At 52.5% G+C, this 115,343-nt stretch carries 99 protein-coding genes, 3 tRNA genes and 5 pseudogenes (2 of these 107 cut by a window edge); 66 read left to right on the top strand and 41 right to left on the bottom strand.

All coding sequences use genetic code 11. The features are described 5' to 3' along the window. The 7 genes from ACX1CU_RS14945 to ACX1CU_RS14915 all read left to right on the top strand — a co-directional run. Window positions 1-218, top strand: the 3' end of a protein-coding gene (locus tag ACX1CU_RS14945; RefSeq protein ID WP_459399067.1) for a DsbA family protein. The gene continues 517 nt to the left of window position 1, outside the view; only the last 218 of its 735 coding nucleotides appear in the window; its start codon lies beyond the left edge, outside the window; its stop codon occupies window positions 216-218. A 44-nt stretch (window positions 219-262) separates the two neighbouring features. After that, the gene (locus ACX1CU_RS14940; RefSeq protein ID WP_459399066.1) at window positions 263-565 is read left to right on the top strand and encodes a monooxygenase; all 303 of its coding nucleotides are present in this window, start codon (window positions 263-265) and stop codon (window positions 563-565) included. Between the two features lie 602 nt (window positions 566-1,167). Then, window positions 1,168-1,689, top strand: a complete 522-nt coding sequence (locus tag ACX1CU_RS14935) for a fimbrial protein (protein WP_459402823.1) — start codon at window positions 1,168-1,170, stop codon at window positions 1,687-1,689. Window positions 1,690-1,928: 239 nt separating this feature from the next. Beyond that, window positions 1,929-2,456, top strand: coding sequence for a fimbrial protein (locus ACX1CU_RS14930; RefSeq protein ID WP_459399065.1), 528 nt, complete (start codon window positions 1,929-1,931; stop codon window positions 2,454-2,456). Between the two features lie 66 nt (window positions 2,457-2,522). Beyond that, window positions 2,523-3,263 (top strand): fimbrial biogenesis chaperone, encoded by a 741-nt coding sequence (locus tag ACX1CU_RS14925; RefSeq protein ID WP_459399064.1) that lies wholly within the window; start codon window positions 2,523-2,525, stop codon window positions 3,261-3,263. Between the two features lie 53 nt (window positions 3,264-3,316). Next, on the top strand, window positions 3,317-5,920 hold the full coding sequence (locus tag ACX1CU_RS14920; RefSeq protein ID WP_459399063.1) for a fimbria/pilus outer membrane usher protein: 2,604 nt from the start codon (window positions 3,317-3,319) through the stop codon (window positions 5,918-5,920). Between the two features lie 362 nt (window positions 5,921-6,282). Beyond that, the gene (locus ACX1CU_RS14915) at window positions 6,283-7,506 is read left to right on the top strand and encodes a Bcr/CflA family multidrug efflux MFS transporter (protein WP_459399062.1); all 1,224 of its coding nucleotides are present in this window, start codon (window positions 6,283-6,285) and stop codon (window positions 7,504-7,506) included. A gap of 79 nt (window positions 7,507-7,585) precedes the next feature. Here the strand turns inward: ACX1CU_RS14915 and ACX1CU_RS14910 are convergent, their stop codons facing one another. The 3 genes from ACX1CU_RS14910 to ACX1CU_RS14900 all read right to left on the bottom strand — a co-directional run bounded on the left by ACX1CU_RS14910 (window position 7,586) and on the right by ACX1CU_RS14900 (window position 10,891). Then, entirely contained in the window at window positions 7,586-8,530 is a 945-nt protein-coding gene (locus ACX1CU_RS14910) for a p-hydroxyphenylacetate 3-hydroxylase reductase component (protein WP_459399061.1), read from the bottom strand. A gap of 20 nt (window positions 8,531-8,550) precedes the next feature. Next, window positions 8,551-9,723 (bottom strand): p-hydroxyphenylacetate 3-hydroxylase oxygenase component, encoded by a 1,173-nt coding sequence (locus ACX1CU_RS14905; protein WP_459399060.1) that lies wholly within the window; start codon window positions 9,721-9,723, stop codon window positions 8,551-8,553. Between the two features lie 271 nt (window positions 9,724-9,994). Continuing rightward, on the bottom strand, window positions 9,995-10,891 hold the full coding sequence (locus tag ACX1CU_RS14900) for a LysR family transcriptional regulator (RefSeq protein WP_459399059.1): 897 nt from the start codon (window positions 10,889-10,891) through the stop codon (window positions 9,995-9,997). A gap of 142 nt (window positions 10,892-11,033) precedes the next feature. Here ACX1CU_RS14900 and ACX1CU_RS14895 point away from each other — a divergent pair, with 142 nt between their 5' ends. Continuing rightward, window positions 11,034-12,044 carry a zinc-dependent alcohol dehydrogenase family protein gene (locus ACX1CU_RS14895; protein ID WP_459399058.1) on the top strand — a complete coding sequence of 337 codons (1,011 nt, stop codon included), beginning with the start codon at window positions 11,034-11,036 and terminating at the stop codon, window positions 12,042-12,044. Window positions 12,045-12,391: 347 nt separating this feature from the next. Here the strand turns inward: ACX1CU_RS14895 and ACX1CU_RS14890 are convergent. Continuing rightward, window positions 12,392-12,467, bottom strand: a tRNA-Asn gene (locus tag ACX1CU_RS14890). Window positions 12,468-12,778: 311 nt separating this feature from the next. On the opposite strand from ACX1CU_RS14890, the gene agp reads away from it, so the two are divergent. Next, window positions 12,779-14,008 (top strand): bifunctional glucose-1-phosphatase/inositol phosphatase, encoded by a 1,230-nt coding sequence (gene agp, locus ACX1CU_RS14885; protein ID WP_459399057.1) that lies wholly within the window; start codon window positions 12,779-12,781, stop codon window positions 14,006-14,008. A gap of 238 nt (window positions 14,009-14,246) precedes the next feature. Here agp and ACX1CU_RS14880 read toward each other — a convergent pair whose 3' ends face one another. Then, complete coding sequence (locus ACX1CU_RS14880) at window positions 14,247-14,645, bottom strand: ester cyclase (protein WP_459399056.1); 399 nt, start codon at window positions 14,643-14,645, stop codon at window positions 14,247-14,249. A 587-nt stretch (window positions 14,646-15,232) separates the two neighbouring features. On the opposite strand from ACX1CU_RS14880, the gene ACX1CU_RS14875 reads away from it, so the two are divergent. Together ACX1CU_RS14875 and alkB are read left to right on the top strand one after the other, a co-directional pair. Further along, on the top strand, window positions 15,233-15,928 hold the full coding sequence (locus tag ACX1CU_RS14875) for a 4'-phosphopantetheinyl transferase family protein (protein ID WP_459399055.1): 696 nt from the start codon (window positions 15,233-15,235) through the stop codon (window positions 15,926-15,928). A gap of 89 nt (window positions 15,929-16,017) precedes the next feature. Further along, window positions 16,018-16,665, top strand: coding sequence for a DNA oxidative demethylase AlkB (gene alkB, locus ACX1CU_RS14870; RefSeq protein WP_459399054.1), 648 nt, complete (start codon window positions 16,018-16,020; stop codon window positions 16,663-16,665). A gap of 156 nt (window positions 16,666-16,821) precedes the next feature. Here the strand turns inward: alkB and ACX1CU_RS14865 are convergent. Next, a tRNA-Asn gene (locus ACX1CU_RS14865) sits at window positions 16,822-16,897 on the bottom strand. Window positions 16,898-17,949: 1,052 nt separating this feature from the next. Between ACX1CU_RS14865 and ACX1CU_RS14860 the strand changes: the two genes are divergently transcribed. After that, entirely contained in the window at window positions 17,950-18,393 is a 444-nt protein-coding gene (locus ACX1CU_RS14860) for a hypothetical protein (RefSeq protein WP_459399053.1), read from the top strand. Beyond that, complete coding sequence (locus ACX1CU_RS14855; protein WP_459399052.1) at window positions 18,390-21,638, top strand: FKBP-type peptidyl-prolyl cis-trans isomerase N-terminal domain-containing protein; 3,249 nt, start codon at window positions 18,390-18,392, stop codon at window positions 21,636-21,638. The genes ACX1CU_RS14860 and ACX1CU_RS14855 overlap by 4 nt, the downstream gene beginning before the upstream one ends. 165 nt (window positions 21,639-21,803) lie before the next feature. Here the strand turns inward: ACX1CU_RS14855 and ACX1CU_RS14850 are convergent, their stop codons facing one another. Then, window positions 21,804-23,261, bottom strand: a complete 1,458-nt coding sequence (locus ACX1CU_RS14850; protein WP_459399051.1) for an AMP nucleosidase — start codon at window positions 23,259-23,261, stop codon at window positions 21,804-21,806. Between the two features lie 797 nt (window positions 23,262-24,058). Here ACX1CU_RS14850 and tssB point away from each other — a divergent pair. From tssB to ACX1CU_RS14795, 11 genes are all read left to right on the top strand, one after another. Next, window positions 24,059-24,559: a type VI secretion system contractile sheath small subunit gene (gene tssB, locus ACX1CU_RS14845; RefSeq protein WP_459399050.1), complete on the top strand. Its 501-nt coding sequence runs from the start codon at window positions 24,059-24,061 to the stop codon at window positions 24,557-24,559. 26 nt (window positions 24,560-24,585) lie between these two features. Next, window positions 24,586-26,133, top strand: coding sequence for a type VI secretion system contractile sheath large subunit (tssC, locus tag ACX1CU_RS14840; protein WP_459399049.1), 1,548 nt, complete (start codon window positions 24,586-24,588; stop codon window positions 26,131-26,133). 24 nt (window positions 26,134-26,157) lie between these two features. Beyond that, window positions 26,158-27,507, top strand: coding sequence for a type VI secretion system baseplate subunit TssK (tssK, locus tag ACX1CU_RS14835; protein WP_459399048.1), 1,350 nt, complete (start codon window positions 26,158-26,160; stop codon window positions 27,505-27,507). Continuing rightward, the gene (gene tssL / locus ACX1CU_RS14830; RefSeq protein WP_459399047.1) at window positions 27,504-28,172 is read left to right on the top strand and encodes a type VI secretion system protein TssL, short form; all 669 of its coding nucleotides are present in this window, start codon (window positions 27,504-27,506) and stop codon (window positions 28,170-28,172) included. Before tssK ends, tssL begins: the two co-directional genes overlap by 4 nt. 8 nt (window positions 28,173-28,180) lie before the next feature. Further along, window positions 28,181-29,929 carry an OmpA family protein gene (locus ACX1CU_RS14825; protein ID WP_459399046.1) on the top strand — a complete coding sequence of 583 codons (1,749 nt, stop codon included), beginning with the start codon at window positions 28,181-28,183 and terminating at the stop codon, window positions 29,927-29,929. A 2-nt stretch (window positions 29,930-29,931) separates the two neighbouring features. Beyond that, a complete protein-coding gene (locus tag ACX1CU_RS14820; protein ID WP_037396711.1) occupies window positions 29,932-30,423 on the top strand; it encodes an Hcp family type VI secretion system effector in 492 nt (163 codons plus the stop codon). Window positions 30,424-30,592: 169 nt separating this feature from the next. Further along, the gene (gene tssH / locus ACX1CU_RS14815; protein ID WP_459399045.1) at window positions 30,593-33,259 is read left to right on the top strand and encodes a type VI secretion system ATPase TssH; all 2,667 of its coding nucleotides are present in this window, start codon (window positions 30,593-30,595) and stop codon (window positions 33,257-33,259) included. 141 nt (window positions 33,260-33,400) lie between these two features. Continuing rightward, entirely contained in the window at window positions 33,401-34,993 is a 1,593-nt protein-coding gene (gene tssA / locus ACX1CU_RS14810; RefSeq protein WP_459402822.1) for a type VI secretion system protein TssA, read from the top strand. 210 nt (window positions 34,994-35,203) lie between these two features. Next, complete coding sequence (gene tssJ, locus ACX1CU_RS14805; RefSeq protein ID WP_459399044.1) at window positions 35,204-35,737, top strand: type VI secretion system lipoprotein TssJ; 534 nt, start codon at window positions 35,204-35,206, stop codon at window positions 35,735-35,737. Between the two features lie 3 nt (window positions 35,738-35,740). Further along, entirely contained in the window at window positions 35,741-36,175 is a 435-nt protein-coding gene (gene tssE, locus ACX1CU_RS14800; RefSeq protein WP_459399043.1) for a type VI secretion system baseplate subunit TssE, read from the top strand. 9 nt (window positions 36,176-36,184) lie between these two features. Further along, window positions 36,185-37,600 carry a VasL domain-containing protein gene (locus tag ACX1CU_RS14795; protein WP_459399042.1) on the top strand — a complete coding sequence of 472 codons (1,416 nt, stop codon included), beginning with the start codon at window positions 36,185-36,187 and terminating at the stop codon, window positions 37,598-37,600. 44 nt (window positions 37,601-37,644) lie between these two features. On the opposite strand, the pseudogene ACX1CU_RS14790 reads toward ACX1CU_RS14795, so the two are convergent. Further along, window positions 37,645-39,024, bottom strand: a pseudogene (locus tag ACX1CU_RS14790) (IS4 family transposase). 334 nt (window positions 39,025-39,358) lie between these two features. On the opposite strand from ACX1CU_RS14790, the gene ACX1CU_RS14785 reads away from it, so the two are divergent. Beyond that, window positions 39,359-40,267: a pepsin/retropepsin-like aspartic protease family protein gene (locus ACX1CU_RS14785; RefSeq protein ID WP_459399041.1), complete on the top strand. Its 909-nt coding sequence runs from the start codon at window positions 39,359-39,361 to the stop codon at window positions 40,265-40,267. Between the two features lie 79 nt (window positions 40,268-40,346). On the opposite strand, the gene fbpC is transcribed toward ACX1CU_RS14785, so the two are convergent. The 3 genes from fbpC to ACX1CU_RS14770 all read right to left on the bottom strand — a co-directional run bounded on the left by fbpC (window position 40,347) and on the right by ACX1CU_RS14770 (window position 44,610). Further along, window positions 40,347-41,405, bottom strand: coding sequence for a ferric ABC transporter ATP-binding protein (fbpC, locus tag ACX1CU_RS14780; RefSeq protein WP_459399040.1), 1,059 nt, complete (start codon window positions 41,403-41,405; stop codon window positions 40,347-40,349). A gap of 25 nt (window positions 41,406-41,430) precedes the next feature. After that, window positions 41,431-43,509: an ABC transporter permease gene (locus tag ACX1CU_RS14775; RefSeq protein ID WP_459399039.1), complete on the bottom strand. Its 2,079-nt coding sequence runs from the start codon at window positions 43,507-43,509 to the stop codon at window positions 41,431-41,433. Between the two features lie 69 nt (window positions 43,510-43,578). Beyond that, window positions 43,579-44,610: an ABC transporter substrate-binding protein gene (locus tag ACX1CU_RS14770; RefSeq protein WP_459402821.1), complete on the bottom strand. Its 1,032-nt coding sequence runs from the start codon at window positions 44,608-44,610 to the stop codon at window positions 43,579-43,581. A 164-nt stretch (window positions 44,611-44,774) separates the two neighbouring features. Between ACX1CU_RS14770 and ACX1CU_RS14765 the strand changes: the two genes are divergently transcribed. Beyond that, window positions 44,775-46,154 carry an IS4 family transposase gene (locus ACX1CU_RS14765; protein ID WP_459399038.1) on the top strand — a complete coding sequence of 460 codons (1,380 nt, stop codon included), beginning with the start codon at window positions 44,775-44,777 and terminating at the stop codon, window positions 46,152-46,154. 95 nt (window positions 46,155-46,249) lie between these two features. Here the strand turns inward: ACX1CU_RS14765 and uhpC are convergent. From uhpC to ACX1CU_RS14725, 8 genes and pseudogenes are all read right to left on the bottom strand, one after another. Then, a pseudogene (gene uhpC / locus ACX1CU_RS14760) lies at window positions 46,250-47,539 on the bottom strand (MFS transporter family glucose-6-phosphate receptor UhpC). 88 nt (window positions 47,540-47,627) lie between these two features. After that, the gene (locus tag ACX1CU_RS14755; RefSeq protein WP_459399037.1) at window positions 47,628-49,169 is read right to left on the bottom strand and encodes an MASE1 domain-containing sensor histidine kinase; all 1,542 of its coding nucleotides are present in this window, start codon (window positions 49,167-49,169) and stop codon (window positions 47,628-47,630) included. Between the two features lie 3 nt (window positions 49,170-49,172). Further along, window positions 49,173-49,510 (bottom strand): annotated as a pseudogene (locus tag ACX1CU_RS14750) (response regulator transcription factor). Between the two features lie 372 nt (window positions 49,511-49,882). Next, window positions 49,883-49,958: transfer RNA gene (locus ACX1CU_RS14745), tRNA-Asn, on the bottom strand. 93 nt (window positions 49,959-50,051) lie between these two features. Beyond that, window positions 50,052-50,840: a DgsA anti-repressor MtfA gene (mtfA, locus tag ACX1CU_RS14740; protein ID WP_459399036.1), complete on the bottom strand. Its 789-nt coding sequence runs from the start codon at window positions 50,838-50,840 to the stop codon at window positions 50,052-50,054. A gap of 301 nt (window positions 50,841-51,141) precedes the next feature. Next, window positions 51,142-51,363 (bottom strand): YdcH family protein, encoded by a 222-nt coding sequence (locus tag ACX1CU_RS14735; protein WP_459399035.1) that lies wholly within the window; start codon window positions 51,361-51,363, stop codon window positions 51,142-51,144. Between the two features lie 331 nt (window positions 51,364-51,694). After that, window positions 51,695-52,615, bottom strand: coding sequence for a pyridoxamine 5'-phosphate oxidase family protein (locus tag ACX1CU_RS14730; protein ID WP_459399034.1), 921 nt, complete (start codon window positions 52,613-52,615; stop codon window positions 51,695-51,697). Beyond that, window positions 52,612-53,244 carry a glutathione S-transferase gene (locus ACX1CU_RS14725; RefSeq protein ID WP_459399033.1) on the bottom strand — a complete coding sequence of 211 codons (633 nt, stop codon included), beginning with the start codon at window positions 53,242-53,244 and terminating at the stop codon, window positions 52,612-52,614. Before ACX1CU_RS14725 ends, ACX1CU_RS14730 begins: the two co-directional genes overlap by 4 nt. Window positions 53,245-53,343: 99 nt before the next feature. Here ACX1CU_RS14725 and ACX1CU_RS14720 point away from each other — a divergent pair. The 5 genes and pseudogenes from ACX1CU_RS14720 (at window position 53,344) to ACX1CU_RS14700 (ending at window position 58,335) form a co-directional block, all read left to right on the top strand. Beyond that, a pseudogene (locus ACX1CU_RS14720) lies at window positions 53,344-54,250 on the top strand (LysR family transcriptional regulator). Window positions 54,251-54,440: 190 nt separating this feature from the next. Then, window positions 54,441-55,256, top strand: a complete 816-nt coding sequence (locus tag ACX1CU_RS14715) for an alpha/beta hydrolase (protein ID WP_459399032.1) — start codon at window positions 54,441-54,443, stop codon at window positions 55,254-55,256. After that, window positions 55,240-55,611 carry a RidA family protein gene (locus ACX1CU_RS14710; RefSeq protein WP_459399031.1) on the top strand — a complete coding sequence of 124 codons (372 nt, stop codon included), beginning with the start codon at window positions 55,240-55,242 and terminating at the stop codon, window positions 55,609-55,611. Before ACX1CU_RS14715 ends, ACX1CU_RS14710 begins: the two co-directional genes overlap by 17 nt. Window positions 55,612-55,719: 108 nt before the next feature. Then, window positions 55,720-56,916 carry an amino acid aminotransferase gene (locus tag ACX1CU_RS14705; protein WP_459399030.1) on the top strand — a complete coding sequence of 399 codons (1,197 nt, stop codon included), beginning with the start codon at window positions 55,720-55,722 and terminating at the stop codon, window positions 56,914-56,916. A gap of 15 nt (window positions 56,917-56,931) precedes the next feature. Beyond that, window positions 56,932-58,335 carry an amino acid permease gene (locus tag ACX1CU_RS14700; RefSeq protein ID WP_459399029.1) on the top strand — a complete coding sequence of 468 codons (1,404 nt, stop codon included), beginning with the start codon at window positions 56,932-56,934 and terminating at the stop codon, window positions 58,333-58,335. A 42-nt stretch (window positions 58,336-58,377) separates the two neighbouring features. On the opposite strand, the gene paaY is transcribed toward ACX1CU_RS14700, so the two are convergent. Both paaY and paaX read right to left on the bottom strand, forming a co-directional pair. Next, window positions 58,378-58,974 (bottom strand): phenylacetic acid degradation protein PaaY, encoded by a 597-nt coding sequence (gene paaY, locus ACX1CU_RS14695; RefSeq protein WP_459399028.1) that lies wholly within the window; start codon window positions 58,972-58,974, stop codon window positions 58,378-58,380. A 12-nt stretch (window positions 58,975-58,986) separates the two neighbouring features. After that, window positions 58,987-59,928 carry a phenylacetic acid degradation operon negative regulatory protein PaaX gene (gene paaX / locus ACX1CU_RS14690; RefSeq protein WP_459399027.1) on the bottom strand — a complete coding sequence of 314 codons (942 nt, stop codon included), beginning with the start codon at window positions 59,926-59,928 and terminating at the stop codon, window positions 58,987-58,989. A gap of 172 nt (window positions 59,929-60,100) precedes the next feature. Here paaX and ACX1CU_RS14685 point away from each other — a divergent pair, with 172 nt between their 5' ends. Beyond that, window positions 60,101-60,700 (top strand): ATP-dependent Clp protease proteolytic subunit, encoded by a 600-nt coding sequence (locus ACX1CU_RS14685; protein ID WP_459402820.1) that lies wholly within the window; start codon window positions 60,101-60,103, stop codon window positions 60,698-60,700. A 69-nt stretch (window positions 60,701-60,769) separates the two neighbouring features. On the opposite strand, the gene paaK is transcribed toward ACX1CU_RS14685, so the two are convergent. The 11 genes and pseudogenes from paaK to paaA form a co-directional block, all read right to left on the bottom strand. Further along, window positions 60,770-62,077: a phenylacetate--CoA ligase PaaK gene (gene paaK / locus ACX1CU_RS14680; protein ID WP_459399026.1), complete on the bottom strand. Its 1,308-nt coding sequence runs from the start codon at window positions 62,075-62,077 to the stop codon at window positions 60,770-60,772. 17 nt (window positions 62,078-62,094) lie between these two features. Continuing rightward, window positions 62,095-62,205, bottom strand: a pseudogene (locus ACX1CU_RS14675) (hypothetical protein); the annotation flags it as partial. An 18-nt stretch (window positions 62,206-62,223) separates the two neighbouring features. Beyond that, the gene (gene paaI / locus ACX1CU_RS14670) at window positions 62,224-62,664 is read right to left on the bottom strand and encodes a hydroxyphenylacetyl-CoA thioesterase PaaI (RefSeq protein ID WP_459399025.1); all 441 of its coding nucleotides are present in this window, start codon (window positions 62,662-62,664) and stop codon (window positions 62,224-62,226) included. After that, window positions 62,664-64,181 (bottom strand): 3-hydroxyacyl-CoA dehydrogenase, encoded by a 1,518-nt coding sequence (locus ACX1CU_RS14665; RefSeq protein WP_459399024.1) that lies wholly within the window; start codon window positions 64,179-64,181, stop codon window positions 62,664-62,666. The genes paaI and ACX1CU_RS14665 overlap by 1 nt, the downstream gene beginning before the upstream one ends. Window positions 64,182-64,183: 2 nt before the next feature. Further along, window positions 64,184-64,975, bottom strand: coding sequence for a 2-(1,2-epoxy-1,2-dihydrophenyl)acetyl-CoA isomerase PaaG (gene paaG / locus ACX1CU_RS14660; RefSeq protein WP_459399023.1), 792 nt, complete (start codon window positions 64,973-64,975; stop codon window positions 64,184-64,186). Between the two features lie 3 nt (window positions 64,976-64,978). Next, complete coding sequence (paaF, locus tag ACX1CU_RS14655; protein WP_459399022.1) at window positions 64,979-65,752, bottom strand: 2,3-dehydroadipyl-CoA hydratase PaaF; 774 nt, start codon at window positions 65,750-65,752, stop codon at window positions 64,979-64,981. An 8-nt stretch (window positions 65,753-65,760) separates the two neighbouring features. Then, window positions 65,761-66,819, bottom strand: coding sequence for a 1,2-phenylacetyl-CoA epoxidase subunit PaaE (paaE, locus tag ACX1CU_RS14650; protein ID WP_459399021.1), 1,059 nt, complete (start codon window positions 66,817-66,819; stop codon window positions 65,761-65,763). Between the two features lie 8 nt (window positions 66,820-66,827). After that, window positions 66,828-67,325, bottom strand: coding sequence for a 1,2-phenylacetyl-CoA epoxidase subunit PaaD (gene paaD / locus ACX1CU_RS14645; RefSeq protein ID WP_459399020.1), 498 nt, complete (start codon window positions 67,323-67,325; stop codon window positions 66,828-66,830). Window positions 67,326-67,334: 9 nt separating this feature from the next. Continuing rightward, window positions 67,335-68,096, bottom strand: coding sequence for a 1,2-phenylacetyl-CoA epoxidase subunit PaaC (gene paaC, locus ACX1CU_RS14640; RefSeq protein ID WP_459399019.1), 762 nt, complete (start codon window positions 68,094-68,096; stop codon window positions 67,335-67,337). A gap of 9 nt (window positions 68,097-68,105) precedes the next feature. Continuing rightward, window positions 68,106-68,393, bottom strand: a complete 288-nt coding sequence (gene paaB, locus ACX1CU_RS14635; RefSeq protein ID WP_076941368.1) for a 1,2-phenylacetyl-CoA epoxidase subunit PaaB — start codon at window positions 68,391-68,393, stop codon at window positions 68,106-68,108. A gap of 14 nt (window positions 68,394-68,407) precedes the next feature. Further along, a complete protein-coding gene (gene paaA / locus ACX1CU_RS14630; RefSeq protein WP_459399018.1) occupies window positions 68,408-69,346 on the bottom strand; it encodes a 1,2-phenylacetyl-CoA epoxidase subunit PaaA in 939 nt (312 codons plus the stop codon). A 318-nt stretch (window positions 69,347-69,664) separates the two neighbouring features. On the opposite strand from paaA, the gene paaZ reads away from it, so the two are divergent. Further along, on the top strand, window positions 69,665-71,731 hold the full coding sequence (gene paaZ, locus ACX1CU_RS14625; RefSeq protein ID WP_459399017.1) for a phenylacetic acid degradation bifunctional protein PaaZ: 2,067 nt from the start codon (window positions 69,665-69,667) through the stop codon (window positions 71,729-71,731). A 520-nt stretch (window positions 71,732-72,251) separates the two neighbouring features. Beyond that, a complete protein-coding gene (locus tag ACX1CU_RS14620; protein ID WP_459399016.1) occupies window positions 72,252-72,500 on the top strand; it encodes a GlsB/YeaQ/YmgE family stress response membrane protein in 249 nt (82 codons plus the stop codon). 79 nt (window positions 72,501-72,579) lie between these two features. Here the strand turns inward: ACX1CU_RS14620 and ACX1CU_RS14615 are convergent, their stop codons facing one another. Both ACX1CU_RS14615 and ACX1CU_RS14610 read right to left on the bottom strand, forming a co-directional pair. Continuing rightward, window positions 72,580-73,587 (bottom strand): NAD(P)H-quinone oxidoreductase, encoded by a 1,008-nt coding sequence (locus ACX1CU_RS14615; protein ID WP_459399015.1) that lies wholly within the window; start codon window positions 73,585-73,587, stop codon window positions 72,580-72,582. A 148-nt stretch (window positions 73,588-73,735) separates the two neighbouring features. Beyond that, window positions 73,736-73,945, bottom strand: coding sequence for a hypothetical protein (locus ACX1CU_RS14610; protein WP_459399014.1), 210 nt, complete (start codon window positions 73,943-73,945; stop codon window positions 73,736-73,738). Between the two features lie 507 nt (window positions 73,946-74,452). On the opposite strand from ACX1CU_RS14610, the gene cspE reads away from it, so the two are divergent. After that, the gene (gene cspE, locus ACX1CU_RS14605) at window positions 74,453-74,665 is read left to right on the top strand and encodes a transcription antiterminator/RNA stability regulator CspE (RefSeq protein WP_004946278.1); all 213 of its coding nucleotides are present in this window, start codon (window positions 74,453-74,455) and stop codon (window positions 74,663-74,665) included. A gap of 221 nt (window positions 74,666-74,886) precedes the next feature. Beyond that, window positions 74,887-75,087: a protein DsrB gene (gene dsrB, locus ACX1CU_RS14600; protein WP_459399013.1), complete on the top strand. Its 201-nt coding sequence runs from the start codon at window positions 74,887-74,889 to the stop codon at window positions 75,085-75,087. 201 nt (window positions 75,088-75,288) lie between these two features. On the opposite strand, the gene rcsA is transcribed toward dsrB, so the two are convergent. Together rcsA and ACX1CU_RS14590 are read right to left on the bottom strand one after the other, a co-directional pair. Beyond that, window positions 75,289-75,918 carry a transcriptional regulator RcsA gene (gene rcsA / locus ACX1CU_RS14595; RefSeq protein WP_459399012.1) on the bottom strand — a complete coding sequence of 210 codons (630 nt, stop codon included), beginning with the start codon at window positions 75,916-75,918 and terminating at the stop codon, window positions 75,289-75,291. A gap of 752 nt (window positions 75,919-76,670) precedes the next feature. Then, entirely contained in the window at window positions 76,671-78,086 is a 1,416-nt protein-coding gene (locus ACX1CU_RS14590) for a pyridoxal phosphate-dependent decarboxylase family protein (RefSeq protein ID WP_459399011.1), read from the bottom strand. 103 nt (window positions 78,087-78,189) lie between these two features. On the opposite strand from ACX1CU_RS14590, the gene ACX1CU_RS14585 reads away from it, so the two are divergent. The 3 genes from ACX1CU_RS14585 (at window position 78,190) to mgtA (ending at window position 83,115) form a co-directional block, all read left to right on the top strand. Then, window positions 78,190-79,065, top strand: a complete 876-nt coding sequence (locus ACX1CU_RS14585) for a LysR substrate-binding domain-containing protein (protein ID WP_459402819.1) — start codon at window positions 78,190-78,192, stop codon at window positions 79,063-79,065. A gap of 455 nt (window positions 79,066-79,520) precedes the next feature. After that, window positions 79,521-80,219, top strand: a complete 699-nt coding sequence (locus ACX1CU_RS14580) for an MgtC family protein (protein ID WP_459399010.1) — start codon at window positions 79,521-79,523, stop codon at window positions 80,217-80,219. Window positions 80,220-80,415: 196 nt separating this feature from the next. Then, window positions 80,416-83,115, top strand: coding sequence for a magnesium-translocating P-type ATPase (mgtA, locus tag ACX1CU_RS14575; RefSeq protein ID WP_459399009.1), 2,700 nt, complete (start codon window positions 80,416-80,418; stop codon window positions 83,113-83,115). Here the strand turns inward: mgtA and ACX1CU_RS14570 are convergent. Both ACX1CU_RS14570 and ACX1CU_RS14565 read right to left on the bottom strand, forming a co-directional pair. Continuing rightward, the gene (locus tag ACX1CU_RS14570) at window positions 83,110-83,883 is read right to left on the bottom strand and encodes a DUF3307 domain-containing protein (RefSeq protein WP_459402818.1); all 774 of its coding nucleotides are present in this window, start codon (window positions 83,881-83,883) and stop codon (window positions 83,110-83,112) included. The two genes, mgtA and ACX1CU_RS14570, sit on opposite strands and share 6 nt — an antisense overlap. 2 nt (window positions 83,884-83,885) lie before the next feature. Further along, complete coding sequence (locus ACX1CU_RS14565; protein ID WP_459399008.1) at window positions 83,886-84,482, bottom strand: hypothetical protein; 597 nt, start codon at window positions 84,480-84,482, stop codon at window positions 83,886-83,888. A 226-nt stretch (window positions 84,483-84,708) separates the two neighbouring features. Between ACX1CU_RS14565 and ACX1CU_RS14560 the strand changes: the two genes are divergently transcribed. The 3 genes from ACX1CU_RS14560 (at window position 84,709) to sbmC (ending at window position 86,738) form a co-directional block, all read left to right on the top strand. Next, window positions 84,709-85,242 (top strand): cytochrome b, encoded by a 534-nt coding sequence (locus tag ACX1CU_RS14560; RefSeq protein WP_459399007.1) that lies wholly within the window; start codon window positions 84,709-84,711, stop codon window positions 85,240-85,242. A gap of 160 nt (window positions 85,243-85,402) precedes the next feature. Further along, the gene (kynA, locus tag ACX1CU_RS14555) at window positions 85,403-86,245 is read left to right on the top strand and encodes a tryptophan 2,3-dioxygenase (protein ID WP_459399006.1); all 843 of its coding nucleotides are present in this window, start codon (window positions 85,403-85,405) and stop codon (window positions 86,243-86,245) included. A gap of 25 nt (window positions 86,246-86,270) precedes the next feature. After that, window positions 86,271-86,738, top strand: coding sequence for a DNA gyrase inhibitor SbmC (sbmC, locus tag ACX1CU_RS14550; RefSeq protein WP_459399005.1), 468 nt, complete (start codon window positions 86,271-86,273; stop codon window positions 86,736-86,738). A 56-nt stretch (window positions 86,739-86,794) separates the two neighbouring features. Here sbmC and ACX1CU_RS14545 read toward each other — a convergent pair whose 3' ends face one another. The 3 genes from ACX1CU_RS14545 to ydgT all read right to left on the bottom strand — a co-directional run bounded on the left by ACX1CU_RS14545 (window position 86,795) and on the right by ydgT (window position 88,877). Then, window positions 86,795-87,829, bottom strand: coding sequence for an NADP-dependent oxidoreductase (locus ACX1CU_RS14545; RefSeq protein ID WP_459399004.1), 1,035 nt, complete (start codon window positions 87,827-87,829; stop codon window positions 86,795-86,797). Between the two features lie 261 nt (window positions 87,830-88,090). Then, on the bottom strand, window positions 88,091-88,510 hold the full coding sequence (gene uspC, locus ACX1CU_RS14540; protein ID WP_459399003.1) for a universal stress protein UspC: 420 nt from the start codon (window positions 88,508-88,510) through the stop codon (window positions 88,091-88,093). 151 nt (window positions 88,511-88,661) lie between these two features. Next, window positions 88,662-88,877: a transcription modulator YdgT gene (gene ydgT, locus ACX1CU_RS14535; RefSeq protein ID WP_037395775.1), complete on the bottom strand. Its 216-nt coding sequence runs from the start codon at window positions 88,875-88,877 to the stop codon at window positions 88,662-88,664. A gap of 1,575 nt (window positions 88,878-90,452) precedes the next feature. On the opposite strand from ydgT, the gene flhD reads away from it, so the two are divergent. From flhD to ACX1CU_RS14415, 24 genes are all read left to right on the top strand, one after another. Then, a complete protein-coding gene (gene flhD, locus ACX1CU_RS14530) occupies window positions 90,453-90,803 on the top strand; it encodes a flagellar transcriptional regulator FlhD (RefSeq protein ID WP_459399002.1) in 351 nt (116 codons plus the stop codon). Window positions 90,804-90,805: 2 nt separating this feature from the next. Then, the gene (flhC, locus tag ACX1CU_RS14525) at window positions 90,806-91,387 is read left to right on the top strand and encodes a flagellar transcriptional regulator FlhC (RefSeq protein ID WP_459399001.1); all 582 of its coding nucleotides are present in this window, start codon (window positions 90,806-90,808) and stop codon (window positions 91,385-91,387) included. A 138-nt stretch (window positions 91,388-91,525) separates the two neighbouring features. Then, complete coding sequence (motA, locus tag ACX1CU_RS14520) at window positions 91,526-92,416, top strand: flagellar motor stator protein MotA (protein ID WP_459399000.1); 891 nt, start codon at window positions 91,526-91,528, stop codon at window positions 92,414-92,416. After that, window positions 92,413-93,414, top strand: a complete 1,002-nt coding sequence (gene motB / locus ACX1CU_RS14515) for a flagellar motor protein MotB (RefSeq protein ID WP_459398999.1) — start codon at window positions 92,413-92,415, stop codon at window positions 93,412-93,414. Before motA ends, motB begins: the two co-directional genes overlap by 4 nt. Before the next feature lie 4 nt (window positions 93,415-93,418). Then, entirely contained in the window at window positions 93,419-95,380 is a 1,962-nt protein-coding gene (gene cheA / locus ACX1CU_RS14510; protein WP_459398998.1) for a chemotaxis protein CheA, read from the top strand. Window positions 95,381-95,410: 30 nt separating this feature from the next. Next, entirely contained in the window at window positions 95,411-95,911 is a 501-nt protein-coding gene (gene cheW, locus ACX1CU_RS14505; RefSeq protein WP_459398997.1) for a chemotaxis protein CheW, read from the top strand. Window positions 95,912-95,953: 42 nt separating this feature from the next. Next, window positions 95,954-96,826, top strand: coding sequence for a protein-glutamate O-methyltransferase CheR (gene cheR / locus ACX1CU_RS14500; protein ID WP_459398996.1), 873 nt, complete (start codon window positions 95,954-95,956; stop codon window positions 96,824-96,826). Then, window positions 96,826-97,875, top strand: a complete 1,050-nt coding sequence (locus tag ACX1CU_RS14495) for a protein-glutamate methylesterase/protein-glutamine glutaminase (RefSeq protein ID WP_459398995.1) — start codon at window positions 96,826-96,828, stop codon at window positions 97,873-97,875. Before cheR ends, ACX1CU_RS14495 begins: the two co-directional genes overlap by 1 nt. Window positions 97,876-97,907: 32 nt before the next feature. After that, window positions 97,908-98,297: a chemotaxis response regulator CheY gene (gene cheY / locus ACX1CU_RS14490; RefSeq protein ID WP_459398994.1), complete on the top strand. Its 390-nt coding sequence runs from the start codon at window positions 97,908-97,910 to the stop codon at window positions 98,295-98,297. 12 nt (window positions 98,298-98,309) lie between these two features. Then, window positions 98,310-98,954, top strand: a complete 645-nt coding sequence (gene cheZ / locus ACX1CU_RS14485; protein WP_459398993.1) for a protein phosphatase CheZ — start codon at window positions 98,310-98,312, stop codon at window positions 98,952-98,954. Between the two features lie 155 nt (window positions 98,955-99,109). Next, complete coding sequence (gene flhB, locus ACX1CU_RS14480; protein ID WP_459398992.1) at window positions 99,110-100,246, top strand: flagellar biosynthesis protein FlhB; 1,137 nt, start codon at window positions 99,110-99,112, stop codon at window positions 100,244-100,246. Continuing rightward, window positions 100,246-102,327, top strand: coding sequence for a flagellar biosynthesis protein FlhA (gene flhA, locus ACX1CU_RS14475; protein ID WP_459402817.1), 2,082 nt, complete (start codon window positions 100,246-100,248; stop codon window positions 102,325-102,327). Before flhB ends, flhA begins: the two co-directional genes overlap by 1 nt. Next, entirely contained in the window at window positions 102,324-102,728 is a 405-nt protein-coding gene (locus ACX1CU_RS14470) for a flagellar protein FlhE (protein ID WP_459398991.1), read from the top strand. Before flhA ends, ACX1CU_RS14470 begins: the two co-directional genes overlap by 4 nt. A gap of 311 nt (window positions 102,729-103,039) precedes the next feature. Further along, window positions 103,040-103,831, top strand: coding sequence for an acyl-ACP--UDP-N-acetylglucosamine O-acyltransferase (gene lpxA / locus ACX1CU_RS14465; RefSeq protein ID WP_459398990.1), 792 nt, complete (start codon window positions 103,040-103,042; stop codon window positions 103,829-103,831). A gap of 762 nt (window positions 103,832-104,593) precedes the next feature. Next, window positions 104,594-105,145, top strand: coding sequence for a fimbrial protein (locus ACX1CU_RS14460; RefSeq protein WP_459398989.1), 552 nt, complete (start codon window positions 104,594-104,596; stop codon window positions 105,143-105,145). Window positions 105,146-105,201: 56 nt separating this feature from the next. Then, window positions 105,202-105,918 (top strand): fimbrial biogenesis chaperone, encoded by a 717-nt coding sequence (locus ACX1CU_RS14455; protein WP_459398988.1) that lies wholly within the window; start codon window positions 105,202-105,204, stop codon window positions 105,916-105,918. Continuing rightward, complete coding sequence (locus ACX1CU_RS14450; RefSeq protein WP_459398987.1) at window positions 105,893-106,447, top strand: fimbrial protein; 555 nt, start codon at window positions 105,893-105,895, stop codon at window positions 106,445-106,447. Before ACX1CU_RS14455 ends, ACX1CU_RS14450 begins: the two co-directional genes overlap by 26 nt. Window positions 106,448-106,454: 7 nt before the next feature. Continuing rightward, window positions 106,455-107,150, top strand: coding sequence for a fimbrial biogenesis chaperone (locus tag ACX1CU_RS14445; RefSeq protein ID WP_459398986.1), 696 nt, complete (start codon window positions 106,455-106,457; stop codon window positions 107,148-107,150). Window positions 107,151-107,164: 14 nt separating this feature from the next. Beyond that, window positions 107,165-107,905, top strand: coding sequence for a fimbrial biogenesis chaperone (locus tag ACX1CU_RS14440; protein WP_459398985.1), 741 nt, complete (start codon window positions 107,165-107,167; stop codon window positions 107,903-107,905). 43 nt (window positions 107,906-107,948) lie between these two features. Next, a complete protein-coding gene (locus ACX1CU_RS14435) occupies window positions 107,949-110,534 on the top strand; it encodes a fimbria/pilus outer membrane usher protein (protein ID WP_459398984.1) in 2,586 nt (861 codons plus the stop codon). 10 nt (window positions 110,535-110,544) lie between these two features. Next, window positions 110,545-111,672: an adhesin gene (locus ACX1CU_RS14430; RefSeq protein ID WP_459398983.1), complete on the top strand. Its 1,128-nt coding sequence runs from the start codon at window positions 110,545-110,547 to the stop codon at window positions 111,670-111,672. A 25-nt stretch (window positions 111,673-111,697) separates the two neighbouring features. Next, window positions 111,698-112,255 carry a LuxR C-terminal-related transcriptional regulator gene (locus ACX1CU_RS14425; protein WP_459398982.1) on the top strand — a complete coding sequence of 186 codons (558 nt, stop codon included), beginning with the start codon at window positions 111,698-111,700 and terminating at the stop codon, window positions 112,253-112,255. A 97-nt stretch (window positions 112,256-112,352) separates the two neighbouring features. Next, window positions 112,353-112,847: a winged helix-turn-helix domain-containing protein gene (locus ACX1CU_RS14420; RefSeq protein WP_459398981.1), complete on the top strand. Its 495-nt coding sequence runs from the start codon at window positions 112,353-112,355 to the stop codon at window positions 112,845-112,847. A 179-nt stretch (window positions 112,848-113,026) separates the two neighbouring features. Beyond that, a protein-coding gene (locus ACX1CU_RS14415) for a hybrid sensor histidine kinase/response regulator (RefSeq protein ID WP_459398980.1) crosses the window boundary here: on the top strand, window positions 113,027-115,343 show its 5' portion. The gene runs 896 nt beyond the window's last position; the window shows 2,317 of its 3,213 coding nt (coding positions 1-2,317); it begins with the start codon at window positions 113,027-113,029; the stop codon falls past the right edge of the window.

The following is a 115,343-nucleotide window of genomic DNA, read 5'->3' as shown; positions in this document are numbered from 1 at the left end:
GTTTGGATTTTACGCTGTTCAGCCATGCATTTAACTCCAGTGCAGCCAAAAAAGACGTCTACCAGGATTTTGTAAAATGCCGTCAGTGGGGGGTACGTTCTTTCCCCACTTTGCTGTTGGAGAATCATGGCGCAATGAGTACTTTGAGCACCGGCTATGCCAAAGCGGAGCCGATAATTGCGCAAATAAAAGCTCGAGTGGGATCAGATATCGTTTAAAGCGGCTGATCATGAAACCTTAATAAGTGTTAGGAGGATTACCGATGTACTACATTCTGCAAGTTGATTTTCCCTACTCAGGGCCATGGGGAGCCGCCATGCACCAAGTTATGGAGGAACTTGCCCGTTCGATTTCCGAGGAGCCCGGTTTCATCTGGAAATATTGGACAGAGAATCAGCAAGAGAATGAAGCTGGGGGGATTTACCTGTTCAGTGACGAACGTTCTGCGGCTGCGTATCTGAAAAAACACGCCAGCAGGTTAAAAGGCTTCGGCATCCCTAGCGTTAACGGCAAAATTTTTTCGGTTAATGAAGCCTTATCACGGCTCAATCACGCCCCTTTCTAATAATGAAGGCTGTTTAGCTTAACGCTTTTGGGTACACGAACTGCGGGGGAGGGGATAACCTTCCCTGGTAGCAGTCAGATATCGGATAGAGAATGACCGGTTCTGGCGAGTAAGTGTATAAGGCTCGTACAGAGTTCAGATCGCTATGGAACATAAGTCTGACCATTCCTCGTTACATCTTTAAGATGATTCTCAGGAATTATGACTGAGAATTATCCTTGAGAACTATCTTACCTTGATGTGCTTCTTGGTGCTTATGCATTAATTTAATGTATAAAAACATTAAATTCAGCTTTTAATTCTTAATATTGAACATTCAATAGTTAATGATTCTATTTGTGTGGCTGCTGTGTAGAATATCTCTCGTCGAATCAGGCTAATCAATAACTGCTGTAGTGCATTTTCAGGGATTGGCTGACTGACACAAAATCGGTGATGTCAGATTGTTCTGGTGGGAGGGAAACTCCTCACATTAAGTTTAAAGAGCAATCTGAGTATCAAGGCCGATAGAGAGAACGTACTAACGTTGCCATTGGGAATGAGAACCACGAGTTGCTCGTCCCTTTACTACTGAATATGAAGGTTGAATACAGAGTATGAAAATGAACAAAATTGCGATTGTTGCTGCTAGCCTGATTTTTTCTACTGCTGCACTGGCTGATAACACCATTAAATTTCAGGGTGAAGTGGCCGATCAGACTTGTGACATCAATATCAATGGCAACGCCTCAACACCGCTGATCCTGCTGCCAACGGTGTCGGCCACATCGCTGGCTACATCAGGCACTACTGCTGGGCGGACGCCGTTCACCATCAGTCTGACCGGTTGTACGGCTTCTGGCAGCGCCACCGCTATTAAGACCGTCTTTGTCGGCAACAACCTGACCGCTAACGGCCGTATGGGTAACACCGGTACTGCGGGTGGAGTGTCACTGCGCCTGGTAGACCCAGCAGCGCCAACGACTCCACTGGATCTGACGGGGCAAACCGGGGCAGCGGGCCTGTCTCTGGCAGCAAGCGCCACTACTGCGTCGCATGACTTTGCGGTGGAATACTATTCTGAAGGCGGTGCGACCGCAGGTTCTGTGCTGGGTAGCGTGCAGTACTCCATCTCTTATCGGTAATAAATTTTTCTTGTTCAAGCAGGCCAATCAATAAATGTATTTAACACATTTCCCAAGATTGGCTGGTTGACACAGCAACAGCACACTGAGATTTCTCTGGTGACTGTGGGATAAAAGACCCACGGTGAGGAGAGATCTGTTAATTAAATCAATAGAGAACGTATTAACGTTGTCGTGGGCGAATAACAGCACTGATCTGAACAATTCGCCTATACTGAATCTGAAGGTAAGTACAGAGTATGAAAATGAATAAAGTTGCACTCATGGTTGTTGGATTGGTTTTGTCTACCGCTGTATTGGCTGATAACACCATTAAGTTCCAGGGCGAAGTGGCCGACCAGACTTGTGACATCAATATCAATGGCAACGCCTCAACGCCGTTGATCCTGTTGCCAACGGTTGCAAGCACCGCACTGGCTAATTCAGGGGATACCGCAGGTCAGACACCATTTACCATTAGCCTGACCGGCTGTACGGCTTCTGGCAGTGATACCGCCATTAAGACCGTGTTTGTCGGTAACAACCTGACCGCTAACGGCCGTATGGGCAACACGGGTACCGCCAGCAATGTGTCCCTGCGGTTGGTTGACCCGGTAGCACCAGCAATTCCTCTGGATCTGACTGGTCAAGTGGGTGCAGCGGGCCTGTCGTTGGCAGCGGGCGCCACTTCTGCGGCGCATGATTTTGCTGTGGAATATTATTCTGAAGGCGGCGCAACCGCAGGTTCCGTGTTAGGTAGCGTGCAGTACTCTGTGTCTTACCAATAATAAGACATCCCCTTCCACTGAGGTGGGAGGGGGATTTAGTTAGGGCATTGAACGAGGATGTTTCGTGTGAAAACAAAATGTTCCAGTATCGTCATTAGTGCTTTATCCCTCCTATTCTTGTTCATTTCTGAACACGCGCTAGCCAGCGTGGTGATGCTCAATACCCGAGTTATTTATCCGTCAGGCTCACAGTCGCAAACTGTCCAACTCACCAATAATGATAACATCCCCTATGTGGTTCAGATGTGGTCAGACATCAATAACCCATCCTCAACGCCAGATAAGGCAGATGGGCCCTTTGTCGTGGTGCCCGCCCTGTTCCGTATTGAGCCGAAAACCGGCCAGTCAGTCCGCCTGGTATTTACCGGTAAGGATTTGCCACAGGATCGCGAATCGGTGTTTTACCTCAATAGCGTACAGATCCCGCCTAAAAATGTGGCTGGAGCAGCAGAAAACCAGATGCTGGTGGTGTTGCGTAACCGGATAAAAATTTTCTATCGTCCCAAAGGTATTGTCGGTAGCCCAGAAAAAATCACCGAACAGCTTCATTTCTCTCTGAATCAACAGGCAGGGCAATGGGTGCTGACGGCGAAGAATGATTCTGGTTTCTATGCTTCCTTTATCAATGCCGCCGCCGTGGTAGGTAATAAAGAAGTGCCATTCAAGGCGGATATGGTGGCACCAAAATCGCAGGCAAGTTGGAAATTAGAGAAAGGGGCGGCGTCGCCCGCTGGTGCACAGAAAGTGAAATTCACGTTGGTCAATGACTATGGTGGGCACACTCGCGCCGAAGCCAGTTTGAATTGATCAGGACCTTGTATTCGTTGGCGGTCAGTATCCCTCAGCCAAGGGACTGAAAAATGCACATAAAAATTACTTCAAACGTTTCAGATCTGTGCCAACGGAGGGCGGGGGTCAACAGCATCCCGATCAACGCTGCCAGGCTAAGACCGCTGGCACTGTTGCTATGGCTGTTGATTCCTCAGGTTTATGCGGAAACGGTCAATAGCGCGTTTGAATTCGATGACAGCATGCTGGTGGGCAGTGCCAAAGAACAAAAGAGCATTGCCCGTTTCAACCAGGCTAACACCATTGAGCCTGGCACTTATCAAGTCGATATTTTCATCAACGGTAATTTCCTGTCTCGCCAATCATTGGTTTTTGCTGCCGGTGAGAAAGGGGTGGTTTCGGCCTGTCTGACAAGGGACAGCATGATTGAGGCGGGTATTCTACCTACTGAGATCAAAGCGAAAGCCGGTGACACTTCGCCATGTTTAAATCTGGAACAACAGGTTGAAGGGGCGTCCAGTCGCTTCGATTTCGCGCGTTTGCGCTTTGATCTGTTTGTGCCACAGGCATTGATGCAGCGTGAAGCGCGCGGTTCGGTCGCAACCAAGGATTTATCTGTGGGTGAAACCGTGGCGTTTGCCAATTACGACACCAATTATTACCGGACGCATGCTTCTGAGAGTACCACTGAATCTACTTACCTGGGGCTGAACTCGGGTATCAACCTTGGCCTGTGGCAATTCCGCCAGCAATCGAGTTTTACGCGTTATACCAGCGACAATAGCCCAAGTAACAGCCAATGGAATTCAATTCGCAATTATGTGCAGCGTCCGCTGCCGTCGATTGGCAGTCAGTTGACGCTGGGTGATAGCTTTACCTCCGGCAGCCTGTTCAGCAGTATGGGGTTCCGTGGTATTCAGTTGGAAACCGACGATCGTATGCTGCCGGAGTCGCAACGGGGTTACGCGCCCACCATTCGTGGCGTGGCGGCAACGACGGCCAAAGTCAGCGTGCGCCAGTCAGGGGTGCAGATCTACCAGACCACGGTGGCACCCGGTGCGTTTGTGATTGATGACCTGTATCCGACCAGCTATCAGGGCGATCTGGTGGTGGAGGTGCTCGAAGCCGACGGCCGCGTTTCTTCCTTTACCGTACCGTTTTCTGCCGTGTCCGATTCGATGCGGCCAGGGCACTCACGCGTGAGCTTTTCTGCCGGGCAGGTCCGTAACATCGGTAACAGCAATGCAGCATTTACCGATCTCACCTATCAGACCGGGGTGACCAACGCTATTACGGCGAATACGGGAGTGCGTATTTCCGAGGGTTACCAGGCGTTGCTTGGTGGTGCCGTGCTGGCTAGCCAACTGGGTGCCTTGGGTGTTAATGCCACCTATTCACGGGCGGATATGTGGGGCAAAAACCTCGATGGATGGCGTGTTGGCGCCACTTACAGCCGTACTTTTGCCCCAACGGCGACCACGCTGGCGCTGGCCGGTTATCGCTATTCTACCGAGGGCTATCGCGATCTGAGCGATGTGTTGGGTTTACGTGAAGCCAGTAACAGCAATGAAGTTTGGTTATCCAACACCTATCAGCAGAGTAATCAACTGGTAGTCACCGTCAGTCAGAGCCTGGGGGAATATGGTCAGGTCTATTTCTCTGGTTCCACCAGCACTTACCACGGTGGTCGTGGGCGTGATACTCAATACCAAATGGCCTATTCACACAGTATTAACAGCGTCAGCTATAACCTGTCACTGGGCCGCCAGCAGACCGGCCGTACGCCAACCGGCGTAGTTGCAGAAAGCGAGGTGGATAATGGCCGCACGCAGAACGTCATCATGTTTTCGGTCTCTGTGCCGTGGGGAGCCGGTTCCCGTTCACCGCTGATCTCTGCGGGTGTCACTCATGAAACCGGCGGTAACACTAACTACCAGACGGCAGTGGCTGGCACACTGGGTGAAAACCAAAGCCTGAGTTATAGCGTTAACGGTGCCTTTAACTCCGGCGGTGAGGGCGCCAGCTTGGGGGCGAATATGACGAAGCAACTGCCCGTGGTCACCGTGGGCGGCAGCTTTTCACAAGGCAGAACCTACACCCAGGGTGGAGCCAGTGCCCGTGGTGCTGCGGTATTGCACAGCGGTGGCGTGACGTTTGGTCCCTATCTGGGCGATACCTTTGGGTTGATCGAAGCTGAAGGGGTAAAGGGAGCCGAGGTGATGAACGGTACTGGGTCGAAGGTTAATAGCTCTGGCTATGCCATTGTTCCCTCGCTAGTGCCTTATCGCTACAACGATATCAGCCTGAACGCTAAGGGAATAGAAAACTCAAGTGCCGAACTGACCGAGAACCAGCAGCGCGTAGCGCCTTACGCCGGTTCGGTAGTTAAAGTGCGCTTCAAAACGCTGGAAGGCTACGCGTTGCTGATCAAAGTTCGCGATGAACAAAATGGTGGTTTGCCGTTGGGCAGCAACGTTTATGACAGTAATAACACCGTTATCGGTCTGGTGGGCCAGGGGAATCAGATTTATGCCCGTGCGAGCGGGATGCAGGGGCAACTGCTGGTGAAATGGGGCGATTCTGCCAGCGATCAGTGTACCTTGAACTATGATTTACGCGGCCAGGATATGAAACAGTCGCTGCATCGGCTGGAGTTGCCGTGCACCAGGCCGTGACACCGCGTTCGGTCACTATGGGATTCGGTGGAATTGCATGGTGAACGGTGACTGCCTGTGGGGGATATGCTCTTTATATGTTTAACATCGACGTTACTACGCCAAGGTTTTTTCCCATCTGCTAAAAACTTATCGACACCTTTTTCCTGCCCAAATTTTCCTTGCTCAACGTCAAAAATAGGATCAAGGAAAGCATCTCGTCAGCCAACCTGTTACTGATGGTTCCGTAAAAATCGCCAGGGGAATCTTGCGATTTGATCAAAAGGTATTTATTGTGTGGATGGATTGTTAATATGTTAATGACCTGTCTTTCTAAACTATATCATTAGGTTATAAGAGGTTGTTTATGATGAGGAATGGCTATGCCGTCTGCCTTCGCTAGTCGACCACCACGCTGGCTGATCCCGTTACTGGGTTCGCTGGTGGCTTTTGGCCCGCTGTCGATCGATATGTATTTGCCCGCTTTACCCGCTATGGGCCAGCAGTTACAGGCAACGCAAGGGCAGATGCAGTATACGCTGGGGGCGTTTTTCGCCGGTTTTTGCGTTGGTATGTTGCTGTACGGGCCGCTTAGCGATTGGCTGGGGAGGCGGAAATTGCTGTTGAGCGGCATGCTGCTGTTTGTGATTGCCAGCGTGCTCTGTACGCAGGTGACGCAGGTTGAGCAACTGGTGGCTTTACGCGCTTTACAGGCCTTTGGCAGCGGGGCAGCCGTAGTAATGGCGCGCGCCATTGCCAGGGATGTTTACACCCACGACGAACTACCGCGCGTCTTATCGTTAATGACGCTAGTCACCATGATTGCGCCATTGCTGGCCCCGTTGCTGGGTGGCGCTCTGCTAACGTTTTTTGACTGGCAGGCCATCTTTATGCTGCTGGCGGTGGTTGGCTGTATCAGTGGCTTACTGGTGTTATGGGTATTGCCTGAAACATTAAAAGCGCGGCCCGAGCATTCAGGCAACATCCTGAAGGCGTTCCACAGCTACTGCCTGCTAGTGAGGGACCGGGAGGCGATGGGCATTATCGCCACCTTGGCGTTTTCCTTTGCGGGTATGTTTGCTTTTATCAGTGGTTCCCCCTTTGTCTACATCAGCTATTTTCATATTCCCGCGCAATATTACGGCCTGCTGTTTGGCTGCAATATTATCGGTATGATTGCTGTGCTGTTGCTCAACGTGCGGATGCTGAAAGTCTATAGCCTGCCACGCTTATTGATGATCCAGAGCAGCGCTCAGGTTCTGTTTGGCCTGCTGTTATTGGTATTCCATCAACAGAGTTTGACGGTTCTGGTGATCCTGATTGTCCTGTTTATGTCGTTGGTGAATGCTATTGGCACCAACAGCCTGTCGTTATTGCTGCAACAGCGTGGCCAACAGGCGGGGAGTGCCAGCGCATTGGCGATTTCGCTGCAGTTTGGCATGGGGGCATTGGCGAGCCTGGCGGTTTCCTGGTTACAGGATGACACGCCGTTTGCCATGACGCTGGTGATGGCAGTCTGCGCGGCGCTTGGCTGGATAGGGCAGCGGATGTCCGTGGCTCGTTTGCGCCCGCAAGTGCACTCGGTCAGTTCTGAAAAAGAAGAGTAAGTAACAGGGATTGGTGATGACCGCGCCATCATTCGTCGTGCCGGTTAGATAAGACGAATGATGGCATAGCCCGGTGTTTTTAATTGGCGCTGGCAATAATCCCGCGCAATAGCTTTTTCAAGATCTCCACTTCATCGGCAGAGAAAGCGTTCAACATCTGTTCCTGCTGTTTAGCGGCGATATCCCTTAACACCTCGGCCTGCCGTTCACCGGCGGCCGTCAGGTGATAGCCGTTTTCAGTGCTCGATATCAACCCTTTACGACGTAGGGTTTCCTGTGCCTCTTCAATCTCTCTGCTCGACATGGCCACTTCTGCCATCAGGCCCGTCATATCAAGGCAGGCATCGCTGTCCAGCACCAGCAGCATTCTGGCTTCACTGATACGCAATCCAGTAGAAAGTTGCTTGGGCTGGTAACTGGCCTGATAGCTACGCAGCGCCTGCGTGAGTAAATAGTAGACATTTTGATTAAGGCGCTCTTGCCTGGCGCTAACCACCGGGCTATCCGCAGCCCGTTCCGATACTTGCTGATAAGGCAAGACCATGGAATAGGATCCCTGGTGATACACCAAAGGCGCACGGCCCAGATCGTCAAACGCTACCACTTTACCGATGAGGATCCAGTGATCGCCACCGTCAACTTGCTGGTATTTTTCACACTGAAAACGTGCGGCACAGTCGGCCAGCAAAGGTGCACCCCCTGCACCGGTTTCAGTCTCCACGCCAGCAAACTTATCCTCGCTGGGGCGGGCAAACCGATTGGATAAATCCACCTGATCGGCGGCCAAGATATTAATGGCGAAGTGGCTGGCTTGCTCAAAGACCGAATAGCTGCCGGAGCGTTTATCAATGCTCCACAGCACCAGCGGTGGATCCAACGACACTGAGTTAAAACTGTTGGCTGTCATGCCCACGCGGGTGCCATCCGGGGTTGCAGCGGTCACGACCGTCACTCCGGTGGCAAAGTTACCCAGCGCACGGCGAAATGCGCGAGGATCCAGGGCATTGTCTGTGTGATTTGTCATCAAATAGGTTCTCCGGCTTGTTACACCATGGTTGGATCGGGTTCTAACCCCATCAGTTCGCGGCCCAGGATCTGCGCACAGACATCGTAATCGGTATAAGCATGTGCCCCGGTCATATGCGAGTCGCGGAACAGACGCTGAATTTCATTGTTTTCCATCCAACTGGTGGCTCCTGCTGCGCTGAACAAGCGATCCACCGCCGCAATACACATTTTCACCGCATAAGCCTGATTGGTACGCCAGTAAGTCAGGGTGTTGTGGGTAGGATATTGATGGCGCTTGCCGTGCTCGGCATGTTCTGCCCAGGTTTTCTCCAGGAAGGCCCGGGCAGCAGCAACCTGATGGGTTGATTCTGCTAGGCGCATCAGCGCCGGGGTTGCCGTGCCTACGCTGGCTCCGGTGTAGGCGCGCACGCGGTTTTGGGTTTTTTCCTTAAATGCCACCAACATTCGCTCCGCCACGCCCAGGCTGATAGCGGCAAAACCGCAGGCAAAATAGGGACGATAAGGCGTGTAGAAAATATTGCTGTCAGGATAAAGGTCATAACCCGAAGAACGCCCCTGCATCATGTCTTGAGCGGCCTCAATGCGGTGATTGGGAATGAAGGCCTGGTTGATAATCAAGGTCTTGGATCCACTGCCGCGCATACCTACCGCATACCAGTCATCACGGATTTCATAATCGCTACGTGGGATCACGCCAAAGCTATAGATGGGTTCACCGGCGGCGTTTTTGCGGCGAAAACCGACAATCGCCCATTCAGCATGATCGCAGCCGCTGCTCCAGCCCATTTCGCCACTCAGATAAACGCCGCCTTCGCCTTCCTCAATCCGGCCAAAAGGGGCAATGCTGCTGCTGGCGGTGGCGTCCGGGTTTTCTCCCCAGATCTCTTGCTGTAGCTTGGCGGAAAACATCGCCAACTGATGGCTGTGGGTGCACAACAAGCTGAAAGCCCAGGCGGTGCCGCCACAGGCACCGGCCAGTGCGGCGACGCAATCGGTAAATTCCGGCAAGGAGATTTCCAGACCACCGTATTGTTTCGGCTGGAAAACACGGTGCATGCCTATTCCTTTTAATAGCCGGATATTTTCGTCAGGCACTTTTCGCTCTCTTTCTGCCTCTGCGGCATTGGCAGCGATCAGTGGCAGAATGGGCAGTAATTTTTCCAGCATTGGGTTAGGTGTTTTCATCATCGAACTCCCTCAGGAATGGTAGATATACGGCAACTAATCCTTCATCAACCGCCCTTTAAAGCAGCTCAGGAAGCGGGATCAGGTGTTAAGCCCCATGTGGTGGTCGTTCGACGAGTATGCGATAAAGATATTTTAATGGAATGTAACATTCAGGTAAAAAATTGTACTTTTCATGTTAAATATTGGAAGTGTGATCTGACGACACCTGCGTCATTGAAGCTGCCATAGGGCGTTTGAGGCGCATCGGGGGAGTGGAGCCGATGCAAAATATTTACATCGTCAACTGGGGATCCTGTCGGCAAAAATCTGCCAGATGCTCAATCAGCGCCCTGACTCTGGCTGGAACATACCGCTGCTGTGCCCATACCGCATAAATTTCCCGTTGGGCACCTTGCCATTCCGGTAGTACCTGGACGAGTTCACCACGCTGTAATGGGCTATGGCACAAACTGACTGGGCAAAACAGAATCCCTAATCCTGCCAGCGTTGCTTGCAGTGCCAGATAAACGCCGTTAACACAAAATTTCCCCTGCGGTTGCCAGCGGACGGTTTCCCCACTCTGGCTGTGTCGTATATCCCAAGTAGATAACGGCGCGCTGACCACCAAATCCCGCAGCTTCAGCTCTTCCATCGATTCAGGCATGCCGTTTTTCGCCAGATAATCAGGAGAGGCCACCAGCATCACTTCCTGGCTCTGCCCCAGTTTTCGCATATTGAGTAACGAATCAGGCTGAGCCCCCACGCGGATTGCCACATCTGCGCCGCTGCCGATCAGATCCTGCGTGTAATTGTTCAGCTCCAGTTCAAGCCGGATCTCTGGATACCGCCTCAAAAACGACATCCAGGCCGGAGCCAGGTTGTCATTGGCTAAATCTGCTGGAGCCAGTACCCGGATCAGGCCGCTGACCTGATGCAGCGTCACATCGAGCTTTGCCGTTGCCTGCTGCAGAGAATGTACCAACGGGCAACACTGTTCGTAATATTGCCAGCCTTCACGGGTCGGCGTCATTCGGCGGGCGCTACGGTGCAGCAGGCGGCAACCCAGATGCTGTTCTAACTTCTGCAAGCGACGCGTCAGCGTAGGTGCAGGAATCGACGCTTTTTCCGCCGCTGCTCGCAGACTCCCTGTTTCAACAATGCTCACAAATAGCGCTAATTCATCCAGCATGATTTCATATTCGGAATTTAAGATTCAATTTTTCAATCTAGTTGCATTAATTAACCTTGTCTAGACTTTATCTATCGCTGTCATGAAAGTATTAGCCCGCTTGAGTGTGGGTAAAACGTTTGTCGCAATAGGGAATAACATCATGCAAAGTTACCGTTTCGAACAGTTTGGCAATCTTGACCACTTAGCGCTTCATCAGGAAGACATGCCGGTACCTCAGGCGCGGGAAGTGCTCGTTCGGGTGCGTGCCACATCGCTTAACTATCGCGACCTGGCAATTATCAAAGGTCAATACACGTTACCGTCCAGCCCTGGAAATATCCCGCTATCCGATGCCGCCGGTGAAGTGATACAAGTGGGCGAACGGGTCGAACGCTTTAAGGTCGGCGATCGGGTCGTGAATAGCTTTACGCCACGCTGGTTTGGCGGAGATTTTCAGGCTTCAGCCCGTGATGAACTTTATGGTAGTGACCGCGACGGTTGGCTGACCGAATATAAAGTCGTCAGCGAGGAGTCACTGCTATCGTTACCCGACTATCTCAGCTTCGAACAGGGCGCAACCCTGCCCTGTGCCGCAGTTACCGCTTGGGCGGCATTGAACGGCGATCGACCGATTAAAGCCGGTGATACGGTATTAACTCTAGGTTCTGGTGGTGTTTCAATGTTTGCCATCCAACTGGCAAAAGCAATGGGAGCAAAAGTGATTGCTACCACTTCTAGTGAAGCCAAAGCCGCACAGTTGAAAGCGCTGGGTGCCGATGAGGTTATCAGTTATGTTCAGCACCCTGAATGGAGTCAGGAGGTTCTGCGTTTAACCGCTGGAAAAGGGGTTAATCGGGTGATCGAAGTCGGGGGGCCGGGCACGTTGAATCAGTCCATCCTCTCTATCTGCATCGGTGGCGAACTGGCGCTGATCGGATTTGTCGCTCAGGATGCGGTTGCTATAGATTTCTTCAGCCTGTTTAAAAGCACCGCTCGATTTCGGGTGATCAGCGTGGGCTCGCGTGACGATTTTGAACAGATGAACCGGGCGTTTACGCAGCACAAAATCATGCCCGTTATTGATAGCGTCTTTCCGTTTGCTGAAGCCAAACGGGCCTGGCAGCGTTTTGATTCACGTCAGCATGTTGGGAAAATAGTTATCAGTCATTAACGTAGCGGGAGAACTTGATTGAAAATCGTTCTGATGAGACATGGAAAACCTCAAATCGACAGGCAAAGTACATTGAATGCTGCAGAGTTCGGCGTTTGGGTTGAGAAATACACTATTGCGGGTATCAATAAGATGTACCCACCACCACAGATAGCCGTTGAGCAGATCAATCAATGCGCATTTATCGTGTGTAGCAATCTTGTTCGCTCGTTAGAGTCTGCGAAAATTCTAGGTGCTCTCATAGCCTATGAAAAATATTACAGGGGCTCATAAACCATCCGACCTAGCTACGGGTATTCGGTATGCAAAAAGCCCGCTTAAATTTCCTTAAGCGGGCTTTTTAAATTTGGCTCCTCTGACTGGACTCGAACCAGTGACATACGGATTAACAGTCCGCCGTTCTACCGACTGAACTACAGAGGAATCGTGTGAACAAGCGGAATCATAACGGGGGGCCAGAGGGAAGTCAAAGGCGGATTATGCATTCTGTGACTGTTTGCTTACAGAATGCGCAACTTGTTGAGGTTTTAGCAGATTTAGCTCATTACGCACATTTTTAACGCCACTGACGCGGAGGTTTTTCGCTAATCAGCGGGCTTACTGTTAGCCACTGCCGGCCGCTGTTGCACTCCCTCCCCGTGATACTCCTCACATACTTTTATGCCTAACCCCGCCATCATAGTTCGCTGAGCGTTAACCTATTAAAAATAATCACTTTTCAGGAGCCTCTGCGGATGAAAAAATCAACGTTGTTACTTTGCCTGCCACTGCTGTTCACCGGATCTGCGATCGCTGAAACTCAAGATTATCAACTACAGCAAGTGTTGGTGATGAGCCGACACAACCTGCGTGCGCCCTTGGCGAACAACGGCAGCGTACTGGCACAATCAACGCCAAAAGCCTGGCCACAATGGGATACCCCAGGCGGGTTGCTGACCACCAAAGGCGGCGTGCTGGAAGTGTATATGGGCCACTATTTCAACGCGTGGCTGAAACAGACCGGTGTGTTGCCGCAAGAAGGGTGCCCAGCCGATGGCAGCGTGTATGTCTATGCCAACAGCTTGCAGCGGACTGTCGCTACTGCCCAATTCTTTAGCAACGGAGCGTTTCCCGGCTGTGATATCAGCGTCCATCATCAGGACAAAATGGGGGAAATGGACCCCACGTTTAACCCGATCATCACCGATAATAGCGATGCTTTTAACCAGCAAGCGTTGAGCGCGATGAATGCTAAGCTGGCTTCGCTGAAGTTGGATGCTTCCTACGAGCAACTGGCACAAATTATTGATTACAAGGACTCTGCCGCCTGCAAAACTGACAAGCAGTGCGATCTGACCGCCGAACCAAGCAAAATGAGTGCGGTGCCGGGGAAAGAACCAGGGGTTTCCGGCCCGCTGAAGGTGGGCAACTCGTTGGTGGATGCCTTTATGTTGCAGTATTATGAAGGCTTCCCGATGAAGAACGTCGCTTGGGGCAAGATCGTGACGCCGCACCAATGGCAACAACTGGCACAACTGAAAGACGGCTATCAGGACTCGTTGTTTACCTCAACGGTGGTAGCGCAGAACGTGGCGAAACCGTTGCTGACCTATATTAACTCGGCGCTGATTAGCGAACGCAAAGCCGGCTCACCAAAGCTGACCGTGCTGGTGGGGCATGATTCCAACATTGCTTCGTTGCTCTCAGCTATGCAATTCAAGCCTTACCAACTACCACATCAATATGAGAAAACGCCGATTGGTGGCAAACTGGTCTTTCAACGTTGGCACGATGGCAAGAGCGATCGCGATCTGCTGAAGATTGAATATGTTTATCAGTCGACTGAACAGTTGCGTAATGCCGAGCCGCTGACGCTACAGAATCCACCACAGCGAGTCACCCTGGCGCTGGAGGGTTGCCCGGTGGATCAAGAGGGGTTCTGTGCCTGGAGCGATTTTGAAAAAACTATGAAGGGGATCCTGTAACCTCGCTTTGCCCCTCTGCTACTGTCTCTTATACTTAGATCCCCGGCGTATTTGCCGGGGATTTTACCTACCTACTTAGGGGCATGCTGAGCGATTTCCTATTAAATAGCGTGGCACTTATTAGGTGTAAACCTAAAATTATTCGAGCTTCAAGGGAGGTAATACACATATGATTAAAAGTGTGGCGAGTCTCCCTATAATTAAAATTTATTTACTACAAACGTGTATGTCTATAAATCTATTTCAGCAACCCTAGCTGCTTCATAAAAGTATAATCATCGTAGAACAACCATTCTTCATCCATGGTGCCTTTATCATTCCATCGGCCGATGGTTGCCATTTCGATTTCAAAACGCTTACCCGTTGGTTGAATGACTGTGCCATCTGATAACACCATTGGTTTAGTGAACGTCCCACGCCATATACCCGTTACGGCCGTGTAATCGCCTTGGCCAATACGTACATGGTGGATTGGGTTTTCTGTATCAGGTGCAAAAGCAAAGATTTTCTTTGATCGCTCTAAATGTTCTTTCAAACCCTTTGTCACCGTGCCATCAGGGTAGTGAACGATAATGTCCGCAGCATGGCTTCGGTCTATTTCGTCCCATTTCTGATGGTTATAAACATTAAAATCCAAGTCATCAAAGTTTCTGAGTTTTTTTCTACGGTTTTTCTCTCCGCCTTAAACTCCTCTAAACTTTTATTAATGCGTTGATCTGCATGGGCATCAGACGTTGCGGAAAAAATCATCTGGCTTATTTTCAGCAGCAAAGGTCACAATGCTGATTATAAATGTTAATGCAATAGCTGATTTTAGTGGTTGATTAATTTTATTCATAATAATTCATTTTATCCTATATTGGGTGGGGTTAATCCGGCATGCGGAAAAATTCCCGGGTTTATTCATAGTATCTGTAAAAGCGTTAGCTATGTGTTAATACCAGAAGACCGCTTGGTTGTGATTAAGAATAGCGAATTCCTTTATAAAACAAATTGAATATTATTGGCTGAGTCATTCAAAAAATGAGGGTCTGATATAGACTATATCCCTTAATATTTTATTGTTAAATAATTTTGACTAAAGATTTATCATCATTGCCTGTTGTGATACCGCGTAAGTGGCTGAAGACTATGGTATGAGACTTACCCTGCATGCCATCTAGCTGCAACTCCAAGTACTTTAGGTATACACTACCTCATCTGCACTTTTATCACGGACGAAGCGTGTTCTCTTCTTTTATTACCCATATTGAATGGCTGACGATTGCTGATTATCCAGGGCTGATTGCCCGTTGCCATTTTTCTGTGGCGGCTTATCGCGATGAACTGTTCCTGTCGGCTGGGATCTGTTTCCCTGAGCATTTAACCCCTGCGGTGACAAAGCGCCGGGCAGAATATCTGGCCGGACGTTATCTGGCACGGCAGGTGCTGGCAAAACTGGGGCATCATGATTTTACGCTATTGCGCGGTGAAGACCGTGCACCGCTGTGGCCGCAGGGTATTGCTGGGGCGATCAGTCATAATATAGATACGGCGCTGTGTGCTGCCCACCGAGAAAACGGTCTGGGAGGCATCGGCATCGACGTGGAAATACTGATGCCCGCCAAACGTGCCGAAGACTTATGGAGCGGGATTATCAGTGAGCTGGAATATGGGTGGTTACGCCAGCAGCCACAGGCTTTTGAGCAATTGTTGACACTGGTGTTTTCCGCCAAAGAGAGTCTGTTCAAGGCACTTTATCCGCAAGTATGCTGCTATTTTGACTTCCTCGATGCGCGTTTCACCAAGTTGGACATGCAGCAACAGACCTTTGAACTGGAGTTGCTGAAAACGTTAACGCCACAATGCTATGCCGGTCGCCGATTCAATGGGCATTTCTTGCTGAAAAGTGACGCTGTAACAACAGTGATTCACTGTTAAATCAGAATTATGGTGACGTGGCGTTCAACTACTGGACAAGTGGTACCGAGCGATTAGAATACAACTGTGTATTTATACAGACATTAATCATGACGCTCGATCTCTTTGAAGAAGCATTACCGCCGCCGTGGCGTGAGGAAATCGCGCCGGGTGCGGTCGTGCTGCATGGCTTTGTGCGTGACCACGGCCCGGAATTGCTGGCCGCAGTTCACACCGTGGTAGCACAGGTACCGTGGCGGCATATGACCACGCCAGGTGGTTTTACCATGTCGGTGGCGATGAGCTGGTGTGGCAACGGTTGGACCAGCGATAGTCAAGGTTACCGCTATTCCGCACGCGATCCTGGCAGTGGCAAGCGTTGGCCGCCGATCCCGGCAATTTTGATGGTGCTGGCCGATGAGGCGGCACAGCAAGCTGGATTTGGCCACTACGTGCCGGATGCCTGCCTGATCAACCGTTACGATCCGGGCAGTAAAATGTCACTGCATCAGGATAAAGATGAGCACGATTTCAGTGCGCCGATCGTTTCCGTATCACTGGGGCTACCGGCGGTATTTCAGTTTGGTGGCTTGCAGCGCAGCGATAGAACGCAGCGTATTCGATTGGCACATGGTGATGTGGTGGTTTGGGGCGGCCCGTCGCGTTTGTGTTTTCACGGCATTTTGCCGGTAAAAGAAGGTTATCACTCGCTGGTGGGTTCACACCGTATCAACATCACCCTGCGTAAGGCGCGGTAGCCTCATAACTATAGGTTGCCGTTATCGCTGCAATACCTGCGCTATGTCGATAGGGCACATAAATTACTCTGGATGGCCTGATAGCCGTTTGTTGCTGGCTAAGGTATTGAAATGAAAAACGCCACGAACTTCTTTAAAAGTTCATGGCGTTAAATTTGGCTCCTCTGACTGGACTCGAACCAGTGACATACGGATTAACAGTCCGCCGTTCTACCGACTGAACTACAGAGGAATCGTGTGAACGGGGCGAATAATAACGGTGCCTATAGGCCTTGTAAAGCATGAAAGTGTGTAAATGTTCCGATTGCCGATGTAATGAGCAAATCGTCTTGTTTTATAGCGTGTTAGGCTCATCTCGAATCCTGACGTTATCCCAATAGGCCGGGGCAATCTAGCGGCGCTGTGTGGCCGTCATTGATACGGAACTTGTAAAAATCGCTTTAGGGAAGGCTAGAAAAGCATAGTAGACCAATTGAGAATATTACTTAGGATTAATCTAGTTATTTTCCGCGATTATTTTAATTAAGAAAATAATCCAAATATAACCAAGTTGTTGATATGGCATTATTTTGCCATATTGTGGACGTGCACCAGATGTTTCTTGGTTAATCTGTAGCGTCAATATGGATTAACTTGCCAGTTATGGAGTGAATCACTATTAACTCAGATTATGATGAGATAAATATCTATACATGGCTCTTTATGAGCGCTGCTTCGGGGGAGAGGAATACAGAAAGTAGTGGTAACTTACTGATTTCATGAAAAATTATATTTATCTGCCTGTAATAGAAAACTTTATTTTTATTAGTACCGGTTAGGGCAGCTTATTTTGCGGCAAGGCAAAATGATTGAGAACCCGCTCCCTGGATTTTAGATATCCATTTTTCTGTCGAGTGAGTACCATTTTTTATACGCCATTTCAGTAGGTAAGTGCTTGCGGATGGTTGCTGGATATCAAAAATATCAGTATTATTTCGCTCTTCTAACCGTTGTATGCTGTGAAACCGATGTTTGGGGCTATTCTATCCAACCATCGTTGAGTGTCGGCAAGGATTGGATGATTCTTCCATTGAGTCAATAAACGGTAGCAAACATAGCGAAAACGCGACTCAACTAAGCGAAAAACACTATAAGTATCATGCCAGTAGATACTTGCCTGAGGTACTTCGCCACTCAATGCTTTGTCCATCAGTGTTGAAAAATTTACAGCATATTCATCAGGGTCATATCCGGTAGCGTCTGTTTCGACGTACCGATAACGGAATTTTTGAAAGGAATTTTTTGATGATAAGCAGCCAAAAAAGCCTCTGTTTAGGTGTGTTATTGTGCAGTGGTCTGTTGCTGGCGGGTTGCCAGAGTAATCAGGCAAAAAGAACTGTATCGCAGAATCAACCGCCAGTTACAAACGTACAGTCACCTCCCCAACAGATAAGCGTGTCACCACCACCGCCAGCCCCAACTGAAGCCAAAACGAACAAAATTGGCCTGTGTCAAAATGAATTGGCTGCACTGCGACAAGTCAGCCCTAGAGCTTACGCACTCAAGAAAGCCCAGTTTGATCGCCTTGTGAGCAACGCCTCCGTCTATAGCGCCGTGCGGGGAGATGTGAACACCGACACCAAAGAAACCCTCGACGCCTTGTATAAATTCAAGACCAACCAGATTTGTGCCGATATTGAGCGTAGCGTCTTGCAAGGCTTGATCCAACGAGGAGAAAGCGTGAAATGAGAAAGCGCAGGATCTATTGCAGTGCCTTACTGACCTTGGCGTTACCGCTGGGGGTGGTGCAGGCAGAAGAAGCGGGTGCTTCTGAGGCCAACACGCTGAATTCACTGGACACGATTACACGCCAGGTGGATGAAGCACCGGCACTGCTGTTTCTGACGCCTTCGCAGATAGAGAAAGCAGAACCTGCGAGAACGAGAGATGAAGATGCCAGCAAACCTAATGTGCTGGCAAAATCGCCGGCTGAAAGTAGCGGTGGCCGTATTCGCGAAATGAAGGCGTTGCAGGCTACGATCAACCAATTAAAGGCAAAGATCAGTAGTCAAGAAGCTACCCTTGAGCATTTGCGCAATGCACAATCTCAGCAGCAGTCATCTGCGGCAGAACTCTCGCAGTTGAAGCAGGAGATAAAGCAAAGCCAACAGGAAAATGCTCGATTACAGCAGCAGCTTGCGGCACAAATCAAAGATAGTGAGCAAAAAAGCCAGCAAGTAAAACAACTGCAACAAAATCAGCAGGTCATCGCCAAGCTCCAGGAACAACTGGCAGTACAAATCAAAGAGAACGATCGGCAAACCCAGCAGGTGAAACAACTACAGCAAAATCAGCAGTCGGTGGTTAAGCTGCAAGAGCAGTTGGCGAGCCAGACCAAAGACAGCGAGCAGAAAGCTCAGCAATTGAAACAGTTGCAGCAAACATTGCAGGAAAAGCAACAGGCGAGCGCCAAGCTCCAGGAACAACTGGTGGCGCAAACCAAAGATAACGATCAGAAAATCCAGCAGGTGAAGCAACTGCAGCAAAATCAGCAGGCGCTAACCAAGCTCCAGGACCAACTGGCGGCGCAATCCAAAGATAACGATCAAAAAGCGCAGCAGTTAAAACAGTTACAGCTTGCGTTGCAAGAAAAACAGCAAGCCAGCACGAAACTGCAAGAGCAGTTGGCGGCGCAAACCAAAGATAACGATCAGAAAACCCAGCAGGTGAAGCAACTGCAGCAAAGTCAGCAATCGTTGGCCAAGCTGCAAGAACAACTGGCTACACAAACTAAAGATAGCGAACAAAAAGCGCTGCTGGTCAAGCAACTGCAACAGACTCTGCAAGAAAGCCAACAGGCTAATGCCAAGCTGCAAGGAAATTTGGTCGCACAGGCCAAGGATAGTGAACTAAAGAATCAGCAGGCGTTGACTAAGTTGCAAGAGCAACTGGCCGCACAAACTAAGGATAACGAGCAGAAAGCCCAGCAGGTGAAACAGCTGCAGCAGGGTCAACAAGCGTTGGTCAAGTTGCAGGAGCAGTTCGCTGCGCAGGCCAAAGAGAGCGATCAGAAAGCGCAGCAACTGAAGCAGTTGCAGCAAACGCTGCAGGAAAACCAGCAGGCGAGCGCCAAGCTGCAAGAGCAACTGGCCGCACAGACCAAGGATAATGAACAGAAATCTCAGCAGTTAGCACAACTGCAACAGGGTCAACAGTCATTGGCCAAGCTGCAAGAACAGTTGGCGGCGCAAACCAAAGACAGCGATCAGAAAGCGCAGCAGCTGAAGCGGTTGCAGCAAACGCTGCAGGAAAATCAGCAGGCGAGCGCCAAGCTGCAAGAGCAACTGGCCGCGCAGACCAAGGATAATGAACAGAAGTCTCAGCAGTTAGCACAACTGCAACAGGGTCAACAGTCATTGGTCAAGCTGCAAGAACAGTTGGCGGCACAAACCAAAGACAGCGATCAGAAAGCGCAGCAGCTGAAGCAGTTGCAGCAAACGCTGCAGGAAAATCAGCAGGCGAGCGCCAAGCTGCAAGAGCAACTGGCCGCGCAGACCAAGGATAATGAACAGAAGTCTCAGCAGTTAGCACAACTGCAAAAGGGTCAACAGTCATTGGCCAAGCTGCAAGAACAGTTGGCGGCGCAAACCAAAGACAGCGAACAAAAAGCACTACAGGTGAAACAACTACAGCAAACCGTGCAGGAAAACCAGCAGGCGAGCGCTAAGCTCCAGGAGCAATTGGCCGCGCAGACCAAGGATAATGAGCAGAAAACCCAGCAGGTACAACAGTTGCAACAGGGTCAACAGGCGCTGGCTAAGTTGCAAGAGCAACTCGCTGTGCAAACCAAAGACAGTGACCAGAAAGCTCAGCAGTTGAAACAATTGCAGCAAACGTTGCAGGAAAACCAGCAGTCGCTGGCTAAAGTACAGGAACAGTTTGCCGCTCAGGTTAAAGACAGCGATCAGAAAGCACAGCAGGTGAAACAGCAGCAACAAACGTTGCAAGAAAACCAACAGGCGAGTGCCAAGCTGCAAGAGCAGTTGGCGGCACAAACCAAAGACAGCGAGCAGAAAGCACAACAGTTGGCACAACTGCAACAAACCGTGCAGGAAAGCCAACAGGCGAGTGCCAAGCTGCAAGAGCAGTTGGCGGCACAAACCAAAGATAGTGAGCAGAAAGCACAACAGTTGGCACAACTGCAACAAACCGTGCAGGAAAGCCAGCAGGCGAGTGCCAAGCTGCAAGAGCAATTGGCGGCGCAGACCAAAGACAGCGAGCAGAAAACGCAGCAAGCCCTGGCAGATGCTAAGAAAACGCAGCCTGAAAGCGTAGCTACCGTAGCGGAGCCTAAAACCGATCAGGAAAAACGTGATTATGCTATCGGTACCTCATTGGGTAACGACATTGTGAGTTTGCTTGATAGCAAAAAATCTCAGGGTGTTGATGTTGATCGGCAATTGGCGTTGGCGGGGGTTGCCGATACGCTCAAAGGCCAGATTAAGATGAGTAAAGAGCAAATCGCTAAAGCGCTGTATGAAAGCGAGTTGGAGCTAAATACCCAGCACAAGCAAGTGAAAACAAAGAATGAACAAGCAGGCAAAAAATATATCGATAACTTTAAGAAACAGGCTCGGGTTGTTAAATCACCGCAGGGCTTCTACTACCGCGTAGACTATAAAGGTGATGGAACCATCAGTGATACAGATACGGTTGCCGTTGTTGTTAAAGAAAGCCTGACCGATGGCAAGGTGATCAAAGATATGGATCTGGCGGGCACCTCTATTTCACAACCGTTGAGTGCTTACCCACCGCTGTTCCGTGAGGCAATCAATAAGCTGAAAAACCATGGCAGCATGACATTAGTGGTTCCACCAGAACTGGCCTATGGCGATAAAGGGATGGCACCGGATATTCCACCGGGTGCAACCATGGTCTATAACGTGCGGATCCTGGATGTTATGCCAGCGAGCAGTGAACCTGCGGCTCACTGAGTCCAGTCATCGAAAGTAGGAAACAGAGAACCCCGTATGGAAACATGCGGGGTTTTCTGTTTTGTGAGCGTAAGTTCGCATCGCTAAACCATGAAGGATAGATGGTCAGGAGAGCATGGATACGATAAATAGGCAGTAAGGCCCTGGGGCCTTACTGCCTGATATTTAGCGGAAAGGCGGCTCGTTAAAGGTGCGCAATTTGCGAGAATGCAAATGCTCACCTTCGGCACGTAGTAGTTCGATCGCACAAATTCCGATTTGCAGATGCTCGGAAATTGCGCCTTCATAGAAACGGTTTGCCTGGCCCGGCAGTTTGATCTCGCCATGCAACGGCTTGTCAGAAACGCACAGCAAGGTGCCGTAAGGAACCCGGAAACGGTAACCCTGAGCGGCAATGGTGGCACTCTCCATATCTACTGCTACGGCGCGGCTCAGGTTAAAGCGCAATGCAGAGGCGGAATATCTCAGTTCCCAGTTGCGATCGTCTGTGGTGACCACCGTGCCGGTACGTAAGCGTTGCTTAACCGCTTCGCCTGGCATACCGCTGACCGTCTTGGTTGCGTCATAAAGCGCACGCTGTACTTCCGCGATGCTTGGGATAGGGATATCAGGTGGCAGTACCGAATCAAGGACGTGATCGTCACGAAGATAAGCATGGGCCAGAACATAGTCACCGATCGATTGGCTTTCGCGCAGACCACCACAGTGACCAATCATCAGCCAGGCGTGCGGACGCAATACGGCCAGATGATCGCAGATGGTTTTGGCATTAGAGGGGCCGACGCCGATATTCACCAGCGTGATCCCTTGCCCATCACGAGCAATCAGATGGTAAGCGGGCATTTGGTGGTTCTTCCAGGCGAGATCTGACACCGTCTGTTCTGGGTTGGGAGTTTGTGCGGTGACATAGTGGCCACCAGCGCAGGAAAGCGCTACGTAAGGGCTGTCTGGATTGGCAATCTGGCGGCATGCCCAGCGCACAAACTCATCCACATAGCGTGTATAATTGGTAAACAGCACAAAAGGCTGGAAATGTTCTACCGGCGTGCCGGTATAATGCCGCAGGCGTGCCAAAGAGAAATCGGTACGCAGCGCATCAAAATGTGAAAGCGGGAAATGAGTGGCAAAAGAAAACAGGCCATCCGCATTTTCATCGCCGATCTGGGCTAATTCAGTGGTGGGGAAATGCTTGGTTATCCCTGCACTCATTGAACGATCCAGAGTGAGATCGGAGCCATCAATCACATAAGGGAAGGGGATTTCCTGTTTAGAGGCAACCACTTCAATGACTGCGGCATATTCGCTTTCTAACAATGCCAATTGTTCCGAAAGATAATGGCGAAATAGCTGCGGTCGAGTGATGGTCGTTGTGTAGTTACCGGGCCGGGTAAATCGGCCGTAGGCGCGTGCTCTGGGGCTATTAGGTGGCTCGCCATCCCAACGAACACGCAATTCCGGGTAAGAAAACAGCCCTTCTGCGCGGGCTTGCTCGTCTGGTAGAGTGCCATGAATGATGAAATCCTTGATGGCTCCACGTAGCGCGCAAACCGATGCATCATACATCGCCTCAAGTTTATCGAGGGCTTGTGGGGCAGTCAGAGCTGTGTTTGAGTTGTTATTCATAGCTTTTCCTTGGTTCTTGCGATACTTCAGCATAGCGTAATGCAGGTGTTGAATGCATGCCACTACATCAGGTGAGATGATTCGGTGTTCAAAAGTTCGGCAAAGAAGCTTTTGGTAATGGTGAAAATAAAAATTAAGCAGGAAAGTTAAAACAGTGCTGCAATTATAACCAGGCGCAAATGAATATTTTGAGAATATTAATGAATACCGTAAACAATTAACGATCATAATTTATGATAGGTTCTTATAGTGAAATCCAAATCATTCATGGTGTGAATTGTGCTGGCAGAAATAATCCGCAATGTGAATATTTATCGGCTGTTTTTCGCTATCCGTACGCATAATTTCTTGATGTAGATCACTTTTAGGAAAAATAGATGAGAATGGGCTTTTAAATGATTCAATTGCGAAATGTGGAAACCTGATTAATCAGATTCTTATACAGTACGCATTTCTGGTTTTATGATTGGATTTTTCTTAAATAATAAGACATATTATTCGGCAAATAAAACTCACTAGTCTTATATCTGGTGGAAAATTGATATTGACATAATAATCTCCTTAAGATTATCTTATGTTTTGCAGTGGCTTAAATTCGTCACGCTTTTTTGTGCTATTTCGTAAATATACTTGATGTATTTATGTGTATTCATTCGTGAAATGAATGAGTATCCTGCGTTCATGTCGTTAATGCATAGCAACATCTGTTTGACGCTTTTGTCTGGCAAGGATTGCCGTTGTGCTCAACACCCCAACAGGCAGTCCTTACTTAAATCGTTCAGTGAATAAGGACTGTTATGGCCTCCTCCAGCTACCAAAATGAGATACCACGCGCGCGCGTAAACATTAAACTCGACCTCCATACCGGTGGCGCACAGAAAAAAGTTGAACTGCCTCTCAAACTCATGGTGATGGGTGATTACAGCAACGGGCAGGAACATCGTGCGTTGTCTGAGCGCGAAAAAATCTCCGTCAACAAAAATAACTTCGACAGCGTGCTGGCGGAATTCAATCCTTCAGTCAGGTTGATCGTAGAAAACACCTTGGCAGGGGATAAGAGCGAAGAAAATATCGCCCTGACGTTCAAAGAAATGAAAGATTTCGAGCCAGAGCAGGTAGCGCGCAACATTCCGCAACTGCGTGCTCTCCTGTCCATGCGCAATCTGCTGCGCGATCTCAAATCCAACCTCCTGGATAACGTGACCTTCCGTAAAGAGCTGGAAGCCATTCTTAAAGACGAATCGTTAAGCGCTGACTTGCGCGCTGAACTGGCCGCGCTTGCCCCGAAAGAAGCGTAAACCCTGAGCTGGATTAACACGAGAGTATGCTGATGTCTGTAAATACTGAAAACACCAAGGAAAGCCAGACCACCGTGCTGGAACGTCCACAGGAAGGCAGTGTTTATGCTTCCTTGTTTGAAAAAATCAACCTGACGCCAGTCTCCGCACTGGGCGATCTGGATGCCTATCAGGACAATACTGCATTGTCCGAAACCACTGCTGACGAGCGTGTCACCGCAGCGGTTCAGGTATTCCTGGAGCGCCTGAAGCAGTCTGGTCAGAAAGTGGAGCGTCTGGATAAGACCTTGCTGGATCACCACATTGCCGAACTGGATCAGATGATCAGCCGTCAACTGGACGTGGTGATGCATCACCCGGAATTCCAGAAAGTGGAATCCGCTTGGCGTGGCCTGAAGCAACTGGTCGATGGCACTGATTTCCGCCAGAACGTGAAAATTGAAGTGCTGGATATTTCTAAGGAAGATCTGCGCCAGGATTTCGAAGATTCACCAGAAATCATTCAGAGCGGAATGTACCGCCATGCATATATTCAGGAATATGACACCCCGGGCGGCGAGCCGATCGGTGCGGTGATTTCCAACTATGAGTTCGACGCAGGCCCGCAAGACATTGCCCTGCTGCGTAACATCTCCAAAGTGTCTGCTTCTGCACATATGCCGTTTATCGGTGCGGTTGGCCCGGCTTTCTTCGGCAAATCCAGCATGGAAGAAGTCGCCGCCATTAAAGATATCGGTAACTACTTTGATCGTGCCGAGTACATCAAGTGGAAATCCTTCCGTGATACCGACGATGCTCGCTACATCGGCTTGACCATGCCACGCGTGCTGGGTCGTCTGCCGTATGGCCCGGATACTGTGCCGGTACGTAGCTTCAACTATGTTGAAGAAGTGAAAGGCCCAGATCATGAAAAATATCTGTGGACCAACGCTTCGTTTGCATTTGCGGCCAACATGGTAAAAAGCTTTATCAAGAACGGCTGGTGTGTACAGATTCGTGGGCCACAGGCTGGCGGCGCAGTAACCGATCTGCCAATCCACCTGTACGATCTGGGTACGGGCAATCAGGTGAAAATCCCATCGGAAGTAATGATCCCGGAAACTCGCGAGTTTGAATTCGCCAACCTGGGCTTTATTCCGTTGTCTTACTACAAAAACCGTGACTACGCCTGCTTCTTCTCGGCGAACTCCACGCAGAAGCCGGCGCTGTATGACACCGCTGATGCCACTGCCAACAGCCGTATCAACTCACGTCTGCCATACATCTTCCTGCTGTCGCGCATTGCCCATTATCTGAAGCTGATTCAGCGTGAAAACATCGGTACGACAAAAGATCGTCGCCTGCTGGAGTTGGAACTGAACAACTGGGTGCGTGGACTGGTGACCGAAATGACCGATCCAGGCGACGATCTGCAGGCGTCTCATCCGCTGCGCGATGCCAAAGTTGAAGTGGAAGACATTGAAGACAACCCAGGCTTCTTCCGCGTGAAGCTGTATGCAGTACCGCACTTCCAGGTCGAAGGGATGGACGTCAATCTGTCGCTGGTTTCCCAAATGCCAAAAGCGAAAGCCTAAGTCGGTATACGGGAGCAGCAGGTTATGAAAATCTTACGTCCGTTGTGGACGGAGGGGGCGTTTTTGTCCCCTCAACAATTTCAGCAGCAGGCGCGTTGGGAAAGTTATGTTAATGACTGTCTTGCGCATCTGTCGCTGAATCATCCTTGGGGGGTGTTGTGTGCCGAGTTTGATCAAGATGCGTTGCGTCTTAATCGATTGAAGGCACAGCACCTCCGTTTGCGTCTGCCGGACGGGAGTTTGATTGACACTGACGTGACGGATAACCTGCCATCTGCAATTGATTTAACACAAATACTGACAGGGCCTCAACGTAGCGTTGAGGTTCTGTTAGCGCTGCCGTTGCTGCATGCCAACGGCGGCAACTGCCTGATGATGGAAGAAAAGGCAGAGCGGCCGATACGTTATCGTCAGGAATGGGTAGCCGCTCAGGACCTGTTTGGTCATGAAGCGGAATCCATTGCAGTAGAACGCTTGGCATTAACCTTGCGTTTTGATTCTGAAGAGAATGGTGATTACCTGACCTGTCCGCTAGCCAGACTGATGCAGGATGGGCAGGGTAATTGGGCAGTCGATACACAATTTGTACCGCCGCTGCTGAGTTTTAACGCGCACAAAGGTCTGTTGGATCGGCTGGACAGTCTGTTGGTCCAGTTACGGGCGAAGCGTACCCGCCTGATGGGCATGCGCCGCGAAAGCAACCAACGTATGGCAGATTTTGCCGTGGCGGATGTGTCACTGTTTTGGTTGCTCAATGCGTTGAATACCCAAGAGCCAGTCCTGAACGACTTCCTGGCGCACCCCGCTCTGCACCCAGAGATTATTTATCGTGAATTGGTGAAGCTGGCCGGTGCCTTGCTGACATTCTCACTTGAGCATGATATGGACGCGATCCCGGCTTATCGGCACGAAAATTTAACCGGCGTTTTCCCTCCGTTGTTTGACCTTATCAGTACCTTATTGGAAGCCAGTCTGCCATCGCGGGTGATTGCGATTGAGTTGGAAAAAGTGCGCGAAAATCAATGGAAAGCCTCGCTCAACGATCCACGTTTGCGAGACGAAGCGGACTTCTACCTGTCTGTACGATCCAGCTTGCCAGCACACCTGTTGCAACGTCAGTTCCCGCTGTTGTGTAAGGTCGGGACGCCAGACGACGTCAATAATATCGTCAATATCGCACTCAACGGTGTGCCGCTGATTCCACTGAGTCATGTACCTGCTGCCATTCCTTTGCGATTGGAAAATCAGTATTTCGCCTTTGATCTGACGCATCCAGCGGCAAAAAGCATGTTGGAAGCCGGTGTCTGTGCGTTCTACGTGCCGGGTACATTGCCAGATGTGCAACTTGAACTCTTTGCGGTACTGCGCTCATGAAACCAATCAAAGATCTTTCTATCGATAACCTGCTCTATGACACCTGGTTGATCGTGGTGGAGTTGCGGCGAGGAGTGCCCGCCCAGCAGGGGGTAGCGCTTTACCAACGTTGTCTGCAGCAGGTTATAGAGACACAAAACCGCTTAACTGAGGCGGGTTACAGCGCCGAAAGTATTGAACATATTACCTATGCGCAATGTGCGCTGCTGGATGAAACCGTTCTCGGGCGTGGCAAGCAGGATGAAGGTTATGCCACCTGGATCCAGACACCGTTACAAACGCATTTTTTCAACACGCTGCAGGCCGGTGAACTCTTGTATGAGCGCATGCGCCAGGTGTTGCGTGAGCCCGCGCCGGATCCGTCCGTGCTGACCTGTTTCTATCGGGTATTACGATTAGGGTTCGAAGGTGTTTATCACGGTCAGTCGCAGCAGCAACCGCGTGAGCAATTGATGACGACTCTTGGTGAGCAAGTGGCTGCCTACGATATTGCCCTGCAACCACCTCTGCTGGTGGATGTCCGGCCACGGCGTCAATACCGTTTATTCCAGTCGGCTGTTTTCTGGTTTTTTCTCGCCTTGTTAGTGCTGGCAGGTGGTTGGTGGATGTTGCATATGCATTTGCAGGAATTTCTCACGACCTTGTTACCAGGGGGCGCTGAGTGAGCGTGATAATGAAGCGGTTGTTGTGGCTCTGGATCGGTGTGCTGGCTTTGGTCCTGTGCCTGGGCTATTTCCCTCTGACCCCAGTCGGCCAATTCACCGGTGCCGTGGTGATTGTTGTTATTACCCTTGGTGCGTTGATCTGGGGTGGGCGTTCACGTGTTTCCGCGCGGGTTGAGTCCGATATAAACGCGGCCTGGCTAACTCATCTTCCGGCTGAACGCTATCGTCAACCTGTCGTATTGGTCTGTGGCGATGGGCTGGAACAGATGTTTGATGGTGCAGCGGTGCGTGAAACACCGGAAGGTTGCTATTTGGCAATGTCTGACCTGCCGATGTTATCCGAAGCGGCAGCTGCATTGCTCAACCTGCGTCCTGAGTGGGCAACACAACTCAGCGCGCTGTTGCTGGTTAATCCATCACAGCATAATGACTTGGCGGTATTGGCGAATCGAGTTCAGACCTTTCGCCATCAGTTATCCCGTATGCGCCGTGTAACAGGGACGGACGTCCCCGCGCTGCTATGCAGCTATCTGCCGGTGGGTGTGGCATCTGATGTTGCAACCGACCATGTTGAATGGTTCGAGTTCAAAGCTGGCCAGCCTTCAGCGACGGTTTGGCATAACGGACATTCAGCACAACCTTTAGCGCAGTGGGTGGCGCAAGGGGAAAGCGTTGAGCAAACTCAGAAGCTCTACCGGGCAATAGAGGTTGAGAGTTGGGCCCAGTGGATAGCGCAGCAGATCCTGCCGCAGTGCTTAACCCGTGAACAGTCTATGCCGATTTGTTCACCTTTGGCGCTGGCGCTGACGTTTTCTCCGGCGGTGCCTGAATTGCCAGCTTCCAATCTATGGCAACAGTGGCTGACGGAAAAAACTACGCTTAACCGCGAAGAAAGCCGCTGCGAGGGTGATGATAACCTCTCATTACCTTTCCCCGATCCGTTGTTGCGTCTGTTGCCACAACAATCAGGTTTTACCCCGCGACGCCGCGCAGTGGTTTACGCCGCAGGGGCATTCACGCTTGCCGGGGTGGTCGCGCTGAATGCTTCCGCATGGCAAAACCGCACGCTGTCACGCCAGATTACGGATGATTTGCAACGCTATCGCGCTATCCCCATGTCGGATACGCAAGCTAAAGCGGGGGCTGTGAAAATATTGTGGGCTGATGCTGCGCAACTTAATGATTATTACCGTGAAGGGGCTCCCCTTAATCTCGGCTTGGGTTTATATCCTGGAGAGCGTTTGCGACAGCCGGTATTGGCCGCTATCAGGGGTTACATACCGCCGGTTGAAGAAAAGAAAGTCGATGCGCCAGTGGCACCCACGCAGGTAGCGCCACAAACCGTGTTGCTGGATAGCCTGTCGCTGTTCGATACGGGCAAATATCAGCTTAAAACCGGCTCCACCAAAGTGCTGGTGGAAGCGTTAATCAATATTAAAGCCAAGCCCGGCTGGCTGATCGTGGTGGCCGGTCACACGGATATCACCGGGGATGAGAAGGCGAATCAAATGCTGTCTCTCAAGCGTGCCGAATCGGTACGCGACTGGATGTTGCAGACCAGTGATGTTTCACCAACCTGTTTTGCCGTGCAGGGGTATGGTGCAACCCGACCTATCGCTTCTAACGATACCGATGAAGGGCGGGCAGCAAACCGAAGAGTAGAAATTAGTCTGGTGCCTCAGGCGAATGCCTGCCAGGGGCCGGGCAGTGTAACGCCGGCGGAACACGCGGGCGGTTTTGATAATCAAGGAGAGTAAACATGGCAATTCCAGTCTATCTGTGGCTGAAGGACGATGGCGGCGCGGACATTAAAGGTTCTGTGGACGTGCAAAGTCGCGAAGGGAGCATCGAAGTGGTGGCACAGGATCATAGCCTGTACATCCCGACTGACAATAACACTGGCAAACTGACCGGAACTCGTATCCATACACCTTTCGTATTTACTAAGGAAATCGATGCATCCAGCCCGTATCTGTACAAAGCGGTGACCACCGGCCAAACCTTGAAAACGGCTGAGTTCAAATGGTACCGCATTGATGATGCTGGCCAGGAAGTTGAGTATTTCAACACCAAGCTGGATAACGTCAAAGTAGTCAAAGTAGCTCCGAAAATGCACGACATCAAAGATCCAGGCAAAGAGAAACACAATCACCTGGAACTGGTGGAACTGCGCTACGAAAAAATCACCTGGACTTACAAAGATGGCAACATCATTCATTCCGATGCTTGGAATGAACGCGCTACCGCGTAAATGTTGGAGCAGACGGTTTTACCGTCTGCTTTTTTGTTGTTTTTTCCTAGGGTCTGTTGCAGGCATTAGGCAAAGACAACGTACTTTTATCAGATAACCTTACGGGCCTCGGTTAACGGCTGCGAGCGGTAGCGCGTTCGAGCATGACGGGAAAACAGGGATAGGAACTATGGAAAATCAGTCAGCTATTTTATTACGCCGGTTAAATTCTCATTGCGCGCAGGCCTTGGAAGCTGCGGCGACCTTGTGCCAGACCCGTGCCCACGCGGAAATTACCATTGAACACTGGTTGCTCAAATTGTTGGAGTTGGGAGAGGGGGATATTACCGTACTGGCGCGCCGCTATGAGTGGGATATGGACGGAGTGTGGCAATCGCTGTTAGCGAATCTTGATACTTTGCCACGCTCGGTCCGTAGCCGCCCACATCTTTCGGTCGCCTTGTTGAACCTGATCAAGCAGTCTTGGCTGGCGGCATCTTTGGATGAAGATGCCCAGCAAATTCGCAGCGTTCACCTGCTGGGTGCGCTGATGGCAAAGCCTTCGCAGCTGTCTACCGATGGCCTGTGGCCGCTATTGAGCCTGAGCCCAGGTCAATTAAAGCGTCTGCGTCCTTTACTGGATGCACAATCCGATGAGCGCCCGGAATTACAGCAACAGGCTGAACTGGGGCGCTATCCTTCTGCTTTGCCTCAGCAAGAGTCAGAGTCTGTGGCGGATCCTTTGGTTTCCTCACCACTGCCCAATGAAGCATTGCTGGCGGTGTTGGACAAGTTCACACAGGATATCACCGCCAAAGCCAAGGCCAACGAAATTGACCCGGTATTCGGGCGTGATAACGAAATCCGCCAGATGGTGGATATCCTTTCCCGTCGGCGTAAAAACAACCCGATTCTGGTGGGTGAACCTGGTGTGGGTAAAACGGCACTGGTTGAAGGACTGGCTTTGCGCATTGCCGAAGGTAACGTGCCGGACAGCCTGAAAACGGTCAGCGTTCGCACGTTGGACCTGGGGCTGTTGCAGGCAGGAGCCGGTGTGAAAGGGGAGTTTGAGCAACGCCTGAAAAACGTGATTGCCGCAGTGCAGCAATCGCCGAACCCCATCCTGCTGTTTATTGATGAAGCGCACACCATTATTGGTGCAGGTAATCAGGCGGGGGGCGCCGATGCGGCCAACCTGCTTAAACCGGCGCTGGCGCGTGGCGAGCTGCGCACGATTGCCGCCACCACCTGGTCGGAATACAAGCAGTATTTTGAGCGTGATGCAGCATTGGAACGCCGCTTCCAGATGGTGAAAGTGGACGAACCGGATGATGAGAAAGCCTGTTTGATGCTGCGTGGCCTGAAAGATCGCTATGCCAAGCACCATGGTGTACATATCACCGATGAAGCGGTAAAAGCCGCGGTGACCTTGTCGCGCCGTTATCTTACGGGGCGTCAACTACCGGATAAAGCGGTTGATTTGCTGGATACCGCCAGCGCACGGGTGCGCATGAGCCTGGATACCAAGCCGCAGCCGTTGATGCAGGTCAACTCTGAACTGATGGCGCTGGACATGGAACAGCAGGCCATTGAACAGGATCTGGTGCTGAGCTCCGATGCCGATCCGGCCCGTTTGGCCGATATCACCGACTGGCGCGATGTGCTGCAAAAGCAGCAGGTCGAGTTGGAAAAGCAGTATCAGCAAGAAAAAGCGTTAACCCAGCAGCTACTGGAGCTGCGCAAGGATCTCAGCCGTTCGGTGGAGCGTGCGCAACTGCAACAGCAGTTGAATGAGCTGCAAAATAACATTCGTTTACTGTCACTGGACGTGGACGCCCGTACCGTGGCGACGGTGATTGCCGATTGGACCGGGGTCCCGTTGGGCAGCTTGCTGAAAGATGAGCAAACTAACCTGCTGCAACTGGAGCAGAATCTGGGGCAACGTGTAGTTGGCCAAGATGCCGCGTTGTTGGCATTGGCTCAACGCCTCCGAGCGTCTAAAACCGGTCTTACGCCAGAGAATGGCCCGTTAGGCGTATTCCTGCTGGTCGGCCCGAGCGGCGTGGGTAAAACCGAGACGGCCCTGGCGTTGGCAGATAGCCTGTTTGGCGGCGAAAAAGCACTCATCACGATCAACATGTCGGAATACCAGGAAGCGCATACCGTTTCCCAGCTGAAAGGTTCACCACCGGGTTATGTCGGTTACGGCCAGGGTGGCGTGCTTACCGAAGCGGTACGCAAGCGCCCATACAGCGTGGTGTTGCTGGATGAAGTAGAGAAGGCCCACCGTGATGTGCTGAACATGTTCTACCAGGTGTTCGATCGTGGCTTTATGCGTGATGGCGAAGGCCGTGAGATCGATTTCCGCAACACGGTAATCCTGATGACCGCCAATATGGGCAGCGATCACATTATGCAACTGCTGGATGAGCAACCAGAAGCGCCGGATGCCACCTTGCATGAACTGTTGCGTCCGATCCTGCGTGAACACTTCCAACCCGCGCTGCTGGCCCGTTTCCAAACGGTGATTTACCGCCCTCTGGCCGCGTCGGCATTGCGCAATATCGTGGAAATGAAACTCGAACAGGTCGCGCAGCGTCTGCAACGTCACTATGGGTTGAACTGCACTATTGAAGAGAGTCTGTACGATACGCTGGTGGCTGCCTGCCTGTTGCCAGACAGCGGTGCGCGGAACATTGACAGCCTGCTGAATCAGCAGATCCTGCCGGTATTGAGCCAGCAGTTGTTACAACAGTTGGCACAGCATCAGAAACCGCAACACCTGCTGTTGGGGTACAACGATGAAGAGGGTATTACGCTGGCGTTTGACGATCCGAACAGTGTGCAGAGCGCGTGATGCTCAATATGGCTAACTCTTTTCTGCGTTACTGGCGCTATTGAAACGACGAGGTTTTACTTTGCCGAGCAAGATGTTTGATGTCAGTGGTAAAACACCGGCAACCCCGACAATTGATGACCTCACAGCGGAGGTGGAATGATGCTGACACAACTTGTCGCCGCGTGTTTTAAAGATCGTGACGTGCTGGATGAAGCCAAACAGGCCGCCGCATTGTGGCAACGTTGGCTGGAGCCTATCGCAGCAGATGCGCCGGTTGGCGACGATCCGGGTTATGACGACGATTTTCAGCGCATGCGCGAAGAGGTGAATAAGCTCTCAGGCGCAGACACCGATCTGATTTGCCAATTGGCGGAGAAGCTGCTGACCACCAGTTGCAAAGATGTGCGGGTGGTCACTTATTACCTGTGGGCGCGTTTGCACCGTGATGGCGAAGCCGGGCTGGCAGACGGGTTAACGCTGTTGGCCGGGTTGGTTGATCAATATGGCGAAGCCTTGTTACCCTCGCGCGCCAACAGCCGGAAAGTGGCGTTGGAATGGCTGGCTGGCGGCAAGGTGCAAGATAGCCTGATGCGTTACCCGGAAATCGAAAAAGCCGATTTCGAACGCGCCGTAGCCGCGCTGGCATTGCTTGATCATGCCTTCAGCCGTTGGCCGGAACAGGATCGGCCTTCATTTGCTGGGCTCTACAGCGCGCTGGATAACCGGTTGGCCCAGTCGGGCGGCATGGATGCGCTGGTGCCACAAAATAGCGGAGCACAAGAAAGCACGCCTACGCAGGTTCGGCAGCAGGATTTACCCAGCCTGCGTCAGGTGCAATCCGGACGCGATCTGCTGGATCAGGCGAAAGAGTTGGCACGTTATCTGCGCGAACAGCCGCAAGGGTGGCTTTCCGGTTCAAGATTGATGAAAAGCGTCCGTTGGGACACTGTGCATCAGCTCCCTCCGCAAGACAGCGCTGGCCTGACTCGATTGGTGGCGCCGCGTACCGAATACCGCGCCCAGTTAAAGCGCCTTTACCTGCAACAAAGTTGGGGCGAATTGCTGGAGCGTACGGAAAGCATGTTTGCCGAAGGGGTGAATCATTTCTGGCTTGATCTGCAATGGTATACCTATCAAGGGCTGAGCAAGTATGGCCATCCTTATGATTTGTGGGCAGATATAATCAAAAACGATCTGGCAATGCTGCTGGAACGTTTACCGGGCTTGGAAAAGCTGGCCTATGCCGATGGTACACCCTTCGCCGATGAAGTTACTGTGGCGTGGATCGAGCAGCATGTGCAAGGGAGCTCTTCTACCTGGCTGCCAGAGAATGCCGCAACGGTAGCGGGCGAAGATAGCGACATCCTGGCATTGGAACCGGAAGCACTTGCCCAGGCAGACAGTGATGGTATCGAGGCGGCTTTGGGCTGGTTGGCTGGCCGCCCAGGGATCCACACGCATCGTCAACGCTGGTTGCTGCGGCTGTTGATGGCGCGCGTTGCCGAGCAATACGGCAAGAATGAGATGGCGCTGCATTTGCTGAGTGAACTGGATGGCCCGGTGGAGCTCTTTACGCTGAGCCAGTGGGAACCTGCACTGATGTTTGAAGTGAAGGCCCGGCGGCTGAAGCTGTTGCGCATGAAAGCACAACGCGGTGACGCAGATAAAGCCGAACTGGCTCGCCAGATGGAACTGCTGCTGAGTGGGCTGGTGGCCATCGATCCGGCACGTGCTGCCGTATTGTGTGGTTAGTGAAACGCGGCAAAAGAGCATATAGAGGTGCTGGTGCTTGCAGGGGCATGATTTACCCCGAATATACTCGTCATACTTCAAGTTGCATGTGCGTTGGCAGCGCTCGTTCACCCCAGTCACATAGTGATCTATGCTGCTGGGGCCTCGCGAGCTTGCCGCCTTCCTGCAACCCGAATTATTTAGAGTACACCGTCAGTAGAGAGATTTCTGATGTTAAATATCGCTATTAAACCCGCGCAATTAGTGTCAGGCGTAATTTTGGTATTGATGTTGACGGGTTGTGGCCTGACGCAAAAGGTTGCTGAAGGCACCAAGTCTGTTGCCAGTTCAATATTTTATAAACAGATCAAAACATTGCATCTTGATTTTGCTACTCGTGCCGCGCTTAACACGGCTGAGGATGACAGTACATCATTACCGACGGTGGTGCGCATTTATCAGCTACGTGATCGTAAAGCTTTTGAAAAAGCTGACTATCAAAGCCTGCTGCTGAGGGGCGATGATGTACTCAAAGCCGATCTGTTGGCCAGCCGTGAAGTGGTGGTTAAACCCGGTGGCTCTGCCAGCCTGGATATGCCCCTGGAAAAAGAAGCGAATTTTGTCGCCGTCGTAGGGTTATTCCGCGCCCCGGATCTGACTAAAAATAATTGGCGCTATGTGATACCGCGCGAAGAGCTTGATCCAGATAGACCCCGCACGTTAGAGCTGAGTAAAGGCCTGACGTTGATACCCCTGAAGGATTAACCCATGACCTCATTGAATCCTTCCCTGTATGAAATGCTCACCGGCAATTTCTCTGGTGAGCTGGGCCTGAACCAGGTCAGTGAAGAGGACCAGGTGATCCTCTCGGTACTCGATAACATGCAGCGCATTCTTAACTGTCGGGCGGGCACGCTTAGCCATCTGCCTGATTATGGTTTGCCGGATATGAGCAAAATATTGCAGGGGATGCCCGGCACGGCGCATACGCTGATGACCACGCTTTCGCATACTTTGCTGAAATATGAGCCACGGCTGAAAAGCATCAGGGTTATTCTGCTGCCCGAGACTCAGCCCGGGCATTTGAACTATGCCATTGATGCCGAATTGAAAGGGGTAGGGCTGGTGCGCTACGGCACTGAGTTTGCGCCAGAGGGGCGAGTATTGGTTCGGCATCTAAAAAAACAACAGCGTATGGAATAAGGTAACTGAATGAGCGCATTATCATCAGGAAACAGCATCAAAACCGGTGGCGATCCACGTACTCTGGCGGAGTTCGCAACGCTGAAAGAGGAAATCGCCAAGCTGAGTCACCCGGCGCGCCCGGATGTACAATGGGGCAAGGTTGAACAACTCTGCATGACATTGTTCCGGCAAAATGGCGTGGAACTGCAAACGGTCGCGTGGTTTACGCTGGCACGCACGCAACGTTCTGGGTTGTCTGGTATCCATGAAGGGTTGCAGCTGATTGATGGGTTGCTCACGCACCAGTGGCCGGTCTTTTGGCCGCAACAAACCCACGCCAGGGTAGAGATTCTGGCATGGCTGGTTGCTCGCTTGCAGCAGGTGTTGCGCACGCAGGAATTCCAGTATGGCGATCTGGCACAGATTTACCGTATTGAAAAGGTGCTGGAGCATGTGTGCTACGTGTTACAACGCCTGGATCTGAAACATCTCAGCAAGCTGGATAACCTGCGCAGTCAGATGCATCACGCCGCACTGCGGCTGGAAAGCCTTGAGTCAGCCGCTACCGCAACCTCACAGGCGACTGAAATTCGGATTGAGCCGGAAGGCGCGTTCCAGCAGGAAAGTGCGGCATCACCGCCGTTGGTCTATATCATCAAAGAGTCAGCGCCGGTGCCGCCCCCTGCACCTACACCCCCTCCGGCACCATTACCTGCTCCCGAGCCGGAGCCTGAACCTACCCCCGCTCCCGTTCCCGCTCGCTGGAAGATGTGGCACGGTTTTTTGGCTGGGGTGATGCTCAGTATGCTGGTTGGGGCTGGCACCTGGTGGGGGATTACTTCTCTTCGGGTGTCTGGCACTGAACAGGTCTTGCAGAATATGGTCAGGCCGTTGCCCGTGTTGTTGGAGCCGGGGCAATTGGCAAAGCTTCAGCAAGCGGACCATCGTGCTGAATTGGCCAGGCTTGAAGATAATATGGCTCAAACCAGTAGTGAACAGCTGCTACGTTTGGAAACATTGTCTCCTCTCTGGGCGCTGAACTATGGCAACGTCCTGGTGCAACAGTTGCACGCACTTTGGCCTGCGAGCCCGCAGGTAAAACAGCTAGCGGAACAGTGGCATCAGCAGCGCGAAGCACAAGCGTTGCCAAAAAACGCGATGGAAGACTGGCATCAGGCGCAAACCCGCCTGCAACAGTTGGCGGACAAGCTGAATTCGCTGGACGAGCAGCGTGGTCGTTACATGACGGTTTCAGAACTGAAGTCGGTTGTGTTTGCCGTGCAACAGCCAATGAATCGCACGCCGCCGTTGGAAGAGCTCTTGCGCCAATTTGAAGAGCAACAGCGTGCGGGCAAAGTTTCGCCTGGACTGCAAACCCAGATCGACAGCAGGCTAACGCAGTTGTTGAATCGCTATGCTTTGTTGACTGCACCCGCTAAATAAAGACTTTCCCGTAGGCCACCCCTTTCAAGCGGACTGTCTCTTGATCAGATCTCCTGATCAAGAGACTTCGCCAGTTTATACCCTTCGACGATATCCTGAAGCTTGAACCATCCCTCCCACATCACTACCCATCCTGCTCGTCCCGTCCGTTTACTGTCATACCAACGCCCCAGCTTCGCCAGATTCAGGTACGCCCACTTCACACTCGGCGGCCTCTTCGGCAAGGTTTTACCTTCCTGTTTCACTCACAGCAACTTCCATTCAAGTGGACTCAGTACCCGTTCACAGCTTGCATTGAGCGTCTCTTCACTCAACCCGCCCTGGCGTAACGCCAACACCCGCACCGCTATAAAGCTCAGGATGACGATCATTCGCTCCAGATTATTTCGCGTTTGCATCCGTAGCTGTTCCACCTGCGTTCCACCGCTTTTCCACGCTTTATGGTATTCCTCTATCAGCCAGCGACGCTCGTAGTAACTGATAATCACCCGGGCTTCTTCCGCTGATGTGACTTTTTCTGATGTCAGAAGGTGCCAGCACGCTCCGTCTTCTCCTTCTTCACGACAGCAGATATACGTCAGTGGGACGGTATTTTCTTCTGACGTACTCCCCGGCATTTTGAGTTCGACCGAGCTATAGCGGATACTCATTTGTGCGTCACGAGCGGCACGTCCGCCTTTCTGGACCACATTCAGTCGATAACTGCCTGCTTCTGTTAGCGTTTCTGGCAACTCCAACAGCTTCTCATTATGTCCACTTAGCAACCGGTTCTGAGCGGCTCGAACGATGAAGCGCTGTTTGTTTTTCGTTTTATAATCAAGGTAATGCCAGATATCCGCTTCCCGGTCACAGACGGAGATAACGTGTGCTTGTGTGTCACCGAGACGCTGTGCCGTTCGTTCAGATGCCTGTTGCCATTTGTAACTCTCTTTCTCTTCATAAGGCACGTGTTTACGTTGGTGCTTTTTACCGTATTTGTTCGCTTCACGGCTCCAGCGATGCTGGTCGATGAGCCCCAAGAACAGTGCGTGCTCGGGAGCATAAAGCAGGACGGTGTGGGCTAACAGGCCATGCGTATTCTTGCTGGTTGTCGTATTTCCCAACTCGTCATACGCGGTGGTGTGAGCGAAGTTAATGGAGGTGGTGTCTTCCAAAGCAAGTAGCAGGGTGTGCGTCTTGGCGGCCATTGCTGTGGCGTTGAAGCCGGCCTCGGCAATGGCATCGGGTGAGACGTTGGGATTGCGGATCAGACGATAAGCCCCTTCAACTTCAGCGGTGGTTTGGGATGATTTCACAATAGAAAGTCCTGTATTTTTAGCCAACGAGGCAGTGAATTTGACGAGACGCTGAGTTCGCCGATAGTCGCCAAGTTGAGCGAGCCCAAAAGTGTCATTAGCCCATGAATAACAATCAGAAAGCACCATACTAAAAACCGAAGAAGAGGAGAATATAAAGAGAGATCAACAGACGGGGAGAAAGTTCAAAAACTCCCCGGCGTTTGTGCCGGGGAAATGTGTATAAGAGACAGTTCAAGCGGAAGGGGTGCGCGTCTTAATATTCCTCGGCTCTGCCAGCCAGTTTGCGCGTTTAATCCTTTCAATCTGACATTCACTGACCATCTGCCAGTTTCATCGGTTGTACCTGATAGCATCACCATTTTTAAGGCCACCAGAGTTTTTGCCGCTCAGGGTCTGACAATGACCGCTATAGTGGATAAGGTACTTTGACCCCGCAGGCACTCTGAATTGGAAAACACGCATGCATGTTTTACTGGATAGGCACATTACGGCGATGATAGTCGTTCTGTTATTTTCAGCGATCTCATTAGCAGTCAACGCAACCGAAAAGGTTATGCATATTCCTTTTCAGTTGGATGACACGTCTCTACCGGTAACCCAGGTTGACATCGACGGGAAACGCCAGACGTTTTCGATCGATACGGGGTCATCTATCGCTCTGCATTTATCGAAAGACCTTATGGCGCAACTGTCTGGGTTGATCATCGATCCTGAAAAAGAGCGCACCACAGACCTGACCGGCAAGATCTTTCTTAATGACCGATTCCACATTCCACAGCTTTCGATCAATGGCATGCTATTTAAGGATGTTAAAGGGGTGTCGTTAACCCCCTGGGGGATGGTTTTAATTCCCAATGGGCATATCCCTACGTCAATGGTCATTGGCTTGGACTTATTCAAGGGAAAGGCGGTGCTGATTGATTATAAAGGCCAGAATTTGTCAGTGGCTGATGATGTCCAAGCATTGAACGTTAACGTATCAGACGGTTGGCTTGCCTTGCCGCTACAGCTTACGCAAGAAGGCATTGTGGTCAATGTTTCGCAGCGTTTGCAGCGCTACAACATGGTGTTGGATACCGGTGCATCGGTATCGGTTTTTTGGAAAGATAGGCTTAAATCTTCATTTACTCGCCTCTCTTGCCAGACCGTGATGCTAGAAATGGACAATAAAGGGTGCGAGGCAACTGAGTTTAAACTTGACGGGTTGGGCACAGAAAATATCAAGCTGAATGCGGTACTGCTAGACGGAGCATTTGAGCATATGGAAACGGATGGTTTGATTGGCAATAATTTCTTCAAAAACTTCGTAGTCCTTATCGATTTCCCTGGCCAGAGATTACTGATTAAAGACAACCGTTCCCCAGAGTGAAGTTGAGGGGGATAATATTTGATAGCGGGCATTCATTGCGCTGAATTCCCCCGCTTTATATCGCGGGGGACTGCGGTGCTTACTCGTCAGCTAACATAAACATGCCGAACGGATGGATTTGCAGATAATAACTGTCCCCCGGTTCCGGTTGTAGTTGGGTGGCGTTAACCTGCAACAACAGTGACTGTTCGTGCCAATTCACCAGCACTTCATATTGCGGCCCCATATAGGCCACTTTGCTGATGGTGCAGCGTTGGCTGGGTTCCCCCTGCTGACTGAGAGTAATTGCTTCGGGGCGTACGCCGACCGTGCATTGCTGTAACCCAGAGGCAAAACCGTGCGGGCGTGGCACCTGATAGCCGAAGATCTCTACGCCGTTGCTGGTGACCGTAGCCGGGAATATATTGGCATCCCCCATAAAACCCGCCATAAAACGCGATGCAGGGTAGCGGTACAGCGTCTGCGGGGCGCCGATCTGCATGATTTCCCCTTTGTTCATCACCAGCACGCTGTCTGAAACGGCAAAGGCTTCGCTTTGATCGTGCGTGACATACAGAGAGGTGATATTGAACTGTTGCTGCAACTCGCGGATTTTCTCGCGCATGCTACGGCGCAGGTTAGCATCAAGGTTACTCAAAGGTTCATCGAACAGCAGTACTTTGGGTTTCAGGATCAGCGCTCGCGCCAAGGCTACACGCTGCTGCTGACCGCCGGAAATCTGATCGACATAGCGTTCTTCAAAACCTTCCAGATCGACCAGCATTAGCGCTTCACGTACCCGATCGCGGATTTCGGCCTTGGGGCGACCTAACATTTTCAAACCGTAACCGATATTATCCCCCAGCGACATATGCGGGAACAGCGCGTAGGACTGGAATACCATACAGATATCACGTTGCTGAATGGAGCGATCGGTCACGTCTTCGCCATCAATAAAGATCTGCCCGCTGCTGGGTTTTTCCAACCCGGCGACTAAACGCAATACCGTGGTTTTTCCGCAGCCGGAAGGGCCAAGCAGGGTGACCATATCTCCACGTGGGATCGCCAGACTCAAATCACCGATCACGGTGTTGTTGCCAAAGCGTTTGGCGACATTCCTCAGTTCAACAAAGGGTTTTTTATCTTGATTGTCAGACATGTTGTTCATCCTTATGTGCCGCGTATCAGGCAGCATTCCGGGCTTTGGAGCGCGCCACCCGCGCTTCTCCAACCAGGGCATCAAACAGGAAAATAATTGCCAGCATCACGACGATCAGAATCGAGCCATAGGCAATCGCTACGCCATATTCACCGTCCTCGACCCGGTTAAGGATGTAGGAGGTGGCGACACGAGTATCTGGCGTTACCAGGAAAATAATGGCGCTGACGGTGGTCATGGCGCGCACAAAGCTGTAAACCAGCGCCGAGAGGATCGCCGGGCGCAACAGTGGCAGCAGGATATACAGCACGGTGCGCAGTGAGCCGGCGCGCAGGCTGAGCGAAGCCTCATCCAGCGATTTGTCCAACTGCCCCAAACCGGCGATACCCGCACGGATCCCTACCGGCACGTTGCGCATCACCATGGAGATAATCACTATCGCTGCGGTACCCGTCAGGTAAACCGGCGCGCTGTTGAACGCCAGAATGTAGGAAACCCCGGCGACGGTACCCGGCACTGCGAAGCACAGCATAGTGCTGAACTCGATGACCTTTTTGCCACGGAACTGTTGGCGCACCACGATGTAGGCAATCAGCAGACCAAAGATGGCGGTAATCGGGGCGGCAATCCCGGCATACAGCAAGGTATCGAGCAGAGAAGGCCATGCGCCATCGCTGAATCCTTGGCCGAACAGCTTGCTGAAGTTGTCCAGCGTCAGGGTGTAATCCACCCCCCAGTTGACGGTAAAGCTGCCGTAGAAAATGCTGCCGTACAGCAACAGGTTGAAGGCGATCCAGACATACAGCATCAGTGAAACGCCCCACACCAGCAGATTTGGCAAAGGCTGCACGTCGCCATGGTTCGATTTGCCGGAAATGGTCACGTAGGAGCGTTTACCGATCCACATATACTGCACACAGAACACCAACAATGAGAACAACAGTAAGATCACCCCCAAGGTACTGGCGGCCTGATAATCAAGCTGTGCGCCGGTAATGTAGAAGTAGATCTGCGTCGCCAGCACGTCGAAGTTGCCGCCCAGCACCAACGGGTTGCTGAAGTCAGCCAGCGATTGGACGATAACGATCAGGAACGAGTTGGCCAGCGCGGGTTTCAACAGTGGCAAGAAGACCTGTGTGAAGGTCTGAAAACGGTTGGCACGCAGCGTGTAAGAGGCTTCCTCCAGCGAAGGGTGAATGGTCTTGATGGCACCGTCGAGGATCATAAATGACATTGGCGTAAAGGCCAGCACCTGCGCCAGCCAGATACCGGTAAAGCCATACAGCCAGTTGGTATTGGTCAGGCCGAACCAGGTAACCATAAACTCGGTAATGTAGCCGGACCGCCCCATCATCAGGGTAACGCCTAATCCGACGACAAAGGGCGGCGTGACGATCGGCAGGATCGAAAAGATGCGGCCAATCAGCGCAGAACGGCGGGCAATGCGCGTGGTATAAATCGCCAGCACCATACCGAAGAAGGTACAACCCATTCCCACCGCAGCAGATAACAGGAAGGAGTTCCAGATCACTTGCAGGATATGGGCTTGCCCGAGAACCTGCATAAATCCCAATGGAGCGAAGGCACCGGCTTCATCGGTGAACATCGGGATAAAAATGGCGATGCTGGGGTAAATGATAAACAGGGTGATGAGCGCAATCACCGCCACCAGTGAGCCCAGCACGAAACGATCTCCCCCCAGCCACTCCAGCCTGGAAAGCGCCAGGGTGATCACAGCACCCAACGCCAGCAGGAGTGGCAGCGTGGCGAATCCCATACCGGTGCCGGTTAAGGCGGCAGTGATAAATACCAGCCCCCCGCAGGCCAGCGCGTAGCCGGCGTCAAACAGGTGGCGGGTGCGCTGCTCGCGGCCAGCGGTAAGTGCCCGGCGCAAAATCAGCAGCAGCGGTGCGGCAAACCACACCAACGCCAGGCCGCTATGCGACCATCCATAAGCGGCCAGCAGTTCTTCACGTGTGGCCTCCAGCAGTCCGTAGTCCAGGCTGTAAGAGGGCAGCAGGGCAAAACCGGCCAGTGCCAGCAGCAGCCAGTAGAAAATAGGATCCCGTCCCTGCGCAGCGCGCAAGGTAATGGCTTCAGACATGATATTCCCCGGATTAACTAAAATGAGACGGGCGTGGTGATAAACACGCCCGATCTGGGTAGCACTGGGTTAGTTGCCCATCTTCACGTCACTCACCCACTTGGAAATCAGTTTCTTACGCATATCGGATGCTCCATAGGTATCCATGTCGTAATCGATCAGTTTCAATTGATCCAATTTCAGCGAGTTAGGTGAGGTTTCTGCCGTGGTATTGGTCAGAATCTGGTAAGACTGGCCTTTCTTCCAGGAGAGCTCCTGGGCTTCTTTAGATAGCGCCCAGTCAACGAACAGTTTGGCATTTTCCATATTGCGGGCATTCTTGATGATACTGATGCCACCAATTTCATAGCCGGAGCCTTCGCAAGGTGAAACCAGCGTTAACGGGGCACCTTTCTCTTGTTCCAGTGAATAGTCATGCAGGAAGCCAATGCCGATGGCGATTTCTCCGCGTGCGGCGTTGCGAGCCGGGGCGATGCCGGATTTAGTGTACTGCGAGATATTGCTGTTAAGCTGCTTCAGGTAATCAAAGGCTGCATCTTCACCCCATAGTTGAGTAAAGGTGGCCAGCGCGGTGTAGGCCGTGCCGGAGCTTTGCGGGTCGGCGATCTGGATCTCCCCTTTGTAGATCGGGTTGGTCAAATCTTTCCAGCATTTAGGCACCGGCAGATTCTTTTCTTTCAGGCGTTGGTTGTTGACACCAAAACCGAGGATGCCGATATAGACCGCCGAGGAGTAGTTGCCTTTACGCTTGGCCGGATCGCGGAACTGCGGCATGATTTGTGCCAGATTTGGAGAAGCGTAAGGCTCCAGCAAATCCATTTCACCCGCTTGCGATTGGGGATCCAGCGTGCCGCCGTACCAGACATCGGCCTGCGGATTCTTTTTCTCCGCTTCCAGCTTGGCCAGTGTGCTGCCGGAACCATTGCGGATAAAGCTGGTTTTGACGCTGTATTTTTCCCCGAAGGCTTTAGCTTCCTCTTCACACATGGCGTTAGTGGCGCTGCAATAGATTACCAGGCGTCCTTCAGCCCGTGCGGTTCCTGCCAGCGTAGCCAGTGCCAGAGCGGTGGCCAAGAGGGTATTCAAAGGTGTTAATTTCATCATGATGTCCTTTTTGTTTTTGTAGGGTAAAACGAACTCATTCGCTCCCCCTCTTTTTTGCTGTCTCTTATACACATTTCCCCGGCGCAAACGCCGGGGAGTTTTTGAACTTTCTCCCCGCCTGTTGATCTCTCTTTATATTCTCCTCTTCTTCGGTTTTTAGTATGGTGCTTTCTGATTGTTATTCATGGGCTAATGACACTTTTGGGCTCGCTCAACTTGGCGACTATCGGCGAACTCAGCGTCTCGTCAAATTCACTGCCTCGTTGGCTAAAAATACAGGACTTTCTATTGTGAAATCATCCCAAACCACCGCTGAAGTTGAAGGGGCTTATCGTCTGATCCGCAATCCCAACGTCTCACCCGATGCCATTGCCGAGGCCGGCTTCAACGCCACAGCAATGGCCGCCAAGACGCACACTCTGCTACTTGCTTTGGAAGACACCACCTCCATTAACTTCGCTCACACCACCGCGTATGACGAGTTGGGAAATACGACAACCAGCAAGAATACGCATGGCCTGTTAGCCCACACCGTCCTGCTTTATGCTCCCGAGCACGCACTGTTCTTGGGGCTCATCGACCAGCATCGCTGGAGCCGTGAAGCGAACAAATACGGTAAAAAGCACCAACGTAAACACGTGCCTTATGAAGAGAAAGAGAGTTACAAATGGCAACAGGCATCTGAACGAACGGCACAGCGTCTCGGTGACACACAAGCACACGTTATCTCCGTCTGTGACCGGGAAGCGGATATCTGGCATTACCTTGATTATAAAACGAAAAATAAACAGCGCTTCATCGTTCGAGCAGCTCAGAACCGGTTGCTAAGTGGACACAATGAGAAGCTGTTGGAGTTGCCAGAAACGCTAACAGAAGCAGGCAGTTATCGACTGAATGTGGTCCAGAAAGGCGGACGTGCTGCGCGTGAGGCACAAATGAGTATCCGCTATAGCTCGGTCGAACTCAAAATGCCGGGGAGTACGTCAGAAGAAAATACCGTCCCACTGACGTATATCTGCTGTCGTGAAGAAGGAGAAGACGGAGCGTGCTGGCACCTTCTGACATCAGAAAAAGTCACATCAGCGGAAGAAGCCCGGGTGATTATCAGTTACTACGAGCGTCGCTGGCTGATAGAGGAATACCATAAAGCGTGGAAAAGCGGTGGAACGCAGGTGGAACAGCTACGGATGCAAACGCGAAATAATCTGGAGCGAATGATCGTCATCCTGAGCTTTATAGCGGTGCGGGTGTTGTCGTTACGCCAGGGCGGGTTGAGTGAAGAGACGCTCAATGCAAGCTGTGAACGGGTACTGAGTCCACTTGAATGGAAGTTGCTGTGGGTGAAACAGGAAGGTAAAACGTTGCCGAAGAGGCCGCCGAGTGTGAAGTGGGCGTACCTGAATCTGGCGAAGCTGGGGCGTTGGTATGACAGTAAACGGACGGGACGAGCAGGATGGGTAGTGATGTGGGAGGGATGGTTCAAGCTTCAGGATATCGTCGAAGGGTATAAACTGGCGAAGTCTCTTGATCAGGAGATCTGATCAAGAGACAGTCTTTTTTGAGGGGAGAGTGAGGGGGTACAGAAATCACCGGATCAAAGGCCTCATCCCTGCGCATCAGCTAAAACAGGCTGCCGTTATTGCCGCATTTGCCCTGCCATCAGCATCGGCATTAACAGCAGGCCTACGCAGGTGGCGGCCAGCGCCAGCACGGCAAAGAAACCGTACCAGCCGTAATGCTGTAACACCTGAGCGAGCGGCCAACCGGCCAACGCTGCGCCCAGATAGGCAAACAGGCCGAGAAAGCCGGTTACGGTGCCTGCCGCATCTTTATGGCAGTGCTCCGTAGCCGCCAAACCAATCAACATCTGTGGCCCGAACACAAAAAAACCAAGGCTGAAAAAGCAAGCGGAAAGCAATCCGTAGTGGTGTAACGGGGCCAGCCATAAGGCGGTCATCGCCAGAAACAATCCACAAGAGAACAGCAGGATCATCGGCGCACGCAGGCCGCGAAACAGCAAATCCGATCCCCAACCGGCAAACAGAGCGCCAAATAACCCGCCCAATTCAAACAGCGATAAGGTGGCATTGGCCTTCATCAGATTCACGCCATGGCTTTCTGCCAGCCAGATATTGCCCCAGTCATTCAGCGCAATGCGTATCAAGTACACCAAGATGTAGGAGACACCGAGCAACCAGATGGTCGGGTTACGTAAAATGGTGTCATACAGCATCTGCCGCATCGGCATTGGTGGGCTTTGCTGCTCTTGCCAAAGCTCCAGCGGATCGCGCCGCCAACTGCCAACGCTCGGTAATCCCTGTTGCTGTGGTTTGCCACACAACTGCCAGCACAGCTATAAACCAATCAGCATGCCGATCACCCCTGGCAGCAACAGGGCTGATTGCCAACCGTAGTTCGAGGCCATAAAAGCAGACAGCAATGGCACCACGGCACCTCCCAGGCTGATCGAGGTATTCCAGGTTCCCCACCAGAAGCCACGCTCGTTACGCGAGTACCAACTGGTGAGTAATTTGGCACAGGGTGGCCATCCCCAGCCTTGAAAGAAACCGTTTAAGGTCCACACCAGCAACAGCGCCGTCAGTGAATGGCAAAAGGCGAACAGAATGTTCAAAAGCCCGGTGATGAACAGCCCCACGCCCATAAACCACCGTGCCTGGCTGCGATCGCTGACCATGCCAGAAACAAACTTCGAACCACCATAAGCCAGATAAAACAGCGTGCCCAACAGGCCGATATCACCTTTGTCCAGATTCAGTTCGAGCTGCATCACCGGCATGGCGTAGCTGACACTTTTACGCGTCAGGTAAAACGCGCCATAGCCGACGATCATCGAAAACATCAGGCGTGGCCGCCAATATCGATAGCGGGCACTGATTTGTTCTGCAGTTAACGTGGCCGATGTCATAGGTTCCTCTGGACAATGGACGCAGTGTAAAGAGTGAATAACGGGAATGGATGAGACAAGGTTGTAGAGGCCTAAGACTTATTCCTAGTCAGGAGAGGGTTTCGTTCAATTTTGTGGGTAAGTTAACAATTACGCGGGTACCGTTGCCGCGTTGAAGCAACCAATCCCCGCCGAGAGCACGTACCCGCTCTTCAATACCGAGCAGGCCAAACCCGCTGTTGGCTTGAGGCGGCATGCCCTGGCCGTTATCACGTATTTCGAGCGTGATCATCCGGTCGCTTTGGGTTAAGCGCAGGCGAACATAGCTCGCACAGGCGTGCTTGCTGATGTTATTGAGCGACTCCTGCGCCACGCGATAAAGCGTGAATATCAGTGTTTTGTCGGTTGGGGGCTCAGGCAATTGATAGTCGAGGTAAAAATCAATTCCTTGTTCGGCAAAGGCAAACTCATTGGCCAAGTGGCTTAGCGCTTTGTCGAATGCCATCTCTTCCAATACCGGTGGGCGTAATTGCCGTAACAGCGTGCGAGTGGTGTGGTGGATACGTTGTGAAAGGGTGTCGATTAGCTCCGCGGCCAGACGGGTTGCCGGAGCGGTGGCGCTACGGTTAACCAGCATCGCCTGGATCTGTATAGCGGTAATATTCTGGCCGATCTCATCATGTAATTCGCGGGCGATGCCCTTGCGGGTTTCTTCCTCGGTAGCAACGAGCCGTTCCATCAGATGCCGTTTGGCCGCCAGTTCGCGTTCCAGCTGTTGACGGTAGCGCTGTAACTTTTGCGCCAGTTGCTGCTGGCGGCTGATGGCGATGCCTAAACCAATCCCCAATAGCGCTTGGGTTGAAAGGAACAACTCCAATTCGCGCAGATCTTGAAAGGCGCCGCCCGCCTGGCGGGTGAGGGTAATCAGTATGCTGCCAAACAGAGCCGCCAAGACGCCACCTTGCCAACCAAACAGATAGGCCATCAGTACGTTAGGCAGGAAGATGAAAATCAGTAGCAGACGCTCCATTTCTGGTGCGATGGCCACTTGTGCACAAATACCCATAGTGAAAAACAGCGAACACCACAGTAGTAGAGAGGTACGGATCTGTGGAGTGAGGGGATGGGGGGCTGGCATGGTGGTAACCAACTGCTGTTTTAGATAGGTGTGAATCAGATAGATAAAAGGCACCAGCAGTACGCCACCGGTAAAAGAGGTCAGCAATGTCTGGCTGAGCGGGGCGGCCATCCAGGGGCCAGCCAGCAGCCCATATAACAGCGTATTGGTACTAATGGCGGCCAGTAACAGCGATAGCCGTTGCCAGTATTGGTGATAACGGTACCAAAGCCGCTGAGTACACCAGGCGGGTAGCAGGCTTAACCAAGGCAAGGCCAGCATCAGGTGGGCGTTCAACAGCTGCTGGTTATTTAGCCACAGCAGTATCGCCCCTTCTGCCACTAACAGTGTCAGCCAGTAGCGGCGAGGCAGCAGGATTAATAATGCCAGCCGTAGCCCCTGAGGTAACAGCAGCGTGGCTTGCAGGCTGTCTTGGGTAAGATGCAGACTGATGGTCCACAGTGCTAGCCAACTGAGGGAAAAAAACAGCACCAGAAATAAGGAAAGCGCTAGGCGGCGTAGGATCAACGGCACCGGCTAGCTCCCGGTAAGCAACTGATGCTGCAAGGCGAAGTGCACTAACTCGATGGTTGTGGTGCACTGTAGTTTACCGAGAATATTGGCACGATGTACCTGCACTGTTTTGTGGCTTAAGGTTAACTGTTGAGCGATGGTTTTAACGCTCATGCCATTGACCAGTAAGTCGAAGATTTCTTTCTCGCGTGGGGTGAGCACCTGTAGCTCTTTCGGCGGTTGCTGCGTGTGACGCAGGGCGCGAACTGCCCGGTAATGCGAATATCGCTCTCCAGCGACAGTAATTGGGCAAATCCAGAACGAACCACCACGTGGTCATCGATCAGAGCAACGTTAATCATAAGCCTGTAACAAATTATGTAGTTTGCTGCATCATGCGCAGGAAAAGGCTTGGGGGCAACCATTGCGCTGCAAAATGGAAGGGAGTTAACAATTCAGCCTTGTAATGGTCCGCAGTTAAGGGAGAATTCAGGGACGACTCGCGTTTTTGGTGCCTGATAGAACAGTTATCGGCATTCAGCGTGATAATGTGGAATACGCTGATATAAAAAAACGCCACGGACTTTGTCAGAAATCCATGGCGCTAGTTTGGCTATTTCGACTGGAAAACAGATATCTGCGATAAGACGCAAGGTGTCTGTCTTCTGGTCGGCCTTGCGTCGTGTTCAAAATGCAAAAAGCCCGCTTAGTTGCCTAAGCGGGCTTTTCTAATTTGGCTCCTCTGACTGGACTCGAACCAGTGACATACGGATTAACAGTCCGCCGTTCTACCGACTGAACTACAGAGGAATCGTGTGAACGGGGCGCATCATATCCAGCCACTCAGGGTGTGTCAACGCTAAATTGCTCGTAACGGTGTGACTGCTCATCATCTGAGCAAGCTCAGTGGGGGTGGGTCTCGCTATCGGTATATCCGCGTTGCAAACGTGCCAGCGTGTCTTGTTTATAGAAGCGGCGGAAGTGGTCATAGATGGCCGGAAAACGGTTTGCCAGCAGCTCTGGCGCGCTAAAGAAATACTCAGACAGCACTGCAAAACACTCTGCCGGATCGCTGGCAGCATAGGCATCCATGCTGGCGGCTTCTTCGCCAACCATATCTATCTCATCTTGCAGATTTTCCATTGCCGCATGCAGGTCATATTCCCAAGCAGCAATCTCACGCAGAGGAATAGGCGGTATACCCGTTGTGGTGCCGCCATTGCGCATATCCAGTTTATGCACGGCTTCATGAATAATCAGGTTGAAACCTGAAAGATCGAAAGAGTCCTGCACGTCCAGCCAGTTCAGCACGATAGGCCCCTGTTCCCAACTCTGCCCCGATTGCACGACTGGCCCGGAATGCACCAGACCTAGGTCATCCTGCCACTCATCCTCCACGATAAAAGGGGTGGGATAAAGCAGGATCTCATTAAAACCGTCCAGGCATTCCGCCCCCAGTTCCATCACCGGCAAAGCAAACAGCAAGGCAATACGCGCCTGCATCAAAGGCGTCAATTCCAGCCCTTGCAGCGGCACAATACGTTTGTTTTGCAAGATCTGACTTGCGACGGCAACCAAACGCCGCTGCTCATCTTCATCTAAAGGGGAGAGCAGGGGAATATCCAGTGCTTCCTGCCACTGGGCAAATGTTTCCGCTTGCGGTTGATGCGCTTTCCACGGCCATTTAATCATCGCATTGCTCGTAAAAGTCACTGGAAATTAGGCTGGGGCTGACTCTGCCAAGATGCCGCAAACAGGGGGCACGGTAGCAGGCACTGTACGGAGAGATACGGGAGCTCCCCACCATTATTCAATCACTTACAATCAAGTTTGTCTGTGACCAACGTCCCGAAGAAAGCAGCCCAAAGCCTGAGCATACAAGACAAGTGCTGATACTGACTCTGCTTGACGATTCTGAGTGAGCGTAACAGCCGCAGTGAATGGGTGGCAAGAGGTATGGAGATCCCCGCAGCAGAGCGGGGATCGGCATGCGTTACTTCGTTGTATTCTCTGCTTTCAGAATTTTATGTATCTCATCCTTGATATGCAGTTTTTCCTTTTTTAGCTTAACGACTTCATCACAGTATCCGGTGCCAGAAGGCCCTTCTAATCTGGAGATTTGATGGTCAAGCTGATTGTGTTTTTCAAACAACGACTGGAAGCGGGGATGGCTTGATTTGAGTTGCGATATTAATTCACGGTATTCAGGAAACATACTCAAGCTCCTTTGAGTAGAACTGTACACTGGAGGTTTCTCCGCCTTAACCTTAGCGCACTCCAGATTTTTTTGGAATGGCACTACTGAGCAAAAGGCTATTGTATGATTTTTATGCCAAGAGCCATGGCTCTTGGCGCATGGCCTGGTTGCCGTATCAAGGAGTGATATTTACTATTAATTATCATTGGGTTATTGATGTGTTATCGATCTCATCCGCAGAGCATATTACTTTTCAAACCGGAAATCCCCGCTAAAAATCAGCAGTAGACTCTGCAATGGAGCTTATTTTAAAACCAATATAGCGAAATAAATCTATTTTTAGTTTTTCTCAAAACTGAGTTTTTTGCCAGATTCCCGTACCTAACGTTGCTGGGGAAAACTCGACATGTTTACCCTGCCAGGCGAAGGCTTGCGGCAATCGCCACGCACGGGCCACATCAAAACGCCAGTAACGTTCGGCCCCTTCCACACCTATCTTCCCCGGCTGCCATAGGATCTGGGTTTCTCCTTGCAGGTGCAAAATATCCCCTTGTTCGAAGTCGATAAACAGCAGTGCTGCACGCGGTTGCACCAGCAAATTTCCCAGCGTATTCATATAACGATTGCCACGAAAATCCGGTATCCACAGGGTTTCACCATCAAGATGGATAAACCCCGGTTTGCCACCGCGGTGCGAAATATCCACTCCACCTTGTGGTGAATCGTTCTGTGCATAGCTGGCAACAAAACAGGTATCAGCCTGTTGGATCATTTTGCGCGCCTGGTGATCCAATTCGCTGAGCATATTCATCGGCGACGGGCCAGGGAGCACCGGGAAAAGTTCACGCCGCTGAATGTATTGCGGGCAGTTACCAAAGCTTTGATGCACTTCAATCTCAACGCGATTTTTGTCCATACGGCTGATCGTGCCGTTAACGCGGTTACGCCGTCGGTTACTGAAATCGAGCCCCAATGCCCCTACGGGATGGCCCACTTGCAGCGCGGCTTGCGCCGGGTCATCTAACCGGCGGGGTGAGATAATACGCAGATGTGTATCATCAGGCGTTCGCAGGAACCCGGCAAAGCCGCTGAACACGGTTGCAACTGGCCAATGGTGTTTATCCAGCGTCGCAACAAACAGGTAAGGCAGTTGAGCAAAAAATTCACGATGCTGAGTGGGCATTGCTGAGTAAATACTGCCGCTGACAGCGTCAAAACCTGCCAGCGCCTGTGCCCGTAATTCACCGGCGTGAAATAGAGATTGCGTCATTTGCTTGGCCTGTTAGCCGGTTCTGGCAAAGGTAATGCCGGCATGGGGAAGAACCTTGGTAACCCGGCAATCTGTCGTATCCAGCGTTGGATCGCGGGGTAAGGCTCCAGAGAAACACCGCCTTCCGGTGCTACCGCCACATAGCTGTAACAAGCCAGATCGGCTATGGTGGGTTGATGGGTGGCCAAAAACTCGCTGTGGGTAAGGTGTTGTTCCAACTGTGGCAAAAAGCGTTCGCTAATGGTGAGTGCGCTCTGGTAATCCTCTGCGACAGAGAACTGTTTTACCATTCGGCAGGATGCGGGGCCGTAACGCACTTCTCCTGCGGCTTTGCCAAGCCAGAGTTGCACCTGAGCGGCCGCCCAAGGCTCTTCCGGCAACCAGTGGCTGCCGGGCGCATAACGCTTTACCAGATAAACCAATATGGCATTACTGTCGGTGAGCACTTTATCGCCATCAAGCAATACCGGGATCTGGCCAAAAGGATTGAGGCGGAGAAAAGCATCGCTAGAGCGGATCTCTGCGGGAGCCTGACAATATTTGTAAGGTAGATCGAGCATACGCAGCAACAGTTCTACACGGTGGCAATGGCCGGATATGGGTAGGCCGTACAACTTCAGTTTTTGCATGATATTTCTCCTGTTTGATGTGCAACCAGAATACTCTTGCGCTACCTGAAGAGAATCCGGGAAGATGGAAATTGATAATTTCATATATTGGAATAATTCATGGACCGTTTAGATGAGATTGGCAATCTTTGTGGCAGTGATCCAGCACGGCAGTTTGGCCGGAGCGGCTCGCAAGTTGCACCGTTCCGCATCGGCGATCACCAGGGCGATTGCTTCATTGGAGCAGCGCTTTGGGGCGCGATTGGTGGAGCGTACGACTCGGCGTTTGGCACCGACCGAGGCGGGGTTAAGGCTGGTGGAGCGTGCTCGCATATTGTTGCAGGACTATCAGGATGCGCTGATTGGCACCACAGAAACACAGTTGACCGGTTTGCTACGTATCACCGCCCCGGTGCAGTTCGGGCGTAAGCATGTTGCGCCGGTCGTGATGGCGTTTCTTGAACGTTACCCGCAGATTCAGATCGAGATGCAACTTAACGACCGTAATCTGGACCTGGTGGATGAAGGGTTAGACGTTGCGGTGCGCATCGGTTATTTGCAAGACTCCAGCAAAGTTGCACGCAAGTTGGGTGAGGTAACGCGTGTGACGGTGGCTAGCCCGGCGTATTTGGCACAGCGCGGAGCCCCCCAGGTGCCTGCGGAGTTAGCGGATCATGACACTATCGTAGGTACCTTGCACACGACAATGCGTGAATGGCGTTTTGGGCTGCGGGAAAACAGTGAACGAGTGCGGCTGACGCCACGGTTATTGTTAAACGAAGTCGAAACACAGTTATTGGCGGTGCGGGCAGGTAAGGGGATTGCCCGGCTATTGTCTTATCAGGTAGCGGACGATCTGGCAGCTGGCACGCTGGTACGGTTACTGGCGGCATACGAACCTGCACCGATGCCGGTACAACTGGTGGCGAATAACGTGCAATGGATGCCGTTGAAGGTTCGTACCTTTTGGGATTATGCCTACCAACATCTCAGTCAATTAACGCAACTTCGACCACAGCATTTTTAATCAGAGTTTATTTTCGTGTTTCATGGATGAAACGAAAAATAAAGGCAATAAGTTTCACGGGTAAAACTTATTGCCGGAAATTTTAATTTTATATCGGCGATCACGCATTGCTGTTGCACCCGCCTTGACAATATTTTTTCTGATTGCTAATAGTTAATGCACATCTTAAATAATAAACACAGTTTAATATATGAAACTTCTCACAGGGGATTACGATAATGGTGCGGCGGTGGATGATGAAAATGCGATTTTGACGTCTTTTCAATCCCGCAGTCAGCAGGTTTATCAACAGGTACGCGGTGAGCGTAATATCCCCTATGGCAATACATCGCGGGAGGTTTTTGATTGGCTATATTCCGCCGAAGAACATAAAGGAGTCGTCATATTCCTGCATGGCGGTTATTGGCAGTTTTGTAATAAAGACGATTTTGCTTTTATTGCCGAGGCACCACTGTCATTAGGTTTTGATGTAGTGCTGGTGGAGTACACGCTGGCACCGGTTGCTACTCTGGATGATATTTGTCAGCAAATTGGTATCGCGTTGGATGCGATTGAGGCACGTGAAAAACAGCGTGGTAATAAGCCGATTTATCTCTGCGGCCATTCTGCCGGGGGGCATTTAGCTGCATATTGGCAACATCACCCAGGCATTCAGGCGGTTTTCCCCATTAGCGGTATTTTTGAACTTGAGCCCTTGTTGAACACTTACGTTAACCAGCAATTACAGCTGACCGCGCAGCAAGTTGCAGCCCTGAGTCCGGCACGCAATATTCCTCAGCAGCTTACGCCGATGGTGCTGTTCTACGGAGCCGCAGAGTTACCAGAGCTGATTGGTCAGTCACTTTATTATTATGCGGCACTGAAAGAAAAAGGGCTGCCGGTCAGCCGCCATGCGGTCGCAGGAGCCAACCATTTTAACGTTCTGGATGCGCTTTTTGCTGCCGGTGGAGCTCTGAGCCGCCAATTGCTTAAGCAAGGAGAAACACCCAATGCGCAAAGTTATTGATACTGGCCTGCCTGAGATTGGGCAACCTTTTTCCTGGGCGACCAAAGGGGGCGGGATGCTATTTACCGCCCACGGCCCGGTGAATGCAGATGGCACCATTGAAACCGGCAGCCCGGAAAAACAGATCGCTCTGACGTTTGATAATCTGGCCCAAACGCTGCGGGCAGCCAATAGCCACAGTGATAATGTATTACAGGTTATTGTTTATCTTACCGATGTTAATGACGTTAAGTTACTCGATCAGATATATAAAAATTACTTTAATTATCCGTACCCCAATCGTTCAACCGTCATTGTTGAGAAATTAGTTGTCCCTGGCATGAAAATAGAAATAACGGTTAGTGCAATCGCTTAATCGTTTTCCCCCTTCATTTTTCAAGTAGCGTTGCTTGAAACTCGTTGGGCATATCACAAAAATAATATTCACCTGCAAATTCATTTAAAAGTGAATTAAGGACGTCGTATGTTTAATCATATTAAACCTTCTGCACCCGATCCTATTATGTCGCTGATGGAAGCGTATATGCAGGACCCAAATTCGCAAAAAGTTAACTTGGGTATCGGGTTGTATTACGACCATCAGGGCAATATTCCCTTAATGCGTTCGGTGCATATTGCCGAACAGCGTTTGCTGGAACAACAGCGCCCACACACCTATCCACCAATCGAAGGTTCGGCGTTGTTCGCCCGCCAGGTTCAAGCGTTGCTGTTTGGCGAAGCGGCGACTCAAACCCCACGCCACATCGCTACGGTACAAACCGTTGGGGGTTCGGGCGCGTTGAAACTGGGGGCAGATTTTCTTTGCCACTACCTGTCACAGCGTGAAATCTGGGTTTCTGATCCGACCTGGGCCAACCATTGGGCCATTTTTGAAGGCGCGGGCCTCAAGGTGAATACCTACCCGTACTTTGATGATGCCAGCGGTGAGCTGCGTTTTGACGCGATGCTCGACACGCTTTCCGCCTTGCCGCAAGGCTCAGTCGTGCTGTTACATCCTTGCTGCCATAACCCGACCGGCACCGATCTCAGCCAGGGGCAATGGCGAGCCGTGATTGATGTGTTGCAACAGCGCCGCCTGCTGCCGTTCTTTGATATCGCCTATCAGGGGTTTGGCGACGGGCTGGATGAAGACTGTTTTGCGCTGCGCGAGACGCTGAAAACCGATCTGGATTTTCTGGTCAGCAACTCTTTCTCCAAGAACGTGGCGTTGTATGGGGAACGGCTGGGCGGGCTTTCGGTGTGCTGTGGTTCGGCGCAAACGGCAGCGAACGTGAAAGGCGCATTGAAGACGCTGATCCGCCGCAGTTACTCCTGCCCGCCAACGCACGGCAGCCAGATTGTGGAAACCTTATTGGCTGACGATCACCTGCGCCAACTGTGGGTGAGCGAACTGGCGAGCATGCGTCAGCGTATCAAGCAGATGCGTGTCAGCCTGGCTGCCGGGTTGGAGCAGGGCGGCACCACATTGGATTATCGCCGCATCCGCGATCAAAAAGGCATGTTCAGCTACACCGGCCTGAATGAGCAGCAACTCAGTCAGTTACGGCATCAATACTCCATTTATCTGGTTGCGCCCGGCAGGATGTGTTTGCCCGGTTTGAATCAGCACAACGTGGATTATGTGACCGCCGCCATCCTGGACGTTACCCTTCCGGCGTGAAAGAGGTGAGCAATCATGAAAGATTCAAAACGTTTTGACGAGATCGCTCAGCGGCAAGATGGGCTAAAAAAGCAACTTACCGCCGGGCAAATGTCGATGTTGGCCATCGGTGGGGCAATCGGTACCGGCCTGTTTTTGGGCAGTGCTTACGCGATCCAGATGGCCGGGCCGAGCGTATTGCTGAGTTATTTCATTGGTGGCGTAATTGCTTTGCTGCTGATGGGTTGCCTGGCCGAGATGACGTCTGAACACCCAACGCCGGGCTCCTTTGGTGATTACGCCGAGTTTTATATCAGCCCGCTGTTTGGCTTTCTGGTGCGTTATTCCTATTGGTCTTGCGTGGTACTGGCGGTGGGCACCGAAGTGACCGCCATCGGGATGTATATGCAGTTCTGGTTCCCCGGTACGCCGATCTGGCCGTGGGTGCTGCTGTTCTCTGCCGCGGTGATCATCATCAACGTGGTGGGGGTGAAATCATTCGGTCAGGTGGAATATGCGCTTTCTACCATCAAGGTAGTGGCCATTTCGGCGTTTATCGCCATCGGTATCGGTATTCTGATGTTCTCCTCCAACCCGACCTTCGGCATCCGTAACTTCACTGCCAATGGCGGTTTCTTCCCGTTTGGGATTAAGGGCATGTGGTTCGCAGTAATCGTGTCGATATTCAGCTATCTGAGTATTGAGATGATCGCGGTCGCCGCCGGGGAGGCCAAAAACCCGGTGGTTGCCGTCAAGAAAGCGTTTAAAGGCACCATCCTCAGGCTGTTTATTTTTTACATGCTGTCGATTGCTCTGATGCTGGCGATTGTGCCGTGGCGTGAATCTGGCACCGGGGAAAGCCCGTTTCTGATGGCGATGAATGTGATCCACTTACCTGCCGCAGCCGGGATCTTTAACTTTATCGTGCTGGTTGCCGCGCTGTCGGCGATGAACAGCCAGCTGTATATCACTACGCGGATGATGTTCTCACTGTCGCGTGCCGGGCAGGCACCTGCCGGGCTGGGCAAGATCAGTCAACGCGGGATCCCGGTGAATGCGTTGGCGATATCCTGCGTCGGTATCGTGGTTTCCATCGTGTTGAGCATTATCTACCCAGAAAAATCTTTTGCGGTGATGATGTCGATCTCGGTATACGGCGCGTGTTTTACCTGGCTGATGATTTTTGTCACTCATCTGTTTTTCCGCCGCCAGCATAAGGACACGGTACTGAAGTTCCGGATGTGGGGTTACCCCTATTTCACCCTGTTGGGGGCGATTCTGATGGCTGCGTTGATGATCACTACGCTGTTTACTGATTTCTTCAGAATGACGCTGCTGTTTGGTGTGCCCTTCACCTTGCTGCTGGTAGCGATCTATTTCTACAGTCGCCAAGCGCAGGCCGCCGTTGCGGGCAAGGTGCCGACGCCGGGCATGGAGTAAGCCAACGCCGAGCCGGAGGCCGAAGGGCCTTCGGCTTGTCGGTTATAGCTGGCTCTTAGGGATGATCGCCTCGCCGAAGCTCAGGCGCTGGCGGCCAGGCTCTTCGGCGCTGAGCGGCTCCACTTCTTTCAGGCTGTTTTTACAGCGTTCTACCAGTTCCTGATACTGCTTGGTACCAACGCGTTTCCAGGCTAACTCCTGTTCAGTCAGATCGCGGATAACCCGTGCCGGGCTGCCGATCACCAGTTTATTGGCGGCGATCTGCGCAGCCGCTTTCACAAAGGCTCCTGCGCCAACGATGGTGTTTTCACCGATATCGGCACCGTCCATAATCACCGCATTCATGCCGATCATCGCGTTGCGGCGCACCCGGCAGCCGTGCAGGATGGCGCTGTGGCCGATATGCCCGTCCTGCTCAACCACCGTGTCCTGCTGTGGGAAACCGTGCATCACGCAGTTGTCCTGCACGTTGGCACCGTCTTCCACCACCAGGCGGCCAAAGTCGCCGCGCAGGCTGGCATTCGGGCCGATATAGACGTTTTTACCGATAATCACGTCGCCAATCAGCACCGCCGTGGGGTGAACAAAGCTGCTGGGGTCTACCACCGGCGTCAGGCCGTCAATCTGATACACGGGCATAGTATTAATTCCTCAAAATGTAGCGCGATCGCGCGGTAGACCACCAAAGCGCCGATAATATCCAGCACCAGGGGCAGGTAGGGCACCGATGGTGGTTTCTGCCAACGCGTTGACATATTCCGTCGCCGCGCGATCCACCCGCTGATAGAGGTTGATGCACAGATTGCGCGCAATCTGCCCTTCCCATTGGGCGGGCAGCAGGGCATCGGGCAGTAGGGGATCTTTCAGCACCACGCGGCGGAAAAAGTGAATTAATAATAGCTTGATCTGGAAACAGCGTTTAGGCGTCAGCACGCTGTCGTCAGCCTCGCGTAGCAGCGTCATTAACGGGCGGAAAGAAACAATAAACTCATGGTAATAACCCGCCACTTCGCTCAGCGACCAGCAGTTAGCCACCATGTGCCGTAGCGTCTGTTCGGAACGGTTATAAGGATAATCGGCGCGGAAGTAGATCACCTGCTCACTGGCATTGAGTTCCCCTAACAGCGCCGCCACGTCGGTTTGCGCATGGGTCGGGGCGGCCATAAGGTTATTGGCGATCTGGCCAAAACCCAGCCAGCCCAGCTCTTTTTTCAGCCGTGCACGCTCGGTTTTCTCAGCGTTTTCCAACAGCAGCAAATCCCATTTGCCATCCCAAGCCGGTTGCTCACTGAGGTAGATTTTAGATTCAGCATGGCGGAACTGGCGCATACCCTGATCGGTGACGCGGTAATAGCTGCGGCGGCCAATCTTTTCCACATCCAGCCAGCCTTCTTTCTGTAGGCGGAATACCGAGGTGCGCACAAAGCGGTCGCCGAACCCCAGCGCTTCAAGCAGCGCACTCAGGCTGCCGAGCCAGATCTCACCACCGCGATGGCTCAATGCATCGCCGTATAATGAAATGATCAACGAAGTGCCACTGATGGGCTGTGCGTCTAAAGCATGGCGGATAAACTCATCCAGTTTATGTTCCATATTTTCCCATAGGTTAGCTTTTACTGAGACACAACCTTAACATAAACGGTGATAGGGTAAATATGCGGCTTGGAGGCTAACGATAGCGTAGGGTGATGTTGTCGGTTTCATGGCGACGATTTCTGCTATGGTTACCTTCGCGAGGTTCGCCCAAATCTGGTGTGGATGATACATAAAACAATCGAGGTATAAGATGGAAGAAAAAACGGAAGTCAGTTCTCCTCAGCGCGATGCCTTTTTGGATGAGAGAGCCTTCAAATCACGCACTGTCCTGCTGTTTGGGCAAATTAACGATACGGTAGCGCACAACGTCGTCAAGCAGCTTGTGGCACTGTCCGACGAGTCTTCTGCACCGATTAACTTCCTGATTTGTTCACCCGGCGGCCATGTGGAGTCGGGGGATGTGATCCATGATGTTATCCGCTTTATTGGTGCTCCGGTGAATATGATCGGCAGCGGTTGGGTGGGGAGTGCTGCGGTTAACGTGTTCCTGTCGGTACCCAAAGAGCGTCGCTTCTGCCTGACGAACACCCGTTTTCTGATCCATCAGCCTAGCGGTGGCATTGGCGGGCAGGCTACCGATGTGGCGATTCAGGCAAGAGAGATTATCCGCATACGGGAAAGAATTGCGGCCTTAATCGCCAAGGAAACCGGGCAGAAACTGGAAAAAGTCTTGAGCGACATTGACCGTGATTTCTGGATGCCGGTGGCAGAAGCCATCGAGTATGGTTTGGTATCCAAAGCGATTGTGAGCGACAAAGAGATAATCTAAAGCCTGTCGGGAAATGGGCTATCTCTTGATTAGGAGATAGCCCCAAGAGCGTGATCTGCGGGAGGAAACCTAACGCGGCCGCAGATCGATCACCCGCTGGGCCTTGCCTTCTGAACGCGGAATATCACCGCAGTTGGCAATGCTGACGTCGGTGCTGACGCCGATAATCGATTTAATATGGTGGCGCAGTTGATGGCAGATATCGCAACGCTGCTGGTGGCTGAGCGTGAGCGCCGACTCTTTCAATTCCACCCGCACCGCCAGCGTATCCAAATGCCCGGCGCGGCTCACCTGCAATTGGTAATGCGGCGAAAGGTGTTCAAACTGCATAATCTGCTCTTCTACCTGCGATGGGAACACGTTCACGCCACGGATGATCAGCATATCGTCTGAACGGCCGGTGATCTTGCCCATGCGGCGCATATTGCGCGCGTCCCCGGGCAGCAAGCGGGTGAGATCCCGCGTGCGATAGCGGATCACCGGTAGCGCTTCTTTGGTCAGCGTGGTGAAAACCAGTTCGCCGTGTTCACCGTCCGGCAGCGCAATACCATTGTCCGGGTTGATGATCTCCGGCAGGAAGTGGTCTTCCCAGATGGTGGGGCCACCGCCGCTTTCTGCGCACTCCATGGCTACGCCCGGCCCCATCACTTCGGAGAGGCCGTAAATATCCAGCGCTTTAATCCCCATACGTGATTCGATCTCGTGACGCAGAGCTTCGGTCCAGGGCTCGGCCCCGAACACCCCCAGGCGTAGCGAACAGTTGCGTGCGTCGCCGCCCATTTTGCGCTCCAGTTCATCGATCAGCGTCAGGCAGTAAGACGGGGTGACCATGATCACGTCGGGTTTGAAATCCAGGATCAACTGCACCTGTTTTTCCGTTTGACCGCCGGACATCGGGATCACCGTTGCCCCCAGCCGTTCCGCGCCATAGTGCGCCCCCAGCCCGCCGGTAAACAGGCCGTAACCGTAAGCAACGTGGATTTTATCTTTGGCGGTGGCTCCGGCAGAACGCAGGCAACGGGCGACGATATCCGCCCAGTTGTCGATATCCCGCTGGGTATAGCCCACCACCGTGGGCCGGCCGGTAGTGCCGGAGGAAGCGTGAATACGCACCACCTGTTCCATTGGCACGGCGAAGGTGTCGAACGGATAGTTATCGCGCAGATCTTGCTTGGTAGTGTAGGGAAACAGCGCCAGATCGCTCAGTTGTTTGAAATCGTTAGGGTGAACACCGGCCTGATCGAACTTGCGCCGATACATCGGCACGTTGTCATAAGCATGGTGTAGGGTCCATTGCAGGCGTTCCAGTTGTAATGCTTCTATTTCGTCGCGGGAAGCAAATTCAATCGCGTCGAGTGGCCGTGGATTTGTGGTCATCTTTTTAGCCTCAGAAATTAGACACGTTCAATAATCATGGCGATGCCTTGGTCAGCGCCGATGCACATCGTGCACAGGGCGTAGCGATCGGTTCGCCGTTCCAGTTCAAACGACGCGGCCAGCGCCATCGCAGATAAAGGCCAGATTCATGGTTGGTCTCCTAAAATACTGTGGCCCAAGCGATGGGCGCGGCCACGGAACCAGGCGACGGTTTTACCCCGTTGATTGACGATTTCGACGTCATATAAACCGGTGGTTTTGCCCTGATGGCGCACTTCTGCACTGGCGGTGAGGCGATCACCAGCCAGTGCCGGGCGGATAAAATCGATGGTGCACCCGGATGCCACAGCTGCCAGCCCTTGGCTGTTGCAGGCATAGGCAAACGCGGTATCCGCCAGGCTGAAAAGCTGGCCGCCGTGGCAGGTTTGATGGCCGTTGAGCATCTGGGGGCCGACGATCATGCTGACCTTAGCGGAACCGGCATCTATGGCCTCTACCTGCATACCCATGGCCTGTGCGCAGGTATCCTGCTTGAACATCTGTTCGGCGCAGCGCTGGGCCAGCGCGCGGGGAGTATTGGCATTCATCAGCATTCAGCTCCTGAATAATTTACGGCATAGCGGCGCAGTAATGGCATTGGGCGATAGCGCGGCTCGGCGTAGTAGCGTTGCAGGTTTTCCAGCGTGGTGAGAATGTGCTGCCAACCGAGCTTTTCGCCCCAGGCCAGTGGCCCTTGTGGATAGTTAACGCCAAAGCGCAGGGCGTTGTCGGTGTCGGCAGTGCTGGCGACGCCTTTGTTCACCACATCGAGCGCTTCATTGCTCAGCATGGCGACGGTGCGCATCACCAGCAGGCCAGGGTAGTCCGGCAAGTGGATCACCTGCTTGCCCAGTGATTGCAGCAAGCGGATCACTTTGGCGGTCTGCGGCGCGGTGTTCTGCACGGCGCTGCTGATAGCGATGACCGGTGCGTGCAGATAGTTGACGGACAGGTCGAACAACACCACGGGCGCTCCGATTTCTGCGGCGATCTGGCTGGCTGCCTTGCCGTTAGTTAACATAAATGTAACATCATCGATGCGCGCTGTCGGGCTGGTCTGGCCAGGATGTTTGATCGCAGCCGCATTTCCGGCCAATAACTGGGCAAACTCGGCCATGGCTGACCAGTCGCCGTGCAGCGTAATCGACTGCGGCAATTCACCCGTTTCCAGCGCGGCAAAGGTAGGCTGCGGTGCGGCATAATCGCCGCCATAGCGGTAAAAACCGCGCCCGCTTTTGCGGCCCAAATGCCCGGCTGTTACCCGTTCCTGCTGCATCAGTGAAGGGGTAAAGCGCCCGTCCTGATAGAACGCGTGGTAGATTGATTCGGTGACCGCATAGTTAATGTCTTGGCCAATTAAATCTGTCAGTTGCAGTGGCCCCATGGCGAAGCCACCGGCATCACGCAGCACCGCATCCAGCGTGGCTGGATCGGCAACTTGTTCTTCCAGTGCCCGCAGGGTTTCGCCATAGAATGGCCGTGCGACGCGGTTGACGATAAAGCCAGGCGTCGAGCGGCAATGCACGCTGTGCTTGCCCCAGTGCTGCGCCAAAGTTTGCAGCGTGGCTAAGGTTGCTGGGCGGGTTTCCAGCCCGCTGACGATCTCCACCAGCTTCATCAACGGCGCTGGGTTGAAGAAGTGCAACCCGGCCATACGCTCTGGGTGCTGTAACGCGCTGGCGATGGCGGTGATCGACAGCGACGAGGTATTGCTGGCAAACAGCGCGGTAGGGGGGCAGATCATTTCCAGATCGCGAAACAGGCTCTGTTTGATCTCCAGTTTTTCCGCCACCGCTTCTATCACCAGGCCACTGTCGGCCAGTTCGCTCAATGAGTGGGCCAACTGGATGTTGGCCAGCAGAGCTTCGGTACTGTGGGCATCGGCTTTACCCGCCTCAACCCGTTTGCGCAGCCGTTGCCGGAGTAACTCAAGCGCACCAGCGGCGGCGGGCAGGGCGATATCAAACAGCTTGACCTGATGCCCTGCCGCTGCGGCCACCTGCGCAATGCCGATCCCCATGGTTCCGGCACCGATCACCGCTACTGACATTCCCGTGATATTCATGGTTATTTCCCGCTGAAATTCGGTGGGCGTTTGGCGAAGAAAGCGCTGACGCCTTCGCGATAGTCGGCGCTGCGGCCACCCAGGCGCTGCAAATCACGCTCTAGATCAAGCTGCTGATCGAGCGTGTTGCTGGCCGAGCTGTAGAGCGCTTTCTTAATTAATCCCAGGCCGTAAGTGGGCTGCGTTGCCAACTGTTTGGCCATACTTTGCGTGTGTTCGGCCAGCTCTGCGGCGGGCACCATCTGCCAGATCATGCCCCAGGCCAACGCCTGCTGGGCGCTGATTTTATCGCCCAACATCGCCATGCCCATAGCCCGGGCGTGCCCGGCCAAACGCGGCAGGAACCAACTGCCGCCGGAATCCGGTACCAGCCCTAGTTTGCAGAAGGATTGGATAAAGCTGGCATTGTCGGCCGCCACCACGATGTCGCAGGCCAGCGCCAATGCGGCACCCGCACCCGCCGCCACACCATTGACCGCACACACCACCGGTTTCGGTAGCGCGGTCAGGCGGCGGATCAGCGGGTTGTAAAAACGCTCCACCGACAGGCCAAGATCCGGCGCGGCCTGTTCCACGCTAACATTGCGATCGTTCAAGTCCTGCCCGGCGCAGAAACCGCGCCCGGCACCGGTGATCAGCACACAGCGCACGTTGTCGTCACGTTCGGCCAAGGTCAGTGCTTCGCTGAGCTGGTGGTGCATCTCATCGTTAAAACTGTTGAGCCGATCCGGCCGGTTCAGGGTGATGGTCAGCACCCCGGCTTCGATGTGGCTGAGAATTAATGCGTTTTCCATAAATCAGCGCCCTTTGTAATGCGGTGTGCGTTTTTCGAAGAAGGCAGCAATGCCTTCACGACGATCGTCGGTGGCGGCCAGCGTGACAAATTGCTGACGCTCCATCTGCAAGCCTTGGCTAAGGCCGATTTCCTGCGCCTGCTTCAGCGCTTGCTTGGCAGCGCGCAGCGCCAGCGGTGCCTGCTGGCTGATGCGTTGGGCGATCTGTTGGGTGCGTTCCAACGTCAGTGCATCAACGCAGACTTCGCTCACCAGCCCGGCCTGCTGTGCACTGCGGGCGTCGATCGCCTCTCCGGTCAGCACCATTTGATAGGCACGGGATTTACCCACGCAGCGGATCAGCCGTTGCGTGCCGCCCGCACCGGGGATCAGGCCCAGGGTAATTTCTGGCAGGCCGAAACGGGCGCTTTCGCCGCAGATTACGATGTCGCAGGCCAGCGCCAGTTCACAACCGGCACCGAGCGCGTAGCCGTTCACGGCCGCCAGCAACGGTTTACTGAATTGCGCCAAGCGTTGCCATAACACAGGGCGGCGATCGAGTTGGGCGGCGGCGACATCCTGCTGTTGCAGTTCACGCAGGTCGGCCCCGGCGGCAAAGAAGCGCGCGGCACCGGCGATCACCACGGCACCCACCTCAGCGTCGGCATCGGCCTGTTCCAGCAGATACACCAGCTGTTCCAGGCATGGGGTGCTCAAGGCATTGCGGGCTTCGGGGCGGTGCAGCCGCAGCGTTACCACGCGCTGGTGCTGCTCACGTAAAATCCAGGGGGTTTCCATGGTGGCTCCTAAACGTCAAAGTCCAGCACCACGCCTTCACCGCGTGGCCAAGACTGGCAACTCAAGACGTAGCCTGCCGCCAACTGATCCGGCTCCAGGCTGTAGTTGACCGCCATATCCACCGCACCGGCTTTCAGTTTGCATTTGCAGGTGGCGCAGACGCCGCCTTTGCAGGCGTAGGGCAGGTCGGCCCCTTGGCGCAGTGCGGCATCAAGAATACTGTCATCCTCGGTGCCGACTTCGATCTTCAGGCGGCGGCCATCGAGCTGAATCTCTACCTGAGTGGCATTGCGATTGCCGCTGTTGGCCGGGCGGGCAACGATGCCGCTGGTGTTAAAGCGTTCACTATGAATACGTTCGGCAGGCATACCGGCCTGCTCCAGCACGGTATGCGCTTCGTCCATCATCATTTCTGGGCCACAGATAAAGGCATGGTCGAAATCGTTGAAATCCAGCAGCGTTTTACCGATGGCGGTCAGGTGGTCACGATCGATGCGGCCGCTCAGCAGCGGGCTGTCGAGGCTTTCCTGGCTGAACAGGTACAAAGGCTGAAAGCGTTGCGGATAGCGGTTTTTCAGGTCTGCCAGCGCCTCTTTGAACATCACCGAGCGGCTGGTGCGGTTGCCATAAATCAGCGTGAAATGGCTGCGTGGTTCCTGTTGTAGAGTGGCCTTGATGATTGACAGCATTGGGGTAATGCCCGAACCGGCGGCGATCGCCAGATAGTGACCCTGGGCTTGGGGCTGTGGCTGATAACCGAAACGGCCCTGCGGCACCATCACCTCCAGTTCGTCGCCTACTTGCAGCGTTTGGTTGATAAAAGAAGAGAATCGCCCCTGATGAATGGCTTTCACCCCGATTTGCAACAGGCCTTCCTGCGGGGCGCTACAGATGGAATAGCAGCGGCGCAGCTCTTCGCCGTTAACCTTGGCTTTTAGCGTCAGGTGTTGGCCGGGGGTATAGCAGTAGTGAGACTTTAATTCGTCCGGCACGCGCAGCGTGATGGCTACCGCATCCGACGTTTCGCGTTCGATGGCTGCGACATTCAGGCGATGAAAGACCGTCATGGTGGCTCCTAAATACATTTGAAGTAGTCGAACGGTTCCCGGCATGCGCAGCAGCGATACAGCGCTTTGCAGGCGGTGGAGCCGAACTCACTGATTTTTTCTGTCGAGGCGCTACCACAGCGCGGGCACTGCACCGGGCCGTGAACCAGCGGCTTTTCACAGCTTTGCCCCTGTGGCGGCGCAACGCCGTATTCCCGCAGCCGCAGGCGGGCATCGGCATTCATCCAGTCGGTGGTCCAGGCCGGGCTGAGACAGATATCCACCTGCACCGGGCTGAAACCGGCGGTGGTCAGCGTCTGTTCAATGGCATGGAGCAGAAATTCGGTCGCAGGGCAGCCGGAATAGGTAGGGGTAAAGGTGATGCGCCAACCTTCACCGTCACGTTCTACATTGCGCACCATACCGAGATCGGTAATCGACAGCACCGGCAGTTCTGGATCGCTAATCTGCTGCAAGCAGTGCCAAATCTGCGGAATTTCTGCTGGCTGTAGCCGGGTGATATGCATGTTTGGCCTCTACCAGTTGCAGTTCGGGTAAGCGCGTTGCAGGAACTGCATTTCTGCCAGCATCAAACCGAGATGTTCGCTGTGTTGGCCCTGCTTGCCGCCGTGGCGAAAGGCGTGCTCATTAGGCAGTGCCAGCGTGGCCTGTTGCAAAGTGCTGTTCACTAGCTCTTGCCATGGAGCCTGCAACTGGCGCGGATCGACGGCAATGCCCAGTTCTGCCAGTTCAAGCTCAATCGCATCAGCGTGAAACAGCTCGGCGGTGAAGCGCCACAGATCGTTTAATGACTGCTGGATTTTCTGATGGCTGATTTCATTGCCATCACCCAGGCGGATCATCCAGCCACGGCTGAAGCGCAGGTGGTAGTCGGCTTCTTTCAATGATTTGGCGGCGATGGCGGCCAGTTGGCTATCTTTGCTGCGGCTTAATTCACGGTGTAACAGCACGTGGTAGGCATCCAACAGGAACTGGCGCACCAGAGTGTCATTGAAACCGCCGTTGGGTTGCTCGGCCAGCAGCAGGTTGCGGAATTCGCGCTCGTCGCGGCCAAACGCCAGGCGATCTTCGCTGTAGCCTGGTCCGGCCAATTGCGCCGCATAGCCCAGAAAGTTGCGGGCCTGCCCCAACAGATCCAGGCCGATATTGGCCAGCGCCAGATCGATCTCCAACTCTGGCGCATGGCCACACCAGCCGCACAGGCGTTGAGCCAGGATCAGCGGTGTGTCGCCCTGGCGCAGGACATAGGTGATTTTGGCATCGGTCATCGTTTTCATTGCCTGCCTCTACATGTTTTTGATGCCGTCGGGGATGGTGTAAAACGTCGGATGACGGTAAATTTTGTCATCGGACGGATCGAAAAACGCCTCGCGGTCTTCCGGCTGTGAGGCCACCAAATGGCAGGACTGCACCACCCAGATCGAGCAGCCTTCATTGCGGCGGGTGTAGGCATCACGGGCGTTTTCTAACGCCATCTGATCGTCTGCGGCATGCAGGCTGCCAACGTGCCGGTGTGCCAAACCCTGTTTGCTACGGATAAACACTTCATACAGCGGCCATTCAGCGTGAGTCATTTCTCTCTCCTCGGTTAAGCAGCGTTTGCCGCACGTTTAGCGGCATGCGCCATAGCACCATCTCGTACCCAACTGCCTTCATCCCAGGCACGGCGTTTGGCCTGTAGGCGCTCGTGGTTACACTGTCCACGCCCTTTGATGACGTCGTACAGTTCGTTCCAGTCGATCTCGCCGCAGCGGTAATGGCCCGTGGCTTCATCCCAGGCGAGATCGGGATCCGGTGCAGTCATCCCCAGAGCCTCTAGCTGCGGTACGGTGTTATCGATAAATTTCTGCCGCAGCTCATCGTTGCTGTGGCGTTTGATCTTCCAGGCCATGCTCTGCGCGCTGTGGGGAGAATCGGCATCGCTCGGGCCAAACATCATCAGCACCGGCCACCAGAAGCGGTTGATAGCATCTTGCAGCATGGCTTTTTGTTCAGCGCTGCCTTGTGCCATCGCCATCACGGCTTCGTAACCTTGGCGCTGGTGGAAACTCTCTTCTTTGCAGATTTTCACCATCGCTCTGGCATAGGGGCCGTAAGACGCGCGGCACAGAGCGACCTGGTTGACGATGGCGGCCCCGTCGACCAGCCAGCCGATCACGCCAATATCCGCCCAGTTCAGCGTCGGGTAGTTGAAGATGGAGGAGTATTTCATCTGCCCAGCGAGCATTTTTTGGTAGATATCCTGGCGCGAGCAACCGAGGGTTTCGGCCGCGCTGTACAGGTAAAGGCCATGCCCGGCCTCATCCTGCACCTTCGCCAATAAAACCGCTTTGCGGCGCAGAGTGGGGGCGCGTGTCAGCCAGTTGGCTTCCGGCAGCATACCGATTACCTCGGAATGGGCGTGCTGGCCGATTTGCCGGATCAGGTTCTGGCGATAGGCATCTGGCATCCAGTCTTTGGCTTCAATGGAGGTATCTGCGGCAATCCTGTCGTCAAAATGCTGTTGATGTTGTGCTTCGATTATCATGCTTGCCTCTTGGTGATTCGTATTTTTTAACTTAATCATAAAAATGTGAATCATTTATATATAACCATGAAGTTACAATCTGATAACAACAAGATCAAATGGTATAGGTGTGTTTTTGCGATGCTCATCACAGGGTTTATTGTTAATATATTGTTTTTATTGATATTTAAATTTAATCATTATGGTGTTTTGACGTAAAAGGGACGGCTTTGCTCGGTGGTGTTTAATTTTTGTTAAATTTTAACTTGGCGAAGAGTGAAAAATATGTGATACGTAATTAAGCTTTATGGTGTCTATTTATGAATTTTGGAGGAGCCAATGCAGCAGCTATACAGTTATCTCTCTGGCGAGTGGGTGTACGGCCAGGGAAAACCCCGCGAGATCCACCATGCTGTTACCGGTGAACCGCTGTATCAGGTGTGTTCCGACGGGCTGCCGTTGGCGGCCAGCCTGGATTATGCGCGGCTTAAAGGGGGTAAGGCGCTGGCGCAAATGACTTTCCAGCAGCGTGCGCAGATGATGAAGGCGGTAGCCAAGCACCTGCTGGTGCACAAAGAGGCGCTGTATGACATTTCCTACCAGACCGGTGCGACGCGTAACGATAGTTGGGTCGATATTGAAGGGGGGATCGCGACGCTGTTCTCCTATGCAGGATTAGCCGGGCGAGAATTGCCGGATGACACACTGTGGCCGGAAGATGAACTGATCCCACTTTCCAAACAGGCGCAGTTTGCCGCGCGGCATGTGCTGACCTCGCGCCCCGGCGTAGCGCTGCATATCAATGCGTTTAACTTCCCCTGCTGGGGGATGTTGGAAAAACTGGCACCCACCTGGCTGGCTGGCATGCCAGCAATCATCAAACCTGCCACCGCGACGGCGCAGCTGACCCAGGCGATGGTGAAGCTGATTATCGACAGTGGGTTGGCACCAGAAGGCGCGCTGCAACTGATCTGCGGCGGCGTCGGCGATATGTTTGATCATCTCGACTATCAGGACGCGGTGACTTTTACCGGCTCGGCGCAAACTGGGCAAAAGCTGCGTTCTCACCCGCGCTTGCTGGAAAAATCCATCGCGTTCACCATGGAAGCCGACTCGCTCAACTGCTGTGTGTTGGGGGAGGATGTCACGCCAGACATGCCGGAATTTGCGCTGTTTATCAAAGAAGTTTGCCGTGAGATGACCAGCAAAGCCGGGCAGAAGTGTACGGCTATCCGGCGCATTATCGTGCCCGCAGCGCGTATCGCCGAGGTGCAACAGGCGCTATTGCAGCGTTTGGCGGGCGTGCAGATTGGCGACCCGCAACTGGAACAGGTACGTATGGGGGCGCTGGTCAGCCAAGAGCAGCGTGAAGATGTGCAGCAAAAGGTGGCATTCCTGCTGCAAAACGGCTGTGAAGCGTTGTGTGGTGCGGCGTTGGATAAACTGGCGATCGCCGGTGAGCGTGCGCAGGAAGGGGCGTTTTACCCGATCACATTGCTATATTGCGCCGATCCCTTTAGTCATCAGGCGGTGCACGGCACCGAGGCGTTTGGCCCGGTGGCGACGCTGATGCCTTATCAGAGCACTCAGCAGGCCATTGAATTGGCGCTATTGGGGCAAGGCAGCTTGGCCGGATCCTTGATTACCGCCGATGAAGCGTTGGCGACGCGCTTTATCCGTGCCACGGCCTGTGCCCATGGTCGCATGCTGGTGCTGGATCGCCATGCTTCAGCTGAGTCTACCGGCCATGGTTCACCGCTGCCGCTGTTGGTGCACGGTGGACCAGGGCGTGCTGGTGGTGGCGAGGAGTTGGGTGGGTTGCGTGCGGTGAAACACTATATGCAACGCACGGCGATCCAGGGCAGCCCAGCGATGCTGGCAGCAATTGGTCGTGAATGGGTGCGCGGTGCTAAGGTGGTTGAGGAACAGGTTCACCCATTCCGTAAATACTTTGAGCAGTTGCAGATTGGCGAAAGTCTGCTGACCGCGCGCCGTACTATTACCGAAGCCGACATCGTCAATTTTGCCTGCCTGAGTGGCGATCACTTCTATGCGCATATGGATAAGATTGGTGCGGCGGAGTCGTTGTTTGGCGAGAGGGTAGCGCATGGCTATTTTGTGGTATCGGCGGCGGCCGGGTTGTTTGTCGATCCCGGCGTAGGGCCGGTGATTGCCAACTACGGCATGGAAAACCTGCGTTTTATCGAACCGGTGAAAATAGGTGACACCATTCAGGTGCGGTTAACCTGCAAGAAGAAAATCCGTAAGCCACAGAAAACGGTGGAAGACCGCCCGCATGGCGTGGTGGTGTGGGATGTGCAGGTGTTCAACCAGCATCAACAGGCGGTGGCGCTATACAGCATTTTAACGCTGGTGGCGCGACAGGAAGGGGATTTCCCAGCCTGAGTTAATGCGCGGCCCTATCTGGGCCGCTGCAAGCCGCGTTGTGAGATACCGTGGGCGTGGAAAAACTCGGTAAAGGCTCACCGGGAAGAGCTGTCATATCTGGATATGATCACATAAACAGCAGTGCGGCAGAACCATCCCACACTGCGGCCAGTGTATAGACCAAAACCAGAAACAGCATGAAAGAAGTGTTGCTCATGGCGCGACCCTCATCGTGGAGTCTGTTGCGCATAAACCAAGTATAGCTTGTTATAGCAGATAGAAATGACAGTAAAATAACATTAGTATAAATTTTATACAGCTAAAATCTGTTGCTGGCGAATGGGTGAACGGCTGATTTTTTACTATAGTAATAACATGCAGATACCAATTATTGCAGATAACCCCCCGCTTTATAGGCCGCTTGGAGGTGGTATTTACCGGGGAATAGTGTGAGAGACAATCATGGGTTGGTGTCGGTGCTGTTGTTGGCTTGGTCGTTGTTTTTCTTTTAGTCAGAAAGTAAGTCGGGAGAGTAAAAATGGGCATCATTTCCTGGATCATTTTTGGTTTAATCGCCGGTGTTCTGGCTAAGTGGATTCTGCCAGGCAAAGATGGCGGCGGTTTTTTCATGACCGTCATCCTGGGGGTTGTGGGTGCGGTTGTCGGCGGCTATATCAGTACCTTTTTCGGTATGGGCCAAGTCGATGGCTTCAACCTGGGCAGCTTTGTTGTTGCGGTAGTCGGTGCTTTGGTGGTGCTGGTTATCTACAGAAAAGTCAGAAGCTGATCGAAGCTCGCTTAACAGTTAACAGGGTCGCTATGGCGGCCCTGTTCTTTTCACAGACGGAAACTTGCGGAGCCGCCCGCTAGTGCGTTAAGACAATCTTGCCAATATGGGCGCTTGATTCCATCAGCGTATGCGCCTGCGCTGCTTGTTCCAGTGGGAATGTCTTGAATATCTGCGGTTTCAGCGTGCCACGCTCCAATAACGGCCACACTTTCAACTCCAACTTTGCGGCGATCTGTGCTTTGTCTTCCACGCTGCGCGCCCGCAGCGTAGAGCCGGTGTGGGTGAGGCGTTTGAGCAACAAAGGCATCAGGTTCAGCTCTTTGGTCACGCCGTGCTGTGTCCCGATCTGCACGATGCGGCCATCCATGGCGGCAGCCTGATAATTTTTTGCCACGTAGTCACCCGCAATCAGATCGACAATCACATCCGCGCCTTTACCATTGGTGGCGCGTTTGGTCTGTTCGACAAAGTCTTCGCTGCGGTAGTTAATGGCCACGTCGGCCCCCAACGCCAGGCTGGCCAGGCGTTTCTCCTCCGAGCCCACGGTGGTAATGACGCGGGCGCAGAATGCTTTCGCCAGCATGGTGGCTACTGTGCCGATACCGGAAGTTCCACCATGAATCAGTACCGTTTCACCAGCTTGCAGATGGCCACGCTGAAATACGTTCACCCAAACGGTGAAGAAGGTTTCTGGAATGGCGGCGGCCTCGACCATGCTGAAGCCTTTCGGCACCGGTAGCGCGTTGCTTTCATGCACCGGGCAATATTGCGCGTAGCCGCCACCGGCGATTAGCGCACAAACCCGATCGCCTAGTGCATAGCGTTGCACGCCAACGCCCACCGCAACCACTTCTCCTGCGATCTCCAACCCCGGAATATCCGAAGCCCCCGGTGGTGGCGCATACTGCCCACGGCGCTGCATGACATCTGGGCGGTTAACCCCGGAAGCGGCAACTTTTACCAGAATTTCACCCGGCGCCAGCGTAGGGATGGGGCGTTCTGCGAGTTTCAGTACCTCGGGCTCACCAGGCTGGCTGATTTCGATAACTTTCATGATATTAGGGAGTTGTGCATTGGCTGACATACTGTTTTCCTTAGCGGGTAAATTGGGAACATGTCCGATTCAGTGAGACACCTGCGGTTCATCTTATAGAAATAACGGCGTCGTCATTAAGGAAATGGGGCGGTGTGGCAGAAAGAAGAACAGAGCCGCCGCAAGGGGCGGCATGGAATTAATCGTTCGGCGGAATGCGAAAACCTTTCAATGAGACGATAAAGTGCTCTTTTCCTTTAGAGATTTTAGCGCCTTTATCACACCACAAGCTGGCGAGCTGGAAGAAATCGTCACTGTCGATGTCATAGGCTAGCTCGATTTTTTTTGCGGTTCCTGAACGGATCAGCGTTTCTGCTTCCTGATGATTTACAGCTTTAACCATGGTCATAAGCGAAATCCTTGGTATTAACCGAGAGCGGGTAATCGCTGATTATCTTATGGGGGCATTGTGACGTTTTTGTGATGAAAAAATGACAGAGAGCCAAACTGTAGACTGGCGCAGGTTGGGGAAGTAGCGTGCTTCATGCTATGGTGAACGGCGCTACGCTAAAATCGAAGTGATTATGCAGTATGTTATTGAGCTCAATACCGATAACGCCAGCAAGAGAATGCTGATAATTTCGCCTGAAGGGGTTGAATACTGTGCGTTTGATCTCGTTTCTGCCCTCCTTAGGCAAAAAGAGTTGCTATTCCAAGCCGGGCATGAGTTAATGATTCCCGGCCTGTGGTACAGACCTATTTATGCACGACATTTTGAGTAAAGTAGTTCAAATTTAAAGCGTTATCCTTGATAGCTCTTCTCTGACGAATTTCCTTTCTAGTGCCTCCATAAGTAACTGATGACCGGCTATAACATGCCCATGGTGGCTTAAATTTAATATTGAAGGAATTAGACATGTCTAACATGATCAAAGGTCAAGTGAAGTGGTTCAACGAATCTAAAGGTTTTGGTTTCATTACTCCTGCAGACGGCAGCAAAGATGTATTCGTACACTTCTCTGCAATTCAGGATCAAGGTTTCAAGACCCTGGCTGAAGGCCAGAACGTACAGTTCTCTATCGAGAACGGTGCTAAAGGTCCGTCAGCGGCTAACGTTACCGCTATCTAATCGGCTCTTTGCTGATTAATAAAAACCCGCCTTGGCGGGTTTTTTTGTATCTGTAGTTTGGCCACAAGGCAAAAGCCCGTAGCACTGGGGAGCGAATAAAACCGCGTTGCCGTGCTCTGCTAAGCTTTAACGGTACTGAAAACACCGCCTGCAACTGGTGGAATCAGGGCGAAGTATCGCAGCGGTGTGATTTGCAGCCATGATAAATGATGAGGTGAACCATGAAAGTTAACGATCTGGTGACGGTGAAAACCGACGGTGGTGCACGTCGTGAAGGGGTTGTTCTAACAGTAGAAGTGTTTAATGAAGGAACGATGTATCTGGTGGCATTGGAAGACTATCCTGCCGGTATATGGTTCTTCAATGAGATTGACAGCCGCGATGGCACTTTTGTTGAACTGCGTTCAGCAGAAAACGAGTAAACCTCACCTTGCTGTGCCTGGCTTTTTCTAGAGGTTAATATTGCTGCGTGATATCGGAGTTAATTATCAAACGAGAATACCCGTCGCGATAGAACGTGTCAGTGCGAACAGGTATTTCAGTTTTGCTGGAGAAAGCCTCCAGTAGAGCGTCTACACGGCCTTACAGAGGTACCCCTGATAAAGTCGTGGCTGTTGCCTGTGTCAACGATTGTTAACGAATATGCCATTGGTCAATGTGTCGGTTAAACGAACAACATGATAAATAATCTGCTTGTTGTGCGTTTTGATCTTTCTTTTGATGTTTCCCTTATGAGAAGAGACCGTTTTCGCTTTGATCTGCATCTGATCGGAGATCTGAATGGTTCCCTGGCCGGACATCCACATGCGTAGCATATTGGATTCGGTCTGGCTGAGCGTTACCGGTGTCTGGTCAAGCGAGTTTTTTTCAGGGCGGCTGACTTTTTTCTCAAGATAGTGGTTGAGTAACCGGCTCATTGTTTCTGGTTTGATGGATTTTGACGAGATGATAACGTTTTTACGTACGTATAAATAATCGTCGAAATGTACATTAGTGATTGCCATGAAAATAAAGAATAACGTGTCAGGGTGCTGAGAAATCACCTGTTTTATTCTTTCTGTCGCATCGGCTTCATGTATGAAGCAATCTTCGTTCAAAAAAACCAGGTCGGGATTAATCTTAGTGCATTTTTCGTCCAAGCAATCGATACCGGTAGCGGTGTTGATATGACGCTTCTTCACACCGTGTGAAGTTAGATAATCAGTAAGTCCTAATCTGGTGTAACTGCATGAATCCATGATAATTGTTGGCATATAGCACCCCACTTAAACCTGTTTACTGCGGTAGTAATAAGAAAAGCCTGTGTTTTAAGGCTAAAAAGGTACAAAAAAATTGCATTTTATGGACACAAAGTTCTATCAATAAAACAGACACTACTCAATGTCTTTTCGGACTAAATTTTTTAATCCCATTAATCCATCAGTTTAGCTTAAGTCGCCTTATTATAGCGGATGATTAAATGTTCGCTCGCTATAGCCTTGAGTATCACTCAGCGATGAGTTTAGCAGTGTTAAATTTATCCGGTATTTCATGAGGGTTATTTCTACGTTAGTAAGATAATTATTAAAAAAATTCACATTTTAACTTTTGCTTAATCTCTGCTGTTTTTTTGCGCATGCGAAGCGTCTCTTATCATTATGAATTCGGATTTAACATTTAGGTTCAATTCATTATATCAATGTATTCGCCGTATTGATAATGATAATTCTTTCTATTTGGAGCGTTGAAGCCATTTCTTAAGCGATGAAAAGAGAAAAATTCGCATCGAGTAGCGCAATTTTTGTGCTTTAACCGTGATTTGATTGTACAAAACATTGATTTTTATAAACTATGGTGCGGTTTTAAGATAAAAATATTTTGCTTATTGTTGTGGGCTTAGGCAGGCGCTGGCAGCGTGATGTTGATAAAACGGGGGCTTTACGTCAAAAAATCAGGAGCCCGTTGGCAAGGGTGAGGCTTTGAGCAACACAGCGTTGCGGTAACACAACGCTGTCTTTTCTAATGATTAAGTGGCTTCTGGCCGACAGGTTTGCATTGATTCCAGTGCCAGAGTGATGTCCCGCTCCTCGGTCATCCAGTTCACCAGCGCAGCGCGAATGCCCGCCTGGCCATTATAGTGGGTAGGGGTACAACGTACCACGCCGTGCTGGTCCAAACGTGCAAGAAAACGATCGCGTGCGACTTCTGCATCACCTTCAACTTCCGTTAAGGCAAAGCACACGATGTTCAGGTTTACGGGGGCCAGCAGGCAGAAGCCTTCACTGGCCGCTAATCCATCCCCCAAACGGCGTGCCAGCCTGATATTACGTTCAACGATCTCCTGCATGCCGCTGCGGCCATAGGCTTTCAACGCCATCCATACCGGCAGGGCACGAAAACGCCGTGAGTTCTCGGGTGTCAGGTGCAGATAGTTATCCGGGCGCAAAGTTGGTGCCTCGAGATAAGCCGAATGGTTCTGGAATACCTGCATTTGCAGCGCCAGATGGCGGGTAAACTGAATGGCGCTGTCATAGGGAACGTTCATCCATTTGTGAGCGTCCACGGTGATCGAATCGGCCTGCTGCCAGCCTTGCAGCAGAGGCGCATAACGAGGGGAGCAGGCGGCTACGCCACCGAATGCGGCATCAACGTGCAGCCAGAATGGATAGCGTTCGCGCAGTGCCAGCAGGCTAGATAGATCGTCGAAGGTGGCGGTATTCACCGTACCGGCGCTGGCCAATACGATAGTGGGTTTACCTGGCGTTGCGGCAAGGTGTTGCTCTAATGCTGCGATGTCGATCGCTTCCGAGTCAGCCCGCCGGGCGATGCTTTTCAGCGCATCACGCCCGATACCGAGCATGCTGAGGGCTTTTACGCTGCTGGAATGGGCATTGGCTGAAAGCACCTGAATGGGGCCTAGGACTGCGAGCCCCTGCTGTGATACGTCAACCCCGTGCTGTTGCCCAAGCCATTGACGGCCGATGGCGATACCGACAAAGTTTGCCATGGTGGCACCGCTGACAAAACTGCCGCTGAAATCAGCAGGCAGATGCAGCAGGGTTTTTAGCTGTTCAATCGTGGCTAATTCAATGGCTGCGGCAATGGTGTCATGGCTAAGCAGGCTATTTTGGTCGGTTGTGCTAACCAGCCAGTCGGCCGCTAAAGCTGCCGGAGTACCACCGCCGGTGACAAAACCAAAGTAGCGTGGCCCGGCGCTGCCGGAGAATCCAGCGGCATAGCGCTGCCAGAAACTCTCCAGGGCTGCCATAGCGCCATGGCCTTCTTCCACCAGGATATTATCCTCGGTTCCAAGCTGCTGTTCAGCCAAGGGTGGACATACAGAGCGCTGCTCCAGCCCGGCGAGAAATCTTTGTGCCAGTTGGCTGGTGTGGTCGAGTATACGGGGGAAGTCGTCAAGATCTTGTTGTAAACGAGGGTGCATAGCTTGTCCTTGGTACACAGATAATGTAGGGCTATACCATAGAGAGTTTGCATTGGTGCTGATATCGATGAAAAATAGCCTTTTGTGATAGTAAGGCTAACCAATCATGAACGATCGTTTGCCGATTCATTTTTTACCGACCTTTATCATTGCCGCTCGGTTGGAAAATCTGCGCGCGGCTGCGCAACAGATACATCTGACCCATGGCGCTGTCAGCCAGCAAATTCAACAACTTGAACAGGCGATCGGCTGCCCATTGTTTGAACGCAGCGGACGCGGAGTGCGCCTGAACGCCGCCGGGCGCGAACTGTTGGCCGTTGCCGAACCGGCATTGTCAGCCTTGCAGCAAGGTGTCAATCGCGTCAGACGGATTGCGGCAAGCCAGACGCTGCGCATCAGCGTGCTACCCTCTTTTGCTCATTATTGGTTATTGCCCCGGCTGGCGGCTTTTCATCGCGTTTGCTCTGGGATCATACTGGATATTGATGCTTCACTGGCGGTACAGGATTTATCGCGCAAGGGTTTTGATGCCGCGATCCGCATGGGAGATGGTGTTTGGTCAGGCGTGCAGGCGCAGCGTATTGCTACAGGGGAAGTGGTGCCCGTTGCCACCCCAGAACTGGCTTTGCAATGGCAGGGCTCCTTCTCTAGCGTTGTCGGAGCACAGGTTCCATTACTTGAACATGATGCTATGCCTTGGCATGCCTGGTTTCATGCGCAGGGATACGCTGGCGGTGGCCAGCAAGTGGCACTGTTCAACGATGCAGGTCTGTTGATCCGTGCCGCTGAACAGGGATTTGGTATTGCCCTGGTGAAAACGGTGCTGGCGAGTGATTCGATTGCTGCGGGCCGTCTGGTGCCGTTGGCGGCGGCTCAGCACTTGGGGAATAACGATATTTATCTGGTATGGCCACATGCCACTGGCCTGACGCCCGCGGTTGAAGCCTTGTTGCATTGGTTACAGCAGCAACTGGGGTGAGGAGCATCATATATTGTATGTTGCCTACAATAGATATAATAAAATAAAGAGAATATTCAGTTTAATATTCGTTTAATAAACTATTCTTTACTTCATCACTTTACGTAACTATACTCCCTGCAAAATTTCAGTGGAGAAAATCAATTGGACAGTTGTAGTAGCAGCGAAATAATTAAGGCAAGCTGACCGATCTCCTTCTGATTTGTTGCTTGCCGAACACGGCGGGCAGCACCCTTCTCAAGTTATTCCGAGTTGTGCCAACCCGAACATCATTGTTGTACCTGAAGCTAAATCGCTTCGGGAGATTTGATTCGGATATTATTATGGTATTACATCGCCACAGCCTTTTCCCTCCAGGCACTAAAACGCTAATCCGCTGATTTATTTTCAGCGCAATTTTGCGTGTGCTTAAAAGCACATGATTCACCCTCCTGCTGTTTATTAAGGGGAAGATCATGGCTATGACTCCTTTTGTCTTGAATTTATTACTGGCGATGAGCCTGGGCGCAATTATTGGCGCCGAGCGGCAATGGCGCCAACGAATGGCTGGCTTGCGCACCAATGCATTGGTAGCGACCGGTGCTGCGGTATTTATCTTGAGCTCGGTCACCACTGAGCCTTCCAGCGCCGGGCGTATTGCCGCGCAAATTGTCTCTGGGATCGGCTTTCTCGGTGCCGGTGTCATTATGCGTGAAGGCCTCAATATCCGTGGGTTGAATACGGCAGCCACCCTGTGGTGCTCTGCGGCGATCGGCGTGCTGTGTGGTCTGGGTCAACACTGGGAAGCCGTACTGGCAACGCTGGTTATCCTATGTGCCAATATTCTGCTACGGGAAGCGGCGCAGCGCATTAATCTGCAACCGCAGCAACAGGCGGTCGATCTGGAATTGCGTTACCGCATTCTGGTGACCTGTGGCGAACAGGATGAAATCCTGGTGCGTACGTTAATTCTGCAGGCGTTGAATGGTGTGGCATTACGATTACAATCGCTACGCAGCGCCGATATTGCTATTCCTGGTCAATTAGAGGTGTGTGCGGAAATTATCGCTAATCCAGTCGCGCAGAAAGATATTGAAAGTATTGTCTGCCGCGTCAGTCTGGAAAGAAGCGTCAGTGCGGTGCATTGGCGTGTCGCTTCTGAATTGCCCGTTTAATTATTGTCAACACTCACCTATAAGGTGATAAGGAGCCATTATGGACGATCACCCCGGAGCTTTTATTATTCTGCGTTGTTAACGCAATAATAATTACGTTAACAGCGCTAATTCGATAAATTCCACTCTGTGCATATTCACCTGTTAATACAGGAGAGGCCAGCCTGTGCGCAGAGTAAAATAAGAGAATAGCGTTATGACCTATATTAAAGAAAAAGCACGTCGCCGTGATAAAAGCCGCGAACCTTATGCCATCGCGCTTGAGGCAAAGAACAGCCTCGATCAGACGCTGGCAAATTTGAACTGTAGCCGCACCGGATTAACCCAGGAAGATGCTCAAGAGCGTTTGCAACACTTTGGCACCAATCAGGTGGCCCACGAGAAAGCTCCCCATGCGTTGGTGCAATTAGTCAGCGCGTTTAATAACCCGTTTATTTTTGTCTTGATGGTGCTGGCGGGGATCAGTTTCTTTACCGACTATTGGCTTCCGGCCGGGCACGGTGAAGAAACTGAGCTCACCGGCGTGATCATCATTCTGGTGATGGTGACGCTGAGCGGTTTGCTGCGTTTCTGGCAGGAATACCGTACCAACAAAGCTGCCGAATCGCTGAAATCGATGGTGCGTACTACCGCCACGGTGTTGCGCCGCAGCAGTTTCAGCGCTCAGGCACTGGTAGTGGAAATCCCTATCCGTGAATTGGTTCCGGGTGACATTATCCAACTTTCCGCCGGGGATATGGTGCCAGCGGATGTACGTTTGCTCAGTTCTCGCGATCTGTTTATCAGCCAGGCCATCTTGACCGGGGAAGCGATCCCGATCGAGAAATATGACGCATTGGGTAGCGTCAGCCAGAAATCGACTGAAATCGATGCTTCCAGCGAAATTGAGTTGCTTGAACTATCGAACATTTGCCTGATGGGCACCAACGTTGCCAGTGGTACCGCATCGGCAGTGGTGGTAGCGACCGGTGGCCGTACCTATTTCGGTTCTCTGGCGAAATCGATCGTCGGTTCCCGCTCGCAAACCGCGTTTGATCGGGGGGTGAACAGCGTCAGTTGGCTGTTGATCCGCTTTATGCTGGTGATGGTGCCTATTGTCCTGCTGATCAACGGTTTCACCAAAGGGGACTGGTCAGAAGCTGCGCTGTTTGCACTGGCGGTGGCCGTTGGCCTGACGCCAGAAATGCTGCCGATGATTGTCAGTTCCAACCTGGCGAAAGGCGCTATTGCCATGGCGCGCCGCAAGGTGGTGGTCAAACGCCTGAATGCCATTCAGAACTTTGGGGCGATGGACGTACTCTGTACCGATAAAACCGGCACATTGACGCAGGATCGTATCATCCTTGAGCATCATCTGGATGTGAACGGCAACAAAGATAATCATGTACTGCATCTGGCCTGGTTGAACAGCTTCCATCAAAGCGGGATGAAAAACCTGATGGATCAGGCGGTGATCCGCTTCGGGCGTGGTAAACCGGGCGTTGAAGCGCTTGGGCGCTACAGCAAAGTGGATGAACTGCCGTTTGATTTCGTGCGCCGCCGCCTATCCATTGTGGTACAGGATGAAGAACAGCGTCAGTTGCTGATCTGCAAAGGGGCGGTGGAAGAGATGCTGGAAATCGCCACCCACGTGCGCGAAGGGCAGCAGGTGCTGGAAATTGATGATGCACGCCGCGCTGCTTTGCAGGCGCTGGCCTGCGAGTACAACGAAGATGGTTTTCGCGTGCTGGTGTTGGCCACCCGCGATCTGGGGCATGAAGGTTGCACGCTGCCACTCAGCGTGGCGGACGAGCGCGATCTGGTGATTGAAGGGCTGCTGACCTTCCTCGATCCGCCGAAAGAAAGTGCACAGGAAGCGATTGCGGCATTACAGGAAAATGGCGTAGCGGTGAAGGTGTTGACCGGCGACAACCCGGTGATCACCTGCAAGATTTGTCGTGATGTTGGGCTGGAGCCAGGGGAGCCGCTTTCGGGCTTGGAAATCGAACAGATGGATGATGTTCGGCTAGCGCGTGAAGTAGAACAGCGCACGGTATTCACCAAACTGACGCCGTTGCAGAAATCACGCGTACTGAGGATGTTGCAAGCCAACGGCCATACCGTCGGTTTCCTGGGGGACGGCATCAACGATGCTCCAGCGCTGCGCGATGCCGACGTGGGGATTTCCGTTGATACCGGGACTGACATTGCTAAAGAGTCGGCCGATATCATCCTGCTTGAAAAGAACCTGATGGTATTGGAAGAAGGGGTGATCAAAGGGCGCGAAACCTTCGGTAATATCGTCAAATACCTGAACATGACCGCCAGTTCCAACTTCGGCAACGTGTTCTCGGTCTTGGTAGCCAGTGCATTTATTCCTTTCCTGCCGATGCTGGCGATCCACCTGCTATTGCAGAACCTGATGTATGACATTTCCCAACTGTCGCTGCCGTGGGACAAGATGGACAAAGAGTTCCTGCGCAAACCCCGTAAGTGGGATGCTAAGAACATTGGCCGCTTCATGCTGTGGATCGGGCCAACATCGTCTATTTTCGATATCAGCACCTATGCCCTGATGTGGTTCGTATTTGCCGCCAATAGCATAGAGCATCAGGCACTGTTCCAGTCTGGTTGGTTCATTGAAGGGCTGTTATCACAAACGCTGGTGGTACATATGTTACGTACCCAGAAGATCCCGTTCATCCAGAGCACGGCAGCGTTGCCCGTGTTGCTGACCACTGGGCTGATTATGGCGCTCGGTATCTATATCCCGTTCTCACCGCTCGGGGCCTGGGTTGGGCTACAACCGTTGCCTTGGGAGTACTTCCCTTGGTTGGCGGCAACGCTGGTTAGCTACTGTGTGGTAGCACAGTTGATGAAACGTTTCTACATCCGCCGTTTCGGGGAGTGGCTATAACAATTTCTTCACCAGCAGACCTAACATAATGGTCAGCGTAAAAGAAAACAGCGTACCGAGTAGCACATACTCGGTACGCATTTTATCCCCTGTTTGCCGCAGATCGCCAAAGCGAAAAATAGACTTTGCTGCCAGCAGAAAACCGATGGCCGGTATCTGGCCGATCAGCACAAACGTCAGAATCAACGTCCTTTCCAGATAACCAATTTGCTTACCGGCGCGTAGCAGCGAATCATTATCGGCTTTGGCACTGAGCGGCATTTGCGGTGCCCAGTGCGCCAGTAGCTGCCCAATCAGAATACCCATTGGCGTATAAATCAGTAGATAGGCCAATAGCATCAGGCTAAGTTGCCAACCAGAAATCTGTTGCCATGCGGTATACAGCAATATGCCTGCATTGGGGCTGAGATGCAGCCACAGGCACAGGATAACGGCCAGATGCAAACTCTGGTCGAGTAAAAGACTGCCTACCGGGTTCATACGGGTTAGCCAAGTGACTTTCATCAAGTCGATCAAGTAATGGCTGATGCTGATTATCAGGAGAGTACTTAACACGTCTAGCGATGATAACCTGCCGTGCAGCAATCCAAATACAGAGATGACAAAGGCTGCTAGCGCACCATGTAGCAGGGCATGCAACAATAGGAAACGTGAACGGCTGCGATTTTGGGTTTTATCCTTGACCCAACTGAGTGGCTGTAAGGGAAAGTCGGTAACCAGATGCACGACCAGCAGCCAGATCAACAGTGGGGCGTAGGTTAAATCCATCATTAGGTTATCCTGTTTATCGCCGTGATAAATCGCATGATCTCTTCGAAGGCTGCTCGTTTTAAGGTGGCAGATATCGTTGAGGTGGCTTTCTGTAATGCTGTAGCTACGCCCTTGTTGGTGTCGGTAAACATTCGGGTCTGGACAATTTTAGCTTCGGTCTGTGACAAGCGGCCAATGACATGATCTAACATTGGCAGTAGATCGCTGACAATAACGTTGATTTTTTCATTGTCGGTTTTCAGAGCCAGATAGCAATTTTTTGCCATGTTATCCAGAGAGTTGCCGGAGTTGAGGAATGCGCTGCCATAACCGGCGTTTTTCGTCTGCCGGGTTCCCAGGCCAATCGCTAGCCGGGCATCCCAATGAACGGCATCTACCGCCCGCAGTGCTATGCGGATATACACTGCCAGAAATAATCCCTGGTTTGGCTTCGAAACTAGCTGGAAACTGTCACCGCGAAAGATGTTGTATTGCTGCAGGTAGTTGGCCTGTTGCAGTTCTGAGAGCAAACCATCGAGATGGGCGATGTAACTCGCTGTATCAACCTGCCGCGAATTCACCAAATCGCCGGTGATTACGCTGATTTGTGCTTTCATTTTTTGGCCAGCAAGAGAGGAAATCGTCACAATAAGTTCGCATCCAAAGGCGAATTTGTCAAATATTCGTATTTAAAGGCGAATTTTATAACAATTCGTCTCTGGATACGAATTTCTCCAGGCGATCGCCATCAGCCGTGATAGCTTTTTATTGGCTCTTAATGTGGATTTAACTTAACAGGGCTATATTAGGCGTAGATTGAATATTGAGACGAGAGGGGGGAGCATGAAACGTAAGTTTGCACCGAGTCAGATCTTTTTCCACTGGGCGATTTTTATTCTGGTGGCACTCACCTATGCCGTGATGGAGCTGAAAGGGATTGCCCCTAAGGGCAGCAATATGAGGGAGTGGATGAAAACGCTGCATTATACCTTTGGGATTACGGTACTGATCCTGATGTTAATGCGTGTTGCCCTCAAGTTTGCCTATAAAGACCCGGAGATCATACCACCGCCCCCACGCTGGCAGATCCGTTTAGCCAAAGCGACCCATGGCATTCTTTACCTGATGTTTATCTGCCTGCCGCTGCTGGGGGGCTTATCGCTATATTATGGCAACGTGGAATGGTCATTTCTCTCATATCCGATGCCGGTTGCGGGCCTGCCGAATACCGACATCCAGCATAATCTGAAGGAAATCCATGAGCTGGTTGCGGATGTTGGATACTTTATTGTCGGTATTCATGCGGTCGGAGCGCTGTTTCATCACTACATTATGCTGGATAACACCTTGATCAGAATGATGCCGGGTAAAAAGTAAAGGATCTAATGCGTTTAGCTCGCTGGGATAAACCGGCATGTGATCTGCAAGGCATCTTTGGTCGATTGTTACGTGTGTGTTACAAAAATGGACTATTGTTTTCTCTCGTTTTGCTAACCAGCAGCGCGTTTCCACACTGCGGAGCGCAGGGAGAGAACAGATGAATCAGCGGGAATTAGAAGGCACCATTGTCACCGATTTTTCCAAGCGCATGAGCTATGGCGATTATCTGTGCCTGGATCAGTTACTGGTCTGCCAACAACCTCTTTCCAACCCTCAGCATCATGACGAGATGCTGTTTATCGTGCAGCATCAAACGTCTGAATTATGGATGAAATTGATGCTGCACGAACTACAGGCCGCACGGCTGTTGGTTCAGCAGGACAAGCTCAGTCATTGTTTTAAAATCCTGGCCAGGGTGAAGCAAATCCAGCGGCTGTTGTTTGAGCAGTGGGCGGTATTGGAAACCTTGACGCCATCGGAGTATGTCGAGTTCCGTGGGGTACTTGGCAACTCCTCGGGTTTTCAGTCCCACCAATATCGTTCAATTGAGTTTTTGCTCGGTAACAAGAATGCGGCGATGCTGGCGGTATTCAGCGCAGATGCAGAAAAACATGCTGCGTTAAAAACGCTGCTGGAAGCGCCCAGCTTGTACGATGAATACCTGCTTTACCTTTCTCGCCAGGGTTTACCCATTCCGCAGGCGTGCATTGAACGTGACTGGACGCAACCTTATCAGCGTAATCCAGACTTGTTACCCGTGTTCAAACAGATCTACGATAATCCACAAACTCATTGGGAAGCCTATGAAATGGCGGAAAAGCTGGTGGATATAGAAGAGAGTTTCCATCTGTGGCGTTTCCGCCATATGAAAACGGTGGAACGAATCATCGGGTTTAAATCAGGCACCGGGGGTTCCAGCGGTGTCAGTTTTCTGAAAAAAGCCTTGGAGCTGACCTTTTTCCCGGAACTATTGGACGTGCGGACCGAAATTGGTTCCTGACCACTAATGACAAAAGGAGAGGGTGATGGCCATAAGAATTGAACAGAAGGCAGCAGAAAAGGTGGTGGGGTTACGGGTTGTCGGGCCTTATGCGCAATCCATCCCACCAGGATGCCAGCGCCTAATGGCATGGCAAAAACAGCATGGGATCCCTGCGGGGAAATGGCTGGTGCTGTACTGGGACGATCCCGCTGAAGTCGCCCCAGAAAGGCAGCGTGCCGATGTGGTATTTACAGTCGCAGAAGATTTTACGTTACCGGTGGGCAGTGAAGCGCTGTCTATACAAACTTTACCGGCCGGGGAGTATGCGATCTACCACGTGCGGATCACTGACGGCGATTTTGAGGCGGCATGGGGCAATTTTTATCAGAAGGAATTGCCTGCCAGCGGCTATCAACCGATAGACGGCGTTTGCTACGAACACTATCTCAACGACAACGAAGCCGATGGCTATTTTGACCTTGATATTTATCAGACGGTGAAGAAAGCCTGACGAACGGTAATATCCGATTGATTGTATCAGGGCGCAAGAGCGCCCTGATCATGTCGTTACTCTTCACCCACGCGGATCACCAGCTTGCCGAAATTTTTCCCCTGTAGCAGGCCAAAGAAGGCTTGAGGAGCGTTCTCCAATCCTTCTACCACATCTTCACGGAATTTGATTTTACCCAGGCTGACCCACTCCTGCATTTGCTGTAAAAACTCACCAAAACGTGGGGCGTAGTCATCGAAGATAATAAAGCCCTGCATTTTGATACGTTTGCGCAGAATCAGGCCTTGCAGCAGCGGTAACCGATCTGGGCCATCGGGTAACCCGGTGGCATTGTACTGGGCGATTACGCCACAGACCGGGATGCGCGCTTTAGTGTTAAGTAAGGGGATAACCGCATCGAATACTGCACCGCCGACGTTTTCATAGTAAACGTCAATGCCTTGTGGGCAAGCGGTGGCCAGTTGCTCTGCAAAATGGGGGGAGCGATGATCGAGACAGGCATCGAAACCTAGTTCATCAACAACATAGCGGCATTTCTCTTCACCACCGGCAACGCCGACCACGCGGCAGCCTTTCAATTTGGCAATCTGGCCCACCACTGAACCTACGGCACCGCTGGCAGCGGTAACCACCACGGTTTCCCCCGCCTGTGGCTGACCGATGTCCAACAGCCCCATGTAAGCAGTGAACCCCGGCATACCCAGCACGCCAAGCAGGCGGGAAGGGTGATCGAGCTTGGCTCCCAGGTTACGCAGCCCTTGTCCTTCTGACAGCGCATAGTCTTGCCAGCCGTCGTAACCTAATACCCAATCTCCGGTTTTGAAATCAGGGTGCTGTGATGAGACGACGCGGGATACCGTACCACCGACCATGACCTGCCCGATTTGCACCGGTGGCGCGTAAGAGGGAGCATCACTCATACGGCCACGCATATAAGGATCGAGCGAAAGGTAGACGGTGCGCAACAATAATTGGCCTGCTGCGGGCTGTGGTATCTCGGTAGTTTCCAGACGGAAATTTTCTGCGTGTGGCTCGCCGTGCGGACGAGAAGCTAAAACGAAGCGGCGATTCTGGTGCTGTTGCTGAGACATCGGGTGCTCCTTGGCGACAGAGTAGGATTATCAGTCTAACCAATATGCAGCAATGGGGAATTACGATATGTGCGCATAGGCTTATTGCCAGCAGGGAGCTTTCATTCTAAAGAGAAATAATTTATCACTTAACGAGCTTACCTTATCGCCATTTACTGTCGTGAGTTAGCATTGCACCATAAAAGAATTGATGCCTTTTGCGTGATAATTGCTGTTGGCGATTATCAATGAGGGGGAAATGATACTGCGATTGCCAATCCGTTACAGTGGAATGATCAACACATCAATGCTGCTGGTATTAATAAAGCGCGCGGCAGAACAGGTGACTTTGTTCAGCATACTGTCGCTGTGGTTGCCACAAATGACCAGGTCAAAAGGTTGCCGCTGGTTGGCATAAGTCAGGCAGTCACCCAGTTCGCCGTGGATAATCCGGGTATTGTGGATGGGGTAATCGGTACGCAGCCGTAGCTCCTCCATAAACAGCAGCGTCTCTTCCTCCATCAACGCACGCAGGTCGCCAAGCATTGGGCCCGCGAAGTTGTTATAGATCTCGGGATTGGCGATCATGCTCACCAGCGTGATTTGCCCATTATAAGGGCGCACGATAGAAACAGCCTTCTCTACCAGCCGGTGACTGTCTGCCGCCACTGCTACCGCTACCAACACGTTGTGGTATCCCATGTTCGACTCCTATAGCTCGATTACTTGCTAAAAGGGTAGAGCTTTGGCAGTCCAATAAATGTGTTTCGTATCACGCGCGACAGCAAATCTTGAGCCAGGCAAAAAAATCCGCCATAAAAGATAAAAAAGAAGCGCGCGTAATAGCGGGAAATTAAAGAACCTGTGCCCACAGTGATTTCGGTACTTTTCCTAAGTCGAACAGCTTTCCTGAGACCAATTCTGCGCGGCGATGATCGGCTGCGCGGTACATGCTACTCATTTCACTATCACTGGTTATGGAGTAATTTAGCTTGTCATAGACTTTTTCTAGACTGTCCAAACTGGAACATTTACGAAATGTCATCAGATAATCGATGGTATGAGTCATGGTTGAAATATAGCCTGTAAATTGTTTTAAGCCGGTAAATAAAAACATCACCTGCTTACGGGATAACCGTGAGCAGAGATGCGCCGCCAGACACAAACAAAGAAAAATGAACAAACGGAACGCGCTGCAATGAAATATTCCTCATGGCGTTGTTAGCGCACTGAGAATGATAATATGTGATCGTCATGTCGGCAATATTCCTGAGTGCATAAAACATTAATTAGGGATTATCTTAAGAGCAGCCCAGAGGTTTTTTTCGGTCATTTTGCATCTGGCCTGTGTCTAGGCGAGGATTCTGCCTTTAAACCTCATTGAGGCCAGCTTATAAGCTAAACGACGCGAAGCACCGCTCTGCTGCGATCTTGTTTAAACTGCCAGTGCAGTGACATTTATCACGACGGGTTTCTGGCCTGATAACCACCCCAACAAGATTTGTTAGGCTAGCGTGTCATTTTCCCTTTCGGATAATGGCTCCAGAAGAGAAATACTACCATTGGAATGACGGTATCAGATACAGATAACGCTAAGTCAGCTTATTAGCGGAGTGGAAATGATTCGCATTTTATAATTTATCGGACATATCGTTCAAATTATTTGATGCATGCAAGTGAAAACACATGAAAAGATCCCATTATTTAATTAGGTAAATAGTGAGATAAAATTAAATCTGCACTGTTTATTTATTATTAATAAAATTCAGATGCTATGAATTTTACCTGCAAGTAGAATTAATATGAAAATAATAAAAGTAAGGTCAAAATTTACATTGTTTTCATGATAACCGTTTTCGCCTTTTAAATCTGCGATTATTCTTATGTGATGTTGGTACTTTTCCTTTAAATGAAACATTTAGTTACCTTTGTTTTCTTGTTAAAAGGCGAAAACGTCACCTTTTATAAATGATAACCCTCTGAAAAATGGAAGCCGTGCGGGTTTTCTCCATGTTGAGTGAAGGCTGGCGGACGATAAATCCTACAGTTTTCAAGCGTTAACCTCTCTCTATAATTCCATTCCAATGCCTTAACTTTTTGTTTTAAAAGTGTTTATTTTATATTTTAGGGTTTTTTCTCTGTCATTTGACTTTGGTAAAGCTTTTGTTCGAGTTAATCTAGAAAAGAGTGTTTTTTAGCGAATAAACGTTGTTTTTAAGATCATTTTTTACCAGTGGTTACTTTTTGAGCTAAAATAGTTCAAAAAACATCCCAGGCGTTGATGTCAGGTTCAGATATTTTTTATTTTTGTGATATGTATGGCATTTTTTTTAAAATGGCAGGTAGCCCAAGTTGTGTATGCTAAAGGTTCAGAGGTAGAGTGATATTTTAGCTGGGAATAATCTTATCAATTTGTAAAATAGTTTCATGGCAGAAACACTATGAAACCCAGTGCTATCTATCTGGACATTCTGATTTAGATACATATCGAATACTGAGTAAAGCCCTAATGGAGTAGGCTTCAGCACTGCCATGGCTGGCATGAAGAGATCTGTTTGCCAACTTAGGGAATAAACCCAAGTCACGGGCGATAAATTTATCACCCAGCGTATGTTTTTAAACATAGTCTGTCGGGATGGAAAATATGGGCACGTCGGAACTACTTAAACATATTTATGATATCAACTTATCCTATTTACTTTTAGCGCAACGGCTAATAAATGATGAGAAGGCGTCTGCAATGTTTCGCCTGGGGATCGATGAAACCATGGCCGATGCATTGTCGCGACTCACGTTGCCACAAATGGTCAAATTGGCAGAAACCAATCAATTGGTCTGCCATTTCCGTTTCAACGATCACAATACTATTGAACGCCTGACCAAAGAGTCCCGAGTGGACGATCTGCAACAAATCCACACGGGTATTTTGCTATCAAGCCATCTACTGCAAGGGTTATCGGCTAAAAGCGGTAGCTCGACGAAGAAAAGAGCCTGATTATGCGCGATAAAAGTATTGTTCAAGAAGCTAAAGACATTCAACTCGCCATGGAGTTAATCACTTTGGGCGCGCGTTTGCAGATGCTGGAAAGCGAAACGCAACTCAGTCGCGGGCGGTTGATAAAACTTTATAAGGAGTTACGTGGCAGCCCGCCACCTAAAGGTATGCTGCCGTTCTCAACCGACTGGTTTATGATTTGGGAACAAAACATTCATTCATCAATGTTTTACAACGCTTATCGATTCCTGCTGAAAAGTGGGCAATGTCGGGGTGTGGACGCGGTTATCAAAGCCTACCGCCTGTATCTGGAGCAGTGCCCGCAGCAACCGGGTGAAGCGCCACTGCTGGCTTTGACCCGCGCCTGGACGCTGGTGCGCTTTGTCGACAGCGGCATGCTACAACTCTCCGCCTGTAATTGCTGTAGCGGCACCTTCATCACCCATGCCTACCAACCCCTTAACAGCTTTGTCTGCAGTTTATGCCAACCTCCTTCCCGCGCAGTAAAAAGACGTAAACTTTCTCCGCAACTGGCCGATATTACTCCTCAACTGCTGGAAGAACAGGTTAAACGCGCGGTCTGATGCAGGCTTGCTGAAACCAAAAAACAGCAGTGAAACGCAGGAGCCCGGCACACCGGGGCCATGGAATGGCCCGTGCTGCGTCTGTGTCATTCCTCCATGCTGACCTCAGCTTCCATTCTGTGAATTTAAGGAATATGTGTGTTAGTTATCTTGGGTTATCTCGTGGTGCTGGCGGCGGTATTTGGCGGCTATATGATTGTCGGCGGCCATCTTGGCGCGCTCTATCAACCGGCAGAGTTCCTGATTATCGGTGGGGCAGGCCTGGGTGCGTTTATCGTCGGCAACAACGGTAAAGCGATTAAATCCACGCTGCGTGCCATTCCCACACTGATGCGCCGCTCAAAATACAGCAAAGACCTGTATATGGATCTGATGGCATTGCTGTATCGCTTACTGGCCAAATCCCGCCAACAGGGCATGTTATCCCTCGAGTTCGATATCGATAATCCGCAGGAAAGTGAAATCTTCTCTAATTATCCCCGCATCCTTGCCGATAACCATTTGGTGGAATTTATTACCGACTATTTACGGCTGATGGTGAGTGGCAACATGAACGCATTTGAAATTGAAGCGTTGATGGATGAAGAGATCGAAACCTTTGAGCAGGAAAGCGAAGTGCCTGCGGGCAGCCTGGCGATGGTCGGCGACTCGTTACCGGCCTTCGGCATTGTTGCCGCCGTGATGGGTGTGGTTCATGCGCTGGCCTCGGCCGATCGCCCGGCCGCCGAGTTGGGTGCCTTGATCGCCAACGCCATGGTAGGGACGTTCCTTGGCATTCTGCTGGCCTATGGGTTTGTTTCTCCGTTGGCTACGCTGCTGCGCCAGAAGAGCGCGGAAACCACCAAAATGATGCAGTGCATCAAAGTGACGTTGTTGTCGAGCCTGAACGGTTATGCTCCGCAGATCGCGGTCGAATTTGGTCGTAAAACGCTGTACACCACTGAGCGTCCTTCTTTTGTCGAACTGGAAGAGCATGTGCGCCGGGTGAAAGCGCCAGCGCCGCAAGAGACGGAAGAGCAGGACGCATGAAGCAAAATCACCCGGTTGTTCTGGTCAGAAAGCGTAAAGCCCAGCATGCCGCCCATCATGGTGGTTCCTGGAAAATTGCCTACGCCGATTTTATGACGGCGATGATGGCGTTTTTTCTGGTGATGTGGCTGTTGGCGATTGCCAGCCCGCAGGAGTTGACGCAGATCGCCGAATATTTCCGCACGCCGCTGAAAGTGGCCTTGAGCGGTGGTAACAAAAGCAGCGCAGAGAGCAGCCTGATCCCCGGAGGGGGTGACGATCCTACCCAGCAGCAAGGGTTAGTGGAAAAGCCGGTGGATTCATCTGAAATACAGGCAGAGAAACTGCGGTTAAACAAATTGCGCGAAAAGCTGGATGAATTGATTGAGTCCGATCCACGCCTGAAAACTCTGCGCCCGCATTTGCTGATCAACATGATGAACGAAGGGCTGCGCATTCAGATTATCGACAGCCAGAACCGACCAATGTTCAAGACCGGCAGCGCCCAGGTTGAAAGCTATATGCGCGATATCCTGCGCGCCATTGCTCCAATTCTGAACGATTTGCCGAACAGCATCAGCCTGGCGGGCCATACCGACGATCTGCCCTATGCCACCGGTGAGCGCTATTACAGCAACTGGGAGCTTTCAGCCGATCGCGCCAATGCCTCACGGCGTGAGTTGATCGGCGGTGGTCTGGCCGAAGGAAAAGTACTGCGCGTGATTGGCATGGCATCGACCATGAGCCTGAAAGCGCACGGCGCTGATGATGCCATCAACCGGCGTATCACGATCTTGGTGCTGAACAAAGAGAGCCAGCAGGACATAGAGCAGGAGAATGCGGAGAGCAACGCGACGGAAATCAGCCAGCCCGAGGGCGTGCAGTCACTGCTGCCAGAGGATGCCGTGACCACGCCGGAACCTGCGGCTCCAGTTGCCAGCGCTGCTGGGCCGACAACAGCGATCCCGGCCGCACCTGCCACCACTTTACCGACTAACCGCGACTTACCGCCGAGGTGACCCCGTGAGCATGGACATTAGCGCTTTTTATCAGACCTTTTTCGATGAAGCAGACGAACTGTTGGCCGATATGGAGCAGCACCTGCTGGAGTTGGATCCATCGGCCCCGGATCTTGAGCCGCTGAATGCGATCTTTCGCGCCGCGCACTCGATTAAAGGCGGCGCAGCCACGTTCGGTTTCTCCATCCTGCAGGAAACCACCCACCTGCTGGAGAATCTGCTGGACGGTGCCCGGCGTCAGGAAATGCGTTTGAGCACCGAGATTATCAACCTGTTTCTGGAAACCAAAGACATTATGCAGGAACAACTGGATGCCTATAAAACCTCGCAACAGCCTGATAGCAAAAGTTTTGCATATATCTGTCAGGCACTGCGGCAACTGGCTTTGGAAGCACAACAGCAGGGCGCGCCCGCAGCGAAACTGGCCGTAGAAACCGCTACCTTCGTGCCCGAAGCGATCGAAGAGGGTGTGCGTATCTGCTTGAGCGATCTGAAGCCGAACGAAATTCCGTTGATGCTGGAAGAGCTGGGCAATCTGGGGGAAGTGCAGAACCCACAGCAGAGTGAAAATAGCCTGGAAGTGACGCTGTTGACCTCAGCCAGCGAAGAGGCGATCAGCGCGGTGCTGTGTTTTGTGCTGGAGCCGGAACAGATTGCGTTCACCAAGCCAGCGCTGCCGATCACAACTGCCAGCGAACCAGAGCCGCAAGTGCTATCTGCCGCAGTGGCTCAACTTTCCCCGGCGGCAGAAACGCCGAAAGCGCGCGCCAAAGCCAGCGAATCCAGCAGCATTCGCGTGGCGGTAGAAAAGGTTGACCAACTGATCAATCTGGTGGGCGAATTGGTGATCACCCAGTCAATGCTGGCGCAACGTTCAGGCTCGCTGGATCCGGTTAACCATGGCGGTCTGCTCAACAGCATGAGCCAGTTGGAGCGCAATGCCCGTGATTTGCAGGAATCGGTGATGTCGATCCGCATGATGCCGATGGAGTACGTGTTCAGCCGATTCCCGCGTCTGGTTCGCGATCTGGCCAGCAAGCTGGATAAACAGGTGGAACTGACGCTGCGGGGCAGCTCCACCGAACTGGATAAAAGCCTGATTGAACGCATTATCGATCCTTTGACGCACCTGGTGCGCAATAGCCTGGATCACGGCATTGAAGAACCGGCCACGCGCCTGGCGGCAGGCAAACCCGCAGTGGGTAACCTGATCCTGTCGGCTGAACATCAAGGGGGCAATATCTGCATTGAGGTTACCGACGATGGTGCAGGCCTGAATCGCCAGAAAATCCTGGCGAAAGCCGCTGCGCAAGGCCTGCCGGTGAGCGACAGCATGACGGATGACGAGGTGGGTATGCTGATCTTCGCCCCAGGGTTCTCCACCGCTGAATTGGTAACCGATGTTTCTGGCCGCGGCGTTGGCATGGACGTGGTGAAAAGAAACATCCAGGAAATGGGCGGTCACGTTGAGATTCATTCGCAGGCGGGTAAGGGCACCGCAATCCGTATCCTGCTGCCGCTGACGTTAGCGATTCTCGACGGCATGTCGGTCAAGGTGAATGAAGAAGTCTTTATTCTGCCGCTGAATGCGGTGATGGAATCACTCCAGCCCCAGACGGAGGATTTACATCCGCTGGCCGGAGGGGAACGCGTGCTACAGGTACGCGGTGAATATCTGCCGCTGGTGGAGCTGTACCGAATATTTGACGTGGCCGGAGCAAAAAACGAGGCCACGCAGGGGATTGTGGTGATCCTGCAAAGCGCCGGTCGCCGCTATGCGCTGCTGGTGGATCAGTTGATCGGCCAACATCAGGTGGTGGTGAAAAACCTGGAAAGCAATTACCGCAAAATCCCTGGGATCTCCGCCGCAACTATCTTGGGGGACGGTAGCGTCGCGCTGATTGTGGATGTCTCGGCGTTACAAACGTTGAACCGTGAACAGCGTCTGACGGACGTGGCTGCATAACGATTAACTGAGCTTATTAAGGGGATCCACATGGCTGGATTGGCAATGGTCAGCAAACTGGCGGGCGAAACGGTAGGTCAGGAGTTCCTGATTTTTACCTTGGGTAATGAAGAGTACGGCATTGATATCCTCAAGGTGCAGGAGATCCGCGGTTACGATCAGGTCACCCGCATCGCCAATACCCCGGCGTTTATCAAAGGCGTAACCAATTTGCGCGGCGTGATCGTGCCGATTATCGATCTGCGTGTGAAGTTCGCCCAGCAAGGGGTGTCTTATGATGAAAACACCGTAGTGATCGTGCTGAATTTTGGCCAGCGCGTGGTGGGGATCGTGGTTGATGGCGTTTCCGACGTGCTGTCGCTGACCACCGATCAGATCCGCCCGGCCCCGGAGTTTGCGGTGACGCTCGCCACCGAATACCTCACCGGTCTGGGCTCATTGGGCGAGCGTATGCTGATTCTGGTGGATATCGAAAAGCTGTTGAGCAGCGAAGAAATGTCGCTGATGGATAACGTGGCGAAAAGCGCCTAAATGCCATTAAAAAACGTGCATGAATCCCCCAGGTGATAGGGTATGAAAAATACAGTTTCAGTGCCAAACCGAGAGCCCACTTCGATACTGGCGCAGATGGTGCAACGGCTGCCGCTGTCGGACGTGCATTTCCGGCGTATCAGCCAGTTGATCTACCAGCGTGCGGGTATCGTGCTGGCAGAGCACAAACGCGAAATGGTTTATAACCGCCTGGTTCGCCGCCTGCGGATGCTCGATCTGCAAGGCTTTGGCGATTACCTGGCGTTGCTGGAAAGCGATCTCAACAGCGCCGAATGGCAGGCCTTTATCAATGCCCTGACCACTAACCTGACGGCTTTTTTCCGCGAGGCGCACCATTTCCCGATCTTGGCGGAGCATGCGCGTTCACGGCCAAACGGTTACAGCGTGTGGAGCACCGCCGCTTCGACCGGGGAAGAGCCTTATTCGATCGCCATGACCTTGAATGAAGTGCTGGGAAGGCGTGCCACCGGCACGCTGGTGTGGGCCAGCGATATTGATACCCAGGTGTTGGAAAAGGCCGAAGCCGGGGTTTACCGCCAGGAAGATCTGCGCACCCTGACGCCGGAACAGCAGCAGCGTTATTTCCTGCGCGGCACCGGGCCGCATCATGGGCTGGTGCGGGTGCGGCCAGAATTGGTGGCGCAGGTGCATTTCCAGCCGCTCAACCTGCTGGCCGTAGAATGGGAACTACCGGGGCCGTTCGACGCCATTTTTTGCCGCAACGTCATGATCTATTTCGATAAAGCCACACAGGAGCGCATTCTGCGCCGCTTTGTGCCGCTGCTGAAACCGGGCGGGCTGCTGTTTGCCGGGCATTCCGAGAACTTCAGCCAGCTCAGCCGGGATTTCTACTTGCGCGGGCAGACCGTGTATGGCCTGACCAAGGAGAGGTAATGAATAAAATCAGCGTATTAAGCGTAGACGACTCGGCCTTGATGCGGCAGCTCATGACCGAAATTGTCAACAGCCATGCCGATATGGAGATGGTGGCGACCGCACCGGATCCGTTGGTGGCGCGCGATCTGATCAAAAAATTCAACCCGCAGGTGCTGACGCTGGACGTCGAAATGCCGCGCATGGACGGGTTGGAGTTTCTCGAAAAACTGATGCGTTTGCGCCCGATGCCGGTGGTGATGGTGTCATCACTGACCGGTAAAGGCTCGGAGATTACCCTGCGGGCGTTAGAACTGGGGGCGATTGATTTTGTCACCAAACCCCAGTTGGGGATCCGCGAAGGCATGCTGGCTTACAGCGAATTGATCGCCGAGAAGATCCGCACGGCGGCCAGGGCCCGTTTGCCGCTGCGTTCCAACGCTCCTGTACCGGAGATCCTCAGTCATACTCCCTTGCTGAGCAGTGAAAAGCTGATGGCGATTGGCGCCTCAACCGGCGGCACCGAAGCCATTCGCCAGGTGTTGCAGCCGTTACCGGCCAACAGCCCGGCGTTGCTGATCACTCAACATATGCCGCCGGGCTTTACCCGCTCGTTTGCCGAGCGGCTCAACAAGCTGTGCCAGATTACGGTGAAAGAGGCCGAAAACGGCGAACGGGTGCTACCGGGCCATGCCTATATCGCACCGGGCGATCGCCATCTGGAGTTGGCGCGCAGCGGGGCCAACTATCAGATCAAATTGCACGAAGGCCCGCCGGTCAACCGTCATCGTCCTTCGGTGGATGTGCTGTTCCACTCGGTGGCGCAGTTTGCCGGGCGTAATGCGCTGGGGGTGATCCTCACCGGCATGGGCCATGACGGCGCGGCAGGGATGCTGGCAATGCACCGCGCCGGAGCCTACACCCTGGCGCAAAGCGAAGCCAGCTGCGTGGTGTTTGGTATGCCGCGTGAGGCGATCGCCAGCGGGGGCGTCAGCGAGGTGGTGGAACTGGATCGCATCAGCCAACGCATGCTGGCGCAGATCGCCGGTGGCCAGGCGCTGCGCATCTGATGCGGCTGAGTAATCAATGATAAGGAGTGAGCATGGCAGATAAGAATCTCAGATTTCTGGTGGTGGACGATTTTTCCACCATGCGCCGCATTGTCAGAAATCTGCTGAAAGAGCTGGGTTTTAACAATGTGGAAGAAGCGGAAGACGGGGCCGATGCGTTGAATAAACTCCGTGCTGGCGGTTTTGATTTTGTGGTCTCGGACTGGAACATGCCAAACATGGACGGTCTCGAACTGCTGCAAACCATTCGCGCCGACGGCGTATTGGCGTCGATGCCGGTACTGATGGTGACGGCAGAAGCCAAGAAAGAGAACATTATTGCTGCGGCTCAGGCGGGTGCCAGTGGTTATGTGGTGAAACCCTTTACGGCGGCGACGCTGGAAGAAAAGCTCAACAAGATTTTCGAAAAACTGGGTATGTAAAAGGAGAGGGCGATGAGAGACATTCCAATGCCTACCAGCGATGCCGCAACAGCGGGTGAGATCATCTTTCGTATCGCCCAACTGACCCGCATGTTGCGTGACAGCATGCGTGAACTGGGGCTCGATCAGGCGATCGCTCAAGCGGCAGAGGCGATCCCGGATGCCCGTGACCGTCTTGACTACGTTGTCACCATGACGGCGCAGGCGGCGGAGCGCGCGCTCAACTGCGTAGAAGCGGCCCAACCGCGTCAGGCAGCGCTGGAGTCAGAAGCCAAAGCGTTGAAAGGGCGCTGGGATGCGTGGTTTGCCGATCCGATTGAGCTGGCAGATGCCCGTTCACTGGTTACCGACACGCGCCAGTATCTGGATCGGGTCCCGGAGCATACCGCCTTCACTAACGCCCAGTTGCTGGAAATCATGATGGCGCAGGATTTTCAGGATCTGACCGGCCAAGTGATCAAACGCATGCTGGACGTAGTGCAGGAGATCGAAAAACAGCTGCTGATGGTGCTGATGGAAAATATCCCCGAGCAGCCAGCTAAAGAGAAAAAGCCGAATAGCAACCTGCTGAATGGCCCGCAGCTCGATCAGCAGGGTGTTGGGGTGATCGCCAATCAGGCACAGGTGGACGACCTGCTCGACAGCCTCGGGTTCTGATGCCATAACCTTGGCCGTAGGGCGCTTACGGCCAAGGCTCACTCCTCATGCTGCAAATAACCCGCCTTTTCCCCCGTTATTCCCGCAATGAAACCAGCATTTTTTTGCCATGCTGATGGCAATTCTATTCTTTCCGCTCAACAGGAACCGCTTCCTTGGCTGAAGACAGTGATGTGGAAAAAAGCGAGGCGCCCACGCCTCAGCGCTTGGCGAAAGCCCGTGAGGAGGGCCAGATTGCGCGTTCGCGCGAACTGACCTCAATACTGATGCTGATCGCCGGGCTGTCCATTTTATGGATTTCAGGCAGCCATATCGCCCAACAACTGGTAGATATGCTGAGCGAAGGGCTGCATTTTGACCATAACATGGTCAGCAACGATCAACAGATGTTGCATCAGTTTGCCATGTTGTTGCGTCAGGCGCTGTGGGCACTGCTGCCGATCCTGGCCGGATTGATGCTGGTGGCACTGGCCGCGCCGATGTTATTGGGCGGGGTAGCCTTCAGCGTCAAGTTTGATGTGAAACGTATGAACCCGCTTACCGGGTTTAAGCGCCTATTTTCTACCCAGGTGTTGGCGGAATTACTGAAAGCGATCTTGAAGGCCGTGCTGGTCGGCTGGGTAGCTGGCCTTTATCTGTGGCACAACTGGGCGGCGATGCTGCATCTGGTAACACAACCGCCGCTGGAGGCGCTGGGCAATGCGCTGCGGATGGTGATCATGTGCGGCATGCTGATCGTGCTCGGGCTGGTGCCGATGGTGGCGTTCGATGTTTTTTATCAGCTCTGGAGTCACTTCAAGAAATTGAAGATGAGCAAACAGGAGATCCGCGACGAACACAAACAGCAGGAGGGCGATCCGCAGGTGAAAGGGCGCATTCGCCAGCAACAGCGGGCGATGGCGCGCCGCCGCATGATGGCCGATGTGCCGCAGGCCGATGTGATCGTCACCAATCCAACTCATTACGCGGTGGCTTTGCAGTACAACGATAAAAAAATGAGTGCCCCCAAAGTATTGGCGAAAGGCGCGGGGGATATTGCCCTGCGTATCCGCGAACTGGGCCATCAACACCGTATTCCGCTGCTGGAAGCACCGCCATTGGCCCGTGCGCTATTTCGCCACAGCGAGATTGGGCAACAGATCCCCGCCACCCTGTATGCCGCCGTGGCCGAGGTATTGGCCTGGGTTTACCAGCTACGCCGCTGGCAGCGCGAGGGTGGGCTGATGCCGAAAAAACCTGAACGTCTACCGGTGCCGGAAGTGCTGGATTTTGGCCTGAGAGAGTCACCATGATGGCGAATTTAGCCTCCCTGCTTCGTTTACCGGCCAATGTTAAAGATACGCACTGGCAGGTGCTGGCGGGCCCGATACTGATCCTGATGATTTTGTCGATGATGGTGCTGCCATTACCGGCGTTTGTCCTCGACCTGCTGTTTACCTTCAATATTGCTCTGTCGATCATGGTGTTGCTGGTGGCGATGTTTACCCAGCGCACGCTGGAGTTCGCCGCTTTTCCGACCATTCTGCTGTTTTCCACCCTGTTGCGCCTGTCGCTGAACGTGGCATCGACGCGCATTATTCTGCTGGAAGGGCATACCGGTTCGGCGGCAGCGGGGCGAGTGATTGAAGCGTTCGGCCACTTTCTGGTCGGGGGTAACTTTGCCATCGGCATCGTGGTGTTCATTATTCTGGTGCTGATTAACTTTATGGTGATCACCAAAGGCGCCGGGCGCATTGCTGAAGTGGGCGCGCGCTTTGTGCTTGACGGGATGCCCGGCAAACAGATGGCGATCGACGCCGATCTCAACGCGGGTTTGATTGGCGAAGACGAAGCCAAAAAGCGCCGTACTGAAGTGACGCAAGAAGCGGATTTCTACGGTTCGATGGACGGTGCCAGCAAGTTTGTGCGCGGTGACGCGGTCGCAGGGCTGATGATCATGGTGCTGAACGTGGTCGGTGGGTTGCTGGTTGGCGTGATCCAGCACGGCATGCCCTTGGGCGCGGCGGCGGAAAGCTATACCTTGCTGACCATTGGCGACGGTCTGGTGGCGCAGATCCCGGCGCTGGTGATTTCTACCGCAGCGGGCGTGATCGTCACCCGTGTTGCCACCGATCAGGACGTTGGCGAACAGATGGTGGGCCAACTGTTCAATAACCCGCGCGTGATGCTGCTGAGCGCCGGGGTGCTAGGGCTGCTGGGGCTGGTGCCCGGCATGCCAAACCTGGTATTTCTGCTGTTTACCGCTGGCTTGCTGGCGTTGGCCTGGTGGCTACGCGGGCGCGAGCAGCAAGCACCGCCAATCAAAGTTCCTGCGATAGCGCCAGAGAGCCCGCAGGCGGTGGAGGCCAGTTGGTCCGACGTGCAGTTAGAAGATCCGTTGGGGATGGAAGTGGGCTATCGCCTGATCCCGATGGTGGATTTTCAGCAAAACGGTGAACTGTTGGGGCGTATCCGTGGGATCCGCAAGAAATTCGCGCAGGAAATGGGTTATTTACCGCCGGTGGTACACATCCGTGACAACCTCGAACTGCCCCCGGCCAGCTACCGTATTCTGATGAAAGGGGTAGAAATCGGCAGCGGAGAAGCGCATCCGGGCCGTTGGCTGGCGATCAATCCGGGTAATGCGCTGGGGGAACTGGCTGGGGAGAGCACCGTCGATCCGGCATTTGGTCTGGCAGCGGTGTGGATCGACAGCGCGTTACGGGAGCAGGCGCAAATCCAGGGTTTTACCGTGGTTGAAGCCAGCACCGTGGTGGCTACCCATCTCAATCATCTGCTTGGTCAATTCGCCAGCGAGCTGTTTGGCCGCCAGGAAACCCAACAGTTATTGGATCGCGTTACGCAGGAAATGCCGAAACTGACCGAAGATTTCATACCGGGCGTGGTCTCGCTGACCATTTTGCATAAAGTATTGCAGAACCTGCTGGCCGAACGGGTTTCTATCCGCGATATGCGCACCATTATCGAAACGCTGGCGGAGCATGCGCCGATTCAGAGCGATCCTTATGAGTTGACCGGCGTGGTGCGCGTTGCGCTGGGGCGTGCCATTACCCAGCAATGGTTCCCTGGCAGCGGTGAAATTCAGGTTATCGGCCTGGATACGCCGCTTGAGCGCTTATTGTTGCAAGCCTTGCAAGGGGGCGGAGGCCTTGAGCCGGGGCTGGCGGATCGGCTGCTCGATCAGGCCCGGCAGGCCCAACAGCGGCAGGAAATGCTCAGCGCACCGTCGGTGCTGTTAGTGAACCATGCGTTGCGTGCGCTGCTGGCGCGATTCCTGCTCCGCAGCTTGCCACAATTGGTGGTGTTGTCGAACCTGGAAATCAATGACGATCGCCAAATCCGCATGACCTCGACGATTGGAGCTACCGGATGAAAACCTGCCTAGCCACCTTTTTATTGTTGCTGCCTTTAGCCACACAGGCGGTGTCCGGTTCCTGGGTAGCGAGTAATGACGGCGTAGCGTTGGAGCGCGGCCAAGTGCGTGCCGAGTCGCAACCGCTACGCCCGTTAAACGCCTTGCCGGGTGACTCTGCCCGGATCACCAGCGTCAGTTGGCGTTATCAATTATTCTCTGCTGAACCGGCCGGGTTACAGGTGCAGCTATGCACTGCCGCCCGCTGTATCGTTCTTGATACAGGCAGCGGGCGCAGTGAGGCGCTGAAAGGCGATCCGGCTGACAGTGAGTTTCGTTTTGTCTATTACGTGCAGGCGCGTGGGGCACTAAATCCATCGCTGCGGGTGATGGGTAATCAGATCATTGTAAATTATGAGTGATAGCTTGTGCATTGTTCTGTAATCTACGCCTCCCCTAAAGGGCTTTATCAGGCCGACGGTACGCGATTTATCTGAAAGGTTCATAAAATAATAAAAATATAAGATAGCGTTATTTTGCCGCAGATTCTTTATGCTCTGTGTTTGTTGTACTCATGCTCCCGTCTTTTCTCGTCTAGAGACACTCCGAGCGGCGCTGTTTACGCCGTTCATTTGCCCCTTTATTTTCTGATTAATCCAGACGTTGGCTTAATTATTAACCGATGATGAGTCCACGTGATCAAAACACCACGTGCCATCGTCAGGATAACTTGATGTTAATTTCTTCCTCTGCCCGAATCGCCAGCAACAGCGTGATTGAACCGGGTGTGATTATCGGTGCACACGTATGCATCGGCCCTTTTTGTGTGATTACTGCCGGTGTTGAGATCGGTGAGGGGACGGTAGTTGCCTCGCATGTGGTGATTAATGGCCTGACCCGCATCGGGCGCGATAATCGCATCGGGCGCTATTCGTCGATCGGCGAAGTGAACCAGGATTTGAAATATGCGGGTGAAGCCACCGAGGTGGTGATCGGCGACAGGAATCAGATCGGGGATAAAGTCACTATCCACCGTGGCACCTTGCAAGGCAGGGGCCGTACTACGATCGGCAATGACAATCATATTTCGGACAGCGTTCATATTGGCCACGACTGCGTGGTTGGCAATGGCACGTTCATGGGCAGCAACAGCGGCCTGGCTGGGCATGTTGAACTCGATGATGCGGTACACATCGGTGCCATGTGTGCCATCCACCAGTTCTGCATTTTGGGGGCTTATGCACGGGTTGCCGATCGGTCCGGTGTGGTGCAGGATGTGCCGCCGTTTGTCTGCGCCAGCGGGAACCATGCTTTACCCACCGGATTTAATCAATTAGCGGAAGCTTTTCTTGCGGCGGATAGTCACCAGCAACAACTGATCCGTACTCTGTATGACAGAATTTATCACTTGGCAATACCGATTGATGAGGCCAAAAAAGAGGCCGAGCGCTTAGCCACTCAATATCCTTTAGTCACTTTTTTTAACCGCTTCTTCTCACGCTCAATGCGCGGCATTATTCGCTGAAGATTGAGTCTGTGCTCCGCCATTGGCCGTAATTGTCTTTGGCAGCACAGGGCTTAGTTGGCATATCAGAAATGCAGAACTGCCTAATAAAGTTAATGTAGAAAACGTTAATGATATAAAAAATCACATCGAGCTCTATATTTTTATTAAAATTTATCTAATTGCTTTTTTCCATCACTTCCTAGCCTAAAAAAAACCAAAAATCAAACTATAAGTCTAACCATTACCTCCGGTTTGGACTAAAAATCTATGTTTTCATGGTTGTGAAGAGCAAAACTCTAGTAAGGTGATTTCTTGGGCGGTTGATGGTTGTTGCCGGGCAAATGGTTATAAAAATCATTATGTTACGTTTTTATTTTGCGCTATTTGCCGTTATTGACAACGACACGGCATTAATGAATATTAGCGGGATTCAGATATGGGCTAAACATGAAGAGCACGACGCCTCCGTTGTTATCCGTTACCTGCTTAGAAAACCAACGCAAACACTTTAAGGATATCCTTATATAACATGGACGATAAATTTGGATAATACTTCCTCATTGAGCCCGGTACAGATTGATTGAAAAATTAACTCTGTATTATGCGCAATATCATTAAATCTACTGCGAATTAATGAATGCCCGAGCGGTAATCATTTTATGGTTTCCCTTTGGCTAAAAACTGATGTTTTCAGTTCTCTCTCAAGAGAATACTGAAAGTATTAAGAGTAAATGTACGTTTTATTTAAACATCAAAATTTATACATAAAGGAATAGTACCATGCGTAAAGTAATTTTCTCTTTGGCTCCTGCTGCCTTGTTATTAATTGCGGCTGCCGGGAATGTTCAAGCAGCTTCTAATGCCCAGTTAACCGTAACGGCTAACGTTGTGGCTGCAACCTGTGACGTTTCTCTGTCTACCAATAACCTGGATCTGGGCAACTATGCACCGACCCAATTTACCGGTGTGGCAACGCCAATTCCTGCTAGCCAAAAAACCTTCACCGTCGGCCTGAATAATTGCCAGGTGCCTGCTCAAGCAGCAGATACCGCCAATCTGGTGATCAGCGGCCAGACGCTGGGTGGGAACCCTAACCTGTTTAACTCCACCGGCACCAATACCGGCATCATGTTGAATCAGGTTGCAACCCCAACCACCTATATCACCAGCGGCCAGAAATTGTTGGTGGCAACTGCAGGCGAAACGCCATCAGCCAGCGACTTTAATACCAAGACGTTGAGCCTGCAGGCGGGTTTGGCATCCACCACCACCACAGGCATCAACATCGGTGCGGTCAACGCGCCAATCCTGTTTAGTTTTTCCTACAACTAAGCCCCTATGCAGGCAGCCTCTGCTGCCTGTTATTTTTAACCACCAGGAGCCGATCAATGAAGCGCCTAAACCTGTTTTCTCTCATGACGATGGCGCTGCTGTCTTGTTCCTCAGCCGTCATGGCTGATGGCTTTGGCATCAATGCCACGCGTCTGATCTACCCGCAAGGGGCGGACAGCATCTCCGTCTCGGTGCGCAATACGCAGCCTGTGATGCCGTACTTGGTCCAGGTTGCTCTCAGCAAGAGCCCAGACAGCCGCGAAGCCGCGCCCTTTATGGTGACGCCGCCGATTTTCCGCTTGGAACCCAAGAGCGTGAATCAGATCCGCATTGCCGCGAACGGTGAGTCATTAGCCAAAGATCGTGAGTCAGTATTTTATTTTCACGCCACTGCCATTCCGGCGAGCCAAGCGCCAACGGCAAAACAGCCGAACGCTGGCGTACAGGCTGCGGTGCAGTTTGGCGTAGGCAACATCATCAAGATGTTTTATCGCCCAGAAGGCTTGCCATCAACCTCTACCGAGGCACAGAAAGGCCTGCAATTTTCACGGGTGAACGACGGGCTACAGGTCAATAACCCATCGCCCTATTTTGTCAGCCTGGCCGGGATCAAATTTGGCGGACAGGCTCTCAAACTGGATTCCGCCGCTGCGTTGATGATTGCGCCATTTGGTTCTCATACCTATGCCACCCAGGTGAGAAACGGAACCATTGAATGGCAGACCATTAACGATCAAGGGGGTGTCGATGTATTTAAACAGGCTCTGCCATAAAGCGCTGCTGTTGCTCGCGCTCAGCCTAGGTAGCCTGGCGGCGCAGGCGGTGACATTGAATTTTTCAGCATCGATTGTGCAAGGCACCTGTTCGCTGAGCCTGAATAAAAGCGTGCTGCCGCTGGGTGCAGTACCGCAGGCCAGCTTACGCAGTGGCTCACTGGTTAACCTGCAACCTTTCAGCCTCAAGGCTGACAATTGCAGCGGGGTGGCTGGTGGATCGCAACAACCCGTGATTACGGTGCTCGGCGCAGGAGCCACCCAAGACGGCAAGTGGCTATTTCGTAGTAGCGATTCAACCGCAACGGGTGCCGGGGTGATGTTGGTGCAGGGGGCCACCTCGCCGACCTACGCCGCTACGGAAGTTAAACCGGGCGACTCTTTCCCGCTGGCAGGCGTGGGGCAAGCCCCCAGCAATCTGGAACTGCCGTTTTTTGCTGGCGTCAGCTGTGGTGGCAGTACCGGCTGCACCACGGTGAAACCGGGGACGCTGGCGGCCAACGTAATGTTTATTTTTGCTTATCGGTGAAAGAGTTATGACGTTCGCACAGGGTTTACTTACCACGCTGTTGCTGATGGTTTTTTCTGCGGGAGCAGCGAGCGGCGGCATCAGCTTAAGTCAGACACGCGTGATTTTTTCCGCCGAGGATAAAGCTCAAACCATCACGGTAAAAAATAGCGGGGCGAAAAATTACCTGATTCAAAGCCGGGTGCAGACCGACCTGAGCAATACCCGCGCAGCCCCCTTTGTGGTGACGCCACCGCTGTTTCAGTTGGCGCCAGAGAGTCACCAACTGCTGCGCATCCTTAAGCAGGATCCGGCGCTGCCTGCTGACCGTGAGTCGCTGTTTTATCTTGCGGTGTCGGCCATCCCCGCGCAATCAGAGCCTGCGGCGCAACAGGCGCGTTTATCCATGGGGTTTCAGTTTGTCATCAAGCTGTTCTATCGCCCGGCAGGGCTGAAGCTCGCTGCCGAGAACGCCAGTTGCCAACTGAAAATGACCCCAACGGCGCAGGGGATACGTATTGAGAACCCTACGCCTTATTTTCTCTCATTCGGCACTTTGGCGTTTGACCAACGCGCCGTGGATTTAGAGACACAGCCGGCAATGATTGCGCCGCTGAGTAGTGAGACCTACCCGGCAAGCCAGCCGGTCAAGCAGGTGCATTGGCAAGCTATTAATGACTTCGGCGGATTGTCTGCGCCCTGCCAGCAAGTGCTGCCGGCCTAACAGGAACAACCACCATGAAACGTTTAACTCAAGCCGTGATGCTGCTCCTGTGCAGCCTATCGGCACTGGCCGCTGCACCGGAATCAACCGGCATCTCTTTTTATGTGCTGCGGGTGATTTACCCCGAAAGTGCCCAGAAAGGCGTGACGCTCACCGTGAATAACAAGAGCGCGGCTCCGTACCTGATGCAGTCCTGGATCCGGCCGGTAGACCTCAACACCGGGGATGTCGATCTGAACCACAACGGGCAACAGAAGATGCCGTTTATTGTCACGCCACCCCTGGCGCGTTTAGAGGCCAACGGCGAACTGACGCTGCGTATCCGGCGCAACGGTGAGCCGCTGCCAGCCGATCGGGAATCGGTATTTTTCATCTCGATGAAGGCGATTCCAGCAAAAAAAGAGGCCGGTGAAGCAGCAGCGTCCGGCCAGATGGCGCTCACCGTGGTCAGCAACATGAAGCTGTTCTATCGCCCGGCCAGCTTGGCCAAGCGCGCGGTAGCGGATGTGGCCTCTCAACTGCGTTTTCACCGCGAGGGTGACACGCTGATTGCCGAGAACCCAACGCCGTATTGGCTCACCTTTTCACAGTTGAAGGTCGGCAATGTGGAGCTGGAAAAACCTGCACTGCGCATGATGGTGCCGCCTAAAGGGCAACAACGCTATGCATTACCTACGGGGGCCAATGGCAACGTGGCATGGCAATTAATCGATGAAGATGGGTGGGATACCCCCGTTCAGCAACAGGCTTTGTAATTTTTTGGTTATTAAGGACGGACATCAAGTGGACAAAATAATAATGACGAGACGTCTTAATAACTCAGCCATTTCCCCCGTGCTGACAGGCGCTTTATTCCTTGTTGGCACATTGCCTGCCTCGGCGCGTGATTATTTTGATCCCGCACTACTGGCCTTGGCGGGAGACCAGGCCGTTACCGCCGATCTGAGCTCTTATGAAACCGCAGGTCGGGTGCCAGAGGGCCGTTATCTGGTCTCGCTGTGGGTGAATCAGGCCGATCAGGGGCAACATACCCTGGTGTTCAAAAAGAATGCCCATGGGGATGTTCAGCCCGAACTGACGCCTGCGTTTCTGCACCAATTGGGGGTGAATACCACGGCATTGCCCCACTTTAACGGGCTACCGGAACAGGAGCCAATCAATGATTTGGCAACGCTGATTACTGATGCTCAGGTGCATTTTGACTTGGCGCAACTGCGCCTGGATCTCAGCATTCCGCAGATAGCGATGCAGCAGAACGCCAGAGGTTCGGTTGATCCCGCGCTGTGGGACGACGGCGTACCGGCTCTGGTGATGAATTACAGCCTGAGCGGCAGCCGCAGCAGGCAAAGTGCTCAGGCCGGGATGGGCAGCAGCGAACAGACCAACCTGTTCGCCAGCCTGCGCGGCGGGTTGAACTGGCAGGCATGGCGCTTGCGCAGCGACATGACCTATTTACGCAGCCAGATCGGCGGCGATTCATCTGCCCCCACAACGCAGAGCACTCGTTTTACTAATACCTATTTGCAGCGCGATATCCGCGCATGGCGTTCAGAGGTACTGGCAGGGGAAAGCAGCACCGGCAGTGAGGTGTTTGACAGCATCCCTTTCCGTGGCCTCAAGCTGAATTCCAGCGAAGAGATGCTGCCAGGCAGCCTGCGTGGCTTTGCACCGGTGATCTCGGGGATTGCCCAGACTAACGCCCGGATCACCGTCAGCCAGAACGGCAACGTGGTGTATCAAACCTATGTCGCCCCTGGGCCGTTTCGCATTGACGATCTGTATCAGACCGGGCAGGGCGGCGATCTGACGGTGATCATTACCGAAGCGGACGGCACAGTGCGCACGCAGACGCTGGCGTTCTCTTCGCTACCGGTGATGCAACGCCCCGGCGCACTCAAATATGAGTTCACCACCGGGCGCTACAACGGCGGGATCACACAAGAGTCGCGGGAAGCGAGCTTTGGTTTGGGCACCTTTATGTATGGCTTGCCCCATGACATCACCCTGTATGGCGGGGGGCTGATGGCGCAAGACTATGCCTCGCTGGTGGCCGGGACCGGTGTTTCGCTGGGGGAATGGGGGGCTTTATCAGCGGATGTGACCACCTCCAGCACCCAGTTAGCTGGGCAGGATAGCCGGCAGCAGGGGGCATCTTATCGGGTGCGCTATGCCAAAAGCCTGTTGAGTACCGGAACCTCGGTGGATCTCACCGCTTACCGCTATTCCACCCGCAATTACTACAGTTTTGCGGATTTTAACAACCAGGGTTATCAACTGAATGACGGGCAGATGCCGTGGTCGTTGGAGCGCCAGCGCTCTAATTTTCAGATCCGGGTTAACCAGCAGTTAGGCTCATGGGGGGCACTGTATCTGTCCGCCGCGCGTAACGACTACTGGGGCAACGATCGTGCGAACAACACCGTCTCAGCCGGTTACAACGGCAGTTATCGCGGCGTGAGTTATGGGCTGGCCTACAGCATTGACCGCATCAAAGGGGATGGCAGTTGGCCTGAGAACCGCCAATTGTCGCTGAATATGCAGGTTCCCTTCAGCCTGTTCAGCTCAAGCCCGGCGGTGAGCCGCAGCTATGCCAACTATCAAATGACCCAGAACAATCAGGGCGAAGTGCAGCAACAGGCAGGGATCAGCGGTAACGCGATGGATGAACGCCTGTCTTACAGCGCCATGCAGGGTTGGTCGAACGGTGAGAGCAGTGACAACGGCACCTTGAACGCGGGTTATCAGGGCAGTAAAGGCCAGGCAAACCTCGGCTATAGCTACGGCGGCGCATACCGCTCGCTTAACCTCAGTGCCAACGGTGGCGCAGTGGTGCATCCAGAGGGGGTGACGCTGGGGCAAATGCTGGGGAGTTCGGTGGCGGTGGTGAGTGCGCCAAGCGCAGGCAATGTGGCGGTGATGAACGGCAACGTACGGACCGATAGCCGTGGCTATGCCCTGGTGCCCTATCTGTCGAACTACCAGAACAACAGCATCAGCCTGAACCCGGCCACCTTGCCGGACAACGTGGAGATGACGCAGTCCAGCCGCAACGTCTACCCAACCAAAGGCGCGGTGGTGATGGCCAAGTTTGATACGCGCGTCGGTTATCAGGCGCTGGTGACGTTACAACGCGGTGAAACCAGCATCCCGTTTGGCACGGTGGTAATGGTGGAAGGCGGGGCGGCGGGTGAGAACAACACCGGCATTGTCGGTGACGCAGGGCAGGTATACCTGAGCGGGCTCGCGGAAACCGGCCGACTGACGGCGAAATGGGGCAACGAAGCGAGCCAGCAATGCCGGGCAGCGTTCAGCTTTGCCGAGAGCGCTGCGCCTTCGGCAGGTAACCCGGTGCGCCAGTTAACGGCGCGCTGTGAGAACAGTTAATAGGAAAGAGATGATGAAAAGAGTCAATCAAACCATCTGGCGTGTTGCCAATAAAATGAGCCTGCTGGCGTTATTAGCTGCGCCATACGCTGTGGCGGAGACTATTACTATTGGCAAAGGCAGCGGTATCGTCTGGGAGGGGCAGCCGTTTAGTGCCACAAATAGAACCCCCACGACCACGCCCAGTTTCCCTAACCCGGATTTATTCCCCTACGATAGCGTGGCCTATATTATGCCAACTAACTTGTCGAGTTCTCAATGTGTACAGGATAGCTCGCTGACGATGATTGCCGGGTATAAAGCGTTCAAGATAGCACCCGGCGTTGGCATCATTCCCAGGGCAACCGTCACGGCGGATTATGTACTGGCTAATGGCACTACCGAAACACTGAGCGGGACGATCGGGTTGCCGAGCACGCAAGGGAAGACATCAAGCGGTGTGGCGATCACCAATCCACTGATGGGCGGGGCTTGGTGTTTAGCGCCAAGAATGTCCAGCATTGCTAACTTTTATAAGGCGAACACTTATATCAATGCGACCGCGACGGGTACCTGGGTGATGGTGGCCGACGGGACGCAAACCAGTCGGGACAATATTGCCTTATATAATGTGAACTTCAACACGTCAGGGAATGGTTACAAAAGTTTCATTCCGATTTTTTCAAGAAATACCACGTTACGTATTTCGACCCTGGAGTGCACGGTAAATACGCCTGTGCAGATTGATTTTGGGGCCGTAGCTAAAAATCTCCAGAGCGGTGCTGAGCTGGGTTCACAGACCAATGCGTTGACCACCCAATGTTCGCAAGACAGCAGCGTGGGGATTAATGCCAATATCAATGTGCAATTCAGAGCGTTAACCGGTTTGTATGCGGGCACGTCGAGCCGTTTAGCCCTCAGCCAGGGCGGTGGTTATATTACCGGCGAAATCAGCGGCGGAGTCACCGGCAGTGGGAACTGCTCTGGCACCAGCGGCGTGCCATTTGATAATACCCAACTCAAAGTGGGCAATATCACCAGTGCGCAAGCCACCCAGAATACCACCAACCAGATCACCTGGCGTTTGTGCTCAGGGGGCAGTGATTTGCCGACCGGTAACGTGAATGCCTCTGCCGAAATGTTAGTGACATTTAACTGAGTTATTGAATACAGGAGTTTACTCAATGAAAGTAAAAATACTCATGGCGGATAATGACAAGTATTTCACGGTAGGACTGAGATTTTTATTATCTGACTATTTTAAAGAAAAAGCGATTAGCGTTGAATTTAATGAGGCCATCAATCCTAATACCCACTATTTTATGGCCTTTGTTTGCACTGAAAAACTGGCGCAGTATCGATACGTTAAAGCAACGATAAATGCGGATACGGTATTTATGATTCAATCAGACTCTGGGGCGATGCGTGAAAATTGTGACGAGAAAATGGAGAGTATCCAGCGGCACCATTCGGCCAGCGCTATTCTCAGCCAGATTGATGCAGCGTATTCGCCTCCTGCGGTTCGGCCTTACGTCGAATCGACCATGGTTTTAACCCAGCGAGAAAAGACGGTGCTGGCCTACTATTCCAATGGTTACACTAATGTTCAAATTGGGCGCTTATTGGGGATCAATCAAAAAACGGTGAGTGCGCACAAGGTAAAAGCTATGACAAAATTCAACTTTAAACATAAAGGAGATTTTAGATGTTGGCTAATTGCTAACTCAAACTGCGAAGAGTGAATATATTTTTATATCTGCTACTCATTTAACCCTCGTAACCAGCATGCTGTGTTTGGCTTGGGGTTTATCATTCCTATTTTTGCAAGCTTAGAATAATATGAAGTATATCATTGATGCAAAGTTAGTATTTGATAGCGAGGAAAAAACGCTATTTTTAAAAGAATCTCCAGAGGAACGCGTAGAGATCGGGGCGATCTCGGCTCGCCTGTTTGTGGCAATGCTCGAGAATATTGCGGGGGTCGAGCGCGAATACCTGTTGGATGCCGTATGGTCGAATCATGGTTTACGGCCGTCGAATAACAATCTCAATAACCATATCAGCCTATTGAGGAAGAGTATTTCCGGCATTATTGATTTTGACGACCTGATCATTACGCTGCCCAAAAAAGGGTTTATGGTTAATAAGAGATACATGATTCACACCGTTGACGACGGGGCACCGAAGACACCTCGAGTGACGTTGGCAAAAGACGACCAGGCAGAGACCTATCCTGTTGTGCTGTGGTTACTCTCGATCATGGTTATCATTCTGACTTCGCTGCTAGGCTATGTTGTGGCTCGCGATCACTACGCGATTTTTGGCCTGTGTTGAGGCTTGCACCACGGGCGTAAGGTGATGAGTAAATGATGCGAGATTGAAGCAATGTTGAACCTGATGAATTATTATCAGGGGGAGAGATTGAGCCCGATGACTCCTTTGATAGGTGGCCTAACCCCATGCAGGAAACCCCCTTTAGCAGGATCACGCACACATCGCGTAGGCAAAACAAGGTGCTGTTCGGCCTAATCGCACTGGCTGTGGTTCTGGCCGCAGGCCTTTATTGGGGCACTCAGCGCATCATCAGCCAGGAGCGTGCTCGATTCACCCTCGATTTCTCAACGCTGGTGGGCTATGTCCATGAACAAGAGGTTTTCCTGCGCCAGCTACGCGGCCAAAACGGACAACTCTCTTATCTGCCCATTCCACGGATCAACAGCTTTCAGGAGGTCGCTACCTCTGCAGAGTGGGGCGGCAGGTTATTTAAAGGGCGGGAATCCGCCGTCACCATGCCGTTCTCGCTATTCTGTGAAAAACAAGCCGATTGCCCCAAAGCACCCGGCATGCTGTTTTCGTTGGGCAGCTATCTCGCCGACTTTTACTCCTCATTCTGGGCATCGTCCTACTTTCCTGCCGCCGCCGTATTCTTTGTCAATGAGGGTAGTGGTATCAGCGTCAGCGTGCCGGCGGTCAACATAGGTTCGGGTTATGAACCTATCAATATGCGAACCTACCGGGCGGTGACGGACGCCGTGCGTGAGCGTTTGCACAGTGCTGCCATGAACGACTGCCAGCCACAGAGCAGCGATAAACCTGGCGGTGGGGATGTTATCTGGTTTCGGGAAACGGCTTTGCCGAATCAAATGATCGGGCTGATTCCGGCCGGGTTCCCTTCCAGTATCTGGAAAGGGACACGCAAGCGCCCGACCACCTGCATTTACGCCGCCACCTTACTCAGCCGTTCGCGTTTCGGGGTATTGGAGCAAAGCGTCAACCCGGGGCCGAAGCACGCATTCTGGTTACAGCGCTTCGATCAAGTGTGGCTGAGCCACCAGGATCATGGCTTGCTGATGGGGCAGGGGCAGGCCCCGGATATCGAGCAGCAGGGTTTGCACTACACCCTGACCGGGGTGGTGTTCAAGATCGTGGAACAGAACGGTAAGTGGACGGGTTACTACTATGTGAGCTATGCCAGTTTCTTCCAGGATAATCTGTGGTTACCGCTCGGCGTGTTACTGCTGTTGCTGGGCAGCGTATGCGGTGGGCTGGCATATTCGCGCTGGTACAACCGCCGGGTGATTGCTCCGGCACAAGAAGCCCAGCGTGAACTGCTGGAAAGTGAGGCGTTTAATCGAACCTTGATACAGACGGCACCGGCAGCAGTCTGCCTGATTGCCCGTGCTGATGGTCATCTGGTATTCGGTAATTCACTGGCGCTGGATTGGCTGGGGGCCACCACCGGCCAACGCTTACCGCCCGGCGCTGCTACCACCAAATTGCTGAGCCAGGTGTTGCTCGCGCGGCAGGCCGGGGCCATCGAACAGCTGGCGGTGGCGGGGGGAAGAACCCTGTACGTTGCCTATGCGCCAACGCGTTATATGCAGCGTGATGTGATCCTGTGCGTTTTTGCAGACGTCAGCGCCCATGCGGAAATAGAGCGCCAACTCGCGCGCGCCAAGTCAGCGGCAGACGAGGCCAGCGCGGCCAAATCCACTTTCCTGGCGACGATGAGCCACGAAATCCGCACGCCGCTGTATGGTGCACTTGGCACTTTGGAACTGTTGTCCATGACTCAGTTGGATCGCCAGCAGCGCCAGTATGTGGGGCGGATCGACGATGCTTCACAAATGCTGCTACAGCTAATTAGCGACATTCTGGACATCAGCAAGATCGAAGCTGGTCAACTGCAACTGGAGACGGTGGAATTTAATCCGCGTGAACTGGTACAGAGTGTGACCGGCACCTTTGCTGCCATGGCTTATCGCAAAGGTTTGCTGTTGTTCTCGGTGGTCAGCACCGAGGTGCCCTGGTGGGTTGTTGGCGATCCGGCGCGCATCCGGCAGATTCTGAGCAATCTCATCAGCAATGCGATTAAATTTACCGAGTCTGGCCAGGTGATCGTGCGGCTCAGCCAGATTGCAGGCTCCGCGGCAGAAAGCCGACTGCGGCTGGAAGTGTGTGACAGCGGGATCGGCATCAGCAGAGCACAGCAGGAAAAACTGTTCACCCCGTTTTATCTGGCCGACGCCAGCCGCGGCACCTTGGGGGGCGCAGGTTTGGGGCTGTCTATCTGCAAGCGGCTGGCTGGCCTGATGGGCACAGAAATTCAGCTCCGTAGCGAGCCGCAGCGGGGCAGCCAATTTTATCTGATGCTGACGCTTGCGGTAGCCGAAGCTAGCGATGTGGCGGAACCGCAACTGCAAGGTAGCACCCTATGGGTACGCACTCCGCATCCTGAGCTGACCGAGAATCTCTGCGCCTGGCTGCGGCGTTGGGGGGCTGAATCCTCACCGCTTACCACACCAACCCCGTCAAACCATGAGCAAGATG

The organism is Serratia sp. D1N4, from assembly GCF_054552755.1.
Note: the sequence above shows the minus strand (reverse complement) of the source record. Positions and strands in the feature narration are given on the sequence as shown.

Excerpts from the sequence above, each read along its gene's own strand:
- ACX1CU_RS14940 (WP_459399066.1), top strand. The coding sequence starts at position 263 with ATGTACTACATTCTGCAAGTTGATTTTCCCTACTCAGGGCCATGGGGA.
- ACX1CU_RS14935 (WP_459402823.1), top strand. The coding sequence starts at position 1,168 with ATGAACAAAATTGCGATTGTTGCTGCTAGCCTGATTTTTTCTACTGCT.
- ACX1CU_RS14930 (WP_459399065.1), top strand. The coding sequence starts at position 1,929 with ATGAAAATGAATAAAGTTGCACTCATGGTTGTTGGATTGGTTTTGTCT.
- ACX1CU_RS14920 (WP_459399063.1), top strand. The coding sequence starts at position 3,317 with ATGCACATAAAAATTACTTCAAACGTTTCAGATCTGTGCCAACGGAGG.
- ACX1CU_RS14915 (WP_459399062.1), top strand. The coding sequence starts at position 6,283 with ATGCCGTCTGCCTTCGCTAGTCGACCACCACGCTGGCTGATCCCGTTA.
- ACX1CU_RS14910 (WP_459399061.1), bottom strand. The coding sequence starts at position 8,530 with ATGACAAATCACACAGACAATGCCCTGGATCCTCGCGCATTTCGCCGT.
- ACX1CU_RS14905 (WP_459399060.1), bottom strand. The coding sequence starts at position 9,723 with ATGATGAAAACACCTAACCCAATGCTGGAAAAATTACTGCCCATTCTG.
- ACX1CU_RS14900 (WP_459399059.1), bottom strand. The coding sequence starts at position 10,891 with ATGCTGGATGAATTAGCGCTATTTGTGAGCATTGTTGAAACAGGGAGT.
- ACX1CU_RS14895 (WP_459399058.1), top strand. The coding sequence starts at position 11,034 with ATGCAAAGTTACCGTTTCGAACAGTTTGGCAATCTTGACCACTTAGCG.
- agp (WP_459399057.1), top strand. The coding sequence starts at position 12,779 with ATGAAAAAATCAACGTTGTTACTTTGCCTGCCACTGCTGTTCACCGGA.
- alkB (WP_459399054.1), top strand. The coding sequence starts at position 16,018 with ATGACGCTCGATCTCTTTGAAGAAGCATTACCGCCGCCGTGGCGTGAG.
- ACX1CU_RS14860 (WP_459399053.1), top strand. The coding sequence starts at position 17,950 with ATGATAAGCAGCCAAAAAAGCCTCTGTTTAGGTGTGTTATTGTGCAGT.
- ACX1CU_RS14855 (WP_459399052.1), top strand. The coding sequence starts at position 18,390 with ATGAGAAAGCGCAGGATCTATTGCAGTGCCTTACTGACCTTGGCGTTA.
- ACX1CU_RS14850 (WP_459399051.1), bottom strand. The coding sequence starts at position 23,261 with ATGAATAACAACTCAAACACAGCTCTGACTGCCCCACAAGCCCTCGAT.
- tssB (WP_459399050.1), top strand. The coding sequence starts at position 24,059 with ATGGCCTCCTCCAGCTACCAAAATGAGATACCACGCGCGCGCGTAAAC.
- tssC (WP_459399049.1), top strand. The coding sequence starts at position 24,586 with ATGCTGATGTCTGTAAATACTGAAAACACCAAGGAAAGCCAGACCACC.
- tssK (WP_459399048.1), top strand. The coding sequence starts at position 26,158 with ATGAAAATCTTACGTCCGTTGTGGACGGAGGGGGCGTTTTTGTCCCCT.
- tssL (WP_459399047.1), top strand. The coding sequence starts at position 27,504 with ATGAAACCAATCAAAGATCTTTCTATCGATAACCTGCTCTATGACACC.
- ACX1CU_RS14825 (WP_459399046.1), top strand. The coding sequence starts at position 28,181 with ATGAAGCGGTTGTTGTGGCTCTGGATCGGTGTGCTGGCTTTGGTCCTG.
- ACX1CU_RS14820 (WP_037396711.1), top strand. The coding sequence starts at position 29,932 with ATGGCAATTCCAGTCTATCTGTGGCTGAAGGACGATGGCGGCGCGGAC.
- tssH (WP_459399045.1), top strand. The coding sequence starts at position 30,593 with ATGGAAAATCAGTCAGCTATTTTATTACGCCGGTTAAATTCTCATTGC.
- tssA (WP_459402822.1), top strand. The coding sequence starts at position 33,401 with ATGCTGACACAACTTGTCGCCGCGTGTTTTAAAGATCGTGACGTGCTG.
- tssJ (WP_459399044.1), top strand. The coding sequence starts at position 35,204 with ATGTTAAATATCGCTATTAAACCCGCGCAATTAGTGTCAGGCGTAATT.
- tssE (WP_459399043.1), top strand. The coding sequence starts at position 35,741 with ATGACCTCATTGAATCCTTCCCTGTATGAAATGCTCACCGGCAATTTC.
- ACX1CU_RS14795 (WP_459399042.1), top strand. The coding sequence starts at position 36,185 with ATGAGCGCATTATCATCAGGAAACAGCATCAAAACCGGTGGCGATCCA.
- ACX1CU_RS14785 (WP_459399041.1), top strand. The coding sequence starts at position 39,359 with ATGCATGTTTTACTGGATAGGCACATTACGGCGATGATAGTCGTTCTG.
- fbpC (WP_459399040.1), bottom strand. The coding sequence starts at position 41,405 with ATGTCTGACAATCAAGATAAAAAACCCTTTGTTGAACTGAGGAATGTC.
- ACX1CU_RS14775 (WP_459399039.1), bottom strand. The coding sequence starts at position 43,509 with ATGTCTGAAGCCATTACCTTGCGCGCTGCGCAGGGACGGGATCCTATT.
- ACX1CU_RS14770 (WP_459402821.1), bottom strand. The coding sequence starts at position 44,610 with ATGAAATTAACACCTTTGAATACCCTCTTGGCCACCGCTCTGGCACTG.
- ACX1CU_RS14765 (WP_459399038.1), top strand. The coding sequence starts at position 44,775 with ATGGTGCTTTCTGATTGTTATTCATGGGCTAATGACACTTTTGGGCTC.
- mtfA (WP_459399036.1), bottom strand. The coding sequence starts at position 50,840 with ATGATTAAATGGCCGTGGAAAGCGCATCAACCGCAAGCGGAAACATTT.
- ACX1CU_RS14735 (WP_459399035.1), bottom strand. The coding sequence starts at position 51,363 with ATGTTTCCTGAATACCGTGAATTAATATCGCAACTCAAATCAAGCCAT.
- ACX1CU_RS14730 (WP_459399034.1), bottom strand. The coding sequence starts at position 52,615 with ATGACGCAATCTCTATTTCACGCCGGTGAATTACGGGCACAGGCGCTG.
- ACX1CU_RS14725 (WP_459399033.1), bottom strand. The coding sequence starts at position 53,244 with ATGCAAAAACTGAAGTTGTACGGCCTACCCATATCCGGCCATTGCCAC.
- ACX1CU_RS14715 (WP_459399032.1), top strand. The coding sequence starts at position 54,441 with ATGAAACTTCTCACAGGGGATTACGATAATGGTGCGGCGGTGGATGAT.
- ACX1CU_RS14710 (WP_459399031.1), top strand. The coding sequence starts at position 55,240 with ATGCGCAAAGTTATTGATACTGGCCTGCCTGAGATTGGGCAACCTTTT.
- ACX1CU_RS14705 (WP_459399030.1), top strand. The coding sequence starts at position 55,720 with ATGTTTAATCATATTAAACCTTCTGCACCCGATCCTATTATGTCGCTG.
- ACX1CU_RS14700 (WP_459399029.1), top strand. The coding sequence starts at position 56,932 with ATGAAAGATTCAAAACGTTTTGACGAGATCGCTCAGCGGCAAGATGGG.
- paaY (WP_459399028.1), bottom strand. The coding sequence starts at position 58,974 with ATGCCCGTGTATCAGATTGACGGCCTGACGCCGGTGGTAGACCCCAGC.
- paaX (WP_459399027.1), bottom strand. The coding sequence starts at position 59,928 with ATGGAACATAAACTGGATGAGTTTATCCGCCATGCTTTAGACGCACAG.
- paaK (WP_459399026.1), bottom strand. The coding sequence starts at position 62,077 with ATGACCACAAATCCACGGCCACTCGACGCGATTGAATTTGCTTCCCGC.
- paaI (WP_459399025.1), bottom strand. The coding sequence starts at position 62,664 with ATGAATGCCAATACTCCCCGCGCGCTGGCCCAGCGCTGCGCCGAACAG.
- ACX1CU_RS14665 (WP_459399024.1), bottom strand. The coding sequence starts at position 64,181 with ATGAATATCACGGGAATGTCAGTAGCGGTGATCGGTGCCGGAACCATG.
- paaG (WP_459399023.1), bottom strand. The coding sequence starts at position 64,975 with ATGGAAAACGCATTAATTCTCAGCCACATCGAAGCCGGGGTGCTGACC.
- paaF (WP_459399022.1), bottom strand. The coding sequence starts at position 65,752 with ATGGAAACCCCCTGGATTTTACGTGAGCAGCACCAGCGCGTGGTAACG.
- paaE (WP_459399021.1), bottom strand. The coding sequence starts at position 66,819 with ATGACGGTCTTTCATCGCCTGAATGTCGCAGCCATCGAACGCGAAACG.
- paaD (WP_459399020.1), bottom strand. The coding sequence starts at position 67,325 with ATGCATATCACCCGGCTACAGCCAGCAGAAATTCCGCAGATTTGGCAC.
- paaC (WP_459399019.1), bottom strand. The coding sequence starts at position 68,096 with ATGAAAACGATGACCGATGCCAAAATCACCTATGTCCTGCGCCAGGGC.
- paaB (WP_076941368.1), bottom strand. The coding sequence starts at position 68,393 with ATGACTCACGCTGAATGGCCGCTGTATGAAGTGTTTATCCGTAGCAAA.
- paaA (WP_459399018.1), bottom strand. The coding sequence starts at position 69,346 with ATGATAATCGAAGCACAACATCAACAGCATTTTGACGACAGGATTGCC.
- paaZ (WP_459399017.1), top strand. The coding sequence starts at position 69,665 with ATGCAGCAGCTATACAGTTATCTCTCTGGCGAGTGGGTGTACGGCCAG.
- ACX1CU_RS14620 (WP_459399016.1), top strand. The coding sequence starts at position 72,252 with ATGGGCATCATTTCCTGGATCATTTTTGGTTTAATCGCCGGTGTTCTG.
- ACX1CU_RS14615 (WP_459399015.1), bottom strand. The coding sequence starts at position 73,587 with ATGTCAGCCAATGCACAACTCCCTAATATCATGAAAGTTATCGAAATC.
- ACX1CU_RS14610 (WP_459399014.1), bottom strand. The coding sequence starts at position 73,945 with ATGACCATGGTTAAAGCTGTAAATCATCAGGAAGCAGAAACGCTGATC.
- cspE (WP_004946278.1), top strand. The coding sequence starts at position 74,453 with ATGTCTAACATGATCAAAGGTCAAGTGAAGTGGTTCAACGAATCTAAA.
- dsrB (WP_459399013.1), top strand. The coding sequence starts at position 74,887 with ATGAAAGTTAACGATCTGGTGACGGTGAAAACCGACGGTGGTGCACGT.
- rcsA (WP_459399012.1), bottom strand. The coding sequence starts at position 75,918 with ATGCCAACAATTATCATGGATTCATGCAGTTACACCAGATTAGGACTT.
- ACX1CU_RS14590 (WP_459399011.1), bottom strand. The coding sequence starts at position 78,086 with ATGCACCCTCGTTTACAACAAGATCTTGACGACTTCCCCCGTATACTC.
- ACX1CU_RS14580 (WP_459399010.1), top strand. The coding sequence starts at position 79,521 with ATGGCTATGACTCCTTTTGTCTTGAATTTATTACTGGCGATGAGCCTG.
- mgtA (WP_459399009.1), top strand. The coding sequence starts at position 80,416 with ATGACCTATATTAAAGAAAAAGCACGTCGCCGTGATAAAAGCCGCGAA.
- ACX1CU_RS14570 (WP_459402818.1), bottom strand. The coding sequence starts at position 83,883 with ATGGATTTAACCTACGCCCCACTGTTGATCTGGCTGCTGGTCGTGCAT.
- ACX1CU_RS14565 (WP_459399008.1), bottom strand. The coding sequence starts at position 84,482 with ATGAAAGCACAAATCAGCGTAATCACCGGCGATTTGGTGAATTCGCGG.
- ACX1CU_RS14560 (WP_459399007.1), top strand. The coding sequence starts at position 84,709 with ATGAAACGTAAGTTTGCACCGAGTCAGATCTTTTTCCACTGGGCGATT.
- kynA (WP_459399006.1), top strand. The coding sequence starts at position 85,403 with ATGAATCAGCGGGAATTAGAAGGCACCATTGTCACCGATTTTTCCAAG.
- sbmC (WP_459399005.1), top strand. The coding sequence starts at position 86,271 with ATGGCCATAAGAATTGAACAGAAGGCAGCAGAAAAGGTGGTGGGGTTA.
- ACX1CU_RS14545 (WP_459399004.1), bottom strand. The coding sequence starts at position 87,829 with ATGTCTCAGCAACAGCACCAGAATCGCCGCTTCGTTTTAGCTTCTCGT.
- uspC (WP_459399003.1), bottom strand. The coding sequence starts at position 88,510 with ATGGGATACCACAACGTGTTGGTAGCGGTAGCAGTGGCGGCAGACAGT.
- ydgT (WP_037395775.1), bottom strand. The coding sequence starts at position 88,877 with ATGACTCATACCATCGATTATCTGATGACATTTCGTAAATGTTCCAGT.
- flhD (WP_459399002.1), top strand. The coding sequence starts at position 90,453 with ATGGGCACGTCGGAACTACTTAAACATATTTATGATATCAACTTATCC.
- flhC (WP_459399001.1), top strand. The coding sequence starts at position 90,806 with ATGCGCGATAAAAGTATTGTTCAAGAAGCTAAAGACATTCAACTCGCC.
- motB (WP_459398999.1), top strand. The coding sequence starts at position 92,413 with ATGAAGCAAAATCACCCGGTTGTTCTGGTCAGAAAGCGTAAAGCCCAG.
- cheW (WP_459398997.1), top strand. The coding sequence starts at position 95,411 with ATGGCTGGATTGGCAATGGTCAGCAAACTGGCGGGCGAAACGGTAGGT.
- cheR (WP_459398996.1), top strand. The coding sequence starts at position 95,954 with ATGAAAAATACAGTTTCAGTGCCAAACCGAGAGCCCACTTCGATACTG.
- ACX1CU_RS14495 (WP_459398995.1), top strand. The coding sequence starts at position 96,826 with ATGAATAAAATCAGCGTATTAAGCGTAGACGACTCGGCCTTGATGCGG.
- cheY (WP_459398994.1), top strand. The coding sequence starts at position 97,908 with ATGGCAGATAAGAATCTCAGATTTCTGGTGGTGGACGATTTTTCCACC.
- cheZ (WP_459398993.1), top strand. The coding sequence starts at position 98,310 with ATGAGAGACATTCCAATGCCTACCAGCGATGCCGCAACAGCGGGTGAG.
- flhA (WP_459402817.1), top strand. The coding sequence starts at position 100,246 with ATGGCGAATTTAGCCTCCCTGCTTCGTTTACCGGCCAATGTTAAAGAT.
- ACX1CU_RS14470 (WP_459398991.1), top strand. The coding sequence starts at position 102,324 with ATGAAAACCTGCCTAGCCACCTTTTTATTGTTGCTGCCTTTAGCCACA.
- lpxA (WP_459398990.1), top strand. The coding sequence starts at position 103,040 with ATGTTAATTTCTTCCTCTGCCCGAATCGCCAGCAACAGCGTGATTGAA.
- ACX1CU_RS14460 (WP_459398989.1), top strand. The coding sequence starts at position 104,594 with ATGCGTAAAGTAATTTTCTCTTTGGCTCCTGCTGCCTTGTTATTAATT.
- ACX1CU_RS14455 (WP_459398988.1), top strand. The coding sequence starts at position 105,202 with ATGAAGCGCCTAAACCTGTTTTCTCTCATGACGATGGCGCTGCTGTCT.
- ACX1CU_RS14450 (WP_459398987.1), top strand. The coding sequence starts at position 105,893 with ATGTATTTAAACAGGCTCTGCCATAAAGCGCTGCTGTTGCTCGCGCTC.
- ACX1CU_RS14445 (WP_459398986.1), top strand. The coding sequence starts at position 106,455 with ATGACGTTCGCACAGGGTTTACTTACCACGCTGTTGCTGATGGTTTTT.
- ACX1CU_RS14440 (WP_459398985.1), top strand. The coding sequence starts at position 107,165 with ATGAAACGTTTAACTCAAGCCGTGATGCTGCTCCTGTGCAGCCTATCG.
- ACX1CU_RS14435 (WP_459398984.1), top strand. The coding sequence starts at position 107,949 with ATGACGAGACGTCTTAATAACTCAGCCATTTCCCCCGTGCTGACAGGC.
- ACX1CU_RS14430 (WP_459398983.1), top strand. The coding sequence starts at position 110,545 with ATGATGAAAAGAGTCAATCAAACCATCTGGCGTGTTGCCAATAAAATG.
- ACX1CU_RS14425 (WP_459398982.1), top strand. The coding sequence starts at position 111,698 with ATGAAAGTAAAAATACTCATGGCGGATAATGACAAGTATTTCACGGTA.
- ACX1CU_RS14420 (WP_459398981.1), top strand. The coding sequence starts at position 112,353 with ATGAAGTATATCATTGATGCAAAGTTAGTATTTGATAGCGAGGAAAAA.